We start from the raw sequence: 115343 nt of genomic DNA, 5'->3' as shown, positions 1-115343 counted from the left end.
GGTGCTCTGGTCCGAGTCCGTGCTCCTGGCTGCGGCCCGCCTCCTGCGTCGTCTCCACGACGCGTCGGTGCCCTTGGCGGCCGACGCGGCACTCACCTGGAGATCCCCGCGCCGGGAGCCCGCCGAGGTGATCTGTCATAACGACTTCGCGACGTACAACCTGCTCGTCACCGGGGATGCGCTTTCCGGTGTGATCGACTTCGATTTCGCATCACCGGGGCCGCGGATGTGGGACCTTGCGTACTTCGCGTACCGGATCGTGCCGCTCGCCGAGGATGCTCCGGCCGCGGAGTCGCTCGACCGGCGCGCACGCCTCGAATCGCTGATCGCCGCCTATGGGGCGAGGTTCACCGTGCAGGACGTCGTTGCGGCCGCGGCCGATCGCCTCGACGATCTCGCGGAGTTCACGCGCGGCCGCTTCGCCCAGACCGAACGCACCGATTTCCTGCAGCACGCGGCGATGTACGAGAGGGACGCGGGGCGCCTGCGCACCGACGGGCTCTGACGCTCTCCCACATTCGCTGATAATGCACATTATGTCAGATTTGATTCGCGAGGCACCGCCCCGCAATCCGGCGTGCTGATCGGATCGGGCCGGAATGATCGGGCGCGGGCTCCCCGATCGGCGGAGGCTGGATGGCGAAGGAGGAAACCGTGATCGCTGATCTCAACCGGCTCGTCGAGTACGTCGACGCGCGTCTCACGGATGACATCGACATCGCCGTGCTCGCCCGGGACCTCGCCACCACCGAGTACCACCTGCGGCGGATGTTCTCGTCGCTCGCCGGAATGCCGCTGTCGGACTACATCCGACGGCGGCGCATGACCGTCGCCGCGACCGACCTCGTCGGCGACGGCGAACTGCTCGATATCGCCGTGCGCTACGGCTATGGCTCGACCGAGGCGTTCGGTCGGGCGTTCCGTGCGGTCCACGGCGTCGCGCCGGGTGACGTCCGCCGCGATGGCGGTCCCCTCCGGGCGCAGCCGCAACTGCGGTTCCGTCTCACCGTCGAAGGGAGCACACCCATGGAAACCCACATCGTCGAACGCCCCGCATTCCGCCTCGTCGGACATGCCGCCCGCGTTCCCCTCGTCCACGAGGGGGTCAACCCGCACATCCAGGCCCACATCGCCGCGCTGCCGCTCGAGGAGCACGCGCGTCTGAAGGCGCTCAGCAGCGCCGAGCCCGGAGGCCTGCTGCAGGTCAGCGCCGACGTCGACCCCGACTACACGGAGGGCTCCGAACTGACCTACCTTCACGGCGTGGCCGTTGCCGAGAGCGCGGCCACTCCCCCCGACCTCGATGTGATCGAGGTTCCCGCCGGCGCCTGGGCGGCTTTCCGCGTGTCGGGCGACTACCCGGCGGCGCTTCAGCAGGCGTGGGCTGCGACGGCCACCGACTGGTTCCCGTCGAACCCGTGGCGGCTGCGGCCAGGTCCGTCCATGGTCGCCGTCGTCGACCGCTCCCCCGACTTCGCCACCGCGACGTGCGAGCTGTGGCTGCCGGTCGAGCGAGCCTGAACGACCCGGGAGACGGATGCCGCGGCATCCGTCTCCCGCCGTCTGACAGACTGCGGTGATGTCTTCCGACCTCACCCGGCTGTGGCCCGCGGCGGGCGTGCGCGTACGCAGCGCACGAAGGAACGGGGCGGGACCTTCCGGTCCCGCCCCGTTCGAATCTCTGTGTCAGAGTCCGACGGTGTCGTCCGTCGTGCTCGTGGACCGACGCGTGACACGGTCGCCGGCCACGGGGTCGACGGTGTGCGTGACGGATTCGGCGCGGCGACGGCGCATCATCAGGACGATGCCCACGATGAAGATGACGGCGCCCGCGGCCATCAGGATGTATCCGATCATGTCGAGGTTGACCCACTCGACCGTGACGTTCACCGCGAAAGCCAGGATGGCTCCGATGGCGAACAGTGCGATTCCTGCTCCGATGCTCATGCGAGGTTCCTTTCCGGGGCGCGACGGTCGGCCCTCCCCTGGGTGCGGGACGCATTCGTCCCACTGAATACGCTCGCGGATGAGGGGCATCGCGTGCAGGGGCTTGACAAGTCGGGTTTCTGTCGGTTTCCGCGCGCAGCCGCGTCGTTTCTTACCTTTGCGGCCACTCCGGCGGGCGCCCGGCCTACGGTGGAACGGTGCGCTCGCTCCCTCGGTCCTCGTTCTCCCAGCCGGGGGCGAAGGCGTGGATCATCTGGACCGTCGGGGTCACCGGCTACGTTCTCGCGGTGACGAATCGCTCGTCGCTCAGCGCTGTCGGCGTCGACGCGGCAGAGCGATTCCAGGCGGATGCCTCGACCCTGTCGCTGTTCGCCGTGGTGCAGCTCGCGGTGTACGGCGGGATGCAGATCCCCGTGGGGGTCCTGCTGGACCGTTACGGCGCGCGCCCGATCATGACCGTGGGAATGATCCTGATGGCGGTCGGGCAGCTCACGATGGCTCTCTCCCCCAGCGTCGGGATCGCGATCGTCGCCCGGGTCCTGCTCGGTGCCGGGGATGCGGCGATCTTCCCGGGCGTCCTGCGGGTCATCGCGACCTGGTTCCCGGCCCAGCGCGGTCCCTTCATGGTCCAGATCACCGGCGTCGTCGGCCAGACCGGTCAGCTCGTCGCGCTGCTGCCGCTCGCAGCGCTGCTGCACGCGACCTCGTGGACCGTCACGTTCGGCAGCATCGCCGGTCTCGGCATCCTCTTCGCGGTCCTGGTGTTCCTGCTGGTCCGCAATCATCCGCCGGATCGCGACGAAGATGTGTCGGTCGACACCGACACGGGGGCGATCCGCGTCGTCACGTCGTCGATCGACACCGGCGTCGGAATCCGGGCGGCATGGGCGCATCCGGGCACGCGGCTCGCGTTCTGGTCGCATTTCACGACGCCGTTCGCCGGCACGGCCTTCGTGCTCCTCTGGGGCATGCCCTTCCTGACCGCCGGCGAGGGCCGCACAGCGGCGGAGGCGGCCCTCATCATGTCGACGTACGTCCTCGTCGGGATGGCGCTCGGACCGGTGATGGGCGAGCTGTCGCGCCGCATCCCGCACCTGCGGTCGCGGGCGCTCGTGCTGCCGGCCGTCGCGACGCAGTTCGTCGCATGGATCGCCGTGGTCGCGTATCCCGGGCCGGCTCCGCTGTGGCTGCTCTCTCTGCTCGCGATCGCTCTCGCGACCGGTGGTCCCGCGTCGATGATCGCGTTCGACCATGCGCGTACCCACAACCCGTCCCATCGCCTCAGCACCGCGACCGGCGTCACCAACGCCGGCGGATTCCTCGCGGCGCTCATCGCGATCTTCGCGATCGGGCTCGCCCTCGACCTGCAGGGGGCGGGGACGCCGGGGACATACTCGCTCGACGCGTTCCGGATCGCCTTCCTCACCCAGGTGCCGTTGTGGCTGCTCGGCGCCGTCTTCATCGTGATCGAGCGCAAGCGCACGCGCATCCGCCTGGGATGGGATCCGCCCCGCGCTCCGCGCAGGCCGCCGCGCGGTCGATAGGAGCACCGGCGGAACGGACGCGGCACCGCAACACCACGCGAGTTTGTAGGGTGGCGTTACCTGCGACGGAAGGACGCCCGTGCCGAACCCCTCCCCTCTCGTGATCTCGCCCGAGGTGCAGATGGCGCTCGCCGACGGAGCGCCTGTGCTCGCGCTCGAGTCGACGATCTTCACGCACGGACTGCCGCGCCCGCGAAACGTCGAGGTGGCGCTGGACGCCGAGGAGCGCGTGCGCGCGATCGGCGTCACGCCGGCGACGATCGCCGTGGTCGACGGGCGGCCGACCGTGGGGCTGTCGACCTCCGAGATCGAGCGCCTCTCCGAGGCCGATGGCGTGGTCAAGGCGAGCCTGCGTGACGTTCCGGTCGTGTCCGCGAAGGGACTGAGCGCGGGAACGACTGTCGCCGCGACGGCACACCTCGCGCACCTCGCGGGCATCCGCGTCTTCTCGACCGGCGGCCTCGGCGGCGTGCACCGCGCGGCGCAGGAGACGTTCGACGAGTCGGCGGATCTCGGCACCCTGGCCGCACTGCCGCTGGTCGTCGTCAGCGCGGGCGTGAAGTCGATCCTCGACATCCCGCTCACGCTGGAGCGCCTCGAGACGCTGAACCTCGCGGTCGTCGGCTATCGCACGACGGACTATCCGGGGTTCTACATCGCCGACTCCGGGTACGACGTCGAGTACTCCGTGGACAGCCCGGGAGAGATCGCGCGTATCGCCCGAGCGCGGGACGGCCTCGGCATCCGCTCGACACTGCTCGTGGCCAATCCGGTCGACCCCGCGCACGAGCTCGACGCCCACCTGCATGACGACGTGCTCGCGCGTGCGCTGGCCGCTGCGAAGGCCGCCGGGATCTCGGGCCACGACACGACGCCCTTCCTGCTGGACTACATGCAGCGCGAGACGGGGGGTCGCAGCCTGGATGTGAACGTCGCGGTCTACCGAGGCAACGTCGACCTCGGCGCGCGGATCGCCGTCGCGCTCGCTGAGCGCACGCGATGATCCTGGTGATCGGCGATCTCGTCGCCGACCTCATCGTCCTCGGCGGCGCGTCCCTGGAGCGGGGCACCGACAATCCTGCCGAGGTGCGGCTCACGCGCGGCGGGAGCGCCGCGAATGTCGCGACCGCGATCGCCCCCAGGCATCCGGTGCGCTTCATCGGGCGCGTCGGCGATGACACGATCGGCCGGGCGCTCGTCGCCGAGATGGAATCCGCCGGCGTCGACGTGAGGGTGCAGGTCGGCGGCCGCACGGGGGCGATCGTCGTCCTCGTCGATGCCGTGGGTGAGCGGACGATGATCACCGACCGAGGCGCGGCAGCCGACCTCGAGACGATCGATCCGGTGTGGCTCGACGGTGCGGAGTGGCTCCACCTGCCGCTCTACGGATTCGCCACGCCCGCGTCGCGTGCGGTGGTGACGGATGCCGCGGCCGCCCTGGCCTCGCGCGGGATGGTCTCGCGCCGGAAAGTCCCCGTCAGCATCGACCTCTCGAGCGTGGCGACGATGCGCGACCTCGGACGCGACATCCTCCAGGAGCTCATCGAGGCCGTCGTGCCGGACGTCGTCTTCGCCAACGCCGATGAGGCCGCGACGGCTCACGAGCTGGGCCTCGATCTCGGGAACGCCACCTGCGTGGTCAAGCGCGGCGGTGATCCCGTGCTGATCGTGGTCGACGGCGCGCAGATCGAGGTGCCGGTTCGTCGCGTCGACGACGTCGTCGACTCGACCGGGGCGGGAGACGCCTTCGCTGCCGGGTACATCGTGACAGCGCTGGCCGGCGCGGACGCGGTGCCGTGCGCCCGAGCGGGCAGCGAGCTCGCGCTGAGCGCGCTGCGCCGCCCGGGCGCGCTGTGATCGCTAGGCGGACTGGAGCGTCTCGAGCACCCGCTCGATGTCGTCGATGAAGGCGTTGTAGCCCGCGATCGTGGCCTGCACCTGCTCGTCGGTGAAGTCGGCGCGGTCCTGGCGGATCGTCAGCTCGGTTCCGCCGTCGACCTCGGCGAGGTCGAAAAGCACGGGGAGGCCGACGTCATCGCCGGGCTGATCGGTCAGGGTCATCGCGAGATGCGAGGGCGGGTCGACCACGTGGTACTCCCCCGCCCAGTCGATGCGGTTGCCGTCGGGGAGGAGCATGACGGCGCGGAAGGCGCCGCCCGGGCGAACGTCCATCGTCAGCGATTCCTGCGGCACCTCGACGGCCGCGGTCCCGAACCACACCGCGAAGTGCTCGGGCCTGGTGATCGCCTCGAACACGAGTTCGCGCGGTGCGCGGAGCGTGCGGGTGATCGTGAAGTAGTCAGCCATCGGAGTTCTCCTTGTCGTGTGATGCCGAGGGATCGGCGGGGCTGAGGTGCTGCAGAGCATGGAGGTACAGATCGAGCGCACCGACGCTGTCTTCCCAGAAGCGCGCGTAGTCGCCGATCCAGCGGGATGCCTCGGCGAGCGGCCGCGCCTCGAGGCGCGCCGGGCGGTATTGCGCATCCCTGCCGCGCGAGACGAGACCGGCCCCCTCCAGCACGCGCAGGTGCTTCGAGACGGCGGCGAAGGTCATGTCGAACGGAGCGGCGATCTCGCCCACGGTGGCCTCTCCCTCACTGAGCCGTTCGAGGATCGCTCGGCGCGTGGGGTCTGCGAGAGCCGAGAACGTGCGACTCAGCTGGTCGTCGGCCATGGTCTGCTCTCCTTCGCCTGTATTCAACCTATTGGTACAGTACCGAATGGTTGAATAATCCGCAAGTGTCGGATGCCCGCGCTACGGTGACGGCATGCCTCGCGTGATCTTCTACACGGCCACGACCCTCAACGGATTCCTCGCCGACGACGAGCACTCGCTCGACTGGCTCTTCGCGACGCCCGGCGGCGAGGGTGGAGACAGCGACTTCCAGGAGTTCCTCGCGGGAATCGGCGTGCTCGTACAGGGCTCCTCCACCTACGAGTGGGTCCTGCGCCATGAAGATCTCATCGCGCACCCCGAGAAGTGGCCGGCGTACTACGGCGCGCGGCCGACGTTCGTGTTCACGGGACGCGAGCTGCCGTCCGTCCCGGGGGCCGACCTCCGCTTCGTCCGCGGTGACGTCCGCGATGCGTGGCCCTCGATCCGCGAGGCCGCCGGGGAGAAGGACGTCTGGATCGTCGGCGGCGGCGATCTGGCGGGGCAGTTCGCCGACGCCGGCCTGCTCGACGAGATCCGCGTCTCGATCGCCCCTGCGGTCCTGCCGTCTGGCATGCCGCTGCTCCCTCGCCGCATCGGATCCGACGTGCTCACGCTCACGGCCGTGCGCCAGGCTGGTGCCTTCGCCGAGCTCACCTACTCGGTGAAGGCGCAGCGATGAGCGACCGGTGGCGCGGGGTTGTGGCAGCCCTCCTCAACCCGGACCTGCGTGCCGTGCTCGCCGAGACCATCGGAGCGAGCGAGCTGAGTGATGCGCGCCGTGCTCGGGCGAAGGCGCGGTTACGTGAGATCGGACTTCTGAGCGAGACCGCTGGCGGCGACGTCTTCGATGAGGACTTCGTGCGCAGCATCCTGGCCGAGAACGCGCCCACGCGCCCGACCGGTGTCGTCCGCTTCCTCGACCGAGACGGGCGTATCATCCGCTGGCCGGTGCGCTTCGACGACCTTCTCGAACTGCTGCAGTGGGTGGCCGCCCGCGCACTCGAGCCCTCCGCTGCCTATACCGAGGCCGAGATCAATGAGAGACTCGCCGCCTTCACCGACGATGTCGCGCTGCTGCGTCGGCACCTCGTGGACGCCGGAGTCGTCGCGCGCACGCCATCGGGTTCGGAGTACCGGCTGGCCGGCTCAGGCCCCTGACGGTCGCACCTCGAACCACTCCGCGTGCTTCGGCTCGCGGCCGTCTCCCGACGAGGTGCGTGTGAGGCGGCGCTGAACCCACGGGCCGACGTGCTGACGGTAGTACGCGGCCCCGCGCGCCGCGGCGAGGGGAAGGGGTGGGAGCGACCACCAGGCGGCGGGCGGCTCGAGGCCGAGCGCCGTCAGCACGCGGGCCGCGACGCGGTGATGCCCGCGCGCGTTCATGTGCAGGCGGTCCTCCGACCAGTACGGCGGCGTGGAGAGTTCGCGGTCCGGCCAGTTGAAGGCTCGGAAGACGTCGTCTCGATCGGCCAGCTTCGCCGTCACGGCAGCCGACAGCAGGTCGCCGCGTCGCTGGATCAGCCGACTCATCGGCAGCTGCGCCGACGGGTTCGCGCCCGACAGGACGATGAGCTGCACACCCTCCTCGTCGCAGCGCCGAAGGACATGGAGGAACGCATCGACCACCCGTGACACGCTCGTTCGAGGGCGGAGCATGTCGTTCCCGCCGCCGTTGAACGACAGGTGCGTGGGCCGCAGCGAGAGCGCGGGTTCGAGCTGCTGCTCGACGATCGGCCAGACGAGCTTTCCCCGGATCGCGAAGTTCGCGTAGTCGACCGGGGCTGCCGAGGCATCCGCCCACCCCTGCGCAACCAGATCCGCCCATCCGCGCACGCGTCCGTCCGGGAGCTCATCGCCGACGCCCTCGGTGAAGGAGTCGCCGATCGCGACGTAGCGTACCGCTGCCATCACTCCAGCCTAGGGCTGGTCAGCGGTCGTCCAGGGCGGCGCCCCGGCGGTCGGCGAGGCCCCACGCGGCGAGGGCGGCGATGCCGAAGAAGGCCGCGAAGACGACGAAGAGGGTCGGTGCCCCACCCGCGGCGAGAAGCAGGGGTACCGCGAGCGGAGCGATGATCGAGGCGATGCGCCCGGCGCCGGCGGCCCAGCCGGATCCGGTCGCGCGCAGCGAGGTGGGGTACATCTCGGGGGTGACGGCGTACAGCGCTCCCCACGCGCCGAGGTTGAAGAACGACAGCGCCATTCCGGCGGCGATGACCGCGCCCTCCGTGGTCGCGGTGCCGAAGAACACCGCGGCGACCGCGGACCCGACGAGGAACACCGACAGCGTCAGCCGTCGGCCCCACACCTCGATGAGCCACGCCGCGACCGCATACCCCGGCAGCTGCGCCAGCGTGATGATGAGCGTGAATCCGAAGGAGCGCACCAGGTCGTAGCCCTGCGCGACGAGGATCGACGGGATCCAGATGAACGCGCCGTAGTACGAGAAGTTGACGCAGAACCACACCAGCCACAGGCAGGCGGTGCGTGCGCGGAACTCCCGCGACCACAGCCCGGCCAGACGCGAGCCGACCGAGGAGGCGACGGGGGGTTCGATGAGGGGCGCCGCAGACCCGGTGACGGTCGGCGCCCTCTCCCCCGCGGCGGCCTCGAAGGTGCGAACCACTGCGTCGGCCTCGGTGTGGCGTCCCCGTCGCTCCAGCCAGCGAGCCGACTCGGGAAGACCCCAGCGCACGAACAGCGCGTACGCCGCGGGAAGCGCGCCGAGGGCGAACGCCCACCGCCAGCCGGCATCCGATGCGGGGATGACGAAGTAGCCGATGAGCGCTGCCGCCGTCCAGCCGACGGCCCAGAATGCCTCGAGGAAGACGATGAGTCGACCGCGCATCCGTGCCGGCGCGAACTCGCTCACATACGTCGATGCGACCGGCAATTCGGCGCCGAGCCCGAGGCCGACGAGGAAGCGGAGCACGAGGAGCGCCGCGAGCCCGCCGACGAGCGCGCTCGCGCCTGTCGCGAGCCCGTACACGAGCAGGGTGATGGCGAACACCGAGCGGCGCCCGATGCGGTCGGCGATGAGCCCGCCGGCACTCGCGCCGACCGCCATGCCGATGAAGCCGACCGACGCGATCCAGGCCGTCTCCTGGGGCTGCAGCTGCCACTGGACAGCGAGTGCGGCGATGACGAACGAGATGAGCCCGACGTCCATCGCATCCAGCGCCCATCCGATCCCCGACCCCGTCAGCACCCGCAGGTGCCGTTGCGTGAAGGGCAGCCGGTCGAGGCGCTCGGAGGTCGTCGCGGGGACGCGGGTGTCGGCATCCGTCATAGCGTCATGCTACGGACGATGGGGATCCCGCGGCGCCTACGAGAGCATGTCGCGCACGAGTGGCGCGACCTCGGTGCCGTAGAGCTCGATCGAGCGCATCGTGCGCTCGTGCGAGAGCGTGCCGGTCGAGAACTTCATGTCGAAGCGCTCGACGCCGAGGGTCTTCACGGTGTCGGCGATCTTGCGGGCCACGGTCTGGGGCGAGCCGACGTACAGGGCGCCTTCGGGACCGACGTCGCGCTGGAAGCGCATGCGGCTGTACGGCGGCCAGCCCCGCTCGCGGCCGATGGTGTTGTTCATGGCGGCGAAACCCTCGTACGCCTCGTCCCAGGCCTGCTGGTCGGTCTCGGCGACGTGTCCCGGCGAGTGCACGCCGATGGGAAGCGGCTCGTGCTCGAACGTCGTGAGCGATCGGCGGTAGAGGTCCGCGAAAGGCCGGAACCGGTCCGCCGGGCCGCCGATGATGGCCAGCATGAGCCCGTAGCCATAGCGGGCCGCACGCACCACGGACTCGGGAGTGCCGCCGACGCCGACCCAGGCGCGCAGGCCGTTCTCGGTCTTGGGGAAGACGTCGGCGTCGGTCAGCGGCGCGCGGAGCGTGCCCTGCCACGTGACCGGCTTCTCGTCCAGGAGCTTCGAGAACAGGTCGAGCTTCTCGTCGAACAGCGTCTCGTAATCGCGCAGGTCGTAGCCGAACAGCGGGAAGGACTCGATGAACGATCCACGGCCGAGGATCACCTCGGCACGCCCGTTCGAGACGGCGTCGAGCGTGGCGAAGCGCTCGTACACCCGAACGGGATCATCGCTCGAGAGCACCGTGACAGCAGTTCCCAGGTGGATGTTCTCGGTGCGGGCCGCGGCGGCGGCGAGCACGATCTCGGGGCTCGAGACGGCGAACTCCGGGCGGTGGTGCTCCCCCACTCCGAAGAACGACAGTCCCACGCGGTCGGCGAGAACGGCCTGCTCGACGACGTTGCGGATCGTCTGCGCGTCGCTGAGCAGCTCGCCCGAGTCGTCGCGGGTCACGTCTCCGAAGGTGTCGAGTCCCAGCTCGACGGCGGCGAGTTCAGTCATCCGAAGCATCCTTTCCATTCGCACGAATGGATCGCGCGTGAGTGGGAACCACTGCGGGGTGCGCGGCATTCCCACAAGACAAGCGGATGCCACGCGCGTACCGTGGCGGTATGGCCATCTTCGCCGATCGGGCCGACGCCGGGCGCGAGCTCGCGGCAGCGCTCGAGGACTGGCGCGGCACGGGTGCCGTCGTCGCCGGCATCCCGCGTGGCGGCGTCGTCGTGGCGGCCGAAGTCGCGCGGACGCTCCAGCTGCCGCTCGTGGCGACCGTGGTCAGGAAGCTGGGCGCGCCCGCGCACGAGGAGTTCGCCGTCGGCGCGATCGCCGACGATGTGCGCGTGCTGAACGATGCCGCGCGGCGGTCGAGCGGGGTTTCTCCGGAAGAGCTCGCATCGGTGGAGGAGCGGGAACGCGCCGAGCTGCGGCGCCGGACCGCCCTGTTCGGCTCCTCACGTGAGCGCATCAAGGGGCGGACCGTGATCGTCGTCGATGACGGCGTGGCGACCGGAGCGAGTGCGACCGCCGCGTGCAGGTCGCTGCGCGCCCAGGGCGCGGCGTCGATCGTGCTGGCAGTTCCCGTGGCCCCGGCGGACTGGAGGCCGCCGACCGATGCCGTCGACGAGTACGTGTGCCCTCACCGCGCGCGAGACTTCTGGGCGGTCGGTGAGTTCTACGACGATTTCACGCAGACGAGCGACGCGGAGGTCGTGGGACTGCTGTCCGACGACCTCCGCGGGTGATCTCGCCGGCGCTCAGCGCGAAAGGGCGCTGCGCAGGGTGTCGAGGCCGACGCCGCCGATGTCGAGCGCGCGCTTGTGGAAGCGCTTGATCGAGAACTCGGCGCCCTCGCGCTCGGCGACCTCGTCGCGCAGCTGCTCCCAGATGCGCTGACCCACCTTGTAGGAGGGAGCCTGGCCCGGCCAGCCGAGGTAGCGGTTGACCTCGAACTTCACGAACTCGTCGGGCATGTTGACGTTGTGGCGCATGAAGTCGAGCGCGAAGTCGGCATCCCACACCCCCTCGCCGTCGGGGCGCTGCTTCTCGAGGTGGACGCCGATGTCGAGCACGACACGAGCGGCTCGCATGCGCTGGCCGTCGAGCATGCCGAGACGGTCGGCGGGGTCGTCGAGGTAGCCCAGCTGCTCCATGAGCCGCTCTGCGTAGAGGGCCCATCCCTCCGCATGGCCGGAGGTGCCGCCGAGGAGCCGGCGATAGGTGTTGAGCTGCGCGCGGTTGTAGACAGCCTGCGCGATCTGGAGGTGGTGACCCGGAACACCCTCGTGATACACCGTCGTCAGCTCACGCCAGGTGTCGAACGACTCGACTCCCTCGGGAACCGACCACCACATGCGGCCCGGACGCGAGAAGTCGTCGGTCGGACCGGTGTAGTAGATCCCGCCTTCCTTGGTCGGCGCGATCATGCACTCGAGCTTGCGGATGGGCTCCGCGATGTCGAAGTGCGTGCGGCCGAGCTCGGCGACAGCGCGGTCGCTCGTCTCCTGCATCCAGCGCTGCAGGGCGTCGGTGCCGTGCAGCTTGCGGCTCTCGTCCTGCTCGAGGAAGGCCACAGCCTCTTCGACCGATGCTCCCGCCTTGATCTCGCGCGCGATCGACTCCTGCTCGGCGACCATGCGGGCGAGCTCCTCGACGCCCCACTCGTACGTCTCGTCGAGATCGACGGTCGCGCCGAGGAAGCGGCGCGAATGGAGCGCGTAGAGCTCGCGACCCACCGCGTCCTTCTCGGAGGACGCCGGTGCGAGCTCGGTGCCGAGGAACTCCGCGAGCTGGTCGTACGCGACGCGGGCAGCGTTCGCGTTGTCGGCGAGGTCACGGGCGAGCGATGCCGGAAGCTGTCCCTCGGCCGGGGCGGCCTCGGCCGCGAAGGCGGCGAAGAAGCCCCCGTCCTCGGTGTAGCGCCCGATCTGCGAGACGACCTCGGTGACCTGCCGACGCGCGGGCACGACGCCCTGCTGGATGCCGGTGCGCAGCGTCTCGATGTAGCCATCGATCGCCGCGGGAACGGCCTTCAGGCGCGTCGCGATGACCGACCAGTCGTCCGGCGTTGCGGTGGGCATCAGGTCGAACGCGGAGCGGATGTTCTGAGCGTGCGAGGCGATGACGTTGATGTCGCGCAGATGCCACTTCGCATCGTCGAGCTCGATGCCGAGCTCGATCTCGCGCGCGAGGTCTTCCTTGGTGACGGCGTCGATGTCGTCGACCGGGGTGGCGGCGGCCAGCGCCGCCAGCGTCTTTCGGCCTTCCTCGGTGAGGCGCTGTTGACCGGCCGGGCTGTAGTCGCCGAAGCGGTCGTTGAACTCGGAGCGTCCGATGTAGGTCGCCAGCGTGGGCTCGAGCTCCGCCAGCGTGTCGACCCAAGCGTCAGCGATCGTGTCGATCGGCGTGGGCGTGCGTGTTTCGTCAGTCATGGGATCGAGCCTAAAGAGCCGTCCCGCGGCGCGCCAAACGGCCGGTCAGTGCCCGGCTTCGTTCCAGTCGCCGCCGCGCCCGATCTGCACGTCGAGAGGAACCGACAGCGTCGCCGCATCGCCCATCCGTTCGTGGACGATCCGCTCGGCCTCGTCCCACTCCCCCGGCGCCACTTCGACGACGAGTTCGTCGTGGATCTGCAGCAGCACGCGCGATCGCAGGCCGGCGGCGGTGAAGTCGTCGTGGATGTGGAAGAGCGCGATCTTCATGATGTCGGCGGCGCTGCCCTGGATCGGGGCGTTCAGCGCGGCGCGCTCGGCGTTCTCACGCAGGACGCGGTTGGGGCTCGCCAGGTCGGGGAACGGACGCCGGCGACCGAAGATCGTCTCGGTGTAGCCGTCGATGCGCGCCTGCTCGACGGAGGAGCGCAGGTAGTCGCGGACCGCGCCGAAGCGGGCGAAGTACTCCATCATGAGCTGCTTGGCCTCGGACTGCTCGATGCGCAGCTGCTTGGAGAGGCCGAACGCGGAGAGACCGTAGACGAGGCCGTAGGACATGGCCTTCACCTTCGTGCGCATCGCCGGCGTGACATCGGCCGGGTCGACGGAGAAGACCCGCGCCCCGACGTAGCGGTGCAGGTCCTCGCCGGAGTTGAACGCCTCGATGAGGCCGGGGTCTTCCGAGAGGTGCGCCATGATGCGCATCTCGATCTGCGAGTAGTCGGCCGTCAACAGTGTTTCGTAACCGTCGCCGACGATGAAGGCCGAGCGGATGCGGCGGCTCTCCTCGGTGCGGATCGGGATGTTCTGCAGGTTGGGGTCGGTGCTCGAGAGGCGCCCGGTCTGGCTTCCGGTCTGCACATAGGTCGTGCGGATCCGGCCGTCGCTGCCGATCGCCGTGTCGAGCGACTCGATGATCTGGCGCAGCTTCGTCGCCTCCCGGTGCTGCAGCAGGAGGTCGAGGAACGGGTGCGGGTTCGTCTCCTGGAGGTCGGCGAGGACGGCGGCATCGGTCGAGTACCCGGTCTTGGTCTTGCGGGTCTTCGGCAGCTGCAGCTCCTCGAAGAGCACCTCCTGCAGCTGTTTGGGCGAGCCGAGATTGACCTCGCGGCCGATCGCGGCGTAGGCCTGCTGCGCGATGCCGTCTGCCCGCTCCCCCAGCTCGCCCGAGAAGGTGGAGAGAGTCTCGTGCGACACCGCCACGCCGGCCAGCTCCATGTCGGCGAGCGTGAGGAGCGTCGGCAGCTCGATGTCGGCGAGGACGGTCGCCACGCTCTCGGGCAACTCGGCGCGCAGCGCCGTCATGACGCGCATCGCGAACCAGGCGAGCTGACCCGGCGTGGCTCCCTCTGTCTCGGGAACGAGCTGCGTGGGGTCGGCCTCGGGGAGCTTCTCGTCGAGGTAGCGATCGACGAGGTCTGCGAGCGTCTTGTCGGGGAAGCTCGGGCGCAGCAGCCACCCGGCGACGATCACGTCGAACGCGAGACCACCCAGGCGCAGTCCCGCGCGGCGGAGCGCTTTCACCTGCGGCTTGGCGTCGCTGAAGACCTTGGGTGCGTCCGAGGCGAACCAGTCACCGAGCACCGCCTGCAGCTCGGGCGTCCAGTCGGCCTCGGCCGCGGCATCCGCCGTCGCGAAGCCCACACGGCGAGGCAGCCCGCCCTCGATCACGATCGTGACGCCCACTTCGGCCCTGGCCGCCTCGAGCCACGCGAGCAGATCGGCCGGCGACGGCTCGACGGGGACCGGCATCGGAACCGCAGCTGCCGACGCGACGGCCGCCATCTGCTGCTCGATGCCCGCGAGTTCGGCGACGCGGGGAATGAGGGTCTTGAACTCGAGTCGGGCGAAGATGTCGCGCACGGCCTGCGCATCCATCGGCTTCACCTTCAGATCGTCGATCGTGACGGGCAGCTCGACGTCGGTCAGCAGACGGTTCAGCGCCCGGTTGCGGCGCACGTCGTCGAGGTGCTCGCGCAGGTTGTTGCCGACGACGCCCGTCACCTTGTCGGCGTTGTCGAGCAGCTCGTCGAGGGAGCCGAACTGGTTGAGCCACTTGACCGCGGTCTTCTCGCCCACCTTCGGCACACCGGGGAGGTTGTCGCTCGTCTCGCCCACGAGCGCGGCGATGTCGGGGTACTGCTCGGGCGGGACGCCATAGCGGTCGATCACGGCCTGGCGGTCGTACCGCTTGAGCTGCGACACCCCCTGGACGTTCGGGTAGAGCAGCGTGATGTCGTCGCCCACGAGCTGGATCGTGTCGCGATCGCCCGAGCAGACGAGCACGTCGAAATGCGCGTCCGCCGCCTGGGTCGCGAGCGTCGCGAGGATGTCGTCGGCCTCGAAGTCCTCTTTCTGGAGGACGGTGATGCTCATCGCCGCGAGGCAGTCCTGGAGGATCGGGATCTGGCCCTTGAACTCCGCGGGCGTCTCGGAGCGGTTCGCCTTGTACTCGGCGTACTCGCGCGTGCGGAAGGACTGTCGCGACGTGTCGAAGGCGACCGCCATGTGCGTCGGCCGCTCGGCCTTGATGAGGTTGATCAGCATCGCGAGGAACCCGTAGATGCCGTTCGTGTGCTGGCCGTCCTTCGTGGAGAAGTTGTCGACGGGAAGGGCGTAGAACGCCCGATACGCCAGCGAATGGCCGTCCACGACGAGAAGGGTAGGCTTTGCGGAGTCCGTCACCCTGTAAGCCTAGCCAGGGCCGGAGACACCCCCTTCCCATCGTCCCGAAGGTCAGCCATGCCCGACTCCCCCGTGCACATCGATGGTCTCGAGTGGGCGGCGAACCGCGGGATGGGTGCTCTCGCCGAGAAGATGGGTCTCGAGTTCGTCGAGTTCTCGATCGAGCGCTGCGTGGCCACCATGCCCGTCGAGGGCAACACGCAGCCCGTCGGCCTCCTCCACGGCGGCGCCTACGTGGTTCTCGGCGAATCGCTGGGTTCCATGGCGGCGAACCTGCACGCCGGACCCGACCGCCTCGCCGTCGGCGTCGACATCAACGCGACCCACACCCGGTCGGCGACGTCCGGAATCGTGACGGGCGTGTGCACCCCGGTGCACCTCGGACGCACCATCACGGTGCACGAGATCGTCGTCACCGACGATCAGGGCCGGCGCTGCTCGACGGTTCGCATCACGAACCACATCATGGCGCGTCCCAGGGAATGAAGAAGAGCGGATGCCTCGGCATCCGCTCTCCTCGAAATCTGATCAGCCCTTCTTGGGCGCGAGCTGCTCGATGATCGCCTTCGCGACGTCCTGCATCGTGAGGCGGCGGTCCATCGACGCCTTCTGGATCCACCGGAACGCCTCGGGCTCGCTGAGGCCCATCTTCTCGTTGAGAAGGCCCTTGGCGCGGTCGACCAGCTTGCGGGTCTCGAAGCGCTCGACCATGTCGGCGACCTCGGCCTCGAGCGTGATGATCTGCTCGTAGCGGGCCAGGGCGATCTCGATCGCCGGCAGGAGGTCGTTCGGCGTGAAGGGCTTCACGACGTAGGCCAGCGCGCCGGCCTCGCTCGCGCGCTCGACGAGCTCCTTCTGGCTGAACGCGGTGAGGAGCACCACGGGGGCGATGTGGTTCTTGCTGAGCTTCTCGGCGGCCGAGATGCCGTCGAGCTGCGGCATCTTGACATCCATGATGACGAGGTCGGGGCGCAGGTCGGTGGCCAGCTGCACGGCGGTCTCGCCGTCTCCCGCTTCACCGACGACGTCGAAGCCGTTGTCGCGAAGGATCTCGACGATGTCGAGTCGGATCAGCGACTCGTCCTCCGCCACCACCACGCGACGGGGGGTCGAGGCGGGCGATGCGGGGGTCTGCTCCTGCTCAGTCACCATTGAATCCTACGGTATGGTCAATCGCGGTAGCGCGGCACGAGCCGCCCTGCCGGTGTGGCGGAATGGCAGACGCGACCGACTCAAACTCGGTTGCCCGAAAGGGCGTGTGGGTTCGACTCCCACCACCGGCACCGAAGCCGCACGGCGCGGCCCCGCCCCTGGGTCAGAGGCGGTCGGCCACCGTTGCGGCGACCGTCAGCCAGGCGTCTCGCGTCTCGGGCGACAGCGCGTCGAAGTCGATCGGGCCGCCGTCGACGAGTGAGGCGTCGAACGGAGCGATGACGACACCCGACGTGACCTGATCGAAGTGCCGTGAGAGTCGCGACTCGAGGCGCCGGTCGGGGCGCGACGACGGCGCCGTCAGCACCGTGACGGCACGGTCGACCTTGTCGCCGAATCCCTTCTCGCGCAGCCCGTCGAGCAGCCAGGCCGCACTGGCGGCGGTGTCTTCGCGCACCGTCGACACGATGACGAGCTGATCGGCGGCTGCCACTGCGGCGATCCAGTTCGACGCGCGCATGTTGTTTCCGGTGTCGATGATCATGAGCCGGTAGTAGCGGCGCAGCAGCGCGTGCAGGCGGTCGAACGCTGCGGCGTCGATCGTCGACGATGCTGCCGCGTCCTCATCCGACGCGAGCACGTCGAAGCGCGCGTCGACTTGGGTGCGCACGTAGGTGTCGAGGGTGGCCAGGCCCGACCCGTCGGGATCGGAGAACCGGTTCAGGTCTTCGAGCAGGTCGACGGCGGTGCGGTGGTGCGGCGCGTGCTGCGCCCGCCAGCCGAGCGTGCCGCGCGTCTCGTTGTTGTCCCACGCGAGGGTCGCGCCGCCGCGGAGCGTGCCGAAGGTGGCCGCCAGCAGGAGCGTGCTCGTGGTCTTGTGCGCGCCGCCCTTGGGGTTCAGCACGACGATCGTCCGCGGGGCATCGAGTCGGCGCTGCACCCGCTTCGCGCGATCGAGGCGGGAGCGCTCCGCGCGTCCGGGCTGAGGCGAGATCACTCCCCCGGTCGCCCGGCGGATCGCGCCCTGCCAGCCCTCCGTCGCACGCGGCCGGTCTCCGCCGCCGCGTGAGTCGAGGAGGTCCTGCACCGTCGGCTTGGCGAGGTCGCGCGACGACGCCGTGCTGCGGAGGGGGCCGGCGTCAGCCGCGGCGGCTGCGCGAGCCTCGGGTGCGGGCAGCGGAGCGGCGGCGAAAGTCGCTGCGGCTGCGCGAGCCTCGGGCGCCGTCTGCGGTGCTGCGGAGACCGGCGGGGCGGCCACCGGGACGGACGGCGCCGCGGCGGCGGACATCGGGGCGGGCGCGGGGACGTCGGCAGCCGTCGTCATCGGCGCGGCTTCGGATCGCGACGCGGCGTCAGGGGCCGAGGCATCCGTCACGGGCTCACTCACGGAGGGAACCGCCGGAGCGGACCCGACGGGAGCGGGAGCCGGCGCCGACGCTGCCGGCGCGCTCTCCAGCGACTCGGCGAACCGGCCGTCGGGGTGCACCACGAGCGGCCAGCGGGAGGAACCCTCGACGAGGGTCGCGTGGGCGGGTTCGCCGGCGGATGCCGCCAGCAGGCGGATCTCCTCGACGACGCGATCGCGCAGAGCGCGGCTGTCGGCGGCGACGACTTCTTCGACGTCCGATCCGACGTGGACCTCTGCGACGGTGCTCGACAGGATGTGGACGGTCGCTTCGGGGGTTCGTGTCATCGGGGTCCTCCTCAGGGGGCGAGGTCTCGGGCGGTCCGTGGGGGTCGCGCCCTCCGATACGTTAGCCGACGCGCCTGATCGCGACCTTCAGACGTTCCGCGCCGGTGGGCGAACCCTCGAGAACGGCCCGCTCCGCGCAGCGAGAAGGACGGGGGGCGGATGCCTCGGCCTCCGCCCCCCGTCCGCGCTCATGCGCCGAAGTACTGGTTTCCGAGCGCTTTGCTCTTGAGGGCCTCGAACTCGCCCTGCGAGATCGTTCCCGCGTCGAGGAGCGCCTTGGCCTTGGCGATGTCGTCGGCCGGGTTCGCCGACGCGGAGGGCTTGTAGTCATCCACCTCGGGTGCGCTCACATAACGGGCGCGGGCGCGCTCGGCCATGCCGCTCCCCCGCGCGATGACGTAGACCAGAGCGGTGAGGAACGGCACGAAGACGAGCGCGATGATCCACAGCGCCTTGAGCCAGCCGTTGAGCTTCTCGTCGCGGAAGAGGTCGGTGATGATCACGATGACGACGTAGATGTAGGCCACGAACCAGAAGCCCCACAGCAGCCACCAGAAGAAGTCCATGCGAATCCTCCAGACAGAGAAACGACAGCGGTCGCGCTCAGCATAGTGAGCGCGACCGCTGCGCAGTCGGAAAAGGCCTACAACTCGCCGGACTTGTAGATCGGGGCCTTGCCGTGGACGGCGTCGCCCACCTTGTGGATGCGGATGTCGTTGGTCGAGCCGATGATTCCGGGAGGCGAACCCGAGATCACCACCACCTTGTCGCCGACCTTCGCGAGGTCGTTGGCCAGCAGGTAGTCGTCGACCTGGATGAACATGCGGTCCGTGTGGGTGACGTGCTCGACGAGCGTCGATTTCACGCCCCACGTGAGCGCCATGCGGCGACGGATGCCGGGCTCGGGTGTGAAGCCGATCATGGGGATCCGAGGACGCAGGCGCGACATGCGACGCGCGGTGTCGCCCGACTCGGTGAAGATGCAGAGGTACTTCGCCTCGACGAACTCGGCGACCTCGAGCGCTGCGAGCGTGATCGCGCCACCCTGCGTGCGCGGCTTGGTGGTGAGCGGCTGGATGCGCTCCAGGCCGTGCTCCTCGGTGGAGTCGATGATGCGCGCCATCGTCTCGACGACGACGACCGGATACTTGCCCACGCTGGTCTCGCCCGACAGCATCACCGCGTCGGCGCCGTCGAGGACGGCGTTGGCGACGTCACTCGTCTCGGCGCGCGTCGGGACCGGGTTCTCGATCATCGACTCGAGCATCTGCGTGGCCACGATGACGGGCTTTGCCATGCGGCGGCACAGCTCGACGGCGCGCTTCTGGACGATCGGGACGGCCTCGAGCGGGAGCTCCACGCCCAGGTCGCCACGGGCGACCATGATGCCGTCGAACGCGTCGATGATCTCCTCGAGGTTCTCGACCGCCTGGGGCTTCTCGATCTTCGCGATCACGGGAAGGTGACGGCCCTCTTCGGCCATGATGACGTGCACGCGCTGCACGTCCTTGGCATCGCGCACGAACGACAGCGCGATGATGTCGGCGCCCGCGCGGAGGCCCCAGCGGAGGTCGGCTTCATCCTTCTCGGAGAGCGCGGGGACGTTGACGGCGACCCCGGGCAGGTTGATGCCCTTGTTGTTGGACACCGGCCCGCCGACGATCACCTTCGTCGTGACGACGGTGCCGTCGGTCTCGACGACCTCGACGCGCACCTTGCCATCGTCGATGAGGAGGAAGTCGCCGGGCTTGACGTCGTTCGGCAGGCCCTTGAACGTCGTGCCGACGATCTCCTTCGTGCCGAGGATGTCTTCGGTCGTGATCTTGAAGATGTCGCCTGCGGCCAGCTCGTGCGGGCCGTTCTCGAACTTGCCCAGGCGGATCTTCGGACCCTGCAGGTCCACGAGCACGGCCACCGGGCGGCCGGCGTCGTCTGCGGCCTTGCGCACGTTGGCGAAGTTCGTGTCGTGGACCGAGTAGTCGCCGTGGCTCAGATTGAAGCGGGCGACATCCACGCCGGCGTCGATGATCGCGCGAACGCTCTCATATGTCGACGTGGCGGGGCCGAGGGTGGCGACGATTTTGGCGCGTCTCATCCGTGTGAATTCTCCGGGTGTGTTCGAGGGCGAATGCCGTGGCCAGCCTACGCGGGCTGCAGGCCGATCGCGACATCGGTGGGGCGGACGGGGGCGGGCAGCTGCGTGGCGCCCATGAGGTAGGCGTCGACGCTCGCGGCGGCCGCGCGGCCCTCGGCGATCGCCCACACGATGAGCGACTGTCCGCGGCCGGCGTCGCCGGCGACGAAGACACCGGGAGCGGTGGTCTGGTAGTCGTTCTCGCGCTGCACGTTGCCGCGGGTGGTGAACTGCGCGCCGAGCTGCTCCTCGAGGAGGGTGCGCTCCGGGCCGGTGAATCCCATGGCGATCAGGACCAGGTCGGCCGGGATCTCGCGTTCGGTCCCGCTCTTGGGGACGCGGCGGCCGTCGACGAACTCGGTCTCGGCCACGCGGAGCGCGCGCACCTCTCCGGCGTCGTTCGCGAGGAACTCGACGGTGCTCGCGAGGTAGGACCGCTCGCCGCCCTCCTCGTGCGCGGACTGGACCTCGAAGAGCGTCGGCGACATCGGCCACGGCTGGTGCTCGGGTCGCTCGCCCGGTGGGCGGCGGCCGATCGCGAGGTTCGTCACGCTCAGTGCGCCGTGACGGTGGGCGGTGCCGATGCAGTCGGCCCCGGTGTCACCGCCGCCGATCACCACGACGTGCTTGCCCTCGGCGGTGATCTGGTTGGCGACAGCGTCGCCGGCGACCGCCTTGTTCGACTCGACCAGGTACTCCATGGCGAAGTGGACGCCCGCCAGGTCGCGGCCCGGGATCGCCAGTTCGCGCGGGACGGTCGCGCCGGTCGCGATGACGACGGCGTCGTAGCGCGCCCGCAGGTCGCTCCACGAGATGTCCTTGCCGATCTCGACGCCGGCGCGGAACCGCGTGCCCTCGTCGCGCATCTGGCGCAGGCGCGACTCGAGGTGCTTCTTCTCCATCTTGAAGTCCGGGATGCCGTAGCGGAGCAGCCCTCCGATGCGGTCGTCGCGCTCGAAGACGGCCACGGTGTGACCGGCACGGGTGAGCTGCTGGGCGGCCGCGAGGCCCGCGGGTCCCGAGCCGACGACGGCGACGGTCTTGCCCGTGAGGCGGCCGGGGGGCTCGGCCTCGACCCAGCCGTTCGCGAACGCCTCCTCGATGATCGAGGCCTCGATCTGCTTGATCGTGACGGCCGGCTGATTGATGCCGAGGACGCACGAGCTCTCGCACGGCGCCGGGCACAGCTTGCCGGTGAACTCCGGAAAGTTGTTCGTTGCATGGAGGCGCTCGATCGCGGAGCGGCCCTCGCCGCGCCACGTCAGGTCGTTCCACTCGGGGATGAGGTTTCCGAGTGGGCAGCCCTTGTGGCAGAACGGCACGCCGCAGTCCATGCATCGCCCGGCCTGGCGTCGGAGCACGGCCGAGTCTCCCGGCTCGTACACCTCTTTCCAGTCCATGATGCGCACCGGCACCGGCCGCCGCGGCGGCAGCTCGCGCTCGGTGACCTTCAGAAAGCCTTTCGGGTCAGCCACCCGTCACCTCCAGGATGCGGTTCCAGACCACGTCGCCGTCGGGGTCGAGTCCCTCGGCGACGGCGTTCTGGCGCGTCTCGAGCACCGCGGCGTAATCGCGCGGCAGGACGCGGACGAAGTTGTCGAGCTCCGCCTCGAAGTCGGCGAGCAGCGCCGAGGCGAGCGTGGAATCGGTCTCGGCGACATGCTGCTCGAGCAGGTCGCGGAGGATCTCGGCGTCGCCGGAACCGAGCGAGCCCAGCACGAGCTCACCGGACGCGAGGGCCTCGCGGTTCACGAGCTTGCGATCGAGCTTGTAGACGTACGCCGTTCCGCCGGACATGCCGGCGCCGAGGTTGCGGCCGGTCGCGCCGAGGATCACCGCGAGTCCGCCGGTCATGTACTCCAGCGCGTGGTCGCCCACTCCCTCGACCACCGCGGTCGCACCGGAGTTGCGCACGAGGAAGCGCTCCCCCACGACGCCGCGAAGGAAGAGCGTGCCCTGGGTGGCGCCGTAGCCGATCACGTTGCCCGCGATCACGTTCTGCGACGCGTCGAACGTCGCCCGGCGCGGCGGCCGCACGACGATCTGACCACCGGAGAGCCCCTTGCCGACGTAGTCGTTGGAGTCTCCCTCGAGGCGCAGCGTGATTCCGGCGGGCATGAAGGCGCCGAACGACTGCCCGGCGGAGCCGGTGAGGTTCACCACGATGCTCCCCGAAGGAAGGCCGTTCTCGCCGCGCGCTCGCGTGACGTGGTGGCCGAGCAGGGTGCCGACCGCGCGCTCGGTGTTGCGGATCGGCAGGTCGATCGTCACCTGGCCGCCATGGGCGATGACGTCCTGCGCCCGCTCGATCAACGGCACGTCGAAGTGCTCGTCCAGCTCGTGGTTCTGCGCGACGGCGCTCCGCCGCGGCTCGTCCTGGGCGAACGTCGGTCCGTTGAGCACCGGCGCCAGGTCGAGGCCGCTCGCCTTCCAGTGCTCCACGGCACCGTCGATGTCGAGCAGCTCGCTGTGGCCGATGATCTCGTCCAGCGAGCGGAACCCGAGCTGTGCCAGGTACTCGCGCACCTCCTCCGCGATGAACTCCATGAAGTTCACGACGAACTCGGGCTTGCCGTTGAATCGCTCGCGGAGCACCGGATTCTGCGTCGCGACGCCGACGGGGCACGTGTCGAGGTGGCAGACGCGCATCATGATGCAGCCCGACACGACCAGCGGTGCAGTGGCGAACCCGAACTCCTCGGCGCCGAGCAGCGCGCCGATGATGACGTCGCGGCCCGTCTTGAGCTGTCCGTCGACCTGAACGACCACGCGGTCGCGCATGCCGTTGAGCATGAGCGTCTGCTGGGTCTCGGCGAGTCCGAGCTCCCACGGCGTGCCCGCGTGCTTGAGAGAGTTCAGCGGGCTCGCCCCGGTGCCGCCGTCGTGACCAGAGACGAGGATCACATCGGCCAGCGCCTTCGCGGTTCCCGCGGCCACCGCGCCGATGCCCGACTGGCTCACGAGCTTCACATGCACGCGGGCCGTCGGGTTGGCGCGCTTGAGATCGAAGATGAGCTGCTTGAGATCTTCGATCGAGTAGATGTCGTGGTGCGGAGGCGGCGAGATGAGCCCGACCCCGGCGGTCGCGTGCCGCGTGCGGGCGACCCACGGGTAGACCTTGGTCGGCGGCAGCTGGCCTCCCTCGCCGGGCTTGGCGCCCTGGGCGAGCTTGATCTGGATGTCGTCGGCCTCGGTCAGGTACAGACTGGTCACGCCGAACCGGCCGGAGGCGACCTGCTTGATCGCGCTGCGGCGCTCAGGGTCGAGCAGTCGATCGACGTCTTCGCCGCCCTCGCCGGTGTTGGACTTCGCGCCGAGGCGGTTCATCGCGATCGCGAGCGTCTCGTGCGCTTCCTTCGAGATGGAGCCGTAGCTCATCGCACCCGTCGAGAAGCGCTTGACGATCGACGAGACCGGCTCGACCTCGTCGATCGGCACCGGGGTCCGTCCCTCGGTCTTGAGCTTGAAGAGGCCGCGCAGCGTGTTCAGCTCGTTGGCCTGGTCGTCGACCAGCTTCGTGTACTCGCGGAAGATGTCGTACCGGCGCGTGCGGGTGGAGTGCTGCAGGCGGAAGACGGTGTCGGGGTTGAACAGGTGCGGCGACCCGTCGCGACGCCACTGGTACTCCCCGCCGGTCCACAGCCGCTCGTGCGCGCGCACGGCGGCGTCTTCGGGGTACGCGTACGCGTGTCGTGCCGCGTTCTCGGCCGCGATGACGTCGAGCCCGACGCCCCCGAGCTTCGACTCGGTGCCGGTGAAGTACTTCGCGATGAACTCCTCGGAGAGGCCGACGGCCTCGAACACCTGAGCCCCGGCGTACGACGACACCGTCGAGATGCCCATCTTCGACATGATCTTGAGCACGCCCTTGCCGAGGGCGTAGATCAGGTTCTTGACGGCCTTCTCGGGCGTGATTCCCGTGATGTACCCGGCGCGAACCAGGTACTCGACGGTCTCCATCGCGAGGTACGGGTTGACGGCGGATGCCCCGTACCCGATGAGCGTCGCCACGTGGTGGACCTCGCGCACATCGCCGGCCTCGACCACCAGACCGCACTTCATGCGGGTCTCGTTGCGGATGAGGTGGTGGTGGACGGCGGCCAGCATGAGCAGCGACGGGATCGGCGCGAGGTCCTTGTTCGAGTCGCGGTCGGACAGCACGATGAACTCGGCACCGTCCTCGATCGCCTGGTCGACCTCCTGGCACATCTGCGCCAGACGCTTCTGCATGCCCTTGTGACCGGCCTCGACGCGGTAGAGGCCGCGGATCGTCACGGACGTGCGCCCGGGCAGCGCCGTGTCGATGTGCTGGATCTTCGCCAGCTCGTCGTTGTCGATCACGGGGAAGTCGAGCGTGACGACGCGCGTGTGATCGGGACCCCACTCGAGGAGGTTCCGCTCCGGACCCAGGCCGAGCGACAGCGAGGTCACGACCTCTTCGCGGATCGAGTCCAGCGGCGGGTTGGTGACCTGGGCGAACTGCTGCGTGAAGTAGTCGAACAGCAGGCGCGGGCGCTCGCTGAGCACGGCGACGGGCGTGTCGCTGCCCATCGCGCCGAGGGGCTCGGCACCGGTCTGCCCCATGGGGGTGAGGAGGATGCGCACCTCTTCCTCGGTGTATCCGAAGGTGCGCTGGCGACGCGTGATGGAGGCGATCGGATGCACGATGTGCTCGCGCTCGGGGAGATCGGCCAGGCGCACCCGTCCCGCGTCGAGCCACTCCTGCCACGGCTCGAGCTCGGCGAGATCGCGCTTGATCTCGTCGTCCTCGACGATGCGGCCCTGGGCCGTGTCGACCAGGAACATGCGCCCCGGGCGCAGGCGGCCGCGGCGCTTGATGCGCTCGGGCTCGAAGTCCAGCACGCCGGTCTCGCTGCCGATGACGACCAGCCCGTCGGTGGTCTCGGTCCATCGTCCGGGGCGAAGGCCGTTGCGGTCGAGGGTGGCGCCGACCACGGTGCCGTCGGTGAAGATCAGCGCCGCCGGACCGTCCCAGGGCTCCATCTGCATCGAGTGGAACTCGTAGAACGCCCGGAGCTTGGGGTCGATGTCGGCCTGCTTCTCGTACGCCTCGGGGACCATCATCATGATGGCGTGCGGCAGGCTGCGGCCGGTCAGCGTGAGCAGCTCCAGCACCTCGTCGAAGGAGGCGGAGTCGCTCGCGCCGGTCGTGCAGATCGGCAGCAGCGGGCGGATGTCGCCGAGAAGCTCGGACTCGAGCTGCGACTGACGGGCGCGCATCCAGTTGCGGTTGCCGTTGACGGTGTTGATCTCGCCGTTGTGCGCGAGCATGCGCAGCGGCTGCGCGAGCGGCCAGGACGGGAACGTGTTCGTCGAGTACCGCGAGTGCACGACCGCGAGCTCCGAGGCGAAGCGCTCGTCCTGCAGGTCAGGGTAGAACGGCTCGAGCTGAAGGGTGGTGACCATGCCCTTATAGCCCAGCGTGCGGGCCGAGAGCGACACGAAATACGCGTCGAGCTCGGTGCGCGCGCGCTTGCGCAGGCGGAACGTGCGCCGGTCGAGTTCGATGCCCGAGAGCGCGGGCGCGTCACCGACAGCGGGGCGTGAGACGAACAGCTGCTCGAACACCGGCCGCGCCTCGAAAGCGAGCTTTCCGAGGTTCTCCTCGGCGGTGGGCACCGCGCGCCAGCCGAGGACAGTCAGGTTCTCGGATGCCGCGAGCCGCTCGATCCCGTCCTTCTGGGCTGCCCGCGCCTCGTCATCGCGCGGAAGGAACACCATTCCCGCTGCGTACTCCCCCACCGGGGGGAGGTCGAAGTCGACCACGGCGCGCAGGAACGCGTCGGGCATCTGCGTCAGGATGCCCGCTCCGTCGCCGGTGCCGGCGTCGGAGCCGATCGCGCCTCGATGCTCGAGATTGCGCAGTGCGGTCAGCGCCAGATCGATGATGTCGTGACCGGCCTCACCACGGAGGGTGGCGACCATGGCCAGACCGCAGGCGTCCTTCTCGAACGCAGGGTTGTACATCCCCTGCTTGCCGGGAAAACCCGACAGGACCGATTGTGCGGGGGCGTTCGCCTCGACCGAGGCGAAGTGACGGGGGCTCGCAGCCATACCAACCGTCCTCACGTTGATGCTCAAGATGGGACGACGTCGGCCCGTGTGCGCGCCGGGAGCGCGCTATTTCGTGGCGGGAGTGCTTGTGGCGGTGGCCTCGGCGACTTCGGACGTCGGGGGTTCGCTGACGTCGACGAATTCGTCGGTGTCCTGCGATTGTACAGCCCCTTCGGGCTTCCATTCGCGACCGGGCACGTACGGCGAGGGTTCGAAGCCCGGATGCCGCCGCTTCTGCACGAAGAAGATCGCGAGACCGACCACGACGCCGAAGATCGCCGCCCACACGTTCGTGCGCAGACCCAGGATGATCTCGCTCGGGTCGATGCGGATCGACTCCCACACGATGCGGCCCGCGCTGTACCAGACGAGGTACAGTCCGAACAGGCGGCCCCACTGCAGGCGGAACTTGCGACCGGCCCACAGAAGCATGACCACGCCGAGGAGGTTCCAGATCACCTCGTACAGGAATGTCGGGTGGAAGAGGGTTCCCTCCGGCAGGCCGACCGGCCAAGCCGGGTTCGGGTAGGCGATCTCGAGGCCCCACGGCAGGTCGGTCGGCAGCCCGTAGAGCTCCTGGTTGAACCAGTTGCCGAAACGGCCCATCGCCTGGGCGAGGAGGAGACCCGGGGCGAGCGCGTCGGCGAACGTCCAGAACCGGATCCCCGTCCACCTGCACCCGAGCCACGCACCGATCGCGCCGCCGATGAGCGCGCCGTAGATCGCGATGCCGCCCTCCCAGATGAACAGGGCGGAGACCGGATTGGCGCCGGGACCGAAGTAGAAGTCCCAGTGCGTCACCACGTGGTAGATGCGGGCGCCTATGATCGCCAGAGGGACGGCGAGCAGCGCGATGTCGATGACCACCCACGGCTCGGCGCCGCGCTTGGTGAGGCGGTGGTTCGTCAGGAGCACCGCAGCGATGATGCCCGCGATGATGCACAGCGCGTAGTAGTAGATGGTCGGGCCACCCGGCCACAGGGTGAACGTCGCCTCCGGCGGGCTCGGGATGCTGGCGACGACGCCCTGGGCGAGGCTCTGTGCGACGTTGATCATGGAGACGAGAATCCTTGCTGGTGGGGAGGCCGGCGACCGGCCGACAGGGGAAAGTCTAGTTCGGGGGCAGAGCCGTGCCCGCGGCGAGAGCGCGCGTGGCCTCTCCGAGACCCTCGAGCCCGCCGTCGCGCAGGGCGCGAACGAGCGCGGTGCCGACGATGGCTCCGTCGGCGTAGTCGAGGACGCCGGCGACCTGCTCGGCGTTGGAGATGCCGATCCCGACGCAGGCATTGGTCACGCCGTGAGTTCGCAGGCGGGCGACCAGGGTGCGCGCCGCGGCATCCAGCTGCGCCCGCTCCCCCGTGATGCCCATCGTCGACACGGTGTACACGAAGCCGGTGGACTGCCGCACGATCAGCTCGAGCCGATCGTCGGTCGAGGTGGGCGCCGCGAGGAAGACGCGGTCGAGCCCTGTGCGCTCGCTCGCCGCGATCCACTCCTCCGCCGCATCCGGGGTGATGTCGGGCGTGATCAGTCCGGCGCCGCCGGCGGCGAGGAGATCTTCCGCATAGCGGTCCACGCCGTACTGCAGAACCGGGTTCCAGTAGGTCATCACGAGGACCGGCACATCGACTCGTCGAGTGATCTCGGCTACAGCAGTGAAGGTGTCGTGCAGGCGGAACCCGCCGGCGAGGGCCGCCTGCGTGGCCTCCTGGATGACTGTGCCGTCCATCACGGGGTCGGAGTAGGGCGGTCCCAGCTCGAGGATGTCGGCGCCGTTCTCGGCTAGGGTCACGGCCGCGTCGATGCTCGTCTGCAGATCGGGGAACCCGAGGGGCAGATAGCCGATGAGTGCTCCGCGCCCGGCCGCGCGAGCGGCGTCGATCGCCGCGGCCACGCGCGAGGTCACAGCTTCTCCCCCTCGCCCTTGGCGGCGTCGTCGTGAGGTGCCGATGCGGCGGTCGCGGCATCCGTCCCCTCGTCGTACAGCTCGAAGTAGCGCGCCGCCGTGTCCATGTCCTTGTCGCCGCGCCCCGAGAGGCAGACGGCCAGAATCGCGTCGGGGCCGAGCTCACGGCCGATGCGCAGCGCGCCGGCCAGCGCGTGCGCCGACTCGATCGCCGGGATGATCCCCTCGGTCTCGGAGAGCAGGCGCAGCGCCTGCATCGCCTCGTCATCGGTCGCCGGGATGTACTCCGCGCGGCCGATCGACGCGAGCCACGCGTGCTCGGGCCCGACGCCGGGGTAGTCGAGGCCCGCCGAGATCGAGTGCGACTCGATGGTCTGGCCGTCCTCGTCCTGCAGCACGAAGGTCTTCGCGCCGTGGAGGACTCCGGGACGGCCGCGCTCGATCGATGCGGCGTGGCGGGGCGTGTCGACGCCGTCGCCGGCGGCCTCCACGCCGTAGAGCTTGACGCCCTGGTCGTCGAGGAACGCGTCGAACATGCCGATCGCGTTCGATCCGCCCCCGACGCACGCGAGCACCGCATCGGGCAGGCGGCCGGCCTCCTCGAGGAGCTGGGCCCGCGCCTCTTCGCTGATGACCTTCTGGAAGTCGCGCACCATGGCCGGGAACGGGTGAGGTCCCGCCGCCGTGCCGAAGATGTAGTTGGTCGTCTCGACGCTGGCGACCCAGTCGCGGTAGGCGTCGTTGATGGCGTCCTTCAGCGTGCGCGAGCCGGTCTTGACGGGCACGACCTCCGCGCCGAGCAGACGCATGCGAGCCACGTTGAGGGCCTGACGCTCGGTGTCGACCTCGCCCATGTAGATCGTGCAGTCGAGGCCGAACAGGGCCGCTGCGGTCGCGGTGGCCACGCCGTGCTGACCTGCGCCCGTCTCAGCGATCACGCGCGACTTGCCGAGCCGCTGGGTGAGCAGCGCCTGCCCGAGCACGTTGTTGATCTTGTGGGAGCCGGTGTGATTGAGGTCCTCGCGCTTGAGGAAGACCCGGGCGCCTCCGGCGTGCTCGGCGAACCGTCGCACCTCGGTGATGGGCGACGGGCGCCCGGCGTACGAGTGAAGCAGGCGCACGAGCTCCGCCTGGAACGCCGGGTCGGCCTTGGCGGCCTCGTACTCGGCGGTGAGTTCGTCGATCGCGGCGACGAGCGACTCGGGCATGTAGCGCCCGCCGAACTCGCCGAAGAAGGGGCCGGATGCCTCGCGCAGGTTCATGAGCCCGCTCCGAGGAAGGCCCGAAGCGTGGACACGGGGTCGTTGGTCACGAGTGCCTCTCCTACGAGGACGACGTCAGCGCCCGCCGCGCGGTAGTGGGTGACGTCTGCGGGCTCGAGCACGGCGGACTCGGCGACCTTGATCGCGTCGGACGGAATGCGGTCGGCGAGCCGCCCGAACAGGTCGCGGTCGAGTTCGAACGTCGAGAGGTCGCGCGCGTTCACGCCGATGAGCTTGGCGCCGAGATCGGCCGCCCGGTCCACCTCGGCGGCCGAGTGCGCCTCGACGAGCGGTGTCATGCCGAGGTCGAGGATCAGCGCGTGCAGCCGGGCGAGCACGTCCTGGTCGAGCGCGGCGACGATGAGGAGCACGAGGTCTGCACCGGAGGCGCGCGCCTCGAGCACCTGGTACTCGTTCGCGATGAAGTCCTTACGCAGGACGGGGAGACCCACAGCGGCCTTGACGGCCTCGAGGTCGGCCAGGCTCCCCTTGAAGCGGCGTCCCTCGGTCAGGACGGAGATGGCCGAGGCCCCGCCCTCCTGATACCGCTGGGCCTGCAGCGCAGGGTCGGGGATATCGGCCAGATCGCCGCGAGACGGGCTCGCCCGCTTGACCTCGGCGATGATCTTGACGCGATCCGCGGGCTTCAGGGCTGCCAGTGCGTCCAGCGGGGCCGGCTGCGCCAGTGCGGCCGCCTCGACCGCCGCACGAGGCCGCTCCGAGGCGCGGGCCTCGGCGTCCTGAACCGCGCCGGCCGTGAGGTCGGCGAGCACGTCAATGCTCTTTCTGCGAGTACTTCGACCCGTTCACGCCGTAGCCGGCCTTCGCCATGATCCAGCCGACGATGAGGCCGACGACCAGGAGACCGGCAGACGCCCATACCAGGACCGGCATGTCGAACCAGTAGAAGACGACGCCGAGCGTGACCGCGACGAGCATGATCACGACGGCGGTCCAGGCGGCGGGCGAGTGTCCGTGGCCGGGGTCGCCGATGTGGTTGCTCATGGGTCTCCTCCAAGTAGACGCGGGGATGTGGTCAGTCTAGCGGTCGGTCGGTGGGATCCTCGCCACGCGAGAGGTCGTCCCACGAGTCGATCGCGTCGTGCGGCCGCGAGCCGGAGACCGCGGCGGGCGCGGTCTCCTCGGTGCGGTAGCGGCGACCGGAGCCCTTCCACTGCCGGGCTGTGGCGATCGTGAAGAGCCCCGCGGCAACCAGCACCGCGGCGGTGACCACGGTCACCATCGGCCATGTTGTGGTCGTGACGGACGAGACGAGTTCGGCGACGGCGGCCTCGCCCGTGATCCCGGTCGCCTCGGTGACGGTGGCGGCGATCGCCGACGTCGGCGTCGTGACGGCGACCAGGAGGCTGAGCCAGCCGATCACGCCGGCGACGAGGACCGTGAGCGCGCCGAACGCGTACCTCAGCACGAGCCCGACGATCGACAGCGCTCCGCCCAGGGCGAGCACCGCGAGCCCGAGCGGCGCCAGCACCGGAACCGCCGCGGACCCCGGCACCTCGAGAGCGTGCGCTGCGCCGTCGTCGAGGACGGCTGTGAGCCATGTCTGCGTGGAGGAGATGACGATCAGGGCGCCGCACACGACGAGGGCGACGACGGCGAGCAGCCGAGCGCGCCGGATCACGCCTCGCGCTCCGGACCCCGGGCGGGCGCCAGATCGTCGGCGTCGAAGCACGTGCGCGTTCCGGTGTGGCACGCCGGGCCGACCTGGTCGACCTCCAGCAGGACCGCGTCGCCGTCGCAGTCGAGGCGCGCACCCCGGACGAGCTGGATGTTGCCCGAGGTGTCGCCCTTGCGCCAGTACTCGCGCCGCGAGCGGGACCAGAAGGTGACGCGACCCTCCGTCAGCGTGCGACGCAGGGCCTCGGCATCCATCCACCCGAGCATCAGCACCTCGCGCGTGTCCCACTGCTGGACGATCGCCGCGACAAGGCCGTCCTCGTTGAAGAAGACGCGGTCGATGCGGGCCTGCACGTCGTCGGTCACGACCGCACCTCCCGGACGGCGATGCCGTCGGACGCCATCGCGGCTTTGACGTCTCCGACCGTCAGCTGACCGGAGTGGAACACGGATGCCGCGAGCACGGCGTCCGCGCCGGCCTCGATCGCCGGACCGAAGTCCTCGGCGCGGCCGGCGCCGCCGGAGGCGATCACCGGCACGCTGGACACCTCGCGCATGAGCGCCACCAGCTCGAGATCGAAGCCCTCGCGCGTGCCGTCGGCGTCGATCGAGTTCACCAGCAGCTCCCCCGCGCCGCGCTCGATCGCCTCCCGGGCCCACGCCAGCGCATCGAGCGTCGCCTCTGTGCGGCCGCCGTGGGTGGTCACGACGAACCCGGAGTCGGTTCCGGCCGAGCGCTTGACATCGAGCGAGAGCACGAGCACCTGCGCACCGAAGCGGTCGGCGATCTCGTCGAGCAGGTCGGGACGGGCAATCGCCGCGGAGTTCACGCCGATCTTGTCGGCGCCGACCGACAGCAGGCGCGCGACATCGTCGACCGAGCGGACTCCCCCGCCCACCGTCAGCGGGATGAAGACCTCCTCGGCCGTGCGACGAACGACGTCGTACGTCGTGGACCGCTCGTCGACCGTCGCGGTGACGTCGAGGAACGTCAGCTCGTCCGCGCCCTGGCGGAAGTACTCCCGCGCCAGCTCGACGGGGTCGCCCATGTCGCGCAGGTTCTGGAAGTTGACCCCCTTGACCACGCGGCCCGCGGCCACGTCGAGGCACGGGATGACGCGGCAGACCAGGCTCATCAGAGCCTCGCGTTGTGGATGGCGGTCACGAGGATCGCACGGGCGCCGATGGCATAGAGCGCGTCCATCACCTGGTTCACGCCCTTGCGCGGAACCATGACCCGCACGGCCACCCACTCGGGGTCGCGCAGCGGAGCGATGGTCGGGGACTCGATGCCCGGCGCGATGGCCACGGCGTCGTCGACGAGGGTCGCCGGCAGGTCGTAATCCACCATCACGTAGCGGCGGGCCACCATCACGCCGCGCAGGCGGCGCAGCAGCGTGTCGGTGCCGTCGATGTCGGACGGTCCGGCGATGAGCACCGCCTCGGACTCGAGGATGATCGGACCGAAGATCTCCAGCCCGGCCTGGCGGAGCGTCGTGCCCGTCGAGACGACGTCGGCCACGGCATCCGCCACTCCCAATCGCACCGCGGACTCGACCGCGCCGTCGAGGGGCACGAGGTCGACGGCCACCCCGTGATCGTCGAGGAAGCCGTCGACGAGGCCGGGGTACGCCGTGGCGACGCGCATGCCCTGGAGGTCGCCGACAGTCGTGAAGGTTCCCGGAGGCGCGGCGAACCGGAACGTCGAGTCGCCGAAGCCGAGCGACTCGATCTCACGGGCGCCCGGCATGCGGGCGTCCAGCAGGAGGTCGCGACCGGTGATCCCGACGTCGAGTGCGCCGGATCCGACGTAGGTCGCGATGTCCTTCGGGCGGAGGTAGAAGAATTCGACCTCGTTCTGAGGGTCGATGACGTGGAGGTCCTTGGGATCGCGACGGCCGGTGTAACCCGCTTCCGAGAGCATCTCGGAAGCGGTCTCGGCGAGCGAGCCCTTGTTCGGCACGGCGATTCGCAGCATGTCAGCGGGGCTTTCGGGTTCGAGGGCGGAGTCGGATGCGCGCTCAGAGATGTCGGTAGACGTCTTCGAGGCTCAGCCCCTTCGCGAGCATGAGCACCTGCAGGTGGTAGAGCAGCTGCGAGATCTCCTCGGCCGCGGCATCCGTCGACTCGTACTCGGCCGCCATCCACACCTCGGCGGCCTCTTCGACGATCTTCTTGCCGATCGCGTGGACGCCCGCGTCGAGCTGCGCGACGGTCCCCGATCCTTCGGGACGCTCCGCCGCCTTCGCGGCGAGCTCGGCGAACAGGGAGTCGAACGTCTTCACGCTTCCAGGGTAGCGGCCGGGTGGGATGCCTCGGCGCCGCGTGACGCGCGGGCGTCAGTGCGCATGCCGCGCGGCCGCCGCGCGCAGCCCGGCGATGGCCGCCGCGGGATCGCCCGCGCCGAAGACGGCGGACCCGGCGACGAACGTGTCGGCACCGGCCTCGGCCGCCTGAGCGATCGTCGACTCGCCGATGCCGCCGTCGACCTGGAGCCACACGGACGAGCCGCGTCGGCGGGCTTCGTCGGCGAGGCGCCGCAGCTTGGGCAGGGTCTCGGGCATGAACGACTGCCCGCCGAAGCCCGGCTCGACGGTCATCACGAGGATCTGGTCGAAGTCGTCGAGCAGATCGAAGAGTCCCTCGACGGGCGTCGCCGGCTTGACCGCGACGCCCGCGCGGGCGCCGATCGACCTCAGCCGCCGGGCGAGGGAGACCGGCTCGATCGCCGCCTCGAGGTGGAACGTCACCGATGCCGCGCCCAGCTCGGCATACCCGGGGGCCCACCGGTCCGGGTCGGCGATCATGAGGTGCACGTCGAGGGGAACCGGGCTCGTCGCCTGGATGCGCTCCACCATCTGCGGTCCGAACGTGAGGTTCGGCACGAAGTGGTTGTCCATCACGTCGACGTGCACGAAGTCGGCCGCGGCGATGCGCGCGAGCTCGGCCTGCATGTTCACGAAATCGGCGGCCAGGATGCTCGGATTGATGCGGACGCCGCCGTCGCGGCCGTTCTCGTCGCGGAGGGGCACGGCTCCCATTATGGTCGAGCCGTGGACCCCATCACGGCGCTGCTGGCCGACATCCTCGAGGAGATCCGGCCCGACGACGACGGCGCTTCCGCGTCGTACATCCCCGAGCTCGCCGCCGCCGACCCCGACACGCTCGCGTTCGCCGTCGTCGGACCGCGCGGGCGCGTGCGTGCGGTCGGCGACGACCATGTGGAGTTCACGATCCAGTCGATCTCGAAGCCCTTCGTGCTCGCGCTGGCCCTCGAGGAGCACGGCCTCGAGACGGTCATGCGGCGCGTGGGCGCCGAGCCCAGCGGGGAGCCCTTCAACGCCATCAGCCTCGAGCCGGTGACGGGACGCCCCGCGAACCCGATGATCAACGCCGGAGCCATCGCGACATCGGCTCTCGTCGGGGGCGCTGACGTCGACGAGCGAACGGCGCGGATCGCCGAGCTGCTGTCGGCCTTCGCCGGCCGGTCGCTGTGGGTCGACGAGTCGGTGTACGCCTCGGAATCGCTGACGGGCGAGCGCAACCGCGCCCTCGCTCACCTGCTGAAGTCGCACGGGGTCATCGACGGCCCCGTCGACGTCGCCGTGGAGACGTACTTCCGGCAGTGCTCGCTCCTCGTCACGGTGCGCGATCTCGCGGTCATGGCGGCGACCCTCGCCTTCGGCGGTGTGAACCCCGTCACCGGCGAGCGGGTCGTCGGCGAGCGGGTTGCGCGCGACGTGCTCTCGATCATGTCGAGCTGCGGCATGTACGACTTCTCCGGCGAGTGGCTCCTGCGCGTCGGTCTGCCGGCCAAGAGCGGTGTCAGCGGCGGTCTCCTGGCGGTCGCTCCGTCGCAGTTCGGCGTGGCGGCCTTCAGTCCCCGGCTCGATGCGCACGGCAACAGCGTCCGCGCGGTCGCGATGGTCGAAGCGGCGTCGGAGCGGTTCGGGATGCACCTGCTCGAACCGCACGAGAGCGTGGCGTCCCCCGGCCTCACGGTCCACGGCGAAGGCGGGGCCCGCGTCGTCCGCCTCGGGGGCGAGCTCGGCTACGCGGGGGCCGAGCGGATCGTCGCCGTGCTGCGCGACCTCGCGGCGGGGATGCCGCCGGACGAGCCGCTGACGATCGACGCGCGCGCCCTCGGGCGTACCCACCCCGGCGCGCTCGTCGCGCTGCGCGGGGAATTCGACGACACCCCGGCGTGGGTGTGGCTCACGGAGTGAGTCCCGGTTCAGACCCTTCGCAGCAGCGAGATCGACATCGCGTCGGTGTTGTGCCGGTGCGGCCACAGCTGAGCGCGACCCGAGCCGTCGGCCTGCGCCTGCAGCTCGGGGTCGCCGTCGGACAGCGCGGTGACGACGTCGCGAGCGGACATCTCCTCGAGCGCGGCCCCCCACTCCCGCCGCACCTCGGCGACGACCCCGGACGTCTCCGCGAGGTGCGGCGAGCAGGTGACGTACGCGACCACGCCGCCGGGCTTGAGCGCCGACACGGCGCCGGTGAGCAGTTCGCGCTGAAGTCCCGTCAGTTCGGGGACGTCGGTCGGCGCCTTGCGCCACCGGGCCTCCGGGCGGCGACGGAGCGCCCCCAGGCCGGTGCAGGGTGCGTCGACGAGGATGCGGTCGTAGGTGCCGGGCGAGGCTTCGGTGCGGGCGCGGCCGTCCTCCTCCGACACGGGGACTTCGAGCGGCACGCCCTCGAGCGCCTTGCGGACGAGTCCCGCGCGCGCGTGCGAGATCTCGTTCGCCTCGAGGCGCGCACCGTGGGCGAGCGCCTCCGCGGCAAGGAGGGCGGTCTTGCCGCCCGGGCCGGCGCACAGGTCGAGCCAGCGCTCACCTTCGCGCACCGGGAGAGCCCGGGTGAGCGCGAGCGCGGCGAGCTGCGATCCTTCGTCCTGCACGCGGATGCGGCCCCCCGATTCCCGGATCGCCACCTCGGGGTCGCCGCCGCCGAGACGGAAACCCACCGGCGAGAACGGCGTGCGACGCGCGTCGTCCGGCACCTCTGCCAACCCCGGGAGCGCGGTCATCGTGACCCGCGGCGACGCGTTGTCGGCCGTGAGCAGGGCTTCGAGTTCGTCGGCGCGCCCTTCGGCCGCCAGCGCGCGACGGAACGCCCGGACCACCCAGACCGGGTGGGAGTACAGCAGCCCGAGCTGCTCGTCGTCGGAGCGCGCTCCCTCGGCGATGCGCGTCATCCAATCGCCCGGAGTGTCGCGCGACACGCGGCGCAGCACGGCGTTCGCGAACCCGGCGGCGCCGCGGCCGCCGGCGGCACGGGCGAGCTCGACCGACTCGTTCACCGCGGCGTGCGAGGCCACGCGCGTCGACAGCAGCTGATGGACGCCGAGCCGGAGCGCGTCGAGGACGGCGGGGTCGATGTCGGACACGGCGCGGTCCGCCGCGATCGCGATCACCGCGTCGTACGTCCCCTGCCGGCGGAGCGTGCCGTAGGTGAGCTCGGTCGTCAGGGCGGCGTCGGACGTGGACAGACCCGCCCTGGCGATCGACGTCGGCAGCAGCAGATTGGCGAAGGCGTCGGATTCATGCACCGCGCGAAGGGTGTCGTAGGCGACGCGGCGGGACGCGGAGGCGGAGGTCATGTGCCGGCCACCGGAGACGTCTGTCGCAGACCACGCCACCAGTCGGCCGCGCGCATGGCACCCTTGCCCGCCGGCTGGACCGCGTCGAGCACGATCGGGTCGGAGCCCGTGCCGACGAGCACCTCCCGTCCGTGAAGGGCGATCGCACCGGGCGCGAGAGTCGGAGCGTCGTCGCCCGGCCGCTTCACCGAGAGCACCTTGAGCCTCGCGCCGTCGATCGTCGTGTGAGCTCCGGGCTCGGGCGTCACGCCGCGGATGCGCCCGAGCACGGCGTGCTGCGGCTCGGTCCACCGGATCAGGCCGTCGGTGTCGCCGAGCTTTCCCGCGTAGGTGGGTTCTCCGGACTGCGGACGCGCCGTCGCCGTGCCGGCTGCGATCGCGTCGACCACCTCCGCGAGCAGGACGGCTCCTTCCTCGGCGAGAGCGGCGAGGAGCTCGCCGGCGGTGGCTCCGTCGGCGATGTCATGCGCGCGCTCGGCGAGCACGTCCCCTGCGTCGAGCTCGGGCACGAGCCGGAACACGCTGGTCCCGGTTCGGTCGTCCCCCGCGATGAGCGCGTGCTGTACCGGCGATGCGCCGCGCCAGCGAGGCAGCAGCGAGAAGTGGAGGTTGATCCAGCCGTGCGTCGGGGTGGACAGCAGCGGCTCGCGCACGAGCCCGCCGTAGGCGACGATCACGCCGAGATCGGGTCGCAGCGCGGCGAGGCGCTCGGATGCCTCGGGATCGAGGCGATCGGCGCGCAGCACTCCGAGCCCGAGCTCCTCTGCGGCGGCCGCGACGGGCGACGGTGTCAGGACGCGCTTGCGACCGAGCGGCGCGTCACGGCGTGTGACGACGGCGGCGATGTCGTGATCGGATGCCGCGAGCCGGCGCAGCGACGGGACCGCCGGCTCCGGTGTCCCGGCGAAGACGAGGCGCATGGGACTCCTCACAGATCGATGTCGGGCACGTCGACCCGAACTTTCAGTGTATTGCGCGGCGCGGGCGGTCGCCCCTTCGCGGGGCGCCGAGCCTTGATCGCCTGAGCGACGACGGATCCGCGAAGGCTCTCGGCAACGCGGGCACCGAGACCATACTCGAAGCGCACGAGCGCACGGACGCCCTCTTCGCGGGGCAGCGGGCCGAGCACCGCGTCGCGATCGAGCTCCGGGACCGCGCTGCGCAGCGCCGTGAGGGCTTCTTCGACCGCGGCGTGCGTGCCGTCCACCGCCGCGACGCGCACGGTCGGAGGCATCCGCAGCGGCGCGCGGTCGGCGAGCTCCGCACGGGCATAGGCGGCCTGCGTCCACGTCGCAAGGGCGCGAGCGACCGGACCGGCGACGCCGACCAGGTGCACGGGCGCGCCGGGCGCGGCCAGGGCCGCCGCATTCGACCACCACCGGAGACAGGACTCTCCGATGCGCAGGTCGTCGGCCAAGAGCATCCGGTCCCCGTCCAGGAGGATGACCGCCCGGTATCCGCCCGCGGCCACCGGCTCGGCTCCGCGGGTCGCCACGACGAGGGCAGGGCGGGCGTCGACGTGCGTGACGGGGTGCTCGCCGTCGGCGACGATGACGCGCACTCCCGGGAACGCGCGTCCGAGTTCGTCCGCCGTGCGCTGCGTGCCCGATGACGCCATCCGCACGCGCGTGGAGGAGCACTCGGGACAGGTCCAGCCGCTGGCCGCGCGCCCGCACCACGAGCAGGTCGGGACCGCGCCCTGACGCGCGGCGTGAAGCGGGCCACCGCAGTGAGGGCATCGCGCAGGGTGACGGCATTCGGCGCACACCAGCACGGGCGCATAGCCCGGACGGGCAACCTGCACGAGCACCGGACCGTGAGCCAGCGCCTCGCGCGCGGCGGCGAAGGCCGCCGACGGCACACGCGATCCACGGGACTCCCCCTCGCGCGTCGCACTGAGGACGACTCGCGGGCTGGTGCGACGGGCGGCCGGGACGTCGCGCACCCATCCGATCGCCACGAGGCGCTCGACGTCGGTGGTGCGCGTATGACCGGCGAACAGGAGTGCGCCGCCGTCGAGTTCGTGGCGAAGCAGAGCGGCGTCGCGCGAGTGGACGCCGGGACTGAGCGGCTCGCCGAGCAGCGGATCGCCGTCGTCCCACAGTGCGACGAGTCCGAGGTCGTGCACCGGGGCGTAGACCGCCGACCGGTTTCCGATGACGACGCACGGCTGCGCGGTGAGCGTGCGGAGGAAGGCGGCATAGCGGGCAGGCGAGCTCTGACGCGCGTCGTCGCGCACGAGTGCGGAGGCAGGGATCCGCCCCTCGAGGGCGGCCTCCACCTGTGCGCGGTCGCGGTGATCGGGCACGACGAGAACCGCACTGCGCCCGGCCGCGAGGGTCAGAACGGCCGCGGCAGCGAGCACCATCGCCCAGGAGCCGACGGTCGCGCCCGTGGGAAGCGTGACGGGCGCGGGAGGTGCGTCGAGCGCGAGCCGCTCTCCTCGGGCGAGCGCGGCGCCGAGATCGGGGAACGCGCCGAGGGCGTCGTCCGCCCACGCGAGCTGGGCCGGGTCGATCGAGGGCGCCGCCGGCGTCTCGGAGCCGAGCCACGCCTTCTCCGCCCGGACCATGCGCTTGGGGATCGCCAGCCGCAGGATATCGCTCGCCGATCCCGCCGCCCGGTCCGCGCAGCGTCGCGCGAGCCGGTAGAGGCCCGGCGTGAGCACCGGCACCGGGGACACGACGGCATCGAGCTCGGAGAGCGGGCGATCCGAGGCATCCGGCTCCCCCACCTCGACCAGGTAGGCGTCGACCACCCGCCCGGCGGTCCGCAGCGGCACACGGACCCGCACACCCGGGATCGCCGTGTCAGCGAGCTCGCGAGGGATCTCGTAATCGAACAGCCGGTCGAGTTGGGGCAGCGGAGAGTCGATGAGCACGCGCGCGACCCTCCGCGCCGTCACCTCCGGCCTCCGCAGACGCCCCGCCGCACGTCAGAGCCCGGCGGCCGTGCGGAGGTCGTCGGCGCGATCGGTGCGCTCCCACGTGAAGTCGAGGAGTTCGCGGCCGAAGTGCCCGTACGCGGCCGTCTGGGCGTAGATCGGGCGCAGCAGGTCGAGCTGGTCGATGATCGCCTTCGGGCGGAGGTCGAACACCTCGAGGATCGCCCGGGTGATCGCCTCATCGGACACCCGTCCCGTGCCGAACGTCTCGACGTAGAGGCCGACAGGCTTGGCCTTGCCGATCGCATACGCCACCTGCACCTCGAGGCGGTCGGCGAGACCCGCCGCGACGGCGTTCTTGGCGACCCATCGCATCGCGTACGCGGCGGAGCGGTCGACCTTCGACGGATCCTTTCCGCTGAAGGCGCCGCCGCCGTGGCGCGAGGCTCCGCCGTAGGTGTCGATGATGATCTTGCGGCCCGTCAGCCCGGCGTCGCCCTTGGGGCCGCCCGTCACGAACGGCCCTGCGGGGTTGATGTAGAACTTCACGTCGGGAAGCTCGAGGCCCGTCGCCTCGAGCACGGGGTCGATGACCTCTGCCCGGACGGCCGCGCGGAGCGCCTTCTGCGAGATGTCGGGCTGGTGCTGCGTCGACAGCACCACCGACTCGACGGTGCGCGGCGTCTGGCCGTCGTACCCGAGCGTGACCTGGGTCTTGCCATCGGGACGCAGGAACGGCAGCGCACCCGAACGGCGCACCTCGGCGAGGCGCTCGGCCATCCGGTGCGCGGTCCATGCCGCCATCGGCATGAGCTGCGGCGTCTCGGTCGTGGCGTACCCGAACATGATGCCCTGGTCGCCGGCGCCCTGAAGGTCGCTGGGGTCTTCCGAGCCGTCCTCGCGTCGCTCGAACGCCTTATCGACGCCCGCGGCGATGTCGGAGGACTGCGCGCCGATCGAGACGCTGACGCCGCACGAGTCGCCGTCGAAGCCGGTCTCGCTCGAGGTGTACCCGATGCGGTTCACGACCGAGCGGACGATCGCGGGGATCTCGACGTACGCGGACGTGGACACCTCGCCGGCGACGTGGACGAGCCCGGTCGTCACCAGGGTCTCGACGGCGACCCGGCCCCGCGGATCTTCGGCGAGGATCGCGTCGAGGATGCTGTCGGAGATCTGGTCGCAGATCTTGTCGGGATGCCCCTCGGTGACGGATTCGGACGTGAACAGACGAAGGTCGGTCATCGATGCTCCAGATCGGAAAGGTGCAGGCACCAGTATGCCCCCGGTCGCGGACAGTGCCGCGCCCGGGGGCATCAGGACGTCATAGAGGTCAGTCGAGCGAGCGCAGACGCAGCTTGTCCTCGTGGATCTCGTGCATCGCGATCGTGAGGGGCTTGTCCTCGACGGTCGAGTCGACGAGCGGCCCGACGTTGTCGAAGAGGTTCCCCTCGTGAAGGTCGGAGTAGTAGTCGTTGATCTGACGCGCACGCTTGGACGCGAAGATCACGAGCTGGTACTTCGAGTCGACCTTCTCGAGAAGACTGTCGATGGGGGGCTCGATGATGCCCTGATTCGTTCCGGCCATGGGAATCCTCCTGGATCGGATGACGGATGGAAAGGTCTGCGGGCCCCGGTCGTGCCGAGGCATCCCACCATTCTACGTCAGCGGCGCGCCTCAGCGCGCAAGGCGAGCCACCTCATCGGCGGCGCGCGCCACGTCGTCGTTCACGACGCGGTAATCGAACTCGCCCTGCGACGCCAGTTCGATCTTCGCCGTGCGCAGCCGGCGTGCGCGCTCCTCGTCGTCCTCGGTTCCACGCCCGACCAGACGATGCACCAGTTCGTCCCAGCTCGGCGGCAGCAGGAACACGAGCGTCGCGGAAGGGTCGGCGGCGCGCACCTGACGCGCGCCCTGCAGATCGATCTCGAGCAGCGCCGTGCGGCCCTCGGCGAGCACGCGCTCGATCGGCGCACGGGGCGTGCCGTAGCGGTGCTTGTTGTGCACCGTGGCGTACTCGAGCAGCGCCCCCGCCGCGACGAGCCGGTCGAACTCGGCGTCGTCGACGAAGAAGTAGTGCTCGCCGTCGACCTCGCCGGGCCGCGGCGCGCGTGTCGTCGCGGACACCGACAGGTGGATCTCGGGGTGGTGCTGCTTGATGTACGCCGCGACGGTCCCCTTGCCGACCGCGGTCGGACCGGCGAGCACCACGAGACGGCTGCGTCCTCCGCGGGGCTCGAGCTCGGGCCAGCGCTCGTCGAGGAACCGGCGGAGGGCATTCCGCTGACGCGTCCCCAGACCGCCGAGGCGCTTGACCGGGGAGATCTCGAGATCGGTGAGGATGCGGTCGCGCTTGCCCTCCCCGATCGCCGGGATCGCCGTGAGGAACTCCGTCACCCGCATCGCGCCCGCCGGTGACTCCGGCTCGGCGAGGGCACGGCGCAGCAGCTCCTGCGGCGTGATGACCCGCATGGCGACGTCCTTCTTCAGGGCGGCTCGCTCGCGGCGTGCGGCGACGGCGCGGCGGGATGCCGCGACACGGTCGACCTCGGGAGGCCTGCGTGCGTCAGCCACGAGCGGCCTCCCCGTAGAGAGCGGCCCGCTCATCGATGCGCTGTGCGATCGCGTCGGGGCCGGCGGACAGGATGCTGCGGCTCTCGCTCGCGATGACGCTGCCGGCGTTGTCGCCGAAGAGGCGCGGGAGATCTGCGGGCTCGGCGCCCTGCGCACCGAAGCCCGGGGCGAGGATCGGCGCGCCGGCCAGTGCCTCGTCGCTCAGCCCGACGGCGTCGCGGTCGACCGTCGCGCCCACGACGAGTCCGATCGGGCCGAGACCGCCCGAGAACGCGGTGGAGCCGTTGACCCACGCGATGTCGCGCGCGACCCGCTCGGCGACCGTCTGGCCGTCCGTCGCGGCGACGTCGACGACGTGCGCGCTCTGCAGTGCGAGGGCTTCGGGATTGCTGGTCGCCGCCAGGACGAACGCGCCCTTTTCGTTGCGGATCGCGGTCGTCAGCGTCGCACGCAGCGAATCGGGGCCGAGATAGGGGCTGAGCGTCACGGCGTCGGCTTCGAGCGGCGAGCCCGCCTCCAGCCACGCGGCCGCGTAGCCGTCCATCGTCGACCCGATGTCGCCGCGCTTGGCGTCGGCGATCACGACGAGACCCGCGTCGCGCCCCGCAGCCAGCACGTCCTCCAGTGCGGCGAATCCCTTCGCGCCGAAGCGCTCGAAGAACGCCACCTGCGGCTTGACGATGCCGACCCGGCCGGTCGCGGCCTCGATCACGCGGAGCCCGAACTCGCGCGTGCCGGCGGCCGAGGCATCCAGCCCCCACTCCTGCAGGAGCGCGAGGTGCGGATCGATGCCGACGCACAGGGGGCCGTGAGCGGCCAGCGCAGCCCGGACCCTCGCTCCGAAATGCGTCACGCGCTCACCGCCCGGTCGGCCGCGTACTCCTGGAGGCTCTTCACCTTGAAGCCCTCGCGCAGCACGGGCAGAGCGCTGACCGCCGCGCCGAGGACGGCCATGGTGGTGAATAGCGCCTTGTCCCCCGCCACGGCCGCGGCGCGGATCTCGTAGCCGTCCGCGCGGGCGCTGCCGCCCGACGGCGTGTTCACCACGATGTCGATCTCGCCGGCGTTGATGAGGTCGACGATGTTGGTCGCGCCGGACTCCTGCGTCTCGGAGAACTTGCTCACCACGCGCACCGCGATGCCGTTGCGGGCGAGGATCTCCGCCGTGCCCTCGGTGGCGACGAGGTCGAAGCCGAGCTCCTGCAGGCGGTGCGCGGGGAGGATCACGGCGCGCTTGTCGCTGTCGGCGACCGAGATGAACACGGTGCCCTCGAGCGGCATGCCCCCGTACGCAGCCTCCTGCGACTTCGCGAACGCCGTCGGGAAGTCGCGGTCGATGCCCATGACCTCACCGGTCGAGCGCATCTCGGGGCCGAGCACCGAATCGACGGTCTGGCCGTCGGCGGTGCGGAATCGCTTGAACGGGAGCACGGCCTCCTTGACGGCCACCGGGGCGTCCAGCGGAACGCGCGACCCATCCTGCTCGGGCAGCATCCCCTCGCCCTTGAGCTCGGCGATCGTCGCGCCCGCCATGATGCGGCTCGCGGCCTTCGCCAGCGGGATGCCGAGCGCCTTGGAGACGAACGGCACCGTGCGGCTCGCACGCGGGTTCGCCTCGATGACGTAGAGCACGCCCGCCGAGATCGCGAACTGCACGTTGAGCAGGCCGCGAACGCCCACGCCCTCAGCGATGGCCTGCGTGGCCTCACGCACGCGATCGATGTCGGTGCGCCCGAGACTGATGGGCGGAAGAGTGCAGCTCGAGTCCCCGGAGTGGATCCCCGCCTCTTCGAGGTGCTCCATCACGCCCCCGATGTACAGCTCGGAGCCGTCGAAGAGGGCATCGACGTCGAGCTCGATTGCGTCGTCGAGGAATCGGTCGACCAGCAGCGGCAGGCCGGGCCCGATGATGGCCTGATCGGCGATGCGCACGAAGTAGTCCCGCAGCGCCTCGGTCGAGTAGACGATCTCCATGCCCCGTCCGCCGAGCACGAAGCTGGGGCGCACGAGCACCGGATAGCCGATCTCCTCGGCGATCGTCACGGCGCCCTCGACGTCGATCGCGGTGCCGCTGCGCGGTGCGACGAGTCCCGCGTCGTCGAGCAGCCGGGAGAAGAGCTCGCGCTCCTCGGCGAGGTCGATCGCCGCCGGCTTGGTTCCGAGAATCGTGTAGCCGGCCTCCTCGATGCCCTTCGCCAGGCCCAGCGGCGTCTGGCCGCCGAGCTGGCAGATCACGCCGAGGATCTCACCGGACCGGGCCTCCGCATGCAGCACCTCCAGGACGTCCTCGAGGGTGAGCGGCTCGAAGTACAGCCGGTCCGACGTGTCGTAGTCGGTCGACACCGTCTCGGGATTGCAGTTGACCATGATCGTCTCGAACCCGGCGTCGGCGAGGGCGAACGACGCGTGCACGCACGAGAAGTCGAACTCGACGCCCTGACCGATGCGGTTGGGACCCGAGCCGATGATGACGACCTTCGTGCGATCCGAGGGGGTGACCTCCGTCTCGACGTCGTAGCTCGAGTAGTGGTACGGGGTGAGCGCAGGGAACTCCCCCGCGCACGTGTCGACCGTCTTGTACACCGGTCGCAGGTTCAGGCCGTGACGGATGCCTCGCGCCTCCGCCTCGCCGATGCCGCGAAGCTGCCCGATCTGCGCGTCGCTGAAGCCGTGCTCCTTCGCGATGCGCAGGGTCGCGGCATCCAGTTCCGGGGACTGACGCACGAACTCGGCGACCTCGTTGATCAGCACGATCTGGTCGAGGAACCACGGATCGATCTTGGTCGCCTCGAACGCCTGCTCGACCGTGGCGCCCTTGCGGAGCGCCTGCTGCAGCACGACGATCCGCCCGTCGGTCGGCGTCTTCGCGACCTCGAGAAGCTCTTCCACGCTGCGGTCTTCGTCTCCCCAGTGGAAGCTCGACCCGCGCTTCTCGAGGGAGCGCAGCGCCTTCTGCAGAGCGGTGGCGTAGTTGCGACCGATCGCCATCGCCTCGCCCACCGATTTCATCGTCGTGGTGAGCGTCGTGTCGGCGGCCGGGAACTTCTCGAAGTTGAACCGCGGGACCTTCACGACGATGTAGTCGAGCGTCGGCTCGAAACTCGCCGGCGTCACCTTCGTGATGTCGTTCGGGATCTCGTCGAGGCGGTAGCCGATCGCGAGCTTCGCGGCGATCTTCGCGATCGGGAAGCCGGTGGCCTTCGACGCCAGTGCCGACGAGCGCGACACACGAGGGTTCATCTCGATGACGATGATGCGGCCGTTCGACGGGTCGACGGCGAACTGGATGTTGCAGCCGCCGGTGTCGACGCCGACGGCGCGGATGATGTCGATCCCGATGTCGCGCAGCTTCTGGTACTCGCGGTCGGTGAGCGTGAGCGCGGGGGCCACCGTGATCGAGTCGCCCGTGTGCACGCCGACGGGGTCGACGTTCTCGATCGAGCAGACCACGACCGTGTTGTCGGCCGTGTCGCGCATGAGCTCGAGCTCGTACTCCTTCCAGCCGAGGATCGATTCCTCGAGGAGGACCTCGTTCGTCGGCGAGTCATGCAGGCCCGCACCGCCGATGCGGCGCAGGTCCCTCTCGTCGAACGCGAAGCCCGAGCCGAGGCCGCCCATCGTGAAGGACGGGCGCACGACGAGCGGGTAGCCGAGCTTCTCGGCGCCGGCGAGCAGGTCGTCCATCGAGTGGCAGATGACCGACTTCGCCACGTCGGCGCCCGCTTCGAGGACGAGCTCCTTGAAGATCTGGCGGTCCTCGCCCTTGCGGATCGCGTCGACCTTGGCGCCGATCAGCTCGACGCCGTACTTCTCGAGGATGCCGCGATCGTGCAGCGCCATGGCCGCATTCAGCGCCGTCTGGCCGCCGAGGGTGGGGAGGATGGCGTCGGGCTTCTCCTTCGCCAGGATCGTCTCGATCACCTCGGGGGTGATCGGCTCGATGTAGGTCGCGTCGGCGAAATCGGGGTCGGTCATGATCGTGGCCGGGTTCGGGTTCACGAGGATGACGCGGATGCCCTCGTCGCGCAGCACGCGGCACGCCTGCGTGCCCGAGTAGTCGAACTCGGCCGCCTGGCCGATCACGATCGGGCCGGAGCCGATGACCAGAACGGAGCTGATGTCGTCGCGCTTGGGCATTACTTCGCGTCCTTCTTCTCGATGTGGGCGACGACCATGTCACGGAAACGGTCGAACAGGTAGTTGGCGTCGTGCGGGCCGGCCGCGGCCTCGGGGTGGTACTGCACCGAGAAGGCGGGGATGTCGAGCGCGCGGAGGCCTTCGACGACCCGGTCGTTGAGGCCGACGTGACTCACCTCGATGCGGCCGTAGCCGCGGGGGCTGTCGAACTCGCCCTCGACGGGCGCGTCCACCGCGAAGCCGTGGTTGTGCGCGGTGATCTCGACACGTCCGGTGGCCTTGTCGAGCACCGGCTGGTTGATGCCGCGATGCCCGAAGGGCAGTTTGTAGGTGCCCAGGCCGAGTGCCCGGCCGAGGAGCTGATTGCCGAAGCAGATGCCGAAGAACGGCAGTCCGTCGTCGAGCACTCCGCGCAGCAGGTCGACGTGGTCGCCTGATGCGGCAGGGTCGCCCGGACCGTTCGAGTAGAAGACGGCCACAGGGTCGATCGCGCGGATCTTGTCGAGGGTGACGTTCTGCGGCAGGACGTGCACGTCGAAACCGCGTGCGGCCAGGTTGTCGACGGTCGCCTGCTTCACCCCGAGGTCGAGCACGGCGAGGTTGCCGATCCGCTCTGCGGTCGCCTTCGTCACCTCCGCGGCGGCGACCGACACCTGCGCCGACAGGTTCCGGCCCGCCATCTCGGGCGCTTCGCGCACCAGGCGCACCTGCTCCTCGGCATCGATCGCGGCGGCGTCGCCGGAGAAGATGCCGCCGCGCATGCTGCCCGCGGAGCGGATGTGGCGCGTGACGGCTCGCGTGTCGATTCCGCTGATCCCGACGACGCCGTCCGCGACCAGCGCGTCGTCGAGCGACTGATCGGCGCGCCAGTTCGACACGACCCGAGAGGGGTCGCGGACGATGTAGCCCGACACCCAGATGCGGCGGGACTCGGGGTCCTCGTCGTTCATACCGGTGTTGCCGATGTGCGGTGCCGTCTGCAGCACGATCTGCCCGGCGTACGACGGGTCGGTGAGCGTCTCCTGGTAGCCGGTCATCCCGGTCGCGAACACGACTTCGCCGAGCGTGGTGCCGCGCGCACCGTAGGCGCGGCCGACGTGACGGGTGCCGTCCTCGAGGACGAGCACGGCGGGATCGGTCTGGAAGAGGGAGGTCATGCTTCGGTTCCCGTCTGGGTGGGGAGGATGCCCGACACCGCGTCCGCGAGAGAGCGGGCGGAGGCATCCTGCGGGCGGAAGAAGGAGTCGACGAGGGTGGCGTCGTCGGTGCGCCAGGTCAGGCGCACGAGGCCGTCGCGCTCGACCACGCGGTCGATGGCGACGGTCGCCTGGTCGACCTCGGCGATGCGGGCGGTCGCGAGGAACATGCGCGGCTGCCCGGTGATGTCGATCGCGACCCCGGCGTCGGTGACCGAGACGTCTGCGCGGGACCGGAAGCCGAGGCCCTTCACGGCGAGGCGCTCGAGCGGATCGCCGTGCCGGGTGGTCGCGACGTAGAGGGTGGCGAATGCCGCGACCGTGGTGGCTCCGGCCGGAACCTCGGCGAAGGGAGCCGCGATCGCGCTGTCGCGTCGCGTGCGCCGAGCCCACGCCCAGACGCCGAGCGCCAGCAGCACGAGTGCGACGGCGACGGTGATGAGGAGCGCGCCCTCGCGGGTCATGCGCGGGCCCCCGGTGCGTCGAGGAGCGCGCCGTCGACGACGGTCGCTGTGCCGTGGTGGAGCGTCCAGCGGACCTCTCCGGGAAGCTCTCGCCCGAGGTAGGGCGAGTTGACACTGCGGCCGTGGAGATCGTCGGTGCCGAATGCGCGCACGGGCGCGGGGTCGTAGAAGGTGAGCGAGGCGGGCTGGCCCGCCGTCAGCGGCGTACCGTGTCCGGCCAGGCGGCCGATCCGTGCCGGCTCGCGCGACATGACGCGGGCGACATCGGCCCACGTGATCAGCCCCGTGTCGACCATGGCCTGCTGCACGACGCGGACGGCGCTCTCGAGCCCCACCATGCCGTTCGCGGCGGCGTGCCACTCGCAGGCCTTCGCCTCGGCCGGGTGCGGGGCGTGGTCGGTGGCGACGATGTCGATGGTGCCGTCGGCGAGGCCCTCGCGCACCGCCATGACGTCCTCTTCGCGGCGCAGCGGCGGGTTGACCTTGAACCGCGCGTCGTAGTCGCGCACCAGCTCGTCCGTCAGCAGCAGGTGATGCGGGGTGACCTCGGCGGTGACGTCCACTCCGCGCTTCTTGGCCCAGCGGATGATGTCGACGGAGCCGGCGGTCGAGAGGTGGCACACGTGCAGGCGCGACCCGACGTGCTCGGCCAGCAGCACGTCGCGCGCGATGATCGACTCTTCGGCGACGGCGGGCCAGCCCGCGAGGCCGAGCTCGGCCGACACGGCGCCCTCGTTCATCTGCGCGCCCTCGGTGAGGCGCGGATCCTGGGCGTGCTGGGCGATGACGCCGTCGAACGCCTTGACGTATTCGAGTGCTCGCCGCATGATCAGCGGGTCCCACACGCAGAAGCCGTCGTCACTGAAGACCCGCACGCGTGCACGGGAGTCGGCCATCGCACCGAGTTCGGCGAGCCGCTCCCCCTTCTGGCCGACCGTGACGGCGCCGATGGGCTGCACGGTGACGAAGCCGGCGGCCTCGCCGAGCGCGAGTTCCTGCTCGACCACACCGGCGGTGTCGGCGACCGGCGAGGTGTTGGGCATCGCGAAGACCGCGGTGTACCCCCCGGCTGCGGCAGCACGCGACCCGGTGAGGATGGTTTCGGATGCCTCGTAGCCGGGCTCGCGCAGGTGGGTGTGCAGGTCGACGAGGCCGGGGAGCGCGATGAGCCCATCGACGTCGACGACCGTGGCGCCGGCGCGCGACGCGTCGGCTCCGACGGCCTCGATGCGTCCCTCGGCGACGAGGATGTCGGCGGCGCCGCCGCCCTCGATCTGCGCCCCGCGGAAGAGGAACACCTCGCTCATCGTGTGCTCTCCTTCTGTGTGCTCGCTCGTGGATCCTCGTCGCGCTCCACGCCCGCCAGGAGCAGGTAGAGCGCGGCCATGCGCACCGAGACGCCGTTCGTCACCTGCTCGAGCACGGTCGAGCGCGGCGAGTCCGCGGCTTCCGCGGAGATCTCGAGGCCCCGGTTCATCGGGCCGGGGTGCATGACAATGCTATCGGCAGGGAGCGTCGCCAGCCGTCGCGCATCCAGTCCCCACCGGCGGGAATACTCCCGTTCAGTGGGGAAATACGCGGCATTCATGCGCTCGAGCTGGATGCGGAGCATCATGAGTGCGTCAGGACCGTCTGCAAGCGCCTCATCGAGATCGAACAGCACGCGCACCGGCCAACGCGAGACGTCCTGCGGTACGAGAGTGGGGGGCGCGACGAGGGTCACTTCGGCGCCGAGCGTGTGCAGGAGCCACACGTTGGAACGCGCGACTCGCGAGTGGAGGATGTCGCCGACGATGGTCACCGAGATGCCGGAGAGGTCGCGACCACGGCTGTCGTCGCCGAAGCGCCGCTTGCGGATCGTGTAGGCGTCGAGGAGCGCCTGCGTCGGGTGCTCGTGCGTTCCATCGCCCGCGTTCACGACGCCGGCGGTGATCCAGCCGCTCGTGGCGAGCGTGCGCGGGGCGCCTGATGCGCCGTGACGGATCACGACGGCGTCGGCGCCCATCGCCTGGAGGGTCTGGGCGGTGTCCTGGAGCGACTCCCCCTTCGAGACGCTCGAGCCTTTCGCGGCGAAGTTGATGACGTCGGCGGAGAGCCGCTTGGCCGCGGCCTCGAACGAGATGCGGGTGCGAGTCGAGTCCTCGAAGAAGAGGTTGACCACGGTCTTCCCCCGCAGGGTGGGGAGCTTCTTGACTTCGCGCCGCTGGGTGTCGGCCATGTCCTCGGCGACGTCGAGGATGCGCATCGCGTCCTCGCGAACGAGGGTCTGGGTGTCGAGCAGGTGCCTCATGACTCGATCGTCACCTCGTCGCGTCCGTCCGTCTCGGCGAGGCGGACGTTCACCCGCTCCTCGCGCGAGCTGGGAAGGTTCTTCCCGACGAAGTCGGGGCGGATGGGAAGTTCGCGATGTCCGCGGTCCACGAGCGTGGCGAGCCGGACCGCCGTGGGACGGCCGATGTCCTGCAGCGCGTCCAGTGCCGCGCGGATGCTCCGGCCGGAGAACAGCACATCGTCGACGAGCACGACGACGCGGTCATCGATCCCGCCTGGCGGTATCTGCGTGGGCTGCGGGGTCCGCGTCGGATTCCGGTGCAGATCGTCGCGGTACATCGTGACATCGAGCGAGCCGACCGGCACCGGCACGCCGCCGAACTGCTCGACGAGTGCGGCGATGCGATACGCCAGCGTGACGCCGCGGGTCGGGATGCCGAGAAGGACGAGGTTCGCGGGGCCCTTGTTGGACTCCAGGATCTCGTGCGAGATCCGAGTCAATGCCCGGGTGATGTCGGCCTCGTACAGCACGGTGCGCGTGCTCATCCGCCGCTCCCTTCTCCGCCTCACGGGACGGGGTTAAAGGTTGCTGTGATTCCCCCCAGCCTATCAGCGCGCACCGGCCCCGTCGGCTCAGATGACGCCGATCGGCACGCCGTTCGAGCCGACGAGCACCTCTTGGCCCGGCTCAGGCGGCAGGGGCATCGGCGTCGCTGTCGGCGACCGCCGTCGCGCGGATCGGATGCCCCTGGCTCGTCAGGCAGCGGCCGCTCGCGAGATCCCACTTCCAGTCGTGGAGCGAGCACGTCAGCACGCCGTCTTCGATCTTGCCGGTCTTGGTGAGGTCGGCGCGCAGGTGCGGACAGCGGCGCTGGACCATCCAGTCCCCGAGCCGGGCGTCCTCGGTCTGGTCGGTCTGCTCGGCGTACCAGTTCTCGACGTACTCGATGCGATCGCGCGAGAGGCACTTGAGGAATGTGGTGAGGAACTCGTTGAACTTGCCGCTGCGTCCCACCTCGAACTGCATCGACAGGAAGATGGAGTTCGACCAATCGATCTCGTGGTCGGCGATGTTCGTCGAGACGAGGTCGGCGGGGATGGTGTACCAGTAGATGCACTCTTCGCCGGCGTACTCGCGCACCTTCGCCTTCGGGAAGTCCACGACCATGTCGAGTTCCCCGATGCGGAATCGGACCGCTCCACCGACGCCGTTGCGGATGGTGCGGGCGCGGCGAAGGAGCGGCTCCCACCACTCCTTGATCGCCGCCAGCATCTCGTGGGGCGGGAGGACCGGGGCGCGCGAAGCCTCCTCGGCGCGGATCTCGTCCTGGCGGGAGTCGCGCTGCTCGGCGAGGTAGGACCACTTGTCGTCGAAGATCCGGTCGATCTCCGACTCGGTGTACAGCGTCTGCGTGATGCTCAGCTCACCGTGGTTCAGCTCGACGACGGTGCCGGGCAGGAACTCGTACCCCTTCTGCTCGGGCCGGAGCTCGCGCATGTGGGCGAGGAACTCGCGCTGGTCGGTGAAGATCGCGTCGCCGTCGAGGCCCCGGCCGTTGTACTTGAACAGCTCCTCGCGCAGGAACATCGGCGGGCCCGCCATCGGGAACACGTGCTCCGCGTCGACCTTCTCGATGTAGTACATCGCGCGCTTGTTCTGGGCATCGCGCTTGAGCTGCGCGAAGTTGCGCTTGGCGTCCTGCGGCAGGTCGTAGACCATCGGCCACCAGATGGCGCCGGACACCTGGGTGAAGTACGCCTCGGGCTTGGAGAACGAGAGCAGCTTCTCGAGGTCGAGCGGGTGGGAGTCGTTCTGATTCAGGATGCTGGCGCTGCCGTCGTCCACGCTGAGCGACGAATCGCCGATCGGTCCGTCGCTCGGCGCACGCAGCGGCGTGACCATCACCTTCAGCGGACCGAACTCCACAGGCACACCCGCCTGCGTGTAGATGATGTTGTCGTAGCCGAGTCCGCGCAGATCCTGCTCCAGCTCGTCGGTGGGGTACTCCGGGAGGAGGACGCGGATGTCCTTCCGAATGTGCCGTGCCATGAGGGCCGGGTCGAAGTGATCGCGGTGCCGGTGCGAGATGTAGAGGAAGTCGGCGTTGCCGAATCGTGCCCAGTCGAGACCGCGGTTGTCGGGGAAGGGGAACCACGACCCGAAGAAGGTCGGGCCGATCACCGGGTCGCAGAGGATGCTCCCTCCGGCGGTCTCGATGAACATTCCGGCGTGACCGAGGCCCGTGATGCGCATGCTCGCTCCTTCCTCGACAAGTCTACGAGAGGGGTTCGGACGGCCCCGGTGTGCCGGGCCGTGGAAAAGCCGATGCACCGCGCCCGAGGGTGCGGTGCATCGGGCGGAGAGTCAGGACGAGCGCGCGATCCGTGCCAGCACGCCGTGGACGAACGAGCCGGAGTCGTCGGTCGAGAACTCCTTGGCCAGCTCGATGGCCTCGTCGATCGCGACCGCGGCCGGCACCTCGTCGTTGTAGAGGATCTCCCACACCCCGATGCGCAGCACGGCGCGGTCGACCGCGGGCATCCGGGCGAGCGACCAGTCCTTGGCGAACGTCGTGATCTGCTCGTCGATCGCCTCGCGGTTGTCGATGACGCCGTCGACGATCTCGCGGGCGTAGAGCCAGGATGCCTCGCGGGCGGGCTCATTCGCGGCGCGCTTGGCCTCGGCGGCCAGGATCGCAGGGAGGTCCTCCCCGCGCACGTCGGCCTGGAACAGGATGTCGAGGGCGCGCTTGCGCGCCTTGCTCCGTGCGCTCAAGGTCAGCTGACGCGGCCGAGGTAGTCACCCGTGCGGGTGTCGACCTTGACCTTGGTGCCCGTCTCGAGGAAGAGCGGGACCTGGATCTCGTAGCCGGTCTCGACGGTCGCGGGCTTCGTGCCCGCCGAGGAGCGATCGCCCTGCAGGCCCGGCTCGGTGTAGGTGATCTCGAGCACGACCGACGCGGGAAGCTCGATGTACAGGGGGTTGCCGTTGTTGAGGGCGATCTGGACCTGCTGGTTCTCGAGCAGGAAGTTGGCGGCGTCGCCGACGGTGGCCGCGCCGACGGTGATCTGGTCGTAGTCGGCGACGTCCATGAAGACGAAGCCCTCGCCGTCGTTGTACAGGTACGTGAAGTCGCGGCGATCGACGTTCTCGGTCTCCACCTTCGCGCCGGCGTTGAACGTCTTGTCGACGACCTTGCCAGACAGGACGTTCTTGAGCTTCGTCCGAACGAACGCGCCGCCCTTGCCCGGCTTCACGTGCTGGAACTCCACGACGCTCCAGAGCTGCCCGTCGATGTTGAGGACGACGCCGTTCTTGATGTCTGCGGTCGATGCCATGGGTGAGGAGTATCCGTTCGTGAGGAGAGATGGCCGGTCGCGGCCCGACAGTGCATTCTACGGGATGCCGAATCGGTGCCCGCTGCGAGCAGCGATCAGTTGTCGGTCTGTCCTGTGATCACCGCGATGAGTCGTTCGATGGCCGTGGCGTATCCCTGGACGCCCTCCCCCGCGACGTGCACCAGAGCGACGTCCGCGACGAGCGAGTGGTGACGGAACGGCTCCCGCTTGGTGATGTCGGAGATGTGCACCTCTGCCACCGGCAGGGATACCCCCGCCAAGGCGTCGCGCAGCACGACGGAGGTGTGGGTGAGTCCGCCGGGGTTGATGACGATCCCGCTGCAGTCGTCCCGAGCCGCATGGATCGCGTCCAGAAGGACGCCCTCGTGGTTGCTCTGCACGGCGCGCACCTCGAAGCCGCGTGCGGCCGCTGTTCGCGTCGCGAGCTCTTCGACATCCTGCAGGGTCGCCGAGCCGTAGATCTCCGGCTCGCGCGTGCCCAGCAGATTGAGGTTCGGGCCGTTGACCAGGAGCAGACGACGCGGTGAAGTCACCTCGACACGGTATCAGCGGCGTCTTCGGCGTGATACTCGGCCAGGAGCTCGCGTTCGCGAGCAGCCCGCGGGAACTTCCAGAACACCAGCACCGCGCCGATGAGTACCGCGATGATCCCGGCGATGTAGGCCCAGTCCTGGCCCTGCAGGAACGATTCCTTCGCCGCCTGCGTGATCGCATCGGCGTACTGGGGGTACTGCTTGGCGATCGTCTCGGCGCTCGCGAACGACTTCGTGAGCTGACTCTGCACACTCGAGGTGACCTCGGCGGACTCCTTCGAGGAGCCGATCTGCGACAGCATCGCGGCGGCGTAGCCGGCGGTGAGCAGCGCGCCGAGGATCGACTGCATGATGGCCCCGCCGAGATCGCGCTGCAGGTCGGCGGTTCCCGAAGCCATGCCTGCACGGCGGACCGGCACGGCGCCGGTGAGGGAACGCGATGCGGGGGTGCCCGCGATGCCCACGCCGGCTCCGACCAGGGCATAGCCGAGGGCCACCGCCCAGTAGGCAGCCCCCTCCCGCCACAGCAGCAGCATCGTGAGGAATCCCAGGAGCACGGGAACGTAGCCGAGGAGCATCGTGAACCGCGCACCGCGCGCCTCGACCAGCTTCGCCGAGCGGGGCGCCAGGAGCACCATGAACACGGCCGCCGGAAGGATCGCCGCTCCCGATTCGATGGTGGAGTACCCCAGCACGTTCTGCAGGAACTGCTGACCGATGAACATCGCCCCCATGAGCGAGCCGAACACGATGATGCCCGCCACCGCAGCGACCCAGAAGATCGGACGCTTGGCCACTCCGAGGTCGTACAGGGGGTTGGCGGCGCGCCGCTGGCGCCACAGGAACAGCACGAGCGCGACGATGACCACCGCGGTGAGGCCGATCACGAGCACGCGGGCGTCCGGAACCGTCGCGAAGTTGATCGCGACGATCAGGGCGCCGACCAGCACCACCGAGAGAATGCCGCCCAGGTTGTCCACGGGGTCGGTCGCCTCGTTGATGTGGGCCGGGATGAACTTCAGAGTCAGAGGGACCGCGACCACGATGAGCGGGATCGTCACGAGGAAGACCGAGCCCCACCAGAAGTTCTCCAGAAGCAGTCCGGAGATGAGCGGTCCGAGCGCGGAGATGGCGCCGCCCGTGGCAGACCACAGCGCGATGGACCGGGTCCGCGCCGGCCCCGACCACAGCGCGGTGATGAGGGCGAGTGTCGTCGGATATGCCATGCCGGCCGCGATCCCGCCCACGACGCGGGCGGCGATCAGCACCTCGATCGACGGCGCGAAGGCCGCCACCAGGCCGGCGGGGAGTGACAGGAGCACGCCGATGAGGAGCATGCGTCGGCGACCGTATCGATCGCCGACGGCCCCGAGCCACAGCACCGACGCGGCCAGGCCGAGGGAGTATCCGATGGCGACGAGGTTCAGCTGCGTCTGCGAGGCATCGAATGCCACGCCGATGTCGGGAAGAGCGACATTCGCGACCGCGAGCGGGAGGTTCGCCACGGCGGCGACGATGATGAGCGTGCCGAGCACCGCTCCTGATCTGCTCGGTGCTGTCGATGCCACGGTCATCGCGAGGGCCTCCAGACGGTCTCCGGCCGATCGCGCGAGGTCGGCCCGGTGACCCTCATCCTGCCGGATGGGGTGTCGCTCGCCGGGGGTGATTTTCCGTGGCGCGGGCGGTCAGCCCGCGACCTCCTGGTACGCCGCGAAGAGGAGCGATTCGTCCGGTGCCTGCAGCACGGTGGGCTTGGCGATGTCGTCGAGCACGATGAAGCGGAGCATCCCGCCGCGGCTCTTCTTGTCGCGCTGCATGGTGGCCAGCAGCTGCGGCCACGCACCCGGTCGATAGGTCGTCGGCAGCCCGAGCAGGTCGAGGATGTCGCGGTGGCGCTGCGCCGGGGCATCCGCCAATCGCCCCGCGAGACGGGAGAGCTCGGCGGCGAAGACCATCCCCACCGAGATGGCTGCGCCGTGCCGCCAGCGGTAGCGCTCGGCGTGCTCGATCGCGTGGCCGAGGGTGTGGCCGTAGTTCAGGATCTCGCGCAGGCCGGCCTCGCGCAGGTCCTCGCCCACGACTCGCGCCTTCATCTCGATGGCGAGCTCGATCGAGCGGCGGAAGGCGTCGCTGCGGGGGTCGGTCGCCGTCCCGGGGTCGGCCTCGATGAGGTCGAGGATCTCGGGGGCCCAGATGAACCCCGCCTTCGCGACCTCGGCGAACCCGGCGACGCGCTCGTTCCTCGAGAGCGAGTCGAGCAGATCGAGGTCGCACAGCACCGCGCGCGGTGCCCAGAACGCACCCACCAGGTTCTTGCCCTCGGCGGTGTTCACCCCGGTCTTGCCGCCGACGGCCGCATCGACCATGCCGAGGACCGTGGTGGGCACATGGACCACCTCGACCCCGCGAAGCCAGGTCGCGGCGACGAACCCCGCGAGGTCGGTCACCGCTCCCCCGCCGAAGCCGACCACGACGTCGCTGCGGGTGAAGTCCGCCTTGCCCATGACCTGCCAGCAGAACGCGGCGACCTCGATGCGCTTGCCCGCCTCGGCATCGGGGATCTCGGCGAGAAGCACCTCGCGGTCTCCGACCAGCTGGGTGCGCAGCGCCTCGGCCTGCGCGGTCAGGGTCGGCGGGTGGATCACGAGCACCTTGCGGGCGGCGGGGGGAAGCGTCTCGCCCAGGCGGGAAAGGATGCCTCGCCCGACGGTGATGGGATAACTGGCGTCGCCGCTCACGGTGATCGTGGTCGTATCGGTCATTCGTCTTCCTCTTCGTCCCGCGATGCCCATTCGACGATCCGATCGACGACGAGCTGCAGTGGCCCGCTGGAGGTGTCGAAGCGGATGTCGGCCAGCTGCTCGTACAGCGGGCGGCGGGCCTCGTAGATCTCGGTCCAGCGGGTGATGGCGTCCTCGCCCTGCAGCAGCGGCCGGGCGCTCCCCCGCACCCGGTGGGCCACCACCCGGGGGGCGACGGTCAGCAGCACGACGCGATGTCCCTCGAGGTCGGCGCGGGTCTCCGGGTCGAGGACCGCCCCGCCTCCGAGGGAGACGACGCCGCGGGTGGCGAGTCCCTCCTCGACCGCGGCGCGCTCGAGCTCGCGGAAGCGCGCCTCGCCCTGTTCGGCGAAGATCGTCTCGATCGGCCCGTGCTCCCGCGCGACCGCCGCATCGGTGTCGAAGAACGGCACCTCGAGAGCGCGCGCGACCCGCTTTCCGACGCTCGTCTTTCCGGCTCCCATCGGGCCGATGAGCACGAGGGCGCTAGAGAGCGGCGTCATGCTGGGCGAGCGCCGCGTCGCTCTCGGTCGCCGTGCGCAGGGTGTCGGGGATCGCGGCGAGGTACCCCTCGAGGTTGCGGCGGGTCTCGCCGACGCTGTCTCCGCCGAACTTCTCGAGCACCGCCTCCGCGAGCACGAGGGCGACCATCGCCTCGGCGACGACGCCCGCCGCGGGGACGGCGCACACGTCGGAGCGCTGGTGATGCGCGGCCGCGGTCTCTCCGGTCGCGACGTCGACCGTTCGCAGCGCCTTGGGCACCGTCGCGATCGGCTTCATTCCGGCCCGCACGCGCAGCACCGTTCCGGTCGACATGCCGCCTTCCGTGCCGCCTGCCTTGTCGCTCGAGCGGGTGATCCCGCCGTCGGTCGCGTGGAGTTCGTCGTGTGCGGCCGACCCGCGACGGGTGGTCGTGAGGAAGCCGTCTCCGACCTCGACGCCTTTGATGGCCTGGATGCTCATCAGCGCCTGAGCCAGCTTGCCGTCCAGACGGCGATCCCAGTGCACGTGCGAGCCCAGTCCCGGCGGAAGCCCGTACGCGAGGACCTCCACGATGCCGCCGAGCGTGTCGCCGGCCTTGCGGGCGTCGTCCACCTCGGCCACCATGCGCTCGCTCGTCGACACATCGAAGCAGCGCAGCGGATCCGCGTCGAGCGCGTCGACGTCGTCGGGCGTCGGAAGCGCCGCGTCGTCGGGGACGCGCACCGGACCGATCGAGAGCGTGTGACTCACCAGGCGGATGCCGAGTTCCGACAGGAACGAGCGCGCCACCGCCCCGAGCGCGACGCGCGCCGCTGTCTCGCGGGCGCTCGCGCGCTCGAGGATCGGGCGGGACTCGTCGAAGTCGTACTTCTGCATGCCCACGAGGTCGGCGTGGCCGGGGCGAGGCCGAGTGAGAGCGGCGCCGCGTCCGCGGGACTTGTCGGTGAGCTCGACCGGGTCGGGGCTCATCACCTCGGTCCACTTCGGCCACTCGGTGTTGCCGATGCGCAGCGCGATCGGGCTGCCGAGCGTCAGGCCGTGGCGGACGCCGGACGAGATCGTGAGCTCGTCCTCCTCGAACTTCATGCGCGAGCCGCGGCCGTAGCCGAGCTTGCGACGCGCGAGGTCGGCCTGGATCGCGGCGCGGGAGATCGGGACGCCCGCGGGCAGTCCCTCCATGACGGCGACGAGTTCGGGGCCGTGCGATTCGCCGGCCGTGAGCACGCGGAGCATTGCTCCAGTCTCCCACGTGCGGATCCGCCGTTACGTCACGCGTCCTCGTCGAGCGCGCGGCGCATGGCGGCGAAGACGGCGGCCTCGTCTGGAAGCGCGGTGCCGGCATCGCCCGTGGTGAAGATCCGCACCTGGAGCAGGGCCTGGTGCAGCAGCATCCCCAGACCCGACACGGCAGGTGCGCCGGCGCGTTCCCATGCGGCCGACAGCGCGGTCGGCCAGTGCCCGTACACCACGTCGAGGAGGAGCCCGCCTCCCGCGGCGAGGGCGTCGGCCGAGGCATCCGTCACCGGCGCATCTCCGGGCAGGGTCGCGATCGTGACGGGCGAGGGAGGGTGGACGGATGCCTCGAACCCTGCCGGTGCGACCTCGATGCCGAGCACTCGGCCGAGGTCCGCCAGCGGCTCGACGGCCTCGCGTCTGCGGGCGACGACATCGATCCGTCGTGCGCCGATCTCAGACAGCGCGACGAGGGCGGAGGTCGCCGTCGCGCCGGCGCCGACGATCCGGGCGACCGGAGCCTCCGTGACGCCCTCGTCGGCGAGGGCGCGGACGATCCCTCCCACGTCGGTGTTGAACCCGCGAGGCCCGGCCGGATGGAGCAGCAGCGTATTGACGGCGCCGGTGAGTTCCGCGCGACGGTCGAGTCCGGCCGCCGCGGCGCGGGCGACCCCCTTGAGCGGCATCGTCAGGGAGAGACCCCGCCATGTGTCGTCGAGAGAGGCGAGGGCCGCAGCGAAGCCCGTCTCGTCCACCCGGCGCCGGTCGTAGGTCCACTCCCTCCCGAGCACCGCGTACGCCGCTCGGTGGAGCTGCGGGGAGCGGCTGTGCGCGATCGGGTCGCCCCACACGGCCAGGCGCGTCGCCGCGGGCGTCAGCACCCCGCGTCCGGGTTCTCCGAGCACCAGTCCTGCCACTGGCGGACGGCGCGATTGTGGTCATCGATGTTGGTCGTGAACACTGTCTCGCCGGTGTTGAGGTTCACCGTGACGAAGTAGAGCCAGTCGCCCTCCGCAGGGTGCATCGCCGCGTCGATCGCAACATCTCCCGGATTGGAGATCGGGCCGATCGGCAGCCCGGCGTTGACATAGGTGTTCCACGGGTTGTCATCGCTCAGGGCCTCGCCTGACGAGCTCACCGTGCCGTCGTGCATCTCGCCGTAGCCGTACTGCGCCGTCGAGTCCATCTGGAGCAGGCCGAACGTCTCCTGGTTTGCGGGATCCAGACGATTCTGGATGACGGTGGACACCTTCTGCATGTCGGCCTCGAACCGCGCCTCGCGCTGGATGATCGAGGCGATCGTCAGGATCTCCTGGCGCTGGTCCTCGGGCACGCCGGCCTGGTCGAGGGACTGCACCGCGCGATCGACGAGCGTCTGGATCACCTGGGGAGCCGTCACCCCCGGTTCGAAGGTGTAGGTCGCAGGAAAGAGCCAGCCCTCCAGCGAATCGGCGGCCACGCCGTACGCCGAAGGATCGGCCACGGCGGACTCGAAGTCCGTGAGGGGAAGGCCGGTGGCTTCGGCCAGGATCGGGAGCGACTGCTCCACAGTGAGGCCCTCGCGCAGCTGGGCGGTGTTCTCCATCTTGTTGGCGGGATCCAGGAGCGCCGCGAGGGCCGCCTCCGAGGTCATCTGCTTCTGCAGACGGAACACGCCGGGCACGAACGGCGGGTTCTCGCCGCTCTCGATGAGGAAGTCGTAGAAGGCATCGGGTGTCATGGTGACCCCGGCTTCGTACAGCGTCTGCGAGATCGGGGCGCCGGTGTCGCCGGAGGCGATCGTGATGAACACTTCTCCGTTCGCCATGCCCTCCTCGTAGTCCTTCGGCTCCTCCCAGCCCATGACCTCGCGGATCTGCTCCTCGTAGGTCGTCCACACGTACCACGCACCCGCAGCGGTTGCGCCCAGGATCGCCAGCACGATGCCGAGGGCGATCCACCCGCCGCGGCGGCGCTTGCGCTTGTCGGCGGGAGGCGGTGGGGTGCCGAGCTCGTCGGTGGACGTCCGTCCCGTGAAGAGGTCCTCGAGGGTGGCCGTGGCGGCGCCGCGCTCGGCGGGCCGAGTCGCCGTTGTCTGGGCGAGGGAACCGGTTCGGCTGTACGGCGATGCACCCGCACCGTCGAAGAGCCAGGCGTCGTCATCGGCGCTCGCGCCGGCGGACGCCGGCGCGGACCCGTTCGAGACCGGAAGCACGGCGGTGGCCGAGGACTCCCCTGTCGTGCGCTGAGCGGCCACCGGGCGCGCGTCGACCTCTCCGGCGGGTGCCGACGCCTCGGCGTCCGCCGCATCGTTCGGCGCCGCGCCACCCTGCCGGGCGGCGAGCTCGCGGGCCTCACGCCGCGACAGCGGACGGGCCGGCTCCTCGGGAGCGCTGCCCCGGTCCGCGTCGGAGCCGGCAGACCTCAGCGGCCGGTCTCGCGGGTCCGGCAGATTGCCGAACAGGTGCGCGAACCGGTCATCATGCGGGGACTCGGGCATGTCAGGCGGGCTCCTGGGTGACGGGGACGCCAAGGGGACGGCCGGTGCTCTTCTCGACATCGATGGCTTGCTGGAGCAGCACGACGGCGGCGACCTGGTCAACGATGGTACGCGACGAACGCTGTGTTCTGCCCGATTCCCGCAGGGCAGCGTGCGCGGAGACGGTCGAGAGGCGCTCGTCCACAAGGCGGACCGGGAGGGCGGATGCCTCGGCGATCGCCGCGGCGAAGGCCCGGGCGTCCGCCGTGGACGGGGTGTCCTCACCTCGCAGATTCAGCGGCAGTCCGACGAGGACCTCGATCGCCGAATGCTCCTCGGCGAGGGCCATGATGCGCTTGACCGCTGCGTCGTCGCGGGGAACGGTCTCGACGGGAGTCGCGAGCAGACCGTCCGGATCGCTCTTGGCGACGCCGACCCGGACGCGCCCGACGTCGACGCCGAGTCTCGCCCCGCGACGGAACCCGCTCACGCGCTCAGGGCGTCCTTGACGGCGTGGAGCGCGGACGGAAGCGCCGCGGCATCCGTTCCCCCGCCCTGCGCCACGTCGTCGCGGCCGCCGCCGCCGCCGCCGAGCACGGCAGCGGCGGCCTTCGCCAGCACCCCTGCCTTGGCACCCGCGCTGCGCGCGGCGTCGTTCGTCGCGACGATGACGATCGCGCGGCCGTTGACCTCGGCGCCGAGCGCGACGACGGCCGCCTGTGAGCCGAGCCGGTCGCGCACCTGGAGCGCGAGCGACCGCACGTCATCAGCGGAGCCGGCGGTGCCGATGGACTCCGCGACGACGACCTGCCTGCCCACCGGCGCGGCGGCCGCCGCGAGGGCGGGGAGGCGGTCGCCGAGAGCCTTCGCCTCGAGTGCCGCGATCTTCTTCTCAGCGGACTTGAGGTTCGCGGTGAGCTCGGCGATCCGGGCCGGGAGCTGATCCCGCGGGGTCTTGAGCGTCGACGTGAGCTGCGAGACGATCGCGCGCTCGGCGGCCAGCGAGCGGAAGGCGTCGAGTCCGACGAGCGCTTCGACGCGGCGGTTGGATGCCCCGACCGAGGACTCCCCCACGAGGTTGATGAGGCCGATCTCGGCGCTCGTCGACACGTGCGTGCCCGCGCAGAGCTCACGCGACCAGGGTCCGCCGATGTCCACCATGCGGACGGTGTCGCCGTACTTCTCGCCGAAGAGCGCCATGGCCCCCAGCGACTTCGCCTCGTCGAGCGCCAGCACGCGGGTCGTCACTTCGAGGTTGTCGCGGACCGCGTTGTTGGCGATCTCCTCGATCTCGCTCTTGGTCTCGTCTGACAGGGACTGGCCCCACGTGAAGTCGAACCGCATGTAGCCGGCGCGATTGAGCGATCCGGCCTGCGTGGCGGTCTTGCCGAGCGTGTCGCGCAGTGCCGCGTGGACGAGGTGGGTGGCGGAGTGCGCCTGGCGCGCCGCACGCCGGTTCGCGGCATCCACGATCGTGGTCGCCGGCTGGCCGACCGCGACCTCACCGGTGGTGACCTCGACGGTGTGGCTGATGAGGCCCGCGACGGGCTTCTGGACGTCGAGGACCTCGAGCTCGTAGCCGGGACCGACGATGACGCCCCGGTCGGCGACCTGGCCGCCCGACTCCGCGTACAGCGCGGTCTCGGCCAGGATCACCTCGGCGATCTGACCCGCCGCGGCGCGATCGACGGAGATGCCGTCCACCAGCAGCCCGAGCACCGACGACTCGGTCTCCAGGTCGGTATACCCGGTGAAGACGGTCTCGCCCGCCGCGCGGAAGTCGCGATACACGCTCGTGTCGGCGAGCTGGCGCTTGCGCGAACGGGCGTCCGCCTTGGCCCGGGCTCGCTGCTCCTGCATGAGGCTGTCGAACGCTGCTCGGTCGACGGACAGACCCGCCTCCTCGGCGATCTCGAGAGTCAGGTCGATCGGGAAGCCATAGGTGTCGTGCAGCAGGAACGCCTCGGAGCCGGCGATCGTGGTGCCGCCCGCCGCCCTGGTCTGCACGAGGGAGTCGTCGAGGATCGACTCCCCCGCCGCGAGCGTGCGGAGGAACGTGGCCTCCTCGGCCAGCGCGTGCTGGGAGATGCGGGCGTAGTCCGCCTCGACCTCGGGGTAGGCGTCCTTCATGGCGTCGCGCGACGCGGCGAACAGGTCGGCGAACGTCGGGCCGTCGACGCCGAGCAGGCGCATCGAACGGATCGCGCGACGCATGAGCCGTCGCAGGATGTAGCCGCGGCCGTCGTTCGACGGGGTGACGCCGTCGGTCATGAGCATGAGCGACGACCGGATGTGGTCGGCCACCACGCGGAAGCGCACATCGTCGTCGTGGTCGGCGCCGTACGTGCGCCCCGAGAGCTCGACGGCCTTGTCGAGGACCGGCCGCACCTGATCGGTCTCGTACATGTTGTCGACGCCCTGCTTGATGAAGGCGATGCGCTCGAGCCCCATGCCCGTGTCGACGTTCTTCGCGGGGAGCTCGCCGACGATGTCGAAGTCGTACTTCGACTGCACGTTCGTGATCTCGTACTGCATGAACACGAGGTTCCAGATCTCGACGTAGCGGTCGTCGTCGGTCGCGGGACCGCCGTCGATTCCGTATTCGGGGCCGCGGTCGAAGAAGATCTCGGAGCAGGGGCCCGCCGGGCCCGGAGTCCCCGTGCTCCAGTAGTTGGTGTCCTTGCCGAGGCGCTGGATGCGCTCTTCGGGCAGGTCGGTGAGACTGCGCCAGAGGTCGTGGGCCTCGTCGTCCTCCTCGTAGACGGTGACCCACAGATCCTTCGGGTCGAACCCGAGGCCGCCGTCGGCCTCACTCGAGGTGAGCAGCTCCCACGCGTAGCGGATCGCGCCCTCTTTGAAATAGTCGCCGAACGACCAGTTGCCGAGCATCTGGAAGAAGGTGCCGTGGCGCGGGGTCTTGCCGACCTCTTCGATGTCGTTCGTGCGGATGCACTTCTGGTTGTCGGCCGCGCGCGGGTACGGCGCGGGCACATCGCCCGACAGGTACGGGATGAACGGCACCATGCCGGCGATGGTGAACAGCAGCGCGGGGTCGTCGGTCACCAGAGAGGCGGACGGGACGATCGTGTGGCCGTTCTTCTCGAAGTAGTCGAGGAAGCGCTGCGCGATCTCGGCGGTCTTCATTCGGGTCCTCGCAAAATGGGCGCGGTGCTCCCCCGAAACGGGGAGGCGGCTCCGCTGGTCAGTCGGTGAGCTTCTCGGCGGCGGCGTCGACAGCGTCGGATGCCGCGGCACGGGCGTTCTCGGCGGCGTCGGCGGCGGCATCCTTCACATCGTCGACAAGTCCCGCCATGCGCGCCTCCTGCTCCCGGTAGGCGTCGCCGATGCGATCGGTGAACTCCGTGATGCGGGCGTCGACCTCCGCCAGGAGCTCGTGACCCCGAGGGTCCTTGTTCATGAGGTGTGCGACGACGAACCCGCCGGCGATGCCGAGCAGGAACCACAGCACGTTCTTCATGTCACCACTTCCTCGCGGGCCGCCGGGCGCGGCACCCCTCCATCGTAGGCGAAACGACGAAGGGCGCCGGGTGACCCCGGCGCCCTTCGCGGCCGAGACTCAGAGGCTCAGCGCACAGTGCTTGTTCGGACGCGGCGCCAGGCGCCACCTCCGGCCGCGGCGCTTAGCGCGCCGCGTAGTACTCGACGACGAGCTGGACGTCGCAGACCACGGGGACCTCGGCGCGCTTGGGGCGACGCACGAGACGGGCCTGGAGCTTGTCGAGCTCGACCTCGAGGTAGCCCGGGACCGGGGGCAGGACGTCGGCGTGACCGCCGGCGGCCGCGACCTGGAAGGGCTCGGTGCCCTCGGACTTGGGCTTCACGTGGATGAGCTGGCCCGGCTTCACGCGGAACGACGGGCGGTCGACGAGCTGGCCGTCCACGAGGATGTGACGGTGCACGACCATCTGGCGCGCCTGCGCGGTGGTGCGGGCGAAGCCGGCGCGGAGCACGAGGGCGTCCAGGCGCATCTCGAGCTGCTCGACGAGGTTCTCACCCGTCAGGCCCTGGGTGCGACGAGCCTCGTTGAACTGGATGCGCAGCTGCTTCTCGCGGATGCCGTACTGCTCGCGCAGACGCTGCTTCTCGCGCAGGCGGACCGCGTAGTCGCTGTCGGCCTTGCGCTTGGTGCGGCCGTGCTCGCCGGGAGCGTAGGGACGCTTCTCGAGGTAGCGGGCGGCCTTGGGGGTCAGCGCGACGCCGAGCGCGCGCGAGAGGCGGACCTTGCGGCGGTCCTGGGACTTCGTAGCCACGAAGTGATCCTTCCGATGACGTGGTCGCGACTTTCACGACTCACGGACGTATCTCCGTCTCCTCGCCCTGTCCGGACTGCACGCCGGGGCATGCCGGAAGGTCGGTCAAGAAGAGAGGGGATGCCCGAAAACACGGTCTCGAGCCGATCGAGTCTATCAGACTGGCCGGAAGGCCCGGTCAGAGCAGATGCCGCCCCCGCCCTCGCCGCGGAGGCGTCAGCGGTCCCCGGAGAGGATGCGCCGGATCTTCTCGAGCCGCGCCTGCACGTCTCGCTCGGCGCCGAGGGCCTTGGGCTCGTAGTAGCGTCGCCCGCGCAGCTCGTCGGGCAGATACTGCTGCGCGGAGACCCCGACCTCGGAATCGTGCGGGTAGACGTACCCCTTGCCGTGACCGAGCCGCTTGGCGCCGGGATAGTGGGCGTCCCGGAGGTGGACCGGCACGCGCCCGAAGCCCCCCGCCTGCACATCGGCGATCGCGGCGTTGATGGCGAGGTACGCCGCGTTCGACTTGGCGGTGGTCGCGAGATAGGCGGTCGCCTCCGCGAGCGGGATACGACCCTCGGGCATGCCGATGAGCTGTACGGCGTCGGCGGCCGCGACGGCGATCGTGAGCGCCTGCGGATCGGCGAGCCCGATGTCTTCGGCGGCCGAGATGATGAGGCGGCGGGCGATGAAGCGCGGGTCCTCCCCCGCTTCGATCATGCGGGCGAGGTAGTGCATCGCCGCGTCGACGTCGGAGCCGCGGATCGACTTGATGAACGCGCTGATGACGTCGTAGTGCTCGTCCCCCTGCCGGTCGTAGCGCAGCAGCGCGCGGTCGACCGCCTGCGCCACATGCTCGGCCGTCACCACGGGTGCGGCGTCGTCGCCGTCGGCGGGTTCGGCGAAGGATGCCGCCGCCTCGAGGGCGGTCAGCGCACGACGCGCGTCGCCCGAGGAGAGCCGGACGAGGGCGTCGCGCGCGTCGTCGCTCAGTTCGATCGAGCCGGCGAGGCCGCGGGGATCCGTCACGGCCCTGTCGACCAGGAGCCGGAGGTCGTCGTCGGTGAGCGGCTTGAGGGTGAGGAGGAGCGAGCGAGAGAGCAACGGTGAGATCACCGAGAACGACGGGTTCTCGGTCGTGGCCGCGATGAGAACGACCCACCCGTTCTCGACGCCCGGAAGCAGCGCGTCCTGCTGCGCCTTCGTGAACCGGTGGATCTCATCGAGGAAGAGGATCGTGGACTGGCCGTACAGGTCGCGCTGAGTGAGTGCCTCCTGCATGACCTCTCGGACGTCGCGCACGCCCGCGGTCACCGCGGAGAGCTCGACGAATCGGCGACCGGATGCGCGGGCGATGGCCTGCGCGAGCGTCGTCTTGCCCGTGCCGGGAGGACCCCACAGGATGACCGACGAGGCGGCGCGGGCAGCGGCATCCGGATTCGCGAGCGTCACCAGCGGCGACCCCGGTCGCAGCAGATGACCCTGCCCCGCGACCTCGTCGAGCGATGTCGGCCTCATGCGCACGGCCAGCGGCGTCTGCCCCTGGAAGAGCGCGGTCGGACTACTCACCCGACCAGGCTAGTCCGCCCCTGCGACAGGGGACGCGGTGGCGCTTTTGCTGCCGGAGACGCCTGCCCGTAGGATCAACCCCGGCCCGGGCGGCGACCCGGAGCGGAGGAGGTTCCGTGGCGAACGGTGGCAAGGACCGCGGTGCGCGGGAGTCGCGAGAGCGCGCCCGTCTGTATCAGGCGCGTCAGGAGTTCCACAACGGCCAGGCACGTCGCCGCACCCGCGACAATCTGATCGCGGGCATCGCGGGCGGCGTCCTGCTGCTCGGGGTCCTCGCCGCGCAGACCGCATATTTCGTGGCGGGTCCCGGTGCCCCCGAACCTGCTCCGACCACGACCACCGAGCCGGGAATGACGCCCGCGCCGACCGGCACTCCGACCCCGACGCCGACGTCGTCCGTGACGCCCACGCCGACGCCTGCTCCCTGACCGCGACCGCGGGATCGCTTCTCAGCGGAAGCGCTCCGCCGTACTAGGCTGGGGCCGTCCATCCCCCACAGGCGGCGTGAGCCGCGATGAGGTGCATCCCGTGACTGCCGCAGCAGAGTCCACTCCCGAGTCGACCGGTCCCGCGACCGACGACATCCAGCCCGAGATCTCCCCCGTCGACGCCGACGTCGACGGGACCGAGAGCGTCGCGACGGACGACGTTCCGCCCGCCCCTGAGACCGACGATGCGGAGGCTGACGCGGCTCAGCCCGAGGCTGCGAGCTCCGAAGAGGACGTCTCCGCGCCGGCGCCCGAGGCATCCGAGGTGCCGGTCGTCGAATCTGCCGAAGCCGACGAGGCGGAGACCGCTGAGGCGCCCGCGCCCGAGGCGTCCGCGCCGCCCGCCCGGCCCGCTCCCGTCCCGACCCCCCGCCCGCGCCCGGCGAACGCGCCGCAGGCGTCGGTCTCGACCGAGCCGTGGGGCCGTGTCGAGGATGACGGCACCGTGTCGGTCCGCGAGGGCGACGATTGGCGCGTCGTGGGCCAGTACCCCGACGGCTCGCCCGAAGAGGCTCTCGCCTACTTCGAGCGCAAGTACGCCGACCTCGCGAGCGAGGTCACTCTTCTCGAGGTCCGTCACCGCCGCGGCGGCGCGTCCGCCTCCGATCTTCGTGCGGCCGCGCGCGCCGTGTCGGCGAAGCTCGACGGAGCGGCCGCGGTCGGCGACCTGGCCACGCTGGAAGCCCGGGTCGCGGCTCTCACCGAGACGCTCGCCGCGGCATCCGAGTCCGAGGCCGCTGCCGCACGGGAGGCTGTCGACGACGCCATCCGCACGCGTACCGAGATCGTGGAGAAGGCGGAAGCACTGGCCGCCCGCGACCCGCGGACGGTGCAGTGGAAACAGGCCACGGCTGAGCTGAGCGAGCTGTTCGACCAGTGGCAGGCGCAGCAGCAGAACGGCCCGCGCCTGCCGAAGTCGACAGCGCAGCAGCTGTGGAAGCGATTCCGCGACGCCCGCTCGACGGTCGACAAGCACCGCCGCGAGTTCTACGCCGAACTGGACGAGGCGCATAAGGGCGTCAGGGAGCGCAAGACGAAGCTCGTCGAGAGGGCCGAGGCTCTCGCGCCGAAGGGTGAGGACGGCATTCCGGCCTACCGCGAGCTCCTGGATCAGTGGAAGACCGCCGGTCGCGCCGGCAAAAAGGTCGACGACGCCCTGTGGGCGCGCTTCAAGGCCGCCGGTGACGCCCTCTACTCCGCTCGCGTCGAGCGCGAGGCGGCCGATGCCGAGGCATCCCGCGAGAAGATCGACGCCAAGCGCGCGCTGCTCGAGGAGGCCAAGGCCGTCGCCGACGAGCGTGAGATCGCGAAGGCTCGCACGCTCCTCACGGGCATCCAGCGCCGGTGGGACGAGATCGGGCGCATCTTCCCGCGTGACGCCGAGCGCGGCCTCGACGACGACCTGCGCAAGATCGAGCAGGCGCTGCGGACGCGCGAAGAGACCGACTGGAAGCGGAACAACCCCGAGACCAAGGCCCGCGCGAACGACATGACGCGACAGCTGACCGACGCGATCGAGAAGCTCGAGCAAGAGCTCGCGGCGGCGAAGAAGTCCGGCGACAAGAAGGCGATCGCAACCGCCACGGAGGCGCTCGAGGCTCGCCGGTCCTGGCTCAAGGCGCTCGGCGGCTGATCCACAGCGTCGCACCGGACCGGGTTGTCCACAGCATTCCCGGTTCCCCCGACGGGCACCGGAGCGCGTGCGGCACACTGCCGCTATGGCGTCACCGTTCCTGTACTTCGTCGACGACCGGCTGTCGCTCGCTGAGCTGACAGCCGCCCGCCTCGACGGCGATGTCGTCGAGCTCGGCGATGCGTTCATCCCGGCCGATGCCATCGAGACGCAGAGTCTTCGCGCGGGATCGCTCGCCGGACTCCTCGGGGAGACTCTCGCGGCGACGCATCTCACGGCGGCCTGGGTGCGCGGTGCGATTCCCGATCCGCCGGCGCGCCACACCGTGCAGCGAGCGACGACGAGGCGCCTGCACTACACCCCCGCGCGGACGGTGCACTACCGCGATCTGGTCGTCGAGACGGGGGACCTGGAGTCGATCGGCGGGGTGTTGGTGACCACGCGCGTTCGGACGCTCGTCGACCTGTGCCGCGTCGACGACGATCACCACGCCCGCGCTGCCCGCCTGCTGGCCGCAGACGATCGCCAACTGGTCGACACGGCGGTGTCGCGCCTGGAGGCGGGCAGCCTCCCGCACAAGCGCGCTGCCCTCGCGCTGCTGCGCGGTATCGCGGCCGCGCAGGGAGCGCTCAGGACGACGTGACGCGATAGACGTCGTACACCGCGTCGATACGCCGCACGGCATTCAGCACGCGGTCGAGATGGACGATGTCGCCCATCTCGAAGACGAAGCGGCTCAGCGCGAGACGATCGCTCGAGGTCGACACCGACGCCGAGAGGATGTTGACGTGGTGCTCGCTGAGAACACGCGTGACGTCGCTCAGCAGACCTGAGCGGTCCAGGGCCTCGACCTGAATCTGGACGAGGAACACGCTCTTCGTCGTCGGCGCCCACTCGACCTCGATCAGGCGCTCGGGATCGGACATCAGCGATTTGACGTTCGTGCAGTCGGCCCGGTGCACCGACACGCCGCTCCCGCGCGTGACGAAGCCCATGATCTGGTCGCCGGGAACCGGAGTGCAGCACTTGGCGAGCTTCACGAGGATGTCGGGTGCGCCGCGAACGAGGATGCCGGAGTCGCCGTTCCTCGGCTGGCGGGAACGGCCCACTCCCGGAAGCTCGATCGGGCCGGTGCTGGTGTCGCTCGCGCTCACCAGAGCCGTGACCTTCTCGATCACGGACTGCGTGGAGACATGGCCTTCTCCGACCGCTGCGTACAGCGCCGAGACATCCTCATAGCGGAGCTGATGGGCGACCTCGGTGAACGAGTCCTGGCTCATGAGGCGCTGGAGGGGAAGATTCTGGCGGCGCATCGCACGTGCGATCGCGTCCTTGCCCTGCTCGATGGCCTCCTCGCGGCGCTCCTTGGTGAACCAGCCGCGGATCTTGTTGCGGGCGCGCGTGCTGCGCACGAAACCCAGCCAATCCTGGCTGGGGCCGGCGTCGGGATTCTTCGACGTGAAGACCTCGACGACGTCGCCGCTCTTGAGCTCCGTCTCCAGCGGCACGAGCCGGCCGTTCACCTTCGCGCCCATCGTGCGGTGCCCCACCTCGGTGTGCACGGCATAGGCGAAGTCGACGGGCGTCGCGCCGGACGGCAGTCCGATCACGCGACCCTTCGGCGTGAAGACGTAGACCTCTTTCGCGCCGATCTCGAAGCGCAGCGAGTCGAGGAACTCCCCCGGGTCGGCCGTCTCGGCCTGCCAGTCCGAGATGTGGGCGAGCCACGCCATGTCGGCGTCGACCGACTTCGCGTCGGTCTTGCCGCCGTTCATCCGCTCCTTGTACTTCCAGTGCGCGGCCACGCCGTACTCGGCCTGCTGGTGCATCTCGTTCGTGCGGATCTGGATCTCCACCGTGCGACCACCAGGACCGATCACGGTCGTGTGCAGCGACTGATAGAGATTGAACTTCGGGGTGGCGATGTAGTCCTTGAACCTGCCAGGCAGCGGCGTCCAGCGTGCGTGGATCGCTCCGAGCACGGCGTAGCAGTCCCTGACGCTGCCGACCAGAATTCGGATGCCGATGAGGTCGTAGATGTCATCGAACTCTCGGCCGCGCACGACCATCTTCTGGTAGACGGAGTACAGCTGCTTGGGTCGGCCCATGACGCGGCCGCGGATGCGCAGTTCGCGCAGATCGGAATCCACGGCGTCGATCACGCTCTGCACGTACTGCTCGCGCTGTGGCGTGCGCTGTTTGACCAGGCTCTCGATCTCGGCGTACAGCTTGGGATGGAGCACCGCGAACGACAGGTCCTCGAGTTCCGACTTGATCGCCTGGATTCCGAGGCGGTGCGCCAGCGGTGCGTAGATCTCGAGCGTCTCGGTGGCCTTCTTGCGCGCCTTCTCGGGCGGCACGAATCCCCATGTGCGTGCGTTGTGCAGCCGGTCGGCCAGCTTGATCAGCAGCACGCGGATGTCGCGCGACATCGCGACGATCATCTTGCGGACTGTCTCGGCCTGCGCGCTCTCCCCGTACTTGACCTTGTCGAGCTTCGTGACGCCGTCGACGAGCATCGCAACCTCGTCGCCGAACTCGGCCGAAAGCGCGTCGAGGGCATATCCGGTGTCTTCGACCGTGTCGTGCAGGAGCGCGGCGGCGATCGCCTTCGGCCCCAGGCCCAAGTCTGCGAGGATCTGCGCGACCGCCAGCGGATGCGTGATGTAGGGCTCGCCGCTCTGGCGGGTCTGCCCGCTGTGCGCGCTGTCTGCGACCGCGTAGGCCCGCTCGATGATCGACAGGTCGCCCTTCGGATGGTGCGTTCGCACCGTGCGCAGCAGCTGCTCGACATCGTCGCGGCGAGCTGACCGCGAGAAGATCCGCGGGACGAGGCGGCGCAGGGACGAGGTCTGGGCGGGAGGGACGGTCTCGGTCATCCGATCCCCTTCCCTCCGCCGGACCTCAATCCTACGCCCGCGTCCGAACCGCTCAGGCCGGCGTCACGGCGAGCTCGCGGGCCGCCTGGACGCGCTCGTCGCGCGCCTTGATCGGGCCCTCGTTCTCGCGCAGCAGCGAGTACAGCGGCGCAGCGACGAAGATCGTCGAGTAGGCCGCGACGATCGTCCCGACGAAGATCGACAGCGACAGGTCCGTCAACGTCTGGGCACCCGTCCACAGCAGGCCGATGAAGAGGATCGCACCGGTCGGCAGGATCGCGACCACCGTGGTGTTGATCGAGCGGACCAGCGTCTGGTTCACAGCGAGGTTGACCGACTCGCCGAACGTGCGCCCGGACACCTCGCCGTCCTCGCTGGTGTTCTCGCGGATCTTGTCGAACACCACCGTGGTGTCGTACAGGGCGTACGAGAGGATCGTCAGGAAGCCGATCACCGCCGCGGGAGAGATCTCGAAGCCGAAGAGCGCATACACGCCGATCGTGATGACGAGGACGTCGACCAGGCCGATGATCGCCGAGACGGACATCTTCCAGGTGCGGAAGTACAGGGCGAGGATCAGGAAAGTCAGCGCGAGGAAGATCGCCAGGCCCCACAGCGACTGGCGGGTCACGTCCTCGCCCCAGCTCGGGCCGATGAACGAGGCGCTCACCTGATCGACCGGCACATCGTACGCTTCGGCGAGTGCGGCGGATACTTCACGCGTTTCGGCATCGGTGAGCTGGTCGGTCTGCACGCGGACGGCGTCGGTGCCGATGGTCACGACCTTGGTCGTGGCATCCGGGACCACCGACTGGACCGCCTCGGTGGCGATCTCCTGATCGGTCGTCTCGACGCTGTTCACCGTGAACTGCGATCCGCCGGTGAACTCGATCGAGAACTGGATCGGCCGGAAGAGCGGGACGAGGGCCGAACCTACGACGAGGATCGCGGCGATGAGGAACCACAGCCGACGTCGTCCGACGAAGGGGAAGGAGGTCTTGCCGGTGTAGAGGTCGTTGCCGAGCTGGCTCATGGAGCGCATCAGTCGTCTCCCTCCTTGGCGGTCGTGCCGGGTTTGCCCTTGTCGGACGATGTCGCCGCGGCGAGTTCGGCCTGCTTGCGCTCGGCGATCGTCTGGCGGCGAACCGCCTCACTGCGGGACTTCACCGCGCGGCGCCCGGCGGCCGTGGTCGCCGAGGCGGCGACCGGCTCGCGGAACTGCGCGCGGCCGCGGTAGACCGCGCCGAGGGCGGTCGGGTCGAGGCCCGACAGCGGGTGACCGCTGCCGAAGAACCTCGTGCGGGCCAGCAGCTGCATCACCGGGTGCGTGAAGAGGATGAAGATCAGGACGTCGATCGCGGTCGTGAGACCGAGGGTGAACGCGAAGCCCTTCACCGTGGCGTCGGCGAGGATGTACAGCACGACGGCCGCGAGGATGTTGATCGACTTCGAGATGTAGATCGTGCGCTTGGCGCGGTCCCAGCCGTCTTCCACGGCGCTGGTGATCGACTTGCCGTCGCGCAGCTCGTCTCGAATGCGCTCGAAGTAGACGATGAACGAGTCGGCTGTGAAGCCGATCGTCACGATGAGTCCCGCCACGCCCGCGAGCGACAGGCGGAAGCCCATGCGCCAGGCGAGGATGCAGAGCGTCAGGTAGGTCAGCACCGCCATCACGACGAGCGACGCGATGATCACGAAGCCGAGCGCACGGTAGACGATGAGCGAGTAGATCGCCACGAGCGCCAGTCCGATGAGGCCGGCGATCAGGCCGATCTGCAGCTGCTGCGAGCCGAGCGTCGCCGAGATGGAGTTCGAGCTCTCGACGGTGAACGACAGGGGCAGGGCGCCGTACTTCAGCTGGTCGGCGAGGACCTTCGAGGACTCCTGCGTGAAGTTGCCGGTGATGCTCGGGTCACCGCCGAGGATGACCGCGTTCATCGAGGGCGCCGAGAGCACGTAGCCGTCGAGCACGAACGCGAACTGATTCAGCGGCGCATCGGCGCCGTAGAGGCGCTGGCTGATCTCGCCGAAGATGCGGGTGCCCTCGTCGTCGAAGCGCAGGTTGACGGCCCACAGTCCGTTGGTCTGCTGAAGCCCGAAGTTCGCGTCGTCGATAGACGAGCCGTCGAGCTCGACCGGACCGAGGATGTACTTGACGGAGCCATCCGGGTCGCACGTGATGAGGGGCTCGTCGGCGGGTGCATTGGCGGGGTCGTTCGCCGGGTCGGCGCAGTCGTAGGCGAGGTACGCGGCATCGAGCGCAGGAGTGATCCACGCGAGGTCGCTGCCGTTGGTGGGCTCGGCGGTCGGGGTGGCCTCGAGCGTCGGGTCGGGCGTCGGGTACGGCGTCTGCTTGCCGTCCTCGCCCGCGAAGGTGTTGGCCGGTGCACCGGCCCGCAGCACGGCGCGCAGCTGGAGCTGGGCGGATGCCTCGATGCGGTTCCGGGTCTCCTCGTCCGCCTGGCCGGGGATCTGGACGACGATCTGATTGCCCGCCTGCGTCGTGACGTCGGCCTCACCCACGCCCGAGGCGTCGACGCGCTGGCGGATGATCGTGACGGCCTGATTCATCTGCTCTTCGGACGGCGCTGCGCCGTCCTCGGTCTGCGCCTCGAGGACGATCTGCGTCCCGCCCTGCAGGTCGAGCGCGAGCTCGGGCGTCCAGGAGCTCTGCTGGAAGACGTACACGCCGAGCGCGTTGATGCCGGCCAGCAGGGCCGTGATCACGAGTAGGCCGGTCAGCGCGCGCCACGCATGACGGACGGGAGTGGAAGTCGCCACGGATTCCGCTTTCTGGAAAGAAGCCCGAACGGGCCGGTGGGATCAGGCCTGGGGCTTGGTGCCGGTCTCGCTGTCGGGGTCGGTCGTGTCGGCCCGGTCGTCGGCGGTCGCCACGATGGGGTCGGTCGCGGCGGGCGCCGACTGGTCGGGCAGGATCTCGTCGTCGGCGATCACGGGCTCGGTGGGGGCGACGACGCGGAGGATGGCCTGGCTGTGGACCTTGATGTCGACGCCGGGGGCGATCTCCACGATCGCCGGCTGGTCGAGGTTGTCGGGGTCGTAGGAGACGATCGTCCCGTAGAGCCCGCCCTGCAGCAGCACCTCGGCACCCGGAACCGTCTGACGTGCGCGCTCCTCCTGCTCGAGCTTCTGCTTCGCCATCCGGCGGCGCGAGCTCCAGAACATGAAGACCAGGAGCACGACCAGGAGGATGATGAGGCCGTAATTGGCGATGAAGTCGTTCATGAACGTGAGGTGACCTTTCGGGTCAGGCGCGCACCATGGCGGCACTGCCTGTGAGAAGGAGGGGCGGGCGAAAGCCTCCAGCGATTATAGGTCATCGAAGTCGAGCACCGATTCGGCGGGTCTCGCGCCGAGATGCTCGTAGGCCTCGGGGGTCGCGATCCGCCCGCGGGGCGTGCGGCCCATGAACCCGATGCGCACGAGGTAGGGCTCCACCACGGACTCGATCGTCTCGGGCTCTTCCCCGACGGCGACCGCCAGCGTGCTCAGGCCGACCGGCCCGCCGCGGAAGCGGCGGACGACCGCATCGAGCACGGCGCGGTCGAGGCGGTCGAGTCCGATCGCGTCCACGTCGTAGAGGTCGAGTGCGGCGTCGACCAGCGTCGTGTCGGCATCGCGCCCGTCGCCGTAGACGACGAGGTAGTCGCGCACGCGCCGCAGCAGGCGGTTCGCGATGCGCGGTGTGCCGCGGGAACGTCGCGCGATCTCTGCGCGCGCAGACGGGGGCACCGACACGCCCAGCATCAGCGAGGAGCGTTCGATCACCCGCTCGAGCTCCTCGGGCTCGTAGTACTCGAGGTGCGCCGTGAACCCGAAGCGGTCACGCAGCGGGTTCGGCAGCAGACCCGACCTGGTGGTGGCGCCGACCAGCGTGAACGGGGCGAGATCGAGCGGAATGCTCGTCGCGCCGGCGCCCTTGCCGACCATGATGTCGATGCGGAAGTCCTCCATCGCGAGGTACAGCATCTCTTCGGCCGATCGGGCCATGCGGTGGATCTCGTCGATGAACAGCACTTCGCCCGGAGTGAGGCTCGACAGCAGCGCGGCGAGATCGCCGGCGTGCTGGATCGCCGGACCGCTCGACAGGCGCAGCGGACGGCTGCTCTCGTGCGCGACGATCATCGCCAGCGTGGTCTTGCCGAGCCCGGGAGGGCCGGAAAGCAGGATGTGGTCGGGGGGCCGTTGCTGGATGCGGGCCGCGTCGAGCAGCAGCTGCAGCTGGCCGCGCACCTTCTGCTGGCCGACGAACTCGGACAGCGATGTCGGGCGCAGTGCCCCCTCGATCGCGAGCTCGGTCTCGTCCTCGGGCTCGGCGGCGTCGCGGAGGTCATCCACCGACGGGCTCCTTCCTCGCCGGGCCGAGCACGGACAGGGTCAGTCGCAGGAGCGCGGGAACCGAGGCGAGATCGGATGCCGCCGCATCACCCGAGACGGATTCCACCGCATCGGCTGCGATGCGTTCCGACCACCCCAGGCCGACGAGGGCCTGGACCACCTGGGCGGGTACGGCGGCCGAGGCATCCGCCCGCCCTGCCGCGGCGGGCCGCGACGCGACGATCTTGCCCGCCAGCTGCACGACGATGAGCTTCGCCGTCTTCGGCCCGATTCCCGAGACCCGGCGGAACGGGGCGTCGTCGTCTGCCGAGACCGCGTCGGCGATCTGTGCGACGGTCAGCGTGGCGAGCACCCCGAGTGCCGACTTGGGGCCGACCCCCGTGACACCGAGCAGCTGGGTGAACACCTGCAGCTCTTCGCGCTCCTCGAACCCGAACAGCGACAGCGCGTCCTCGCGCACGATGAGGGAGGTGTGCAGGCGGATCGCCTCGCCCACGTGCGCGCTGTGCGACACCTGGGGGGTGACCGCGACCGACAAGCCGACGCCGCCGACCTCGACGACGATCGAATCCGGCTCGACGTGCACCACCGTGCCGCGCAGTGACGAGATCATGGCTCGAGCCTACGGGCCGCTTCGGACGTTTGTTCGAGCGACACGCTCACCGTCGCGCGAGGCGCTCGGCATCGTGCCACGCCCGCTGGGCGGGTGTGAGGGGACCGGATGCCGCAGCCGGCGCTCCCCCGCGCCACGCGTGACACAGCGCGAGGGCCAGCGCATCGGCGGCATCGGCGGGTTGCGGCAGCTCGTCCAGCCGCAGCACGCGTGCGACCATCGTCTGCACCTGGCGCTTGTCCGCCGCCCCGTAGCCCGTGACGGCGGCCTTGACCTCGGAGGGCGTGTGGGTCGCCGCGGGGAGGCCGCGCTCCCCCGCGACCAGGAGCGCAATGCCGCTCGCCTGGGCGGTGCCCATGACCGTCTGCCGGTTGTGCTGGGCGAAGACGCGCTCCACCGCCACCACGCTGGGGCTGTGGGCATCGATGATCGCGCGCAGACCGGCGGCGATCACCGCGAGGCGCTCCTCGATCGGCGCTCCCGCGTCGGATCGGATGACCCCGACGTGGACCAGTCGGGCGGAGCGGTCCGGCGCGACGTCGACCACGCCGACACCGCAGCGTGTGAGGCCGGGGTCGATGCCCAGCACCCGCAGGGGCACCGCGCGCGTTCGCAGGGAGGTCACTCGCCTACGCTAAGCGGCTGGCACCGCGCGCGCGTCGAGGCGCACCGTGCGGTGCCTACTCGTCTTCCTCGAGCTCGGCCTGCACCTCCGGGGTCAGGTCGAAATTGCTGAAGACGTTCTGCACGTCGTCGCTGTCTTCGAGGGCGTCGATGAGCCGGAAGATCTTGCGCGCCGTGTCGGCGTCGATCTCCACCTTCAGGTTCGGCACGAACTCGACGTCGGCCGACTCGTACTCGATGCCCGCGTCCTGCAGAGCGGTGCGGACGGTGACCAGGTCGGTCGCCTCGGTGATGACCTCGAACCCCTGGGCGTGCGGCTCGACCTCTTCGGCACCCGCCTCGAGGACCGCCATCATCACGTCGTCCTCGGTGGTGGTCTCGCCGGACACGACGATGACACCCTTGCGCGTGAAGTTGTAGGCCACGCTGCCCGGATCGGCGAGGGTGCCGCCGTTGCGGGTCAGCGCGGTGCGCACCTCTGCGGCCGCCCGGTTCTTGTTGTCGGTGAGGCACTCGATCATCAGGGCGACGCCGTTGGGGCCGTAGCCCTCGTACATGATCGAGGAGTACTCGACCGACTCGCCGCCGATGCCGGCGCCGCGCTTGATGGCGCGATCGATGTTGTCCTTGGGGACGGAGGTCTTCTTGGCCTTGAGCACGGCGTCGAAGAGCGTCGGGTTGCCCGCGAGGTCGGGACCGCCGAGCTTGGCCGCCACTTCGATGTTCTTGATGAGCTTGGCCCACGACTTCGCACGGCGCGCGTCGATGACGGCCTTCTTGTGCTTGGTCGTCGCCCACTTGGAATGCCCGGACATAACTCTCCTGATCAGCTCGTCGGCGTCGCCGCCGACTGACCATTCTAATCCCGAGTGGTCCGTGCGCCGCGGGGTCGGGCTCAGCCGATGATCTTGCGCAGCGTGCGCAGATTCCGATTGGTGGTCCGCGACTTGTACGTCGTCTTGGCGATGAGCTTGGCGAACGGTGTATCGGTGCTCGACCCTTTGACCGGGTTCCAGTAGATCACGCCCGGTCCGGCCGCGACCGGGTCGGTCGAGGCATCCATCTGCGTCGCGGCTGTCACGAGCTCATCGCGCGTCGCGGTGTCTGCGCAGAAGATCACCCACGGCTGACGCGAGTCGTCGGCGTGATCGAACGGGAATCCGTCCGCGGCGGCGGTCAGCTCGGCGAGCGTCACGAGCACGATCCACGCGTCGTAGCCGAATCGTTCGCGAAGCGCCGTCTCGATCGATGCCGTGAGCTTCGAGCGGGCGGATGCCGCGGCATCCGTCTCGAAGACCACGTTCCCGCTGGCCAGCACGGTGCGCACGGCCTCGTAGCCGCGGGCGGTGAACAGCTCGGCGAGGTCTGCGCTGCGGATCGAGATCCCGCCGACGTTCACTCCGCGCAGGAGCGCGACCCAGGTCGTCATCGTTCAGAGGGCGAATTCGAACCCGAAGCGCGATGACAGGAGGGCGACCAGATCACGCGGCACCTTCGTGAGGTACGCGGGCGCGGGCGCGAGCGTCTCGGCCGATCCGATGAACGGGAAGTACACCGGACCGTCGGTCATCGCCTCGACCTCTCCGCGCACCGCGACGATCTCACCGCCGATGCGGCGCAGCCCCGCCAGGGTGATGGGACTCGCCAGGCGCAGGGTGTCGCTCACGGGCATGCGCCAGTGGGCCAGCTCGCTCCCCCGGCGGAGGCGCCGCTCCTCACCCAACGGTCCGAGGACGCGGCCCCAGGCGGCGATCCCCGGCACGGCGAGGGTGCGGTCCCATACGAACAGCGTGTCGCCGGGCTCGGTGTAGCCGACGAGTTCGTGCGACCACTCGAAGCGACGGTCGAGAGACGATTTCGGAGCCGACAGCGCGTCGCCCACGATGCCCTTCGACGGGGCGATCATCCAGTAACGCTCCTCGGGATGCTCGCGCCACCAGTGGTTGATCGTCATGCGACCGAATCTAACCGGTCGGAGCGCCGACCGTCATGCCCGTTGCACGGTCTCGAGGAAGAGCCTATGAAAGCGGTGCTCCCCCGTGACCTCGGGATGGAAAGCCGTCGCGAGCAGCGGTCCCTGCCGGACGGCGACCACCCGCCCGTCCTCGAGTTCGGCGAGTCGCTCGACGTCCGGACCCGACTCCTCCACCAGCGGGGCGCGGATGAAGACGGCATGGACGGGCGGGGCGCCGAGCGCGGGAACGTCGAGGTCGGTCTCGAACGAGTCGACCTGACTGCCGAAAGCGTTGCGGCGCACGGTCACGTCGAGTCCGCCGAACGTCTGCTGGCCCTGGATGCCGTCGGTGATCCGATCGGCCAGCAGGATCATGCCGGCGCACGTGCCGTACATCGGCATGCCGGCGGCGATCGCTCCGCGGATCGGCTCCCGCATGTCGAACGTGCGGGACAGTTTGTCGATCACGCTCGACTCGCCGCCCGGGATGACGAGGCCGTCGACGGCGGCGAGCTCGACCGGCCGGCGCACGAGGGAGACCTCGGCGCCGAGCCCCTCGAGGACTCGCGCGTGCTCGCGGACGTCGCCTTGCAGGGCCAGGACGCCGACGTGGGGACGAGAGGACGACACGGGCCGGTGAAGTTACCAGCCGCGCTCGGCGAGGCGGTGGGGAGCAGGGAGATCCGACACGTTGATGCCGACCATCGCCTCTCCCAGCCCGCGCGACACCTCGGCGATGACCTTGGCGTCGTCGTAGAACGTCGTCGCCTTGACGATCGCCGCGGCGCGCTGGGCCGGATTGCCCGACTTGAAGATCCCCGATCCGACGAAGACGCCGTCGGCGCCCATCTGCATCATCATGGCCGCGTCGGCGGGAGTCGCCACGCCGCCGGCGACGAAGAGGACGACGGGGAGCTTGCCGGTCTCGGCGACTTCGGCGACGAGCTCGTAGGGAGCCTGCAGCTCCTTGGCCGCGACGTAGAGCTCGTCCTTCGTCATCGAGCGGAGCACGTTGATCTCGCTCGTGATCTTGCGGATGTGCTTGGTGGCCTCGGAGACGTCGCCGGTGCCGGCCTCGCCCTTCGACCGGATCATCGCGGCGCCCTCGTTGATCCGGCGCAGCGCCTCGCCGAGGTTGGTCGCACCGCAGACGAAGGGGACCGTGAACCCCCACTTGTCGATGTGGTTGACGTAGTCGGCGGGCGAGAGCACTTCGGACTCGTCGATGTAGTCGACGCCGAGTTCCTGGAGCACCTGCGCCTCGACGAAGTGCCCGATGCGCGCCTTGGCCATGACCGGGATCGACACCGCTTCGATGATGCTGTCGATCATGTCGGGGTCGCTCATCCGCGAGACGCCGCCCTGCGCGCGGATGTCGGCGGGGACGCGCTCGAGCGCCATGACGGCGACCGCACCGGCGTCCTCGGCGATGCGCGCCTGCTCGGCCGTGACGACGTCCATGATGACCCCGCCCTTCAGCATCTCGGCGAGGCCGCGCTTGACGCGACCGGTTCCCGTGTCGACTGCACTCACGAGCATTTCCTTCCAGGCATCGCGCGGCGGGCGCGACGAGGTGTGACAAAGAGATCTATTGATCTAGGCCAAAAGATAGCATGGTCCGAAACGAACCATCGGCCCCAGCGAAGGACGGCGACATGGACCTCGACATCACCGGACGCTCGGCGTCGGAGATCGCGGACAGCCTGCGCGGCCTCGTGGAGCGGGGCGCGCTGCGGCCCGGTGACTCGCTCCCCCCGGTGCGGGCGCTGGCCGATGCCCTCGGCGTCAACCGCAACACGGCCGTCGCGGCCTACCGCCAGCTCACGGGGGCGGGAGTGGTGGTGACCCTCGGGCGCGGGGGCACGCGCGTCGCCGACCGGGCGGCGGTCGCGCAGGAGGGGTTCGCCGCCAACAGCGTCCTCCGCGACGTCGGCACCGGCAATCCCGACCCCGCGTTCATCCCCGACCTCTCGCGGGCTCTGGCGAGCCTGGCCGGCCGCCCGGTGCTCTACGGCGAGCCGGTCATCGACCCCGAACTCGAGCAGTGGGCCCGCGGCTGGATGCGCGATGCCGGGGTGCCCGACTTCGAGCTGACGATCACCAGCGGGGCCGCCGACGCCGTCGAACGCCTGCTCGCGAGTGCCCTGACCCGCGACGACGCCGTCGCCCTCGAGGATCCCTGCTTCCTCACGAGCATCCACACCGTGCGCGTCGGAGGCTACCGTGCGGTGCCGGTGCCCGTGGACGAGGAGGGAATGACCGTCGCGGGGCTGCGTGCCGCCCTCGAGGAGGGCGTGCGCGCGGTCGTGTGCACGCCGAGAGCTCAGAACCCGACCGGCGCCAGCCTGTCGGCCCGTCGCGCTGCGGAACTGCGGGCCGTCCTGACCGACCACCCGTACGTCCTCGTGATCGAGGACGATCACTTCTCGATGCTCTCTCGAGCGCCCTTCCACTCGGTCATCGGGCCGGAGCACCGGCGGTGGGCTCTCGTGCGCTCGGTCTCGAAATTCCTCGGCCCGGACACGTGCCTGGCGGTGACGGCGTCCGATCGCGAGACGGCCGACCGGCTGGCGACACGCCTGACGCCCGGGACCACGTGGGTGAGCCATCTGCTGCAGCGGCTCACGCTCGCCCTCGTGTCTGACGCGGTCGTACTGCAGCGGATCGAGCAGGCTGCGGCGCACTACGCCGCGCGCAACGATGCGTTCGCCCGACGGCTCACGGCCCGCGGAATCCCGACGGAGGCGCGAGACGGCCTGAACCTGTGGGTGGCGCTGCCGGTTCCCGCCCGAGCCGTCGTGGACAAGCTCATGCGACGCGGGTGGCTGGCCCGCAGCGGCGACGATTTCGTCCTGGGCGACCGCTCCCCGTCGCACCGGCTCCGCCTGACGGTGCACGACCTCGACGACGCCGCGTCCGACTCGCTGGCAGACGACATCGCGGCGGCGGTGGCGTCCGCGGCCGGGCGGCCGCTCGTCGCCGAGGTGGGATGATCGAGCGGTGAAGATCCTGTCGATCCAGTCCGCCGTGGCGTACGGCCACGTGGGCAACTCCGCCGCGGTGTTCCCCCTCCAGCGCATCGGCGTCGAGGTGCTCCCCGTCTACACCGTGAACTTCTCCAACCACACCGGGTACGGCGCCTGGCGCGGCCCCCTCATCAGTCCCGACGACGTGCGCGATGTCCTCACCGGAATCGAGGAGCGCGGCGCCTTTTCCGCGATCGACGTCGTGCTCTCGGGCTACCAGGGCGGTGAGGGGATCGCAGACGTGATCCTCGATGCCGTGCAGAAGGTGAAGGCCGCGAACCCGGACGCCGTCTACTCCTGCGACCCCGTCATGGGCAACGCGAAGTCGGGCTGCTTCGTCGCCCCCGCGATCCCGGTCCTGCTGCGCGACCGCGTCGTGCCCGCCGCCGACATCATCACGCCGAATCAGTTCGAGCTGGGGTTCCTCACCCACACCGAGCCCGACACCCTCGAGTCCACGCTCGAGTCGGTCGACCTCGTGCGGCAGTCGGGTCCGCGCACGGTCCTGGTGACGAGCGTGGAGCGCCCCGACGCCCCGGAGGGCACCATCGAGATGCTCGCCGTGGACGACAGCGGCGCCTGGATCGTGCAGACGCCGCGCATCCCGATGAAGGCGAACGGCTCGGGCGATGTGACCGCCGCTCTCTTCACCGCGCACTACCGCCGCACCGGCGACCTGGGCGACGCGTTGGCGCGCACGACCTCGAGCGTCTACGACCTGCTCGAGAGCACGCACGCCTCGGGTGAGCGGGAGCTGCGGCTGGTCGAGTCGCAGGAGGCCTACGCCCACCCGCGCATGCAGTTCGAGGTCCGCCAGGTGCGTTGAGGGGACGGATGCCGCGGCCGCCGGCCGGGGCATCCGGTGCTGTCAGTCGTTCCAGGCGTGCGCGAGGGCTTCGCGCACGTCGCCCAGCAGCTGCGGCAACGCCTTCGTGCGCGCGATGATCGGGAAGAAGTTCGCATCGGACGCCCAGCGCGGCACGACGTGCTGATGGAGGTGCTCGTCGACCCCGGCGCCGGCCACGCTCCCCTGGTTCATGCCGATGTTGAAGCCGTCGCAGCGGGAGACCGTGCGCAGCACGCGCATCGCCTGCTGCGTCAATGCGCCGATCTCGGCGATCTCCTGGTCGGTAGCCTGGTCGTACGTCGCGATGTGGCGGTACGGGCAGATGAGCAGGTGACCCGAGTTGTAGGGGAAGAGGTTCAGCAGCGCGTAGGCGGTGCGACCGCGCGCGACGATCAGACCGTCGGCGTCCGACTTGTGCGGTGCGGCGCAGAAGGGGCACTCTTCGCGCAGCGGGTCGGGCCCCGCCTGGATGTACGCCATCCGGTGCGGAGTCCACAGCCGCTGGAACCCGTCCGGGACGCCGGGGATGGTCGCCGCGTCGACGAGCGCCGGGTCCGAGGCATCCGTCTCCGGCGCATCGGGCCCGGGCTCGTCGACGGCCGTCACGAAAAGTCCTCCGCCGAGTTGACGAGCGCGTGGGTGGCGATCGTCTGACGTACGCGGCGCACGGCGTCGGCGATGGGAACCCCGTTCTCCTGCGAGCCGTCGCGGAAGCGGAAGGACACGGTGCCGGCGGCGCGGTCCTGCTCGCCCGCGATGAGCATGAGCGGGACCTTCTGGGTGGTGTGCGTGCGGATCTTCTTCTGCATGCGGTCGTCGCTGTGGTCGAGCTCGGCGCGCACGCCCTCAGCCCTCAACTGATCCACGATCTCACCGAGGTAATCGGCATACTCCTCGGCGACCGGGATCCCGACCACCTGCACCGGAGACAGCCAGACGGGGAACGCGCCGGCGTAGTGCTCGAGCAGGATCGCGAAGAATCGCTCGATCGAACCGAACAGTGCCCGGTGGATCATGATCGGGCGCTTCTTCTGCCCGTCGCGGTCGGTGTATTCGAGCTCGAAGCGCTCGGGCAGGTTCGGGTCGACCTGGACGGTCGACAGCTGCCAGGTGCGGCCGATCGCGTCGCGCGTCTTGAGGTCGATCTTGGGTCCGTAGAAGGCGGCCTCCCCGGGGACCTCGGTCAGCTTGAGGCCACTGGCCACCGCCACGTTGCGCAGCGCGTTCGTGGAGTAGTCCCAGAACTCGTCGGAGCCGATCCACTTGTCCTTCTCGTCGTCGCGCATCGACAGCTCGAGCTCGAAGTCCTCCAGCCCGAAGTCCCGCAGCATCGAGATGACGAACTCGAGCACCCGGGTCGCCTCGTCCTCGAGCTGTTCCGGGGTGACGAAGAGATGCGAGTCATCCTGCGTGAAGCCGCGGACGCGCGTGAGGCCGTGCAATGCCCCGGACAGCTCGTTGCGGTACACCGTGCCGTTCTCGGCGAGACGCATCGGCAGATCGCGGTAGCTGCGCGCACGCTCCTTGTAGATGAGGATGTGCATCGGGCAGTTCATGGGCTTCAGGTAGTAGTCCTGCCCGTGCTTCGTGATCTCGCCGTGCTCGTCGCGCTCCTCGTCCATCACGATGGGCGGGAACATCCCCTCCTTGTACGTGACGAGGTGGTTCGAGGTGAGGAACAGGTCCTCCTTCGAGATGTGCGGCGTGTACACGTAGGTGTACCCGCCGGCGACGTGGCGGCGGCGCGCGTGCTGCTCCATCTCGCCGCGCACGATTCCGCCGCGGGGGTGCCAGACCGACAGGCCGGAGCCGATCTCGTCGGGGAACGAGAACAGATCGAGCTCCTTGCCGAGCTTGCGGTGATCGCGCTTGGCCGCCTCCTCGAGACGGGTCTGGTAGGCGCGCAGCTCGTCCTTCGAGGGCCACGCGGTGCCGTAGATGCGCTGCAGCTGGGGGTTCTTCTCACTCCCCCGCCAGTAGGCTCCGGCGATGCGCTGCAGCGCCCAGCCGTTCCCGATCATCCGGGTGCTGGGCAGGTGCGGACCGCGGCAGAGGTCCTTCCACACGGTCTGGCCATCGCGGTCGACGTTGTCGTAGATCGTGAGCTCCCCCGCGCCCACCTCGACGGATGCGCCTTCGGCCGCCTCCTTCGAGCCGCCCTTCAGGCCGATCAGCTCGAGCTTGAAGGGCTCGTCGACGAGCTCCACGCGCGCTTCCTCGTCGGAGACGGCGCGGCGGACGAACCGCTGGCCCTCGCGGACGATGCGCTGCATCTCCTTCTCGATCGCCTTCACGTCCTCGGGCGTGAACGGGTGCTCCACGCCGAAGTCGTAGTAGAAGCCGTCGGCGATGGGAGGACCGATGCCGAGATTCGCCTGCGGGTTGATGCGCTGCACCGCCTGTGCCAGCACGTGCGCCGTCGAGTGGCGCAGGATGTCCAGCCCGTCGGGGCTGTCGATCGTGACCGGCTCGACGTCGTCGGCCTCGTCGACGCGCGTGGCGAGATCTCGGAGCTCGCCGTTGACGCGCAGGGCGACGACGGATCGGTCGGGGAACAGGGCGAACCCGTCGGCGGGATACGACACGGCGGAAGGGAGGACGTCGTCAGTCACGGAAACTCTCCTGGAGATGGCTCGGATCAAGGCTACTCAGCTTCGGACGCACGCCGCGTCCTGCCCGCTCAGGCGCCGAGCGTTCGCGTGCCGGCCGGCGCGGCGAAGACCGCGTTCACCGAACCGACGAGTTCCATGGTCCGAGTCTAGCCAGTCCTCCCGCCGTCCCCGGTCGGGCGCCGCGCCGCGTCCAACGCCGTTGTTCGCACCTGCAGGCGTACGCTCGCGGCATGAGACGACGCGCGCTCGAGTCCGGTGCGATCGCGTCGGCCGGCTACGACGCGGACGTCGCCGTGCTCGAACTGGAGTTCACGTCGGGAGAGGTGTACCGGTTCTATGCCGTCCCGCCGTCGATCCACCGCGGCCTGATCGGCGCGGACAGCGCGGGCCGCTTCTTTCGAGAGCACATCAGGGACCGATACCCGAACGACCACGTCCGATAGGGGCCGGAAATGACGAAACCCCCGCCGAGGCGGGGGTTCTGTGGTGCGCGATACTGGGATCGAACCAGTGACCTCTTCCGTGTCAGGGAAGCGCGCTACCGCTGCGCCAATCGCGCCCGTATGGGCTGTTCACTTGCTGAGTGGAGGTGGCGACGGGATTCGAACCCGTGTAAACGGCTTTGCAGGCCGGTGCCTAGCCGCTCGGCCACGCCACCGCGTGTGGTTTGACCCCACGTGCCGTGACTCTCCCGAAGGACAGTCCCTGCACTCGAGCGGATGACGAGACTCGAACTCGCGACCCTCACCTTGGCAAGGTGATGCGCTACCAACTGCGCTACATCCGCATTTCGCTCCCGGGATTCGCACCCCGGGCACTTGAAAGACTTTATCCCACGAACGGCGCCATGCAAAACCGGACGCCACCCGCGCGTGTCTCCCGGATGTGGTTCGAGCGAGCCCGCCGCGTCGGGTAGTATCGAGTCTCGGTCCTACGGACCACGGGCGATTGGCGCAGTTGGTAGCGCGCTTCCTTCACACGGAAGAGGTCATCAGTTCGAGTCTGGTATCGCCCACCATCCAGCCCCCGCCCCTGGCGGGGGCTTCGTCGTCGGACTGCGAATCGCCCCGGTCTTGTGCCGACGTCACGAATGCGCGGGCTCTCAGTCGCCGAGGCTCCATCCATAGCGTCGCTGCAGTGCGGTCGCCACGAGCGTGAATCTCTCGAGGTCGAGGACGGATGCCTCGCGCCGCATGCCCTCTCGATGGACGAGGTAGATCTGCTCGACGTCGACCCAGGACGGTCGCCCCGCCGAGTCCCACTCCCCCGAACCGATGGCCAGATAGTCGTGATCGCCCTGGTGGGATTTGCTGGTGAGGCGCACACCGTAGACCCGCTCGGCGTCGCGGCGCGCCACGATGAGCACCGGCCGGTCCTTGCCGCGTCCGTCCCGCTCGTCGTACGGCACCCACGTCCAGATCACTTCGCCCGCATCGGGGTCGCCGTCCACGTCAGGTGCATAGGACACCACTACCTCGCCCGGTCCGGGCGGTTCGACCTCGACCGTCGCGCTCGCGCCGGACCGGCCGGGCTCATCGACGAGTCCGTCCTGACGTCGCCCGCCCGCCGGCGCTGTCGCGGCGGGCGCCGGCCGGAAGATCTGCACGAGCCGAGTGAGAAGCCGGGGACGTGATGGCACGCGGCAACCCTACCCGCACGCCGAAGGGGCGCCGCGGAGATCCGCGACGCCCCTTCGGGCAGAGGAGAACGGGTCAGGCCCGGGTGTTCTCCAGGACGTAGCCCTCTTCGCCGTGGAGGACGGTGTCGATGCCGGCGACCTCGTCCTCGTTCTTGACGCGGAAGCCGATCGTCTTCTCGATGGCGAAGCCGATGACCCAGGCCAGGACGAAGGAGTACACCAGGACGGCGACGGCGGCGATCGTCTGCACGAGCAGCTGCGTGGGGTCGCCGGTCCAGACGAGGCCCGTCGCCTTCGCGAAGAAGCCGATGTAGAGCGTTCCGATGAGGCCGCCGACGAGGTGGATGCCCACCACGTCGAGCGAGTCGTCGAAGCCCCACTTGAACTTCAGTTCGATCGCGAGGGCGCACACGGCGCCGGCGATGAAGCCGAGCACGATCGCCCAGACCGGGTCGAGCGAGGCGCAGGCCGGCGTGATCGCGACGAGACCCGCGACGGCACCCGAGGCGGCACCGACAGAGGTGGGCTTGCCCTCCTTGAACTTCTCGACGACGAGCCAGGCGAGCAGCGCGGCGGCGGGGGCGGCGATCGTGTTGACGAATGCCAGTGCGGCAGTGCCGTCGGCGGCGAGCTCCGAGCCCGCGTTGAAACCGAACCAGCCGAACCAGAGAAGGCCCGCGCCGAGCAGCACGAACGGCGGGTTGTGCGGGACGTGAACGCCCTTCTGGAAGCCGACGCGCTTGCCCAGGACGAGCGCGAGCGCGAGTGCGGCCGCACCGGCGTTGATGTGGACGGCGGTACCGCCGGCGAAGTCGATCGCGCCGACGCCGAACCACTCCTGCATGCCGTAGGTGATCCAGCCGCCGTAGGCGAAGCTGCCGTCCTCGGCGAGGCCGAAGTTGAAGACCCAGCTGGCGACGGGGAAGTAGACGATCGTCGCCCAGATGGCGGCGAAGATCATCCAGGAGCCGAACTTCGCGCGGTCGGCGATGGCGCCGGACACGAGGGCGACGGTGAGGATCGCGAAGGTGGCCTGGAAGGCGACGAAGGCGAGCGGCGGGTAGGCGGCGCCCTCAGGCACCTCGATGAGCGCCGACAGGCCGACGGCGTTCCAGTCGATCGACCACGGCGGAACCAGGCCCTCAGATCCGGGGAACGCGATCGCATAGCCGTAGACGACCCACAGGACGCCGATCAGGCCGAGTGCGCCGAAGCTCAGCATCATCATGCTGATGACGCTCTTCGCCTTGACGAGACCGCCGTAGAAGAAGGCGAGTCCGGGGGTCATCAGAAGGACGAGCGCTGCTGCGATCAGGATGAATGCGGTGTTGCCTTGATCCATCTCAGGGGGAACCTCTCTGCAGGGACGCAGGTGTCGCGTCGGGTCCACCCAGTGTCGCGACCGCCCGTTTCCGCAGCGGGACACCTCGTGTTTCCCGCTCGTTACGCGACCGCCGCGTGCGTAAACATCGTGTTTCGCAGGGGCGGAAGCCCGCCGGGAATCAGGCGAGAGTCGACGCCACGAGGCGCGAGATCGCGCGCAGGTACTTCTTCCGATAGCCGCCGGCGAGCATCTCATCGGGGAACACGAGGTCCAGGGATGTGCCCGTGGCGCGGATCGGCAGCTCGGCGTCGTACACGCGGTCGATGAACGCCACGAACCGCAGCGCCGCCGACTGGTCGGTGAACGGCTCGACGTTTCGCAGGCCCACCGCACTCAGCCCTTCGATGAGCCGAATGTACCGCGACGGATGGACACGGGCGAGGTGCGCGATGAGAGCTGAGAAGTCGTCGTCCGACACCGGTCCGCGGGCCGAGGCATCCGCGACCGCCGCTTCGTACTCGGGCTGGGTCAGTACGGCGGCGTGCCCGTCCACCGCGCGGTGACGGAAATCGGTGCCGTCGATGCGGACGGTCTGGAAGCTCGCCGCCATCGCGTGGATCTCGCGCAGGAAGTCCTGGGCGGCGAAGCGGCCCTCCCCCAGCGCGTTCGGAGGAGTATTGGATGTCGCCGCCAGGCGGGTCCCCGTGCCGACGAGTTCGCCGAGCAGCCGCGTCATGACCATCGTGTCGCCGGGATCGTCGAGTTCGAACTCGTCGATGCAGAGCAGATCGGCGCCCCGGAACAGCTCCACGGTGTTCTGGTAGCCGAGCGCGCCGACGAGGGCGGTGTACTCGATGAAAGAGCCGAAGTACTTCCTTCGTGCGGGAAGCGCGTGGTACACCGCCGCGAGAAGGTGCGTCTTGCCGACGCCGAATCCGCCGTCGAGGTACACGCCGGGCTTGACCTCGGGGGCCTTCGCGCGGCGGAAGAAGCCGCCCTTGGCAGGCGTGGCCGTGCCCGAGAACGCCATCAGCAGGTCCTTCGCCGCCTGCTGCGAGGGAAACGCGGGGTCGGCACGGTACGTGTCGAACGTCGCATCCGCGAACTGCGGCGGGGGGACGAGGGCGGCGACCATCTCCGCCCCCGCGAGCTGAGGGGTGCGGTCCACGAGGTGGACGATGCCGGAGGCGGTGGGGACGGTCATGCGGATCCTGTGTCGGAGTCTTACGGAAGGGGGCGGCGCGGAAGCCGGGGAATCTAAGGTCGAAGACGACGGTTCAACCCTAGTCGTCACCACATCCGCCCCGACTGAGGAGCAGCCATGGCCGTCGAGACCGACACGTCGTCCCCGAAGTTCGCCGAGTACGCCGAACCGGGCAGGCTCGTCACCGGCGACTGGTTGCAGGAGCGGCTCGGAACGCCCGGCCTGGTCGTCGTCGAATCCGACGAGGACGTCCTCCTCTACGAGACCGGCCACATCCCCGGCGCCGTCAAGGTGGACTGGCACACCGAGCTCAACGACCCGGTCGTGCGCGACTACGTCGACGGAGCAGGCTTCGCCGAGCTTCTCTCGGGCAAGGGGATCTCGCGCGAGGACACCGTCGTGATCTACGGGGACAAGAACAACTGGTGGGCCGCGTACGCGCTGTGGGTGTTCTCGCTGTTCGGGCACGAAGACGTGCGACTCCTCGACGGCGGACGCGACAAGTGGATCGCCGAGGGGCGCCCGATCACCACCGACAGGCCCGAGCCCCGTCGCACCGCGTACCCGGTGGTCGAGCGCGACGACACCCGACTCCGCGCGTACAAGGACGACGTTCTCGCGCACCTCGGCAAGCCGCTCATCGATGTGCGCTCACCTGAGGAGTACGACGGCTCGCGCACGTCGGCACCCGCCTATCCCGAAGAGGGTGCGCTGCGCGCCGGCCACATCCCCACCGCCAAGAGCGTTCCGTGGGCGCGCGCCGTCGCCGAGGACGGGAGCTTCAAGACCCGTGCCGAGCTCGACGCCATCTACCGAGGCGAGGTGGGTCTCGGGGACGGCGACTCGGTCGTCGCCTACTGCCGCATCGGGGAACGGTCGAGCCACACCTGGTTCGTCCTGAAGCATCTGCTCGGCTTCGAGGACGTGCGCAACTACGACGGGTCCTGGACCGAGTGGGGCAGCGCCGTGCGGGTTCCGATCGTCGCGGGGAGCGAGCCGGGCGAGGCGCCAGCGCACTGAGCCGAGGCATCCGCTCGCGTGAAAGGATGGGAGAGATGACCGAAGCCGTCCTCCCCGACAGTCTCGCCGAGATCCGCGACGAGTTCCTCGAGCTGCCCGAATCCGATCGGCTGCAGCTGCTGCTGGAGTACTCCCAGGAGCTCCCGGCGGTCCCCGCCGAGTACGAAGGTCATCCCGAGCTCTACGAGCGGGTGGCGGAGTGCCAGTCCCCCGTGTTCATCATCGTCGACGTGAACGCCGAAGGCGTGGTCGCGATGCACGCCACGGCGCCGGCCGAAGCACCCACGACGCGCGGATTCGCGAGCATCCTCGCCCAGGGAATCACCGGGCTGACATCCGACGAGGTGCTCGCCATCCCGGCCGACTTCCCGCAGAGCATCGGCCTCACGCGCGTCGTCTCGCCGCTGCGGATCTCGGGCATGACGGGCATGCTGATGCGCGCCAAGCGGCAGGTGGCGGCCAAGCGCTCAGCCTGAGCCGTCCTCAGGCCTCGGTCGCGCTCGCGCCTGTGACGCCCTGCTGCTCGAGCCATGCGCGGATACGAGCCGTCCAGCGGTCCTGGTCGTAGTTCCAGAGCTTGGTGTGACGCGCGACTTCGAAGACCTCGAGCTGCACCAGGTCGGGTCGTGCGACGACGAGGTCGTGGGAGGCGTCCGACGGCACGAACCCGTCGTCGTCACTGTGAAGGATGAGGATCGGATGCCTCAACTCGGCCGCCCTCGAGACGACATCCAGCCGGTCGAAGGGGATCGCGCTGCCCGAGCGCGTGATCGGGGCCGCCCACTCGTGCTGGAGCGCCTCGATCGCCAGGCCGCTGACGGTGGTGGGGACGCGCATGGCGCGCGCTTGATACTCGAGCACGATGCGCCAGTCGATGACGGGCGATTCCAGCACGAGGCCGGCGATCGCGCCGCGGTGCGCGGAGTTGAGCGAGACCTGCAGGGCGATGGCCCCGCCCATCGACCAGCCCATCAGCAGAATGCGCCGTGCGCCGCGGCGGCGAGCGAAGCCGACGGCCGCGTCGACGTCGCGCCATTCCGTCGCCCCGAGCGTGTAGGTGCCGGCACGACTGCGTGGCGCTTCGCCGTCGTTGCGGTACGACACGATGAGGGACGTGATGCCCAGGGAGTGGAAGAGCGGGACAGCGCGCAGGCACTCCGCGCGCGTGGTGCCGCGACCGTGCACCTGGATGACCCACACGTCGCCGTCCCCCGCGGGGAAGAGCCACGCCGGGCACGGCCCGACCGTCGAACCGATGAGCTCGGGACTGTAGGGAAGCTGCAGCTGGTCGGGGCGGTCGTAGTACCACCCGCTGAACGCCGCTTCGGGCGAGAGCCGGGCGTCGGACCCGACGTGCGTGAGGAGCTTCCGCTTGACGCTCGTCGCGTCCTGCGAGAGGACGGATCCGAGCTTGACGTAGTCGGCGGAGCCCGAGGTGAAGAGCCCATAGCGTCCGGGCAACCCGGTATCGGGCGTGCGAGACAGCGTGATGGTCTGCGCCGCGGTGTCGAGGGACAGGATGCGCGTGTCGGGGAGGCGGCGGGCGGGAGTGACGACACGGCGGGCCATGCGCACCGATCCGAGTGCCAGAAAGGACAGCGCCCCGGCGAGAGCCACGCTGAGAATCGTGAGCGCGGCCCGGATTCCGGCGAGGAGAGCGGGTGAGGCGCCGCCCATCGCGGCGCGCCTGGAGTCGACCATCGAAGCCTCACTCTAGTCTGTCCGCGTGGCTGAGCTTCGTCCTCCGGCGGCCTCGCCGTTCTCGCACGCTGTCGACTCCGTTCGGGCGATCCGATTCCGCGGCGACCTCTCCGTGCGCGAGATCCCCGCACCCGCGGGTCTCGCGCCGTCCTCGCTGGCCTTGGCCGGCGACGTGCGCCCGGAGGCTGAGGGTGAGGACTCCGCCTACGGCACCGGCCGCTTCATCTTGCTGCACGACCCGGACGAACCCGCGCAATGGAACGGTCCGTGGCGGATCGTGTGCTTCGCCCAGGCTCCGCTCGAACCCGACATCGGGATCGACCCGCTGCTGGCCGATGTGGCGTGGGCGTGGCTGACCGACGCCCTGAAGTCGCACCGCGCCGAATTCCACTCCGCCTCGGGGACCGCGACCAAGACCCTCTCCAAGGGCTTCGGCTCGCTCGCGGCCGAGGGCGACGGAGCGCAGATCGAGTTGCGCGCATCCTGGACCCCGGAGGGCGAGATCGGCCCGCACGTGGAAGCATGGGCTGAACTGGTGTGCATGCTCGCGGGTCTTCCCCCGGGCTCGGAAGGGATTGCAATGCTGGGTTCTCGCAGGACGCCGCGTGACTGAGTACGCCGTCATCGATCGCCTGGAAGATCTCGAAGACGCGTGCGACCGACTCGCCCGCGGGCACGGTCCCGTCGCGGTCGACGTCGAGCGCGCGTCCGGCTTCCGCTATTCGCAGCGCGCCTACCTCATCCAGGTCTTCCGCCGTGATGCGGGCGTGTTCCTGTTCGACCCGCCGCCCATCGGCGACTTCGCCGCCCTCCAGGACGCCATCGGCGACGAGGAATGGATCCTCCACGCCGCGAGTCAGGACCTCCCCTCGCTGCGTGAGCTCGGTCTGGAGCCGGCGTCGATCTTCGACACCGAACTGGCAGCACGGCTGCTCGGGCATCAGCGCGTCGGACTGGGCGCGGTCGTCGAGGACACGCTCGGCATCGCGCTCGCGAAGGCGCACTCGGCGTCGGACTGGTCCACGAGGCCGCTCCCCCAGGCGTGGCTCGAGTACGCCGCGCTCGATGTCGAGCACCTCGTCGACGTCCGCGACGTGCTCGTCGCCGAACTCGCCGAGCAGGGCAAGACCGAGTTCGCGGCCGAGGAGTTCCAAGCGGTTCTCGAACGCGAGCCGAAGGCTCCTCGCGACGAGCCATGGCGCCGCTTGAGCGGCCTTCACACCGTCCGCGGGCGGCGGGCGCTGGCGGTGGCGCGCGCACTGTGGACGGCACGCGAGGACTACGCCCGCGACCAGGACGTCGCGCCGGGGCGCCTCGTGCCCGACCGGGCCCTCGTGGCCGCCGTGCTGGCCGACCCGAAGACCAAACAGGATCTCGCGGGAGTGAAGGAGTTCACCGGTCGTGCCAGCAGGACGCAGCTCGACCGATGGTGGGCCGCGTTCGAGGAGGGCCGGAGCACGCAGGATCTTCCCCTGGAGCGCGCGATCGGCGGCGATTCTCTCCCGCCTCCCCGGGCGTGGCCGGACCGCAACCCCGAGGCGGACGCGCGCCTGAAGGCGGCTCGTCCTGCGGTGGAGCAGCGTGCCGAGGAACTCCGGATGCCGACCGAGAACCTCCTCACACCGGAGCTCCTGCGGCGCGTGGCGTGGGATCCGCCGGAGCCGCTCACCGCGGCATCCGTCGGCGATTCCCTTCTCGCGCTCGGAGCGCGCCCGTGGCAGATTGCGCAGACTGCACAGGTGATCGTGGATGCCTTTGTGGCTTCCGTGCAATCACCCGTGACGTCGCCGGAGACCGCTTCGTAGGATTCCCCCACCCGATTCCAGGCGCTCCGACCGCCTCCCTAGGCTGGCGGCATCCCTATTTTTGGAGGCAGAGTGGCCGAGATTTCGGACGTCTTCTTCGTCGATGGAGTGCGCACCCCGTTCGGGCGCGCCGGCGAGAAGGGCATGTACTGGAACACCCGATCGGATGACCTCGCGGTCAAGGCGACGATCGGGCTCATGGAGCGCAACCCGGGTGTCCCGAAGGACCGGGTGGACGACGTCGCGATCGCCGCGACGTCGCAGACCGGAGACCAGGGCCTCACCCTGGGCCGCTCGGTGGCGATCCTCGCCGGTCTGCCGCAGACGGTGCCCGGTTTCGCGATCGACCGCATGTGCGCCGGCGCGATGACGAGCGTCACCACGATGGCGGCTTCGATCGGCGTCGGGATGTACGACGTAGCCCTCGCGGGCGGCGTCGAGCACATGGGCCACCACCCGATCGGCGGCAACGCCGACCCTAACCCCCGCTTCGTGGCCGAGAAGATGGTCGACCCGGGCGCGCTCAACATGGGCGTCACCGCCGAGCGCATCTTCGACAGGTTCCCCCACCTCACCAAGGAGCGCTCGGACCGCTACGGCATGCGGAGTCAGCACAAGGTGCAGGCCGCCTATGACGCCGGCAAGATCCAGCCGGACCTGATCCCGGTCGCCATCAAGGACGCCGAGGGCTCGTGGGGCCTGGCAGCCGAAGACGAGGGCCGTCGCCCGCAGACGACGATGGAGGACCTGGCCGCTCTCAAGACGCCCTTCCGTCCTCACGGCCGCGTGACGGCGGGCACCTCGTCTCCTCTCACGGACGGCGCGACGATGTCGCTGCTCGCCGGTGGCGGTGCGGTCAAGGAACTCGGCCTCGCCCCGAAGATGAAGCTCGTCTCGTTCGCGTTCGCGGGTGTGCAGCCCGAGATCATGGGTATCGGGCCCATCCCGTCGACCGAGAAGGCCCTCAAGAAGGCCGGTCTGAAGATCGACGACATCGGCCTGTTCGAGCTCAACGAGGCATTCGCGATCCAGGTGATCTCGCTGCTCGATCACTTCGGCATCGCCGACGACGACCCGCGCGTCAACCCGTGGGGCGGAGCGATCGCGTTCGGGCACCCGCTGGCTGCCTCGGGCGTGCGCCTCATGATCCAGCTCGCGGCGCAGTTCGCCGAGCGTCCCGACGTCCGGTACGGCCTCACGGCGATGTGCGTGGGTCTCGGACAGGGCGGCTCGGTCATCTGGGAGAACCCGCACTACGACGGCAAGAAGAAGAAGTAGGGCCCGCCTCGCATGACGAACTACGAAGAGATCGACTTCTCCCCGCTCGACGCCCTCGCCGAGGGTGAGGTGGTCACGCACTCGCGCGTGCGCGACGTCCGCCTGCGATCCGGCAAGGTGCTGGCGCTCATCACACTCGACAACGGGCGCGATCACACCCGGCCGAACACGCTCGGACCGACGACGCTCAGGGAGCTCGGCGCCACCCTCGACTCCCTCGCGCAGCGCGCGTCCGCCGGCGAGATCCAGGCTGTGGCCGTGACCGGCAAGCAGTACATCCTCGCCGCCGGAGCCGACCTCTCCGACATCTCGCGCGTGGGCTCGAAAGACAATGCCCGCCTGATCGCGCAGCTCGGGCATCACGTCTTCGGCAAGCTGTCCGAACTCGGCGTGCCCTCCTTCGCCTTCGTGAACGGACTGGCGCTCGGCGGCGGCCTGGAGATCGCCCTCAACAGCACGTATCGGACGGTGGATGCCTCGGCGGCCGCCATCGCGCTGCCCGAGGTGTTCCTGGGCATCATCCCCGGGTGGGGAGGCGCGTATCTGCTCCCGAACCTCATCGGCATCGAGAACGCCCTCGAGGTCGTCATCTCGAACCCGCTCAAGCAGAACCGCATGCTCAAGCCCCAGCAGGCGTTCGAGTACGGCATCGTCGACGCGATCTTCCCGGCCGCGAACTTCCTCGAGGACTCGCTGGCGTGGGCGGACGGGGTGCTGGGAGGCGCCGTCAAGGTGGACCGCAAGAACGAGCCGGGCAAGCTCGAGCGTCTCACCAAGTGGCCCATCGCGATCAAGATGGCCCGAGGGATGCTCGAGTCGAAGATCGGCACGGTCCCGAAGTCGCCGTACGCGGCGCTCGAGCTGCTCGAGAAGGCCAAGAGCGGCACCAGGGCGGAGGGCTTCGCCCGTGAGGACGAGGCTCTCGCCGAGCTGGTCGCGGGAGACCAGTTCGCCGCATCGATGTATGCCTTCGATCTCGTGCAGAAGCGCGCCAAGCGCCCCGTCGGCGCACCCGACAAGGCGCTCGCGAAGAAGGTCGCCAAGGTGGGCATCATCGGCGCGGGCCTCATGGCGAGCCAGTTCGCCCTGTTGTTCGTGCGCAAGCTGCAGGTGCCCGTACTGATCACCGACCTCGACCAGGCGCGCGTCGACAAGGGCGTGGCCTACATCCACGAGGAGATCGGCAAGCTCGAGGTGAAAGGTCGCCTCGACGGCGATACGGCCAACCGGCTCCGTGCGCTCGTGACGGGGACGACCGACAAGAGCCTGTACGCCGACTGCGACTTCGTCATCGAGGCCGTGTTCGAAGAGGTCGGCGTCAAGCAGCAGGTGTTCGGCGAGATCGAGCAGATCGTGGCGGAGGACGCGGTTCTCGCGACGAACACGTCCTCGCTGTCGGTCGAGGAGATCGGTGCGAAGCTCGCGCACCCCGAGCGGCTTGTCGGGTTCCACTTCTTCAATCCGGTCGCCGTCATGCCGCTCATCGAGGTCGTCAAGACTCCGAAGACGTCGGATGCTGCGCTCTCCACCGCCTTCGTCGTGGCGAAGAACCTCGGCAAGAACGCGGTGCTGACCGCCGATGCTCCCGGGTTCGTCGTCAATCGACTGCTCGCCAAGGTGATGGGCGAGGCCGCTCGCGCGGTCTACGAGGGCACGCCGGTGGTCGACGTCGAGAAAGCGTTCGCGCCGCTCGGTCTTCCGATGGGGCCGTTCCAGCTGATCGACCTCGTCGGCTGGAAGGTCGCCGCCCACGTGCAGGACACGATGGTGAAGGCGTTCCCCGACCGTTTCTACGCCAACGAGAACTTCCATGCCCTGGCGGAGCTGCCCGAGGTCGTCGAGAAGGATAAGGGCGGTCGGGTGACCGGCTGGACGAAGGCGGCGGAGAAGCTCCTCAAGCCCGCGGTCGGATCGACCCCGGCTCCGGCCGCGACGATTCTGCAGCGGGTTCAGGACGGCCTCGCGCAGGAGATCAGGATCATGCTGGACGAAGGCGTGGTGCCAGAGGTCGAGGACATCGATCTCTGCCTCATCCTCGGCGCAGGATGGCCCTTCATCGACGGGGGCGCGTCGCCCTATCTGGATCGCGAGGGGGCATCGGAGCGCGTCTTCGGCGACACGTTCCACCACCCGCCGGTCAAGGGCATCGGGTCCTAGCATCACGGCGAGAAAGGGCGCACCCGCGAGGGTGCGCCCTTTCTCTGTTCGTGGAGCGGATTCAGCCGCGCTTCTCGCGCGAGAGTGTGGGGATCGTCGGGATCTCGCTGGTCGCGCCGCGTGCGACCGGGATGCGCGTGCCCAGCACTTGGGAGACGACGTCCTGTGCGATCTTGGCAGGTGTGAGTCCGGCGTCCTCGAGGATCTGCTCGCGGCTCGCGTGGTCGATGAACTCGTCCGGCACGCCCAGCTCGTCCACCGCCGTGTCGACGCCGGCCTCGCGGAGCACCTGACGAACCCGCGTCCCGATGCCGCCGACGCGGATGCCGTCCTCGATCGTGATCACGAGGCGATGGGCGGCCGCCAGTTCGACGATCGACGGCTGCACCGGCACGGCCCAGCACGGATCGATCACCGTCGCTCCGATGCCCTGGGCGCGCAAGCGGTCGGCGACGTCGACCGCGATGTGGGCCATCGGCCCGATCCCCACGATGAGAACGTCTTCCGCGCCCGAGCGGACGAGGACATCGACACCGTCCTCGAGGCGCTCCAGCGCCGGCAGCTCGGGACTCACCGCACCCTTCGGGAAGCGGATCACGGTGGGCGCGTCATCGATCGCCACCGCTTCCTGCAGGGCCTCGCGCAGCCGATCCGCATCGCGCGGGGCGGCGATGCGGATGTTCGGCACCAGCTGCAGCATCGCAAGATCCCAGATGCCGTGGTGGCTGGGCCCGTCAGGGCCCGTGACGCCCGCCCGATCGAGCACGAACGTGACGCCCGCACGGTGCAGCGCGACATCCATCAGCACCTGATCGAACGCGCGGTTCATGAATGTCGCGTAGATCGCCACGACGGGATGCAGTCCGCCGAATGCGAGACCGGCCGCCGAGGCGACGGCGTGCTGCTCGGCGATGCCGACGTCATAGACGCGGTCGGGGAACCTCTGCGCGAACGGCAGCAGACCGGTGGGGCGGAGCATCGCGGCGGTCATCGCGATGACGTCATCGCGCTCTTCTCCCACCGCCACGAGCTCGTCCGCGAACACGTCCGTCCACGCGGGCGCGCCGCCGCCGCTTCCGACCGTCTTGCCGGTGAGCGGGTCGATCTTCCCGACTGCGTGGAAGGCGTCGGCGACGTCGTCGAGAGCGGGCTGATATCCGCGGCCCTTCTCAGTGATCGCGTGGACGATCACGGGAGCACCGTAGGCCTTCGCGAGCTCCAGCGTTTCGATGAGCGACTCGAGGTCGTGCCCGTCGACAGGTCCGAGGTACTTGATGTCGAGATTCGAGTAGAGCGCCGCGTTGTTCGTGAAACGCGAGAGGAAGCCATGCGTGCCCCCTCGCACGCCTCGGTACACTGCACGACCGGCCGGGCCGAGCCTGCGGAAGAGGCTGTCGGAGCCGCGGTGCAGGCTGCGGTAGGTCTCGGCCGTTCGGACCCGGTTGAGATACCGGGCCATCCCGCCGATCGTCGGCGCGTAGGAGCGGCCGTTGTCGTTCACGACGATCACGAGGTTGCGGTCGTTGTCGTCGGAGATGTTGTTGAGCGCCTCCCACGTCATCCCGCCCGTGAGCGAGCCGTCGCCGACGACGGCCACCACGTGGCGATCCTTGCGCCCGGTGCGGATGAGCGCGCGCGAAACCCCGTCGGCCCAGCTCAGCGAACTCGACGCGTGGGAGGACTCCACCACGTCATGCGGACTCTCCGAACGCTGCGGGTACCCGGAGAGCCCACCGCGCGAGCGCAGCTGGGAGAAGTCCTGCCTGCCGGTGAGGAGCTTGTGGACGTACGACTGGTGACCGGTGTCGAAGATGAACGGGTCGGACGGAGAGTCGAAGACGCGGTGCAGAGCGATCGTCAGTTCGACGACCCCGAGGTTGGGTCCGAGATGACCTCCGGTTCGTGCCACGTTCTCGATGAGGAAGGCACGGATCTCGGCGGAGAGCTCCTGAAGCTGATCGACGCTCAGGGCGTCGAGATCACGGGGACCCGAGATCGTGGGAAGCAGCGCCATGAAAGTCCTTCTCCCCCTTGATCGGCGACGGCGGGCACCTGGTGCAGAGCCCCGTCCAGTTTACCCGGCGAGGAGGGCGCGCCCTCCGGAACGGCGACAGCCCAGAACACTCGCAGGATGCACGGAGGGTCCGGAGCCTGGTGACTCCGGACCCTCCGACGACGCTCAGACGAGCGAGCGCAGCACGTACTGGAGAATCCCGCCGTTGCGGTAGTAGTCCGCCTCACCGGGGGTGTCGATGCGGACGATCGCGTCGAACTCGACCGTCTGCTTGCCCTCGGGTGAGAACTCGCTCGGCTCCGCCGTGACGCGCACGGTCTTGGGCGTCACGCCTTCGTTGAGCTGCTCGAGTCCGCTGATCGAGACGATCTCGGTGCCGTCGAGCCCGAGCGACTCCCAGCTCTTGCCGGCCGGGAACTGCAGCGGGACGACGCCCATGCCGATGAGGTTCGAGCGGTGGATCCGCTCGAAGCTCTCGGTGATGACCGCCTTGACGCCCAGGAGGCTCGTGCCCTTGGCCGCCCAGTCGCGCGACGAGCCGGATCCGTACTCCTTGCCGCCGAAGATCACCAGCGGGGTGCCGGCGGCCTGGTAGTTCTGGCTCGCGTCGTAGATGAACGACTGCGGCCCGCCTTCCTGCGTGAAGTCGCGCGTGAAGCCGCCTTCGACGACCTTTCCGTCGTTGACCGCGCTCACGAGCAGGTTCTTCAGCCGGATGTTGGCGAACGTGCCGCGGATCATCACTTCGTGGTTGCCGCGACGCGAGCCGTACGAGTTGAAGTCCTTCTGCGTGACGCCGTGCTCGGTGAGGTACTGCGCTGCGGGCGTGCCCGCCTTGATGTTGCCGGCCGGGCTGATGTGGTCGGTCGTGACCGAGTCGCCGAGGGTCGCGAGCACGCGCGCTCCCCGGATGTCGGCGACCGGCGTCAGCTCCATGGTCATGCCGTCGAAGTACGGAGCCTTCCTCACGTACGTCGAGTCGGCGTCCCACTCGAAGATCGGGCCGGTCGGAGTCGGCAGGTTCTTCCAGCGCTCGTCGCCGTCGAACACCGTGGCGTACTGCTTGATGAACTGCTCGCGCGAGATCGACGAGTCGATGATCTCCTGCACCTCGTCGGGCGCCGGCCAGATGTCCTTGAGGAACACGTCGTTGCCGTCGAGATCCTTGCCCAGCGGGTCGGTCTCGAAGTCGAAGTTCATCGAGCCGGCCAACGCGTAGGCCACGACGAGCGGCGGCGAGGCGAGGTAGTTCATCTTCACGTCGGGGCTGATGCGCCCCTCGAAGTTGCGGTTGCCCGAGAGAACTGCGGTGACGGCGAGGTCGTGCTCGTTGATCGCGCTCGAGACTTCCTCGATCAGGGGGCCCGAGTTGCCGATGCAGATCGTGCAGCCGTATCCCACGGTGAAGAAGCCGACGCTCTCGAGGTCCTTGTCGAGTCCGGACTTCTCGTAGTAGTCGGTGACGACCTTCGAGCCGGGGCCGAGCGTCGTCTTGACCCACGGCTTTCGCTTGAGGCCCTTCTGGACCGCCTTGCGGGCGAGCAGGCCGGCCGCGATCATGACCGACGGGTTCGAGGTGTTGGTGCACGAGGTGATGGCGGCGAGCGTCACGGCACCGTTGTCGAGCACATACGACTGGCCGTCCGGCGTCGTGACGGGCACCGGCTGAGACCACTCGGCCGGGCTGCCGCTGTTGATGTGCACCTCACGCGTCGTAGGCTCTTCCTCGCCGGGGACCGCGCCGGGGTCGGATGCGGGGAACGAGTGCTTCGACTCGAGGTCGACGATGTCCTCCGACGTGCTCGCCGCGGCGTAGCTGAGGATGTCCTTCTCGAACTGCGCCTTCGACTCCGAGAGCAGGATGCGGTCCTGCGGACGCTTCGGGCCGGCGATCGACGGCACGACGGTGGAGAGGTCGAGCTCCATGTACTCGCTGAACGCCGGCTCGGAGGCGGGATCGTGCCAGAGCGACTGCTCCTTGGCGTAGGCCTCGACGAGTGCGACGGTCTGCTCGTCGCGACCGGTGAGGCGGAGGTACTCGAGAGTGACATCGTCGATCGGGAACATCGCGGCAGTCGAACCGAACTCGGGGCTCATGTTGCCGATCGTGGCGCGGTTGGCCAGCGGGACCGAGGCGACGCCTGCGCCGTAGAACTCGACGAACTTGCCCACCACTCCGTGCTTGCGCAGCATGTCGGTGATCGTCAGCACCACGTCGGTCGCAGTGACACCGGCGGGGATCGCGCCCGTCAGCTTGAAACCCACGACGCGCGGGATGAGCATGGAGACCGGCTGGCCCAGCATCGCGGCCTCGGCCTCGATCCCGCCGACGCCCCACCCGAGCACGCCGAGGCCGTTGACCATCGTCGTGTGCGAGTCGGTGCCGACGCAGGTGTCGGGGTACGCGCGCAGCACGCCGTCGACAGTGCGGTCGTAGATGACCTTGGCGAGGTGCTCGATGTTGACCTGGTGGACGATGCCGGTGCCCGGCGGGACGACCTTGAAGTCGTCGAACGCGGTCTGGCCCCAGCGCAGGAACTGATAGCGCTCGCCGTTGCGCTCGTACTCGATCTCGACGTTGCGCTCGAGGGCGTTCTCGGTGCCGAAGAGGTCGGCGATGACGGAGTGATCGATGACCATCTCGGCCGGCGAGAGCGGATTGATGCGGTTGGGGTCGCCTCCCAGGGCCGTCACGGCCTCGCGCATGGTCGCCAGATCGACGATGCAGGGCACACCGGTGAAGTCCTGCATGACCACGCGTGCGGGCGTGAACTGGATCTCGGTGTCGGGCTCGGCGTCGGGATCCCACGAGCCGAGCGCCTCGATCTGCGCCTTCGTGACGTTTGCGCCGTCCTCGGTGCGGAGCAGGTTCTCGAGCAGCACCTTGAGGCTGAACGGGAGCTTCTCGTAGCCCGCGACCGTGTCGATGCGGAAGATCTCGTAGTCGGTGCTGCCGACCGTCAGGGTGCTCTTGGCACCGAAGCTGTCAACCGTGGACACGTCTGTCTCCTTCGTCGGCGGCGGGAGCGGGGCCGGAGCCCGGCACTCCCCCATCTTCCCCCGCCCCGGACCCCTCGGCTAGTGAGGATCACCTAATCCGCAGCGGAGCGAATTTATCTCGATATCAAGATAAATGTATCACCCTGCGGGAGCGTCTGCGCCCGACTCGCGGCGTGGGTACAGGGCCCGGACCGCCAGCCACGTGACGGCCACGAGCGGTGCGAAGAGCGGAAGTCCCATGACGAGCTTGAGCGTTCCGAGCGCGGCGACGTCACCGGCGAAGTACAGCGGCAGCTGCACCAGCAGGCGCGCGGCGAACAGCGACGCCCACGCGATGGCGAGCCAGAAGAAGACCCTCCGTTTGCGTCGATCGGCCCGCCACGCCGTGCCCTCGCCCATGAGGAAGCCGACCGCGAGGCCGATGAGCGACCAGCCGATCAGTGCCGAGATGAGGAACGCGCTGCCGTAGACCGCATTCGTGATGAACCCGGGGATGAAGCTGTCCTCACCGCGGCCCGTCAAGAGCGAGAGCGCCGCGGCCGCCGCCGCAGCGACGAGCCCACCGATGGCGGCGCTGGCCGACTGGCGCTGGATGAGGCGGATGACCGTGAACACGGCGGCAAGGCCGACGGACAGGCCGAGGCTGAGCACGAGGTTGCCCGATCGCGTCTCGGGTGAGTACGTCGCCGTCCACGCGACGAGGAACACCACACCCGGGAGCACCGACTCAAGCACACCGCGCCACCCGCCCATGGCCGCCCACACCACGTGGCCTGTGGAGGCGCTCTTCGCCGGGTCCAGCCCGGCCTTGCGGGCCGCGCCACCCAGGGCTGCTCCGAGGAGCTCGGAAGCGGATGCCTCGGCCGCCGGCGGCGGGGTGAGGTCGGGGTGTCGCTCGTCGCCCTCCGACCGGGACGGCTCGCTCACGCCGCCCCGGGGGTCGCGGGCATCTTCAACGGGATGAGGTCGCGCGGGGGCATCGGCGAGCCGCCGCGCACGACGACGATCGAGCGGAAGAGGTCCTCCACCGCGGCGGCGGCCTCCACGTCCGCCGTGGCCGCCCCGCCGATCACGCCGCGCAGGAACCAGCGCGGACCGTCGACACCGATGAATCGAGCCAGCCGCTTGCCGGCCGTGCCGTCGGGACCGGCGACAACGGGCACCTCAGCGAGGAGCTCGGGTCCGAGAGGCCCGTCGCGCTCCTCGACGCGACCGCCCTGCTGACGGATCTGCTGACGGATCTGCTCCCGGGTCTCGGCCCACAGGCCGGCCGATCGTGGCGCCGCGAAAGGCTGCACCTGCAGGGTCGACCCCGCGTAGTCGAGGCCCACGGCGACGATGCGCTTGGTCTGCTCCTCCACCTCGAGGCGCAGGTTCAGTCCCTCCCGCGGCAGGATCTTGATGCCGCCGAGATCGATGTAGGGGCGCACCGGGTTGGCCTCGGCCTCGTCGAACGGACCGCTGACCGCGCGATCGTCGGGCGCGTCTTTCAGCGGGGCGTCGGCGGGTGTGGGATCTGTCATGGCAGGACTCCGTCCTTGTCTTCTGGTCGCGGGGCGAGACCCGCGGGGACGGCGACTACGCCGCGCCCCCGTTGTAGCCGGTGGAGCCGAAGCCCCCTTCGCCGCGGACACTGTCGGGCAGGGTCGTGACGGGGATGAACCGAACGCGCGGTACGGGCATCACGATGAGCTGTGCGATGCGATCGCCGATCGCGATGTCGTGGGCGGTCTCGGCGTCGGTGTTGAGGAGGATCACCTTGATCTCGCCGCGGTAGCCGGCGTCGACCGTGCCCGGCGCGTTGACGACGGTGATCCCGTGCTTGGCCGCCAGACCGCTGCGCGGCACGACGAAGGCGACGTGCCCGTCGGGGAGGGCGATGCGCACTCCGGTGCCGACCATCGCACGCTGACCCGGCTCCAGGCGAACCGCCTCGGCGGCGACGAGGTCTGCTCCGGCGTCGCCGGGGTGCGCGTAGGCCGGGACGTCGGGGGCGATAATGGGGACGTCCACCGTTTCAGTCACCCAATGAGGGTAATGCAGAAGACAGCGCACGACGGCAGGGCCGACGACTATCGCGAACGCCTCGGCCCCTCCCTGTGGATCCTCGTCAGCGCCGCCGTGGCCGGCCCGATGGCGGCCCTGGTCTTCGCACCGATCGACACGACCGTCGCCCTCGTCGCCGGAGCCATCGTCGGCGTGCTCGTCGTGGCGCTGCTGGTCGCCGTCTCGCCGCGCGTCGAGGTCGCGGCCGGTGAGCTGCGCGCCGGGCGGGCGCACATCGACGTCGGCTTCCTGGGCGATCCTGTGCCCCTCACGGGCGAGGAGGCACGTCACGCACGGGGAGTCGGGCTCGACCCGCGGGCGTGGCATCTCCTCAGAGGCGGAATCGACGGCGTCGTGGTCGTCCCCGTCGTGGACGCGGACGATCCGGTGCCGGCGTGGGTCGTCTCGTCCCGCACGCCGGACCGGCTGGCTGCGGCTGTGCGCCGCGCTCAGGTCAGGCGGCGCACTCCGAGCAGATAGGGCCGGCGGCGGTGTCGTGGTCGAGCTGGGAGCGGTGCTTCACGAGGAAGCAGTTGGAGCACGTGAACTCGTCCTCCTGAGGGGGCAGGACGACCACGTCGAGCTCGAGATCCGACAGATCCGCGCCGGGCAGTTCGAAGCCAGAGGGGTTGTCGGCGTCCTCCACATCGACCGCGCCCGAGAGCTTGTCGGGAACGCGCTCCTTGAGCGCCTCGATCGACTCGCTGTCGTCCTCGGTCTTGCGGGGGGCGTCGTAATCGGTGGCCATGCGTAAACGTCTCAACTTCCGGAGTATCGCGGGTGCTCGCCCTTTCGGGCGGCGATAGTTTGCATGACGGGCCCCGTTTTCGCAAATGCGGGAGGCGGATGCCTCGTCCTGCGTTCGCGTGAAACTCGCGCCACGCGCGGGATATTCCCGGCCGCCGCGTTCGCCTGTGTCAGCATGGGCGGGACAGGCAGGATCGGAGGGGCGTTCGCATGGAACAGCTCAAGGTGATCGGTACCGAAGACGACAGGCTCGTCTTGGCGACCGAGTCCGGCGAGAGGTTCTCGCTCGCCGTCGACGATGTGCTGCGGACGGAGCTGCGCAAGGCGCGTCGCGACCGCGACCCCGACTCGCAGGCCTCGCGGCCGAGCCCGCGCGAGATCCAGTCCCACATCCGTGCGGGGATGTCGGCACAGGAGGTCGCCGAGCTGCTGGGTGCGCGCGTCGAGGACGTCGTCCGGTTCGAGGGGCCGGTGATCGCCGAGCGCGAGCACGTCGTCGGTCAGGCTCTGGCGGTGCCCGTCCTGCTCGGCGGCGACTTCGACCCCGACAGCCACCCGACATTCGGCTCGGCAGTGCGAGGCAAGCTCGCCGAGGCCGGTGCGATCGGCGAGCGGTGGACGAGCTGGAAGGACCACTCCGGCTGGACGGTCAAACTCGAGTTCACCGCGAACGACGTCGACCACGATGCTCGTTGGGGCTTCGATCCGCGCCGCAGCACGCTGTCGCCCTTGAACGCCGACGCGATCCAATTGTCGCGCCAGGGCTCGCTTCCCGACGGGCTCATCCCCCGCCTGCGTGCCCTCGACACGTCGCCCGCCAAGGATGACTCGCGTTTCGACAGCGGTGCGTTCGGCCCTCGCAAGCTTCCCGACGCCGATCTCGAATCCCCGGATCTGCCGGCGCCTACGGCCCCCGCCGTGCGGCAAGCGGCGATCAAGCGTGCGGACGAGCCGGCCGTCACGTCGGCCGAGACCGCTGATCTGCTCGAGGCGTTGCGTCGCCGGCGCGGTCAGCGCGAGCCGCTCCCCGGCGCCGAGGAGGTTGCGGCGAGCCGCGGTCCGTCGCCGGTCGCGCTCTTCGACGCACTGGAGCCCGGGTACGACGAGGCCCCGGCGGATCTGGTGGACGAGCCCGAGTTCGATCCGCAGCCGTCCGCCGTGGCCGAGGCCGGACGTCGCACGAAGGGGCGCACGTCGATGCCCTCGTGGGATGAGATCGTGTTCGGAGCGCGCACCGAGGACTGACGTCGCCGTCTAGGCGAACGCGCCGAGACGGAGGAGGGGGACGACCCGCTCCTCGGCCGTCAAGGAGCCATGCTGGCCGATCATCTTCTGCGGTCCCTTGTCGGACAGCCGATCGTCGTAGTAGACGATGCCGGCGCGGGCAGCGACCACCACGTCGCCGATGCGCGGAGCGACCTCGTCGTCGACCGGTCCCATGAGTCCCGAGTCGATCACGTCCTGACGTGAGAGCACCCAGGAGCGGGATGCCTCGGCCTCCCGCCACGCGCGGAGCACCGCCGGCGCCGCGCCCGGCTCGGCATAGAGATGCAGCATGCGCGGCTCCCCGCCGATCAGCCGTACGCCGTCGAGAAGCGTGTCGCCGTCCTGGAGCAGGACATGGCGGTGGCGGGGGACGTCCACCATTCCGTGGTCCGCCGTGACGACGGCGCCGACGCCGGGACCGAGCGCCGCTGCGAGAGCTCGGGTCGCGGCATCCGCCTTCTCCAATTCGACCAGCCACTCGTCCGACTCCCAGCCGCGCCTGTGGCCGACCCCGTCGAGCTCGGGGGCGTACAGATAGACGAGGCTGCCCGGCGTGCGGGAGGCGATGTCGGCCGCGGTGAGGACGCGCTCCGCGAGGTCGTCGATGCCGTGGAATGCGGCTCCCGCCTGGGTCGCTGCGGTGAAGCCGGTCGCCTCGTACTCGCGCTTGGTCACGATCGAGAACGGCCGGCCGGAGGACTTCGTGAGAGGGGTCGCACGCTGCCACGAAAGCGCAAGCCCGTCGGTGTCCCAGCCGCGAAGCTGGTTGAGCACGTCGTCGGTTCCGGGGACGCGGGCGCGGTAGCCGACGATGCCGTGCTCCCCCGGCAGCACGCCGGTGAGGAGGCTCGTCAGTGCGGATGCCGTCGTCGACGGGAAGACCGTACGGGCGACGTCTTTCTTGCCGCCGGACTGCGCGAGGAATCGCGCGTGCCCGGATCGCGACGCGAGGTTGTGGGCGCCGAGGCCGTCGATCACGAACACCACGGCACTCGTCGCCGGAGCGAACCAGTCCGATCGCCCATCGAGCGCCGCCGACATCTGCCGAACGACACCGGTGAGGCTCCGGGCTCGCGGCGGGTCCGCGGGTAGGCTGAAGGACATCGGGGCCAGTCTCGCATACCGGCGAACGGCCCCCACCGCTCCGCCGTCACCCGAGGCTCATCGTCATGCCCGCATCTCGCACTGAATCCGTCCCCATCGATCACGGCCGCATCGAAGACGTCGATGTCTCGACCGAGATGCAGGGGTCCTTCCTCGAGTACGCCTACTCGGTCATCTACTCGCGTGCGCTCCCCGATGCGCGCGACGGACTGAAGCCGGTCCAGCGGCGCATCCTCTTCCAGATGGCCGACATGGGCCTTCGTCCGGACCGCGGGCACGTCAAGAGCGCGCGCGTCGTCGGCGAGGTGATGGGAAAGCTCCACCCTCACGGCGACGCCCCGATCTACGACGCGCTCGTGCGCCTCGCGCAGCCCTTCTCGCTGCGGGTGCCGCTCGTGGACGGGCACGGCAACTTCGGCTCGCTCGACGACGGTCCCGCCGCTCCTCGGTACACCGAAGCGCGTCTGGCGGCGCCCGCGCTCGCGCTGACCGAGAACCTCGACGAGGACGTCGTCGACTTCATCCCGAACTACGACGGGCAGTTCCAGCAGCCGGAAGTGCTGCCCGCGGCGTACCCCAACCTCCTGGTGAACGGGGCGACGGGCATCGCCGTGGGCATGGCGACGAACATGGCACCGCACAACCTCATCGAGGTCGTCGGGGCGGCCGTCCATCTGCTCGACAACCCCGAGGCCACGGTCGAGGAGCTCATGGAGTTCGTTCCCGGCCCGGATCTCCCCTCCGGCGGCATCATCGTCGGTCTCGACGGCATCAAGGACGCCTACACGAAGGGCCGCGGGTCGTTCCGCACACGCGCCAAGGTGTCCATCGAGTCGCTCGGCCCGCGGCGGACCGGCATCGTCGTGACCGAGCTGCCGTACCTCGTCGGGCCCGAGCGGATCATCGAGAAGATCAAGGACGCGGTCACCGCCAAGAAGCTCCAGGGCATCGCAGACGTCACCGACCTGACGGATCGGCACCACGGTCTGCGGCTCGTCATCGGCGTCAAGACCGGCTTCGACCCGCAGGCGGTCCTCGAGCACCTCTACCGCCTGACGCCTCTGGAGGATTCCTTCAGCATCAACAACGTGGCGCTCGTCGACGGTCAGCCCCAGACTCTCGGGCTGCGCGAGCTGCTGCAGGTCTACCTCGATCACCGCATCAGCGTCGTCACCCGCCGCAGCCGCTTCCGGCTCGCGCGGCGCAAGGAGCGACTGCACCTCGTCGAGGGCCTCCTCATCGCGATCCTCGACATCGACGAGGTCATCCAGGTCATCCGCACGTCCGACGACGGCGAGGCCGCCCGCACGCGCCTCATGGACGTCTTCGACCTGTCCGAGCCCCAGGCGGAGTACATCCTCGAGCTCCGTCTGCGGCGGCTCACCAAGTTCTCCCGCATCGAGCTCGAGGCCGAGCGCGACCGGCTGAAGAACGAGATCGCCGAGCTCGAGGAGCTCCTGGGCAGCGAAGTGCTGCTGCGCGCACAGGTCGCCCGCGAACTCGATGCCGCGGCTGAGACCTACGGCACTCCGCGCCGCACCCTGCTGCTCAACGGCGGTCCTGTCGCGCCCCGTTCGCGCGCGGCCGCAGCGGCCGCGGATCTCCAGATCGCCGACTCGCCGTGCCGGGTGTTCCTGTCGGCGACCGGCCGCATGGTCCGCGCCGAGCTCACGGCCGACGCTCCGAACGGCGGCATCGTCCCGCCCGCTCGGCGCGCGAAGCACGACGCGATCCGCGGGTGGGTCGACACCACGACGCGGGGCGATGTCGGCGCGGTGACCAGCCATGGCCGTCTCGTGCGCTTCTCCCCCGTCGATCTCCCCTCCGTGCCGGGCAACTCCGTGCAGCTCGCGGCCGGCACGCGGGCCGACCAGTACCTCGGTCTCGGGTCCGGCGAGCACGTCGTGGCGATCGTGCCGCTCGAGGACGGCCCGCCGATCGCGCTCGGCACCCTCCAGGGAACGGTGAAGCGCGTCGCCGCCACCGAGCTCGGCAACAAGCACGATGTCGAGATCATCGCCCTGCGCGAAGGCGACCGGGTCATCGGTGCTGCCCCGGCAAGCGACGGCGCCGAACTCGTCTTCGTCGCCAGCGACGCACAGCTCCTGCGCTTCGACGCCTCGTCGGTACGCCCGCAGGGTCGCTCCGCGGGCGGCATGGCCGGCATCAGGCTGAGCGACGGCGCCGAAGTCGTCGCATTCACGGTGGTGGGGGCATCCGCCTTCGACGCCGTCGTCGTGACCGTGGCAGGATCTGCCACCGCGATCGCGGGGACCGATGCCGGCAGCGCGAAGGTCTCGGCGTTCACGGAGTTCCCGGCGAAGGGCCGGGCCACCGGCGGAGTGCGCGCTCAGCGGTTCCTGAAGGGCGAGGACGCGCTCACACACGCGTGGGTGGGCTCCGAACCGCGTGCCGTCGGTGCCGACGGCACCGTCCGGGTCCTCCCGGAGGCGGGCGGGAAACGGGATGCCTCGGGCACCCCGCTCGACGGCGTCATCGGCGCGATCGGAACCGGCGTCCGCTGACGCGCTCGCGCCGGCGCGGGTCGCGCTGAGGTGCTCAGGCGTCGATGCGCTCGCGCGCGAGGCGGTCGCTCGAGTCGATGATGAACTCCTTGCGCGGTGCCACGTCGTTTCCCATGAGCAGTTCGAAGACGGATGCCGCGGCCTCCGCGTCCTGCATGCGGACCCGCCGCAGGGTGCGGCCCGCACGGTCCATCGTCGTGGTCGCCAGCTGATCCGCATCCATCTCGCCGAGGCCCTTGTAGCGCTGGACGGGTTCCTGCCAGCGCTTCCCGGCCTTCGTCAGCTTCGTCAGCAGCGTGTGAAGCTCCTGTTCGGAGTAGGTGTACACGGTCTCATTCGGCTTGGAGCCGGGGTTCATCACGACGACGCGGTGCAATGGGGGGACGGCGGCATAGACGCGCCCGTCGTCGATGAGCGGGCGCATATACCGGAAGAACAGCGTCAGCAGAAGTGTGCGGATGTGGGCGCCGTCGACGTCGGCGTCGCTCATCAGGATGATCTTGCCGTAGCGGGCCGCCTCGAGGTCGAACGAGCGACCGGAGCCCGCGCCGATGACCTGGATGATCGCGGCGCATTCGGCGTTCGACAGCATGTCGCTGATCGAGGCCTTCTGGACGTTGAGGATCTTTCCGCGGATCGGGAGCAGCGCCTGATACTCGCTGTTGCGGGCGAGCTTGGCGGTGCCCAGCGCTGAGTCGCCCTCCACGATGAACAGTTCCGAGGCCTCGACGTCGTTCGTGCGGCAGTCGGCGAGCTTGGCCGGCAGTGACGAGGACTCCAGCGCGTTCTTGCGACGCTGGGTCTCTTTATGGGCGCGAGCCGAGATGCGCGCCTTCATCTCTGCGACGACCTTGTCGAGGAGCAGTGAGGTCTGCGCCTTGTCGTCACGCTTGGAGGAGGTGAACTTCGCCGTCAGCTCGCGGGAGACCACGTTCGCCACGATCTGCCGGACGGCGGGGGTGCCGAGAACCTCTTTCGTCTGCCCCTCGAACTGCGGCTCGGGCAGGCGGACCGTGAGGACGGCCGACAGTCCCGCCAGGATGTCATCCTTCTCGAGCTTGTCGTTGCCCACCTTGAGGCGGCGCGCGTTCTGCTCCACCTGTGTGCGGAGCACCTTCATCAGCCCGAGTTCGAATCCGGCCTGGTGCGTGCCGCCCTTGGGGGTGGAGATGATGTTCACGAAGGAGCGCGACGTGGTCTCGTAACCCGTGCCCCAGCGAACCGCGATGTCGACATCGCAGGTGCGCTCGAGCTCGGTGGGGACCATGGCGCCCGAGGGCTGGAGCACCGGCACCGTCTCGGTGAACGTGCCGGATCCGGTCAGGCGCCAGGTGTCGGTGATCGGCGCATCAGGCGCGAGGAAGTCGGCGAACTCGGAGATTCCGCCGTCGAAGCGGTACCTCGTCTCGACCGGCTCTGCGTCGCGCTCGTCGCGGATGACGATCTCGAGGCCGGGCACGAGGAACGCGGTCTGGCGTGCCCGCTGCTCGAGCTCCTGGACGTTGAACGCGGCATCCTTCGTGAAGATCTGCGGGTCCGCCCAATAGCGGATGCGCGTGCCCGTGACGCCGCGCGCAGCCTTTCCCACCACACGCAGTTCGCTGCGCTCCTCGAAGGGCGTGAACGCCGAGTCGGGCGCACCGTTGGCGAAGACTCCGGGCTCGCCGCGGTGGAACGACATCGCCCACGTCTTCCCGCCCCGGTCCACCTCGACGTCGAGGCGTTCGGACAGCGCGTTGACGACCGATGCGCCGACGCCGTGGAGACCACCGGATGCGGCGTACGAGCCGCCGCCGAACTTGCCGCCCGCGTGCAGCTTGGTGAAGACGACCTCGACGCCGGAGAGCCCCGTGCGCGGTTCGATGTCGACAGGGATGCCTCGCGCACGGTCTCGCACCTCGACGCTGCCGTCGGCGTGCAGCACGATGTCGATGCGTGTGCCGTGGCCGGCGAGAGCCTCATCGACGGAGTTGTCGATGATCTCCCAGAGGCAGTGCATGAGCCCGCGCGAGTCGGTCGAGCCGATGTACATACCCGGGCGCTTGCGAACGGCCTCGAGCCCTTCGAGCACCTGGAGATGATGGGCGGAGTACTCGGCTGTCACGATCTCCAAGCCTATCCGCGGTGGCCGAGGCGACCGGGCCGACACGCTTCCGGCGGACTCACCGTACGCGCTCAGCGAAATGTCACCCATTCCGGGCATTCTCGAATCTCAGGCGTGGTTGTATTTCATGACCTGCAACGGAGTTCTATCTGAACGAGGAGGCACCGAGATGACCACGCTATCGACACCGACCGAGATGGGCGCCGTCCTCGAGCATCGCCTCACGGCCGCAGACCGCTGCGATTCGTGCGGCGCACAGGCTTACATCGCCGCTGAGGTCAATGGCAGCGAACTGCTGTTCTGCGCTCACCACGGCCGCAAGTACGAGGAGAAGCTCCGTGCTGTCGCGACCTCGTGGCACGACGAGACGGCGCGACTCTCCGAGACGGTCTGACGCCGTCCGGCGACACGACGCGAAAGGGCAGGTCTCCTCTGGGAGGCCCTGCCCTTCGTCTGTGCGGCGTCAGACGGCGCGAACGATCCCCAGCGGGGTGGACTCGTGCCCCTGCCCCAGTGGATTGTCCTTGAGAATCGCGACGAGTCGCTTCTCGCCTGCGGCATCCATCGTGGAGCCGAGGACGTTCCCGCCGATGTCGTTGATGTCGACCACCGCGACCTCCGCCGTGACCGAGAGGAGCCGCTGGACGTGCTGGGCGACCTGCTTCGGCTTCTCCGGCCCGAGGACGACCGCCGTGTTGTACGGCGGGATGGTGTGGGCCGTGGGTCCGTCGATCGAGCGCGCCTTGTAGCCGGCGACGCGATAGAAGTCGCCGCGCCGGCCGAAGAGCTTCGTCACCGCCGAGACCGCGGCCGCGAGAAGGATGCGCAGCGTCCCGCACTCGCGCAGCGCCATCTCCATCGTCTCCGGCATGCCGAGGCCGATGCCGTAGCTCGTCCGAGTGACGTACTTCGACAGGAAACGCGCCAGCCGCCGCGGACGGATCTCGTCGAGCTGGTACGAGCGCCCCTGCGTGATGGCGACGATCTTCTCCGTCACGAACAGCAGATCGCCGTCGCGGACCACGTCTCCCGCATACTCGCGGATGAACGCGTCGAGATCGTCACCGGGCATCACGACGCGCGTGCGGATCGGGATGCGGGCGTACGACGAGCCGTCGATCTGAACGGTGAGCGCCTTGCCGGCGTTCGCCTCGCTCACTCGAGGTAGTCCCGCAGAGACTGCGAGCGGCTCGGGTGACGCAGCTTGGCCATCGTCTTCGACTCGATCTGGCGGATGCGCTCGCGCGTGACCCCGAACGTGTCGCCGATCTGGTCGAGAGTCTTGGGCTGACCGTCGCCGAGACCGAAGCGCATGCGGATCACACCCGCCTCGCGCTCCGAAAGCGAGTCGAGAAGCGACTCCAGCTGTCGCTGCAGCATCGTGAACCCGACCGCGTCCGCAGGAACGACCGCCTCGGTGTCCTCGATGAGGTCACCGAACTCGCTGTCGCCGTCTTCACCGAGGGGCGTGTGCAGCGAGATCGGCTCACGGCCGTACTTCTGCACCTCGATGACCTTCTCGGGGGTCATGTCGAGTTCGCGGCTGAGCTCCTCGGGCGTGGGCTCGCGGCCCAGGTCCTGCAGCATCTGACGCTGAACGCGCGCGAGCTTGTTGATGACCTCGACCATGTGGACCGGGATGCGGATCGTGCGGGCCTGGTCGGCCATGGCACGCGTGATCGCCTGACGGATCCACCAGGTGGCGTACGTCGAGAACTTGAAGCCCTTGGTGTAGTCGAACTTCTCGACCGCACGGATGAGGCCCAGGTTGCCCTCCTGGATGAGGTCGAGGAACTGCATGCCGCGTCCGGTGTAGCGCTTGGCGAGCGACACCACCAGACGAAGGTTCGCGCCGAGCAGGTGGGACTTCGCGCGCTGGCCGTCCCGGGCGACCCACTGCAGGTCGAGACCGAGCTGCGACGACTTCTCGGCCGCCGACATGTGCGACAGCTTCTCCTCGGCGAACAGACCCGCCTCGATGCGCATCGCGAGCTCGACCTCTTCGGCCGCGTTCAGCAGAGGCACCTTGCCGATCTGCTTGAGGTAGTCCTTGACCGGGTCGGCGGTCGCACCGGTGATCTGCGTCGAGTAGACG

General features: G+C 69.7%; 107 protein-coding genes and 5 tRNA genes (2 of these 112 only partly in view). 28 read left to right on the top strand and 84 right to left on the bottom strand.

Going from position 1 to position 115343, the window contains the following annotated elements; translation table 11 throughout:
• Together HF323_RS10845 and HF323_RS10840 are read left to right on the top strand one after the other, a co-directional pair.
• Window positions 1–505, top strand: partial view of a phosphotransferase gene (locus tag HF323_RS10845; RefSeq protein WP_169582589.1) — the 3' portion only. 236 nt of this gene lie to the left of the window's left edge; 505 of the gene's 741 nt are visible here — the last part of the coding sequence; the start codon falls outside the window, past its left edge; its stop codon occupies window positions 503–505.
• A gap of 149 nt (window positions 506–654) precedes the next feature.
• On the top strand, window positions 655–1521 hold the full coding sequence (locus HF323_RS10840; RefSeq protein ID WP_169582588.1) for an AraC family transcriptional regulator: 867 nt from the start codon (window positions 655–657) through the stop codon (window positions 1519–1521).
• A gap of 165 nt (window positions 1522–1686) precedes the next feature.
• On the opposite strand, the gene HF323_RS10835 is transcribed toward HF323_RS10840, so the two are convergent.
• The gene (locus HF323_RS10835; RefSeq protein WP_169582587.1) at window positions 1687–1947 is read right to left on the bottom strand and encodes a DUF6458 family protein; all 261 of its coding nucleotides are present in this window, start codon (window positions 1945–1947) and stop codon (window positions 1687–1689) included.
• 197 nt (window positions 1948–2144) lie between these two features.
• Here HF323_RS10835 and HF323_RS10830 point away from each other — a divergent pair, with 197 nt between their 5' ends.
• The 3 genes from HF323_RS10830 to HF323_RS10820 all read left to right on the top strand — a co-directional run bounded on the left by HF323_RS10830 (window position 2145) and on the right by HF323_RS10820 (window position 5348).
• The gene (locus tag HF323_RS10830; RefSeq protein WP_169582586.1) at window positions 2145–3491 is read left to right on the top strand and encodes an MFS transporter; all 1347 of its coding nucleotides are present in this window, start codon (window positions 2145–2147) and stop codon (window positions 3489–3491) included.
• A gap of 79 nt (window positions 3492–3570) precedes the next feature.
• A complete protein-coding gene (locus tag HF323_RS10825) occupies window positions 3571–4494 on the top strand; it encodes a pseudouridine-5'-phosphate glycosidase (RefSeq protein ID WP_169582585.1) in 924 nt (307 codons plus the stop codon).
• Window positions 4491–5348 (top strand): carbohydrate kinase family protein, encoded by an 858-nt coding sequence (locus HF323_RS10820; RefSeq protein WP_169582584.1) that lies wholly within the window; start codon window positions 4491–4493, stop codon window positions 5346–5348. Before HF323_RS10825 ends, HF323_RS10820 begins: the two co-directional genes overlap by 4 nt.
• A gap of 3 nt (window positions 5349–5351) precedes the next feature.
• On the opposite strand, the gene HF323_RS10815 is transcribed toward HF323_RS10820, so the two are convergent.
• Together HF323_RS10815 and HF323_RS10810 are read right to left on the bottom strand one after the other, a co-directional pair.
• Window positions 5352–5798: an SRPBCC domain-containing protein gene (locus tag HF323_RS10815; protein ID WP_169582583.1), complete on the bottom strand. Its 447-nt coding sequence runs from the start codon at window positions 5796–5798 to the stop codon at window positions 5352–5354.
• Window positions 5791–6165, bottom strand: coding sequence for a metalloregulator ArsR/SmtB family transcription factor (locus tag HF323_RS10810; RefSeq protein WP_169582582.1), 375 nt, complete (start codon window positions 6163–6165; stop codon window positions 5791–5793). The genes HF323_RS10815 and HF323_RS10810 overlap by 8 nt, the downstream gene beginning before the upstream one ends.
• 94 nt (window positions 6166–6259) lie before the next feature.
• On the opposite strand from HF323_RS10810, the gene HF323_RS10805 reads away from it, so the two are divergent.
• A complete protein-coding gene (locus HF323_RS10805) occupies window positions 6260–6826 on the top strand; it encodes a dihydrofolate reductase family protein (protein ID WP_169582581.1) in 567 nt (188 codons plus the stop codon).
• Complete coding sequence (locus HF323_RS10800) at window positions 6823–7305, top strand: DUF2087 domain-containing protein (RefSeq protein ID WP_169582580.1); 483 nt, start codon at window positions 6823–6825, stop codon at window positions 7303–7305. The genes HF323_RS10805 and HF323_RS10800 overlap by 4 nt, the downstream gene beginning before the upstream one ends.
• Here HF323_RS10800 and HF323_RS10795 read toward each other — a convergent pair.
• From HF323_RS10795 to HF323_RS10785, 3 genes are read right to left on the bottom strand one after another with little or no spacing between them, the layout of a single operon-like run.
• The gene (locus HF323_RS10795; RefSeq protein ID WP_169582579.1) at window positions 7294–8055 is read right to left on the bottom strand and encodes an SGNH/GDSL hydrolase family protein; all 762 of its coding nucleotides are present in this window, start codon (window positions 8053–8055) and stop codon (window positions 7294–7296) included. The two genes, HF323_RS10800 and HF323_RS10795, sit on opposite strands and share 12 nt — an antisense overlap.
• Before the next feature lie 19 nt (window positions 8056–8074).
• Window positions 8075–9433 (bottom strand): MFS transporter, encoded by a 1359-nt coding sequence (locus HF323_RS10790; protein WP_169582578.1) that lies wholly within the window; start codon window positions 9431–9433, stop codon window positions 8075–8077.
• A 36-nt stretch (window positions 9434–9469) separates the two neighbouring features.
• On the bottom strand, window positions 9470–10507 hold the full coding sequence (locus tag HF323_RS10785; RefSeq protein ID WP_169582577.1) for an LLM class flavin-dependent oxidoreductase: 1038 nt from the start codon (window positions 10505–10507) through the stop codon (window positions 9470–9472).
• Window positions 10508–10617: 110 nt separating this feature from the next.
• Here HF323_RS10785 and HF323_RS10780 point away from each other — a divergent pair, with 110 nt between their 5' ends.
• Complete coding sequence (locus tag HF323_RS10780) at window positions 10618–11247, top strand: phosphoribosyltransferase family protein (protein ID WP_169582576.1); 630 nt, start codon at window positions 10618–10620, stop codon at window positions 11245–11247.
• Between the two features lie 12 nt (window positions 11248–11259).
• On the opposite strand, the gene HF323_RS10775 is transcribed toward HF323_RS10780, so the two are convergent.
• Together HF323_RS10775 and polA are read right to left on the bottom strand one after the other, a co-directional pair.
• Entirely contained in the window at window positions 11260–12933 is a 1674-nt protein-coding gene (locus HF323_RS10775) for a DUF885 domain-containing protein (protein WP_169582575.1), read from the bottom strand.
• Window positions 12934–12978: 45 nt separating this feature from the next.
• Window positions 12979–15618, bottom strand: a complete 2640-nt coding sequence (polA, locus tag HF323_RS10770) for a DNA polymerase I (protein WP_169582574.1) — start codon at window positions 15616–15618, stop codon at window positions 12979–12981.
• A gap of 57 nt (window positions 15619–15675) precedes the next feature.
• Here polA and HF323_RS10765 point away from each other — a divergent pair, with 57 nt between their 5' ends.
• The gene (locus tag HF323_RS10765) at window positions 15676–16104 is read left to right on the top strand and encodes a hotdog fold thioesterase (RefSeq protein ID WP_169582573.1); all 429 of its coding nucleotides are present in this window, start codon (window positions 15676–15678) and stop codon (window positions 16102–16104) included.
• Between the two features lie 42 nt (window positions 16105–16146).
• On the opposite strand, the gene HF323_RS10760 is transcribed toward HF323_RS10765, so the two are convergent.
• On the bottom strand, window positions 16147–16767 hold the full coding sequence (locus HF323_RS10760) for a response regulator (RefSeq protein ID WP_169582572.1): 621 nt from the start codon (window positions 16765–16767) through the stop codon (window positions 16147–16149).
• Window positions 16768–16818: 51 nt separating this feature from the next.
• Here HF323_RS10760 and HF323_RS10755 point away from each other — a divergent pair.
• A tRNA-Leu gene (locus HF323_RS10755) sits at window positions 16819–16901 on the top strand.
• A 32-nt stretch (window positions 16902–16933) separates the two neighbouring features.
• On the opposite strand, the gene HF323_RS10750 is transcribed toward HF323_RS10755, so the two are convergent.
• The 16 genes from HF323_RS10750 to rpe all read right to left on the bottom strand — a co-directional run bounded on the left by HF323_RS10750 (window position 16934) and on the right by rpe (window position 34510).
• Window positions 16934–18463 (bottom strand): chromosome partitioning protein, encoded by a 1530-nt coding sequence (locus tag HF323_RS10750; RefSeq protein ID WP_169582571.1) that lies wholly within the window; start codon window positions 18461–18463, stop codon window positions 16934–16936.
• A 188-nt stretch (window positions 18464–18651) separates the two neighbouring features.
• A complete protein-coding gene (locus HF323_RS10745; protein ID WP_169582570.1) occupies window positions 18652–19029 on the bottom strand; it encodes an SHOCT domain-containing protein in 378 nt (125 codons plus the stop codon).
• A gap of 77 nt (window positions 19030–19106) precedes the next feature.
• Entirely contained in the window at window positions 19107–20558 is a 1452-nt protein-coding gene (gene pyk, locus HF323_RS10740; RefSeq protein ID WP_169582569.1) for a pyruvate kinase, read from the bottom strand.
• 47 nt (window positions 20559–20605) lie between these two features.
• Window positions 20606–22072, bottom strand: a complete 1467-nt coding sequence (locus HF323_RS10735; protein WP_169582568.1) for a glutamate synthase subunit beta — start codon at window positions 22070–22072, stop codon at window positions 20606–20608.
• Window positions 22065–26585: a glutamate synthase large subunit gene (gltB, locus tag HF323_RS10730; protein WP_188241700.1), complete on the bottom strand. Its 4521-nt coding sequence runs from the start codon at window positions 26583–26585 to the stop codon at window positions 22065–22067. Before gltB ends, HF323_RS10735 begins: the two co-directional genes overlap by 8 nt.
• A gap of 153 nt (window positions 26586–26738) precedes the next feature.
• Window positions 26739–27728 (bottom strand): prolipoprotein diacylglyceryl transferase, encoded by a 990-nt coding sequence (lgt, locus tag HF323_RS10725; RefSeq protein WP_169582566.1) that lies wholly within the window; start codon window positions 27726–27728, stop codon window positions 26739–26741.
• A gap of 55 nt (window positions 27729–27783) precedes the next feature.
• Window positions 27784–28578: a tryptophan synthase subunit alpha gene (trpA, locus tag HF323_RS10720; RefSeq protein WP_169582565.1), complete on the bottom strand. Its 795-nt coding sequence runs from the start codon at window positions 28576–28578 to the stop codon at window positions 27784–27786.
• The gene (gene trpB / locus HF323_RS10715) at window positions 28575–29840 is read right to left on the bottom strand and encodes a tryptophan synthase subunit beta (RefSeq protein ID WP_169582564.1); all 1266 of its coding nucleotides are present in this window, start codon (window positions 29838–29840) and stop codon (window positions 28575–28577) included. The genes trpA and trpB overlap by 4 nt, the downstream gene beginning before the upstream one ends.
• Window positions 29837–30613: an indole-3-glycerol phosphate synthase TrpC gene (trpC, locus tag HF323_RS10710; protein WP_169582563.1), complete on the bottom strand. Its 777-nt coding sequence runs from the start codon at window positions 30611–30613 to the stop codon at window positions 29837–29839. The genes trpB and trpC overlap by 4 nt, the downstream gene beginning before the upstream one ends.
• A gap of 1 nt (window position 30614) precedes the next feature.
• Window positions 30615–30845, bottom strand: coding sequence for a DUF6704 family protein (locus tag HF323_RS10705; RefSeq protein ID WP_169582562.1), 231 nt, complete (start codon window positions 30843–30845; stop codon window positions 30615–30617).
• A 31-nt stretch (window positions 30846–30876) separates the two neighbouring features.
• Window positions 30877–31482, bottom strand: coding sequence for a Trp biosynthesis-associated membrane protein (locus HF323_RS10700; protein ID WP_169582561.1), 606 nt, complete (start codon window positions 31480–31482; stop codon window positions 30877–30879).
• Entirely contained in the window at window positions 31479–31844 is a 366-nt protein-coding gene (gene hisI / locus HF323_RS10695; protein ID WP_169582560.1) for a phosphoribosyl-AMP cyclohydrolase, read from the bottom strand. Before hisI ends, HF323_RS10700 begins: the two co-directional genes overlap by 4 nt.
• Window positions 31841–32614 carry an imidazole glycerol phosphate synthase subunit HisF gene (gene hisF / locus HF323_RS10690; RefSeq protein ID WP_169582559.1) on the bottom strand — a complete coding sequence of 258 codons (774 nt, stop codon included), beginning with the start codon at window positions 32612–32614 and terminating at the stop codon, window positions 31841–31843. The genes hisI and hisF overlap by 4 nt, the downstream gene beginning before the upstream one ends.
• Entirely contained in the window at window positions 32614–33456 is an 843-nt protein-coding gene (hisG, locus tag HF323_RS10685) for an ATP phosphoribosyltransferase (RefSeq protein ID WP_169582558.1), read from the bottom strand. Before hisG ends, hisF begins: the two co-directional genes overlap by 1 nt.
• A gap of 43 nt (window positions 33457–33499) precedes the next feature.
• Complete coding sequence (locus tag HF323_RS10680) at window positions 33500–33763, bottom strand: phosphoribosyl-ATP diphosphatase (RefSeq protein ID WP_169582557.1); 264 nt, start codon at window positions 33761–33763, stop codon at window positions 33500–33502.
• 54 nt (window positions 33764–33817) lie between these two features.
• Window positions 33818–34510 (bottom strand): ribulose-phosphate 3-epimerase, encoded by a 693-nt coding sequence (gene rpe, locus HF323_RS10675; protein WP_317451052.1) that lies wholly within the window; start codon window positions 34508–34510, stop codon window positions 33818–33820.
• A 21-nt stretch (window positions 34511–34531) separates the two neighbouring features.
• Here rpe and glsA point away from each other — a divergent pair, with 21 nt between their 5' ends.
• Window positions 34532–35704, top strand: coding sequence for a glutaminase A (gene glsA, locus HF323_RS10670; RefSeq protein WP_169582555.1), 1173 nt, complete (start codon window positions 34532–34534; stop codon window positions 35702–35704).
• A gap of 8 nt (window positions 35705–35712) precedes the next feature.
• On the opposite strand, the gene HF323_RS10665 is transcribed toward glsA, so the two are convergent.
• The 28 genes from HF323_RS10665 to HF323_RS10530 all read right to left on the bottom strand — a co-directional run bounded on the left by HF323_RS10665 (window position 35713) and on the right by HF323_RS10530 (window position 67279).
• Window positions 35713–37083, bottom strand: coding sequence for a transcription antitermination factor NusB (locus tag HF323_RS10665; RefSeq protein WP_169582554.1), 1371 nt, complete (start codon window positions 37081–37083; stop codon window positions 35713–35715).
• A complete protein-coding gene (gene fmt / locus HF323_RS10660; protein WP_169582553.1) occupies window positions 37080–38003 on the bottom strand; it encodes a methionyl-tRNA formyltransferase in 924 nt (307 codons plus the stop codon). Before fmt ends, HF323_RS10665 begins: the two co-directional genes overlap by 4 nt.
• Window positions 38004–38011: 8 nt before the next feature.
• Window positions 38012–39988, bottom strand: coding sequence for a primosomal protein N' (locus tag HF323_RS10655; RefSeq protein ID WP_169582552.1), 1977 nt, complete (start codon window positions 39986–39988; stop codon window positions 38012–38014).
• A 30-nt stretch (window positions 39989–40018) separates the two neighbouring features.
• Complete coding sequence (metK, locus tag HF323_RS10650) at window positions 40019–41212, bottom strand: methionine adenosyltransferase (RefSeq protein WP_169582551.1); 1194 nt, start codon at window positions 41210–41212, stop codon at window positions 40019–40021.
• 88 nt (window positions 41213–41300) lie between these two features.
• Window positions 41301–41555 (bottom strand): DNA-directed RNA polymerase subunit omega, encoded by a 255-nt coding sequence (gene rpoZ, locus HF323_RS10645; protein ID WP_169582550.1) that lies wholly within the window; start codon window positions 41553–41555, stop codon window positions 41301–41303.
• A gap of 90 nt (window positions 41556–41645) precedes the next feature.
• Window positions 41646–42542, bottom strand: a complete 897-nt coding sequence (gene gmk, locus HF323_RS10640) for a guanylate kinase (RefSeq protein WP_169582549.1) — start codon at window positions 42540–42542, stop codon at window positions 41646–41648.
• On the bottom strand, window positions 42535–43395 hold the full coding sequence (gene pyrF, locus HF323_RS10635) for an orotidine-5'-phosphate decarboxylase (protein WP_169582548.1): 861 nt from the start codon (window positions 43393–43395) through the stop codon (window positions 42535–42537). Before pyrF ends, gmk begins: the two co-directional genes overlap by 8 nt.
• The gene (carB, locus tag HF323_RS10630) at window positions 43392–46679 is read right to left on the bottom strand and encodes a carbamoyl-phosphate synthase large subunit (RefSeq protein ID WP_169582547.1); all 3288 of its coding nucleotides are present in this window, start codon (window positions 46677–46679) and stop codon (window positions 43392–43394) included. The genes pyrF and carB overlap by 4 nt, the downstream gene beginning before the upstream one ends.
• A complete protein-coding gene (gene carA, locus HF323_RS10625; protein WP_169582546.1) occupies window positions 46679–47836 on the bottom strand; it encodes a glutamine-hydrolyzing carbamoyl-phosphate synthase small subunit in 1158 nt (385 codons plus the stop codon). The genes carB and carA overlap by 1 nt, the downstream gene beginning before the upstream one ends.
• Entirely contained in the window at window positions 47833–48339 is a 507-nt protein-coding gene (locus tag HF323_RS10620; protein ID WP_169582545.1) for a hypothetical protein, read from the bottom strand. Before HF323_RS10620 ends, carA begins: the two co-directional genes overlap by 4 nt.
• Window positions 48336–49646, bottom strand: coding sequence for a dihydroorotase (locus tag HF323_RS10615; protein WP_169582544.1), 1311 nt, complete (start codon window positions 49644–49646; stop codon window positions 48336–48338). The genes HF323_RS10620 and HF323_RS10615 overlap by 4 nt, the downstream gene beginning before the upstream one ends.
• Window positions 49643–50629, bottom strand: a complete 987-nt coding sequence (locus tag HF323_RS10610) for an aspartate carbamoyltransferase catalytic subunit (RefSeq protein ID WP_169582543.1) — start codon at window positions 50627–50629, stop codon at window positions 49643–49645. Before HF323_RS10610 ends, HF323_RS10615 begins: the two co-directional genes overlap by 4 nt.
• Complete coding sequence (gene pyrR, locus HF323_RS10605; protein WP_169582542.1) at window positions 50626–51156, bottom strand: bifunctional pyr operon transcriptional regulator/uracil phosphoribosyltransferase PyrR; 531 nt, start codon at window positions 51154–51156, stop codon at window positions 50626–50628. Before pyrR ends, HF323_RS10610 begins: the two co-directional genes overlap by 4 nt.
• A 142-nt stretch (window positions 51157–51298) precedes the next feature.
• Window positions 51299–52864: a Rieske 2Fe-2S domain-containing protein gene (locus tag HF323_RS10600; protein ID WP_169582541.1), complete on the bottom strand. Its 1566-nt coding sequence runs from the start codon at window positions 52862–52864 to the stop codon at window positions 51299–51301.
• A 111-nt stretch (window positions 52865–52975) separates the two neighbouring features.
• Window positions 52976–53386: a transcription antitermination factor NusB gene (gene nusB, locus HF323_RS10595; RefSeq protein ID WP_169582540.1), complete on the bottom strand. Its 411-nt coding sequence runs from the start codon at window positions 53384–53386 to the stop codon at window positions 52976–52978.
• Between the two features lie 2 nt (window positions 53387–53388).
• Window positions 53389–53949 carry an elongation factor P gene (efp, locus tag HF323_RS10590; RefSeq protein WP_169582539.1) on the bottom strand — a complete coding sequence of 187 codons (561 nt, stop codon included), beginning with the start codon at window positions 53947–53949 and terminating at the stop codon, window positions 53389–53391.
• 95 nt (window positions 53950–54044) lie between these two features.
• A complete protein-coding gene (gene aroQ, locus HF323_RS10585) occupies window positions 54045–54503 on the bottom strand; it encodes a type II 3-dehydroquinate dehydratase (RefSeq protein WP_169582538.1) in 459 nt (152 codons plus the stop codon).
• Window positions 54500–56077 carry an MFS transporter gene (locus tag HF323_RS10580; protein WP_169582537.1) on the bottom strand — a complete coding sequence of 526 codons (1578 nt, stop codon included), beginning with the start codon at window positions 56075–56077 and terminating at the stop codon, window positions 54500–54502. The genes aroQ and HF323_RS10580 overlap by 4 nt, the downstream gene beginning before the upstream one ends.
• 111 nt (window positions 56078–56188) lie before the next feature.
• Window positions 56189–57265, bottom strand: coding sequence for a 3-dehydroquinate synthase (gene aroB / locus HF323_RS10575; protein WP_169582536.1), 1077 nt, complete (start codon window positions 57263–57265; stop codon window positions 56189–56191).
• A complete protein-coding gene (locus HF323_RS10570) occupies window positions 57262–57786 on the bottom strand; it encodes a shikimate kinase (protein WP_169582535.1) in 525 nt (174 codons plus the stop codon). Before HF323_RS10570 ends, aroB begins: the two co-directional genes overlap by 4 nt.
• Window positions 57770–58999 (bottom strand): chorismate synthase, encoded by a 1230-nt coding sequence (gene aroC, locus HF323_RS10565; protein ID WP_169582534.1) that lies wholly within the window; start codon window positions 58997–58999, stop codon window positions 57770–57772. Before aroC ends, HF323_RS10570 begins: the two co-directional genes overlap by 17 nt.
• Window positions 59000–59034: 35 nt before the next feature.
• Complete coding sequence (locus HF323_RS10560; RefSeq protein WP_211160521.1) at window positions 59035–59907, bottom strand: shikimate dehydrogenase; 873 nt, start codon at window positions 59905–59907, stop codon at window positions 59035–59037.
• A complete protein-coding gene (gene mltG, locus HF323_RS10555) occupies window positions 59874–61478 on the bottom strand; it encodes an endolytic transglycosylase MltG (RefSeq protein ID WP_169582533.1) in 1605 nt (534 codons plus the stop codon). Before mltG ends, HF323_RS10560 begins: the two co-directional genes overlap by 34 nt.
• A 1-nt stretch (window position 61479) precedes the next feature.
• The gene (gene ruvX, locus HF323_RS10550; protein ID WP_169582532.1) at window positions 61480–61947 is read right to left on the bottom strand and encodes a Holliday junction resolvase RuvX; all 468 of its coding nucleotides are present in this window, start codon (window positions 61945–61947) and stop codon (window positions 61480–61482) included.
• Entirely contained in the window at window positions 61944–64601 is a 2658-nt protein-coding gene (alaS, locus tag HF323_RS10545; protein ID WP_169582531.1) for an alanine--tRNA ligase, read from the bottom strand. Before alaS ends, ruvX begins: the two co-directional genes overlap by 4 nt.
• Window positions 64602–64659: 58 nt before the next feature.
• Window positions 64660–64935 (bottom strand): ATPase, encoded by a 276-nt coding sequence (locus HF323_RS10540; protein ID WP_169582530.1) that lies wholly within the window; start codon window positions 64933–64935, stop codon window positions 64660–64662.
• 163 nt (window positions 64936–65098) lie between these two features.
• The gene (rpsD, locus tag HF323_RS10535; RefSeq protein WP_169582529.1) at window positions 65099–65728 is read right to left on the bottom strand and encodes a 30S ribosomal protein S4; all 630 of its coding nucleotides are present in this window, start codon (window positions 65726–65728) and stop codon (window positions 65099–65101) included.
• Between the two features lie 216 nt (window positions 65729–65944).
• A complete protein-coding gene (locus tag HF323_RS10530) occupies window positions 65945–67279 on the bottom strand; it encodes a replication-associated recombination protein A (RefSeq protein WP_169582528.1) in 1335 nt (444 codons plus the stop codon).
• Between the two features lie 116 nt (window positions 67280–67395).
• Between HF323_RS10530 and HF323_RS10525 the strand changes: the two genes are divergently transcribed.
• The 3 genes from HF323_RS10525 (at window position 67396) to HF323_RS10515 (ending at window position 70043) form a co-directional block, all read left to right on the top strand.
• Entirely contained in the window at window positions 67396–67707 is a 312-nt protein-coding gene (locus HF323_RS10525; protein WP_169582527.1) for a dioxygenase, read from the top strand.
• 100 nt (window positions 67708–67807) lie between these two features.
• A complete protein-coding gene (locus HF323_RS10520) occupies window positions 67808–69400 on the top strand; it encodes a DUF349 domain-containing protein (RefSeq protein ID WP_169582526.1) in 1593 nt (530 codons plus the stop codon).
• Between the two features lie 85 nt (window positions 69401–69485).
• Complete coding sequence (locus tag HF323_RS10515; protein WP_169582525.1) at window positions 69486–70043, top strand: hypothetical protein; 558 nt, start codon at window positions 69486–69488, stop codon at window positions 70041–70043.
• Here HF323_RS10515 and HF323_RS10510 read toward each other — a convergent pair.
• The 12 genes from HF323_RS10510 to pdxS form a co-directional block, all read right to left on the bottom strand.
• Window positions 70030–72279, bottom strand: a complete 2250-nt coding sequence (locus tag HF323_RS10510) for a bifunctional (p)ppGpp synthetase/guanosine-3',5'-bis(diphosphate) 3'-pyrophosphohydrolase (RefSeq protein WP_169582524.1) — start codon at window positions 72277–72279, stop codon at window positions 70030–70032. The two genes, HF323_RS10515 and HF323_RS10510, sit on opposite strands and share 14 nt — an antisense overlap.
• A gap of 52 nt (window positions 72280–72331) precedes the next feature.
• Entirely contained in the window at window positions 72332–73321 is a 990-nt protein-coding gene (secF, locus tag HF323_RS10505) for a protein translocase subunit SecF (protein WP_169582523.1), read from the bottom strand.
• Window positions 73321–75060, bottom strand: a complete 1740-nt coding sequence (gene secD, locus HF323_RS10500; RefSeq protein ID WP_169582522.1) for a protein translocase subunit SecD — start codon at window positions 75058–75060, stop codon at window positions 73321–73323. The genes secF and secD overlap by 1 nt, the downstream gene beginning before the upstream one ends.
• 42 nt (window positions 75061–75102) lie before the next feature.
• Window positions 75103–75525 (bottom strand): preprotein translocase subunit YajC, encoded by a 423-nt coding sequence (locus HF323_RS10495; protein ID WP_169582521.1) that lies wholly within the window; start codon window positions 75523–75525, stop codon window positions 75103–75105.
• A gap of 84 nt (window positions 75526–75609) precedes the next feature.
• Window positions 75610–76638, bottom strand: a complete 1029-nt coding sequence (gene ruvB / locus HF323_RS10490) for a Holliday junction branch migration DNA helicase RuvB (protein ID WP_169582520.1) — start codon at window positions 76636–76638, stop codon at window positions 75610–75612.
• Window positions 76631–77251 carry a Holliday junction branch migration protein RuvA gene (gene ruvA, locus HF323_RS10485; protein ID WP_169582519.1) on the bottom strand — a complete coding sequence of 207 codons (621 nt, stop codon included), beginning with the start codon at window positions 77249–77251 and terminating at the stop codon, window positions 76631–76633. The genes ruvB and ruvA overlap by 8 nt, the downstream gene beginning before the upstream one ends.
• A 46-nt stretch (window positions 77252–77297) precedes the next feature.
• Window positions 77298–77867 carry a crossover junction endodeoxyribonuclease RuvC gene (gene ruvC, locus HF323_RS10480; protein WP_211160515.1) on the bottom strand — a complete coding sequence of 190 codons (570 nt, stop codon included), beginning with the start codon at window positions 77865–77867 and terminating at the stop codon, window positions 77298–77300.
• A gap of 64 nt (window positions 77868–77931) precedes the next feature.
• Window positions 77932–78690, bottom strand: a complete 759-nt coding sequence (locus tag HF323_RS10475) for a YebC/PmpR family DNA-binding transcriptional regulator (protein WP_169582518.1) — start codon at window positions 78688–78690, stop codon at window positions 77932–77934.
• An 80-nt stretch (window positions 78691–78770) separates the two neighbouring features.
• Entirely contained in the window at window positions 78771–79304 is a 534-nt protein-coding gene (locus HF323_RS10470; protein WP_169582517.1) for a DUF1697 domain-containing protein, read from the bottom strand.
• 3 nt (window positions 79305–79307) lie between these two features.
• Window positions 79308–79829 (bottom strand): hypothetical protein, encoded by a 522-nt coding sequence (locus HF323_RS10465; protein WP_169582516.1) that lies wholly within the window; start codon window positions 79827–79829, stop codon window positions 79308–79310.
• Window positions 79830–79862: 33 nt separating this feature from the next.
• A complete protein-coding gene (pdxT, locus tag HF323_RS10460) occupies window positions 79863–80459 on the bottom strand; it encodes a pyridoxal 5'-phosphate synthase glutaminase subunit PdxT (protein WP_169582515.1) in 597 nt (198 codons plus the stop codon).
• A 12-nt stretch (window positions 80460–80471) separates the two neighbouring features.
• On the bottom strand, window positions 80472–81368 hold the full coding sequence (gene pdxS, locus HF323_RS10455; protein WP_211160444.1) for a pyridoxal 5'-phosphate synthase lyase subunit PdxS: 897 nt from the start codon (window positions 81366–81368) through the stop codon (window positions 80472–80474).
• A 116-nt stretch (window positions 81369–81484) separates the two neighbouring features.
• On the opposite strand from pdxS, the gene HF323_RS10450 reads away from it, so the two are divergent.
• Both HF323_RS10450 and pdxY read left to right on the top strand, forming a co-directional pair.
• A complete protein-coding gene (locus HF323_RS10450; RefSeq protein WP_169582513.1) occupies window positions 81485–82822 on the top strand; it encodes an aminotransferase class I/II-fold pyridoxal phosphate-dependent enzyme in 1338 nt (445 codons plus the stop codon).
• 7 nt (window positions 82823–82829) lie between these two features.
• Window positions 82830–83681, top strand: coding sequence for a pyridoxal kinase PdxY (pdxY, locus tag HF323_RS10445; RefSeq protein ID WP_169582512.1), 852 nt, complete (start codon window positions 82830–82832; stop codon window positions 83679–83681).
• Window positions 83682–83723: 42 nt separating this feature from the next.
• Here the strand turns inward: pdxY and HF323_RS10440 are convergent, their stop codons facing one another.
• Together HF323_RS10440 and thrS are read right to left on the bottom strand one after the other, a co-directional pair.
• The gene (locus HF323_RS10440; protein WP_188241689.1) at window positions 83724–84308 is read right to left on the bottom strand and encodes an HIT domain-containing protein; all 585 of its coding nucleotides are present in this window, start codon (window positions 84306–84308) and stop codon (window positions 83724–83726) included.
• Window positions 84305–86314, bottom strand: a complete 2010-nt coding sequence (gene thrS, locus HF323_RS10435) for a threonine--tRNA ligase (protein WP_169582511.1) — start codon at window positions 86312–86314, stop codon at window positions 84305–84307. The genes HF323_RS10440 and thrS overlap by 4 nt, the downstream gene beginning before the upstream one ends.
• 230 nt (window positions 86315–86544) lie before the next feature.
• Here thrS and HF323_RS10430 point away from each other — a divergent pair, with 230 nt between their 5' ends.
• Window positions 86545–86757, top strand: coding sequence for a KTSC domain-containing protein (locus HF323_RS10430; protein WP_169582510.1), 213 nt, complete (start codon window positions 86545–86547; stop codon window positions 86755–86757).
• 41 nt (window positions 86758–86798) lie between these two features.
• Here the strand turns inward: HF323_RS10430 and HF323_RS10425 are convergent.
• The 3 genes from HF323_RS10425 to HF323_RS10415 form a co-directional block, all read right to left on the bottom strand.
• Window positions 86799–86873 (bottom strand) — tRNA-Val (locus tag HF323_RS10425).
• Window positions 86874–86898: 25 nt separating this feature from the next.
• Window positions 86899–86972: transfer RNA gene (locus tag HF323_RS10420), tRNA-Cys, on the bottom strand.
• Window positions 86973–87028: 56 nt separating this feature from the next.
• A tRNA-Gly gene (locus HF323_RS10415) sits at window positions 87029–87101 on the bottom strand.
• A gap of 155 nt (window positions 87102–87256) precedes the next feature.
• On the opposite strand from HF323_RS10415, the gene HF323_RS10410 reads away from it, so the two are divergent.
• Window positions 87257–87332 (top strand) — tRNA-Val (locus HF323_RS10410).
• Between the two features lie 84 nt (window positions 87333–87416).
• Here HF323_RS10410 and HF323_RS10405 read toward each other — a convergent pair.
• From HF323_RS10405 to zapE, 3 genes are all read right to left on the bottom strand, one after another.
• On the bottom strand, window positions 87417–87953 hold the full coding sequence (locus HF323_RS10405; protein ID WP_169582509.1) for a type II toxin-antitoxin system PemK/MazF family toxin: 537 nt from the start codon (window positions 87951–87953) through the stop codon (window positions 87417–87419).
• 73 nt (window positions 87954–88026) lie between these two features.
• Window positions 88027–89295: an ammonium transporter gene (locus HF323_RS10400; protein ID WP_169582508.1), complete on the bottom strand. Its 1269-nt coding sequence runs from the start codon at window positions 89293–89295 to the stop codon at window positions 88027–88029.
• Between the two features lie 160 nt (window positions 89296–89455).
• Entirely contained in the window at window positions 89456–90481 is a 1026-nt protein-coding gene (gene zapE / locus HF323_RS10395) for a cell division protein ZapE (protein WP_169582507.1), read from the bottom strand.
• A gap of 117 nt (window positions 90482–90598) precedes the next feature.
• Here zapE and HF323_RS10390 point away from each other — a divergent pair, with 117 nt between their 5' ends.
• Window positions 90599–91501, top strand: coding sequence for a sulfurtransferase (locus HF323_RS10390; protein ID WP_169582506.1), 903 nt, complete (start codon window positions 90599–90601; stop codon window positions 91499–91501).
• A 35-nt stretch (window positions 91502–91536) separates the two neighbouring features.
• Window positions 91537–91977 carry a SufE family protein gene (locus HF323_RS10385; protein ID WP_169582505.1) on the top strand — a complete coding sequence of 147 codons (441 nt, stop codon included), beginning with the start codon at window positions 91537–91539 and terminating at the stop codon, window positions 91975–91977.
• Between the two features lie 7 nt (window positions 91978–91984).
• Here the strand turns inward: HF323_RS10385 and HF323_RS10380 are convergent, their stop codons facing one another.
• A complete protein-coding gene (locus HF323_RS10380) occupies window positions 91985–93202 on the bottom strand; it encodes an alpha/beta fold hydrolase (RefSeq protein WP_169582504.1) in 1218 nt (405 codons plus the stop codon).
• A 25-nt stretch (window positions 93203–93227) separates the two neighbouring features.
• On the opposite strand from HF323_RS10380, the gene HF323_RS10375 reads away from it, so the two are divergent.
• The 4 genes from HF323_RS10375 (at window position 93228) to HF323_RS10360 (ending at window position 98442) form a co-directional block, all read left to right on the top strand.
• Window positions 93228–93815: a DUF3000 domain-containing protein gene (locus HF323_RS10375; RefSeq protein WP_169582503.1), complete on the top strand. Its 588-nt coding sequence runs from the start codon at window positions 93228–93230 to the stop codon at window positions 93813–93815.
• Window positions 93808–95007, top strand: coding sequence for a ribonuclease D (locus HF323_RS10370; RefSeq protein WP_169582502.1), 1200 nt, complete (start codon window positions 93808–93810; stop codon window positions 95005–95007). The genes HF323_RS10375 and HF323_RS10370 overlap by 8 nt, the downstream gene beginning before the upstream one ends.
• Window positions 95008–95079: 72 nt before the next feature.
• The gene (locus HF323_RS10365; RefSeq protein ID WP_169582501.1) at window positions 95080–96285 is read left to right on the top strand and encodes a thiolase family protein; all 1206 of its coding nucleotides are present in this window, start codon (window positions 95080–95082) and stop codon (window positions 96283–96285) included.
• Window positions 96286–96297: 12 nt separating this feature from the next.
• Window positions 96298–98442 (top strand): 3-hydroxyacyl-CoA dehydrogenase NAD-binding domain-containing protein, encoded by a 2145-nt coding sequence (locus tag HF323_RS10360; protein ID WP_169582500.1) that lies wholly within the window; start codon window positions 96298–96300, stop codon window positions 98440–98442.
• Between the two features lie 61 nt (window positions 98443–98503).
• Here HF323_RS10360 and dxs read toward each other — a convergent pair whose 3' ends face one another.
• From dxs to dut, 5 genes are all read right to left on the bottom strand, one after another.
• Window positions 98504–100456, bottom strand: a complete 1953-nt coding sequence (gene dxs / locus HF323_RS10355; protein ID WP_169582499.1) for a 1-deoxy-D-xylulose-5-phosphate synthase — start codon at window positions 100454–100456, stop codon at window positions 98504–98506.
• A gap of 165 nt (window positions 100457–100621) precedes the next feature.
• Window positions 100622–103456, bottom strand: a complete 2835-nt coding sequence (locus tag HF323_RS10350) for an aconitate hydratase (protein ID WP_169582498.1) — start codon at window positions 103454–103456, stop codon at window positions 100622–100624.
• A 138-nt stretch (window positions 103457–103594) separates the two neighbouring features.
• Window positions 103595–104383 carry a DUF3159 domain-containing protein gene (locus HF323_RS10345; RefSeq protein WP_169582497.1) on the bottom strand — a complete coding sequence of 263 codons (789 nt, stop codon included), beginning with the start codon at window positions 104381–104383 and terminating at the stop codon, window positions 103595–103597.
• Complete coding sequence (locus tag HF323_RS10340; RefSeq protein ID WP_169582496.1) at window positions 104380–104979, bottom strand: DUF3710 domain-containing protein; 600 nt, start codon at window positions 104977–104979, stop codon at window positions 104380–104382. Before HF323_RS10340 ends, HF323_RS10345 begins: the two co-directional genes overlap by 4 nt.
• Before the next feature lie 55 nt (window positions 104980–105034).
• On the bottom strand, window positions 105035–105481 hold the full coding sequence (gene dut, locus HF323_RS10335; protein WP_188241687.1) for a dUTP diphosphatase: 447 nt from the start codon (window positions 105479–105481) through the stop codon (window positions 105035–105037).
• Window positions 105482–105493: 12 nt separating this feature from the next.
• Here dut and HF323_RS10330 point away from each other — a divergent pair, with 12 nt between their 5' ends.
• Window positions 105494–105982 (top strand): DUF3093 family protein, encoded by a 489-nt coding sequence (locus tag HF323_RS10330; RefSeq protein ID WP_169582495.1) that lies wholly within the window; start codon window positions 105494–105496, stop codon window positions 105980–105982.
• Here the strand turns inward: HF323_RS10330 and HF323_RS10325 are convergent.
• Window positions 105957–106250 (bottom strand): DUF4193 domain-containing protein, encoded by a 294-nt coding sequence (locus tag HF323_RS10325; protein ID WP_169582494.1) that lies wholly within the window; start codon window positions 106248–106250, stop codon window positions 105957–105959. The genes HF323_RS10330 and HF323_RS10325 overlap by 26 nt on opposite strands.
• A 209-nt stretch (window positions 106251–106459) precedes the next feature.
• Here HF323_RS10325 and sepH point away from each other — a divergent pair, with 209 nt between their 5' ends.
• Window positions 106460–107494 carry a septation protein SepH gene (gene sepH / locus HF323_RS10320; RefSeq protein ID WP_169582493.1) on the top strand — a complete coding sequence of 345 codons (1035 nt, stop codon included), beginning with the start codon at window positions 106460–106462 and terminating at the stop codon, window positions 107492–107494.
• 9 nt (window positions 107495–107503) lie between these two features.
• On the opposite strand, the gene HF323_RS10315 is transcribed toward sepH, so the two are convergent.
• The gene (locus tag HF323_RS10315; RefSeq protein WP_169582492.1) at window positions 107504–108619 is read right to left on the bottom strand and encodes a nucleotide pyrophosphatase/phosphodiesterase family protein; all 1116 of its coding nucleotides are present in this window, start codon (window positions 108617–108619) and stop codon (window positions 107504–107506) included.
• 65 nt (window positions 108620–108684) lie between these two features.
• Between HF323_RS10315 and HF323_RS10310 the strand changes: the two genes are divergently transcribed.
• Window positions 108685–111144 carry a DNA topoisomerase (ATP-hydrolyzing) gene (locus HF323_RS10310; RefSeq protein WP_169582491.1) on the top strand — a complete coding sequence of 820 codons (2460 nt, stop codon included), beginning with the start codon at window positions 108685–108687 and terminating at the stop codon, window positions 111142–111144.
• A gap of 34 nt (window positions 111145–111178) precedes the next feature.
• Here the strand turns inward: HF323_RS10310 and HF323_RS10305 are convergent, their stop codons facing one another.
• Window positions 111179–113251, bottom strand: a complete 2073-nt coding sequence (locus HF323_RS10305; protein ID WP_169582826.1) for a DNA topoisomerase IV subunit B — start codon at window positions 113249–113251, stop codon at window positions 111179–111181.
• Window positions 113252–113417: 166 nt separating this feature from the next.
• Between HF323_RS10305 and HF323_RS10300 the strand changes: the two genes are divergently transcribed.
• Complete coding sequence (locus HF323_RS10300; RefSeq protein WP_169582490.1) at window positions 113418–113642, top strand: hypothetical protein; 225 nt, start codon at window positions 113418–113420, stop codon at window positions 113640–113642.
• A gap of 69 nt (window positions 113643–113711) precedes the next feature.
• Here HF323_RS10300 and HF323_RS10295 read toward each other — a convergent pair whose 3' ends face one another.
• Both HF323_RS10295 and HF323_RS10290 read right to left on the bottom strand, forming a co-directional pair.
• Window positions 113712–114407, bottom strand: a complete 696-nt coding sequence (locus HF323_RS10295; protein WP_169582489.1) for a coenzyme F420-0:L-glutamate ligase — start codon at window positions 114405–114407, stop codon at window positions 113712–113714.
• Window positions 114404–115343 carry the 3' portion of an RNA polymerase sigma factor gene (locus tag HF323_RS10290; RefSeq protein ID WP_169582488.1) on the bottom strand. Its footprint extends 437 nt past the window's final position, so 940 of the gene's 1377 nt are visible here — the last part of the coding sequence; its start codon lies off the right edge, out of view; the stop codon is at window positions 114404–114406. Before HF323_RS10290 ends, HF323_RS10295 begins: the two co-directional genes overlap by 4 nt.

It is taken from the genome of Microbacterium sp. MF43 (assembly GCF_012847295.1).
In the GTDB taxonomy this organism is placed as follows: domain Bacteria; phylum Actinomycetota; class Actinomycetes; order Actinomycetales; family Microbacteriaceae; genus Microbacterium.
Note: the sequence above shows the minus strand (reverse complement) of the source record. Positions and strands in the feature narration are given on the sequence as shown.

Coding starts and splice junctions, on each gene's coding strand:
- HF323_RS10835 (WP_169582587.1), bottom strand. CDS start 1,947: ATGAGCATCGGAGCAGGAATCGCACTGTTCGCCATCGGAGCCATCCTG.
- HF323_RS10820 (WP_169582584.1), top strand. CDS start 4,491: ATGATCCTGGTGATCGGCGATCTCGTCGCCGACCTCATCGTCCTCGGC.
- HF323_RS10815 (WP_169582583.1), bottom strand. CDS start 5,798: ATGGCTGACTACTTCACGATCACCCGCACGCTCCGCGCACCGCGCGAA.
- HF323_RS10810 (WP_169582582.1), bottom strand. CDS start 6,165: ATGGCCGACGACCAGCTGAGTCGCACGTTCTCGGCTCTCGCAGACCCC.
- HF323_RS10805 (WP_169582581.1), top strand. CDS start 6,260: ATGCCTCGCGTGATCTTCTACACGGCCACGACCCTCAACGGATTCCTC.
- HF323_RS10800 (WP_169582580.1), top strand. CDS start 6,823: ATGAGCGACCGGTGGCGCGGGGTTGTGGCAGCCCTCCTCAACCCGGAC.
- HF323_RS10795 (WP_169582579.1), bottom strand. CDS start 8,055: ATGGCAGCGGTACGCTACGTCGCGATCGGCGACTCCTTCACCGAGGGC.
- HF323_RS10790 (WP_169582578.1), bottom strand. CDS start 9,433: ATGACGGATGCCGACACCCGCGTCCCCGCGACGACCTCCGAGCGCCTC.
- HF323_RS10785 (WP_169582577.1), bottom strand. CDS start 10,507: ATGACTGAACTCGCCGCCGTCGAGCTGGGACTCGACACCTTCGGAGAC.
- HF323_RS10780 (WP_169582576.1), top strand. CDS start 10,618: ATGGCCATCTTCGCCGATCGGGCCGACGCCGGGCGCGAGCTCGCGGCA.
- HF323_RS10775 (WP_169582575.1), bottom strand. CDS start 12,933: ATGACTGACGAAACACGCACGCCCACGCCGATCGACACGATCGCTGAC.
- HF323_RS10765 (WP_169582573.1), top strand. CDS start 15,676: ATGCCCGACTCCCCCGTGCACATCGATGGTCTCGAGTGGGCGGCGAAC.
- HF323_RS10750 (WP_169582571.1), bottom strand. CDS start 18,463: ATGACACGAACCCCCGAAGCGACCGTCCACATCCTGTCGAGCACCGTC.
- HF323_RS10745 (WP_169582570.1), bottom strand. CDS start 19,029: ATGGACTTCTTCTGGTGGCTGCTGTGGGGCTTCTGGTTCGTGGCCTAC.
- pyk (WP_169582569.1), bottom strand. CDS start 20,558: ATGAGACGCGCCAAAATCGTCGCCACCCTCGGCCCCGCCACGTCGACA.
- gltB (WP_188241700.1), bottom strand. CDS start 26,585: ATGTACAACCCTGCGTTCGAGAAGGACGCCTGCGGTCTGGCCATGGTC.
- lgt (WP_169582566.1), bottom strand. CDS start 27,728: ATGATCAACGTCGCACAGAGCCTCGCCCAGGGCGTCGTCGCCAGCATC.
- trpB (WP_169582564.1), bottom strand. CDS start 29,840: ATGAACCTGCGCGAGGCATCCGGCCCCTTCTTCGGCGAGTTCGGCGGG.
- HF323_RS10705 (WP_169582562.1), bottom strand. CDS start 30,845: ATGAGCAACCACATCGGCGACCCCGGCCACGGACACTCGCCCGCCGCC.
- hisF (WP_169582559.1), bottom strand. CDS start 32,614: ATGAGCCTGGTCTGCCGCGTCATCCCGTGCCTCGACGTGGCCGCGGGC.
- hisG (WP_169582558.1), bottom strand. CDS start 33,456: ATGCTGCGAATCGCCGTGCCGAACAAGGGCTCGCTCGCCGAGACCGCT.
- HF323_RS10665 (WP_169582554.1), bottom strand. CDS start 37,083: ATGACCTCCGCCTCCGCGTCCCGCCGCGTCGCCTACGACACCCTTCGC.
- fmt (WP_169582553.1), bottom strand. CDS start 38,003: ATGCGCCTCGTCTTCGCCGGGACACCGGAGCCGGCGGTCCCGTCGCTG.
- metK (WP_169582551.1), bottom strand. CDS start 41,212: ATGACCGACCTTCGTCTGTTCACGTCCGAATCCGTCACCGAGGGGCAT.
- rpoZ (WP_169582550.1), bottom strand. CDS start 41,555: ATGGCCGGAACGAATCAGGGCATCATCGAGCCCCCCATCGACAGTCTT.
- carB (WP_169582547.1), bottom strand. CDS start 46,679: ATGCCCAAGCGCGACGACATCAGCTCCGTTCTGGTCATCGGCTCCGGC.
- carA (WP_169582546.1), bottom strand. CDS start 47,836: ATGACCTCCCTCTTCCAGACCGATCCCGCCGTGCTCGTCCTCGAGGAC.
- HF323_RS10620 (WP_169582545.1), bottom strand. CDS start 48,339: ATGACCCGCGAGGGCGCGCTCCTCATCACCGTCGCCGTCGCACTCGTG.
- HF323_RS10615 (WP_169582544.1), bottom strand. CDS start 49,646: ATGAGCGAGGTGTTCCTCTTCCGCGGGGCGCAGATCGAGGGCGGCGGC.
- HF323_RS10610 (WP_169582543.1), bottom strand. CDS start 50,629: ATGAGGCACCTGCTCGACACCCAGACCCTCGTTCGCGAGGACGCGATG.
- pyrR (WP_169582542.1), bottom strand. CDS start 51,156: ATGAGCACGCGCACCGTGCTGTACGAGGCCGACATCACCCGGGCATTG.
- HF323_RS10600 (WP_169582541.1), bottom strand. CDS start 52,864: ATGCGCATCACGGGCCTCGGTCACGCCGGAATGTTCATCGAGACCGCC.
- efp (WP_169582539.1), bottom strand. CDS start 53,949: ATGGCATCGACCGCAGACATCAAGAACGGCGTCGTCCTCAACATCGAC.
- HF323_RS10580 (WP_169582537.1), bottom strand. CDS start 56,077: ATGACCGTGGCATCGACAGCACCGAGCAGATCAGGAGCGGTGCTCGGC.
- aroB (WP_169582536.1), bottom strand. CDS start 57,265: ATGACCGATACGACCACGATCACCGTGAGCGGCGACGCCAGTTATCCC.
- HF323_RS10570 (WP_169582535.1), bottom strand. CDS start 57,786: ATGACGCCGCTCTCTAGCGCCCTCGTGCTCATCGGCCCGATGGGAGCC.
- aroC (WP_169582534.1), bottom strand. CDS start 58,999: ATGCTCCGCGTGCTCACGGCCGGCGAATCGCACGGCCCCGAACTCGTC.
- mltG (WP_169582533.1), bottom strand. CDS start 61,478: ATGCCCGAGTCCCCGCATGATGACCGGTTCGCGCACCTGTTCGGCAAT.
- alaS (WP_169582531.1), bottom strand. CDS start 64,601: ATGAAGACCGCCGAGATCGCGCAGCGCTTCCTCGACTACTTCGAGAAG.
- HF323_RS10540 (WP_169582530.1), bottom strand. CDS start 64,935: ATGAAGAACGTGCTGTGGTTCCTGCTCGGCATCGCCGGCGGGTTCGTC.
- HF323_RS10515 (WP_169582525.1), top strand. CDS start 69,486: ATGGCGTCACCGTTCCTGTACTTCGTCGACGACCGGCTGTCGCTCGCT.
- HF323_RS10510 (WP_169582524.1), bottom strand. CDS start 72,279: ATGACCGAGACCGTCCCTCCCGCCCAGACCTCGTCCCTGCGCCGCCTC.
- secF (WP_169582523.1), bottom strand. CDS start 73,321: ATGCGCTCCATGAGCCAGCTCGGCAACGACCTCTACACCGGCAAGACC.
- HF323_RS10495 (WP_169582521.1), bottom strand. CDS start 75,525: ATGAACGACTTCATCGCCAATTACGGCCTCATCATCCTCCTGGTCGTG.
- ruvA (WP_169582519.1), bottom strand. CDS start 77,251: ATGATCTCGTCACTGCGCGGCACGGTGGTGCACGTCGAGCCGGATTCG.
- HF323_RS10475 (WP_169582518.1), bottom strand. CDS start 78,690: ATGTCCGGGCATTCCAAGTGGGCGACGACCAAGCACAAGAAGGCCGTC.
- HF323_RS10470 (WP_169582517.1), bottom strand. CDS start 79,304: ATGACGACCTGGGTCGCGCTCCTGCGCGGAGTGAACGTCGGCGGGATC.
- HF323_RS10465 (WP_169582516.1), bottom strand. CDS start 79,829: ATGACGATCAACCACTGGTGGCGCGAGCATCCCGAGGAGCGTTACTGG.
- pdxS (WP_211160444.1), bottom strand. CDS start 81,368: ATGCTCGTGAGTGCAGTCGACACGGGAACCGGTCGCGTCAAGCGCGGC.
- HF323_RS10450 (WP_169582513.1), top strand. CDS start 81,485: ATGGACCTCGACATCACCGGACGCTCGGCGTCGGAGATCGCGGACAGC.
- HF323_RS10430 (WP_169582510.1), top strand. CDS start 86,545: ATGAGACGACGCGCGCTCGAGTCCGGTGCGATCGCGTCGGCCGGCTAC.
- HF323_RS10400 (WP_169582508.1), bottom strand. CDS start 89,295: ATGGATCAAGGCAACACCGCATTCATCCTGATCGCAGCAGCGCTCGTC.
- zapE (WP_169582507.1), bottom strand. CDS start 90,481: ATGACCGTCCCCACCGCCTCCGGCATCGTCCACCTCGTGGACCGCACC.
- HF323_RS10390 (WP_169582506.1), top strand. CDS start 90,599: ATGGCCGTCGAGACCGACACGTCGTCCCCGAAGTTCGCCGAGTACGCC.
- HF323_RS10385 (WP_169582505.1), top strand. CDS start 91,537: ATGACCGAAGCCGTCCTCCCCGACAGTCTCGCCGAGATCCGCGACGAG.
- HF323_RS10380 (WP_169582504.1), bottom strand. CDS start 93,202: ATGGTCGACTCCAGGCGCGCCGCGATGGGCGGCGCCTCACCCGCTCTC.
- HF323_RS10360 (WP_169582500.1), top strand. CDS start 96,298: ATGACGAACTACGAAGAGATCGACTTCTCCCCGCTCGACGCCCTCGCC.
- dxs (WP_169582499.1), bottom strand. CDS start 100,456: ATGGCGCTGCTTCCCACGATCTCGGGTCCCCGTGATCTCGACGCCCTG.
- HF323_RS10340 (WP_169582496.1), bottom strand. CDS start 104,979: ATGACAGATCCCACACCCGCCGACGCCCCGCTGAAAGACGCGCCCGAC.
- HF323_RS10330 (WP_169582495.1), top strand. CDS start 105,494: ATGCAGAAGACAGCGCACGACGGCAGGGCCGACGACTATCGCGAACGC.
- HF323_RS10325 (WP_169582494.1), bottom strand. CDS start 106,250: ATGGCCACCGATTACGACGCCCCCCGCAAGACCGAGGACGACAGCGAG.
- sepH (WP_169582493.1), top strand. CDS start 106,460: ATGGAACAGCTCAAGGTGATCGGTACCGAAGACGACAGGCTCGTCTTG.
- HF323_RS10315 (WP_169582492.1), bottom strand. CDS start 108,619: ATGTCCTTCAGCCTACCCGCGGACCCGCCGCGAGCCCGGAGCCTCACC.
- HF323_RS10310 (WP_169582491.1), top strand. CDS start 108,685: ATGCCCGCATCTCGCACTGAATCCGTCCCCATCGATCACGGCCGCATC.
- HF323_RS10300 (WP_169582490.1), top strand. CDS start 113,418: ATGACCACGCTATCGACACCGACCGAGATGGGCGCCGTCCTCGAGCAT.